This window comes from Candidatus Limnocylindrus sp. (assembly GCF_040397235.1).
Taxonomy (GTDB): domain Bacteria; phylum Chloroflexota; class Limnocylindria; order Limnocylindrales; family Limnocylindraceae; genus Limnocylindrus.
This window is the reverse complement of sequence record NZ_JBBAWH010000003.1, coordinates 1-115,343: the sequence shown is the minus strand read 5'-3', so window position 1 is coordinate 115,343 and position 115,343 is coordinate 1. Positions and strand designations below refer to the sequence as shown.

Genomic DNA, 115,343 nt, shown 5'->3' with positions numbered 1-115,343 from the left:
GGCGTACGGTGCCACGATGCACCTTGTCGAGGGGAACATGGGCACTGCTGGCGAGCTCAAGAGCAAGATCGTCGCAGAGCGTGGTCTCATCGATGCCCACCCGTTCGATGACCCGTTTGTGATTGCCGGACACGGCAGCATGGGCATTGAGATCCTTGAGCAGATTCCCGAGGCTGATGTCGTCATTGGGGGACTTGGTGGTGGCGGCATGCTTTGCGGCGCATCCATTGCGCTTCGCGCACTCAAGCCCGAGATTCGCCTCTACGGCGTTGAGCCCGACGGCTCGTCTGCGGTGAAACAAGCCGTGGATACAGGCGGGATCGTTCCAGTCACCCCCGACACGATCGCTGACGGACTCGGCGCACCATATGCAGGATCCTGGACTCTCCCAATCGCGTCGTCGCATCTCGACGCTCTGATTACCCTCCCCGACGAGGAGATCCTCGGTGGCCTGCGCTTTGCGATGGAGCGCCTCAAGCAGGTCATTGAGCCTGCCGGCGCCGCCGCACTCGCCGCACTTCTCTTTGGCCGCATCCCCGTCATCCCTGGTGATCGCGTGGTCGTCATCTTGAGCGGTGGCAACGTTGACCTCACGCGCATCCCTGAATTCCTCGAGCGCGCAGCGCCCGTTCCAGGCGCGTAACTCCGCTCCGCGGCTGCGCGACTGTGCCAAACAGTCGGCACGGTGATCAGGCAAGATGGCTGGCATGAACGATCCGCTCTTGCTAGTTGCCATTCTCTTTACGGGCACCGCCGCTCTTGCATCGATCTACGCAGCGCTCCGCGCTGGGCGCCCAACTCCGCCCGACCAGCGTGCCGCCATTCAGGCCGCACAACTCGCCGCCATGGTGCAGGGACTCGTAACGCAGTCCAATCGCGATCGAGAGAGCGTGCAGCAGGCGCTGGTTGCTGGCGCGAAGGGCACCACAGAGCAGTTGCAGCAAGTGGGCGAACGCCTCGGTATTATCGACCGTGCGCAGCAGCAGATTGAAGAGTTGAAGGGTCAGGTCGTCGATCTTGTCGGCATCCTTGGAAGCAATCAGGCGCGTGGCGCGTTTGGCGAGGTGCGCCTGGAGCAGATCGTGGAAGATGTGCTCCCCGCCGAGCTCTACGAATTCCAGGCAACCCTCTCGAATCGTGCCCGCGTCGACTGCCTCATTCGCTTCGGTGAGCGTGGCGGTGATCTCGCCGTCGATTCAAAGTTTCCACTCGAGTCGTATCGCAGCATGCTGGCCGCCAGCGAGGATGCCACGCGCATCGTTGCTGAGCGCCAGTTCAAGGTCGACGTAAAGAAGCACATCGACGACATCTCATCGAAGTACCTCATCAAGGGAGAGACCCGTGATCTCGCCCTCATGTTCATTCCGGCAGAGTCCATCTACGGTGAGCTGCTGCAGCACTTCGCCGATCTGGTGGAGTACGCGAGTAAGAGGCGGGTCTACCTCGCCAGCCCGAACACCATTCACGGCTGGCTCACCAACCTTCGTTCGGTCTACATCGACACCAAGATCGCCGCGCAGGCCTCGCTGATCCAGCGCGAGGTGCGGCTGATTCTCGACGACGTGGGCCGCCTTGGCGAGCGCGTAGAGAGCCTTGAGGGGCACTTCGGGCAGGCCAATAAAGACATTGAGCAGATCAAGATCTCCTCAAAGAAGGTGCTTGACCGAGGCGAGAGGATCGAGCGGGTAGAACTCACCGCGGGCGACGATCCGGCAGCCCCAGCCCTTAACGATTGAGTTATATCGGCGAATCGGCTACCGTTTTGGGAGGGCTGAAGTTCAGCTCAAACTTTAGGGAGGAAACATGGATTCGAAGAACCTGTACATCTTGGCTGCAGTAGCCAGCCTCGCACTTTCACTCGCGCACTACTTTGGTGTCGGATTTGTCCAGAACACCGAGACCTCAATCTACATCGGCCTGTGGGTTCCAGCGATCCTTTCGCTCGGCACCCTGCTCGCCAAGAAGAGCAAGTGAACGACCCGATCGTCTTCGTGCTTGGTTTCTTGGTAAGTCTCCCAGTTCTCTGGGCGGCGTATAAGGATCTCCGCAGCTAACGCTGACGATCAGATAGAAGCGCCTCGTTGTGGCTGATGCCGCGGCGGGGCGTTTTTATTTGCCGATGTTCTCCGGGCCGAAGGAGTTAGGCAGGAGCAGATCGAACGGGTAGCGATTGATGCGCAGGATCTCAAGTTGCTCGTCGAAGTTAACGGCGACGATCGGAATCGAAAGCGACGCCGCGAACTCGCGAATCCTCTGGCGGCAGATTCCACACGGCGCCGGCGCTTCCGCTGGTGACTGCACCGCAAACGCGAGAGCGACGGCACGCGCATCGGTGGCTAGGCGCATCGCATTCATCGTGTGCTGTTCGGCGTGCACGGTCAGGGTGTAGTCGACACGCTCCATGTTCGCGCCAACGTGAATCCCGCCGTTCTCGTCGGCTGCGGCAGCGCCAACCGTGTAACTGGAGTACGGCGCGTATGCGCGCGGACGAATGGCACGCGCCGCGGCAACGAGCTTCGCCTCAATTGGCGTGAGGTCGGCCTCGGTGATCCTCATCGTGGACTCCACCCCTCTACTTGGCCGATCAGTCGGCGAATGTGCAGCGCATGGAGCGGTGCAAACGGCAGCGACCAAATGCGCTTCAGCCACGCCTCGGAGCCGAGCGAGCAGGCGTCGGCCCCCGCCCAGCCGTACTCGCGCACATCGTTGAAGGTGCGCACGCCGCCGCCAGCGATAATCGGGAGTATGATCCCCGCCTCGCGCAGCTCGCTAACCACGCGCAGCCCGATTGGCTTGATCGCACGCCCGGAGAGGCCGCCGTAACGGTTCTTCAGCAGCGGTGTCCCGGTCGCTGGGTTGAGCCGCAGCCCCTTCACCGTGTTGATCGCAGAGATCGCAGCGACCCCCGTCGCCTCGGCAAGACGCGCATGCTCGAGGTAGTCAAAGTCGGGGGAGAGCTTCAGGATCACCGGGAAGCGCGAGGCCGGCACGGCTCGTCGCAACACCTCCTCGATGATTGCACTGAAGTCAAAGTTTACGTTGTGACAGGAGACATTGAACTCCACGGCGGCGAGCTCGCCTGGCTTCGCGCGGCGATTCACCGTCTCCACGAGCGACGAAAACTCGTCAGCACTAAAGCCACCGAGCGAGAGGATTCGGTTCTGCTCGCTCGTGCGCGGGAAGTACTCATCGAAGTAGCGCTCAACCCCAATGTTCGACCAGCCGAACGCGTTGAGCCAACCACCATCTGCCTCCTGGAGTGCTCCGCGATAGAGGCGGAAGAACTCGGGTAGGTCTGTTGCCCCCCACGACTCACGCAGGGTGAAGTGCCCTTCGCGCGGCTGCTCAGTCACAGTGCGCACGGTGACCGCGCCGAAGCGCCGCAGATCAACGAAGTTTACGAGCGGCGAGAGACCGGTGATCGCGAAGCGGCCCTTCGGTGCGCCGTAGCCGAGGAGGCTTGAACTGGTGACCAGACGATTCCGAAGCTGGATCCCGTTCAGGTCAATCATGCGCCAAGGATAGTGCGCAGTGCGAGTACCACCAACACGGAGAGCGTCATGCCTACAAGTAGGTTGCCCCGCCAGCGGCCCGCAGCGGCGCCAGCGAACACGGCTACCGCCTCAGGGCCAACGGTGAAGACACCGCCCTGCACGAACACCGATGCCGCAGCGATCGCGCCAAGCACCGCTGGGCCGATCAGCCGAAGGTACTCAAGGACGGCGGGTGGCAGGCGATCGATACCAGGGACCAGCATCGGTAGTGCGCGCGCCGCATACGTGCCGAGCCCACCAAGGATCGCGAGCGGGATTAGATCGGCGCTCAAGAGGTCGTTGTTCACGCGCGCCTCCGAAAGAGTGCGAGCCCCACTAGTGGCCCAACGAGGCCGCCAATCATGATCGCTGCGCTTGGATCAACCAGGAGCGCTGCGGCAACTGCGCTGCCACAACCAACAAGCAGTGCAACAAGCGCCGCGCGATCCTTCACGAGGCCGATGGCGAGCCCAGCCATCGCCGCGGGGAAGACCACATCGAGACCAATGGTTGCTGGGTCGGGCAGCGCTGCACCGGCGAGCCATCCGGCGATTGTTGCGAGGTTCCATGGAACGAAGATCGTGAGCCCCGCATACCAGGCACCTTTTATGTCGATTCGGCCGAGGCGTGCAATGTGTGCCGTGGTGAGGGCGAATGCCTCGTCGGTGAGCAGATAGGCGAGCCCCGCTCGGAGTTTCAGCGAGAGTTTCGCGGCGTACGGCGCAACAGATGCGGAGTAGAGGAGGTGTCGTGCATTGAGCAGCCACACCAGCAGCACGATCGACGGCCACGGCGTGTTGACGACCAGGAGGCCGACAGCGGCAAATTGTGACGCGCCAGCGAAGAGAATCGCGCTGAAGGCGATCGCCTCAATCAGTGAGAGCCCACCCTGGCGCGCGGTAAAGCCGAAGATGCCGCCAACAATGATGGCGATAGCCCAGATACCAAGCGAGTCAACGACGAGGCGCCGGCGCGCGGTGCTCAGTACGGTCGCAACTCCGCTCATTGCGCGGCGGGCTCCAAGATCACAACGGGGATCTCACGCGACGTCTTTCGAGCATACGCCGCGTACACACCGTACGTCGCATCATCGGTTGCGCGCAGGTATCGCAGCCGCTCTTCACCAACGGCAATGCGCGCGCGATACGGTCGTCGGAAACGCTTGTAGATGATCGTGACCCTCGGCTCGGCCTCGATGTTGCGATACCAGGCTGGGTGACCCTCGCGTCCATAGTTGCTGGCGATCACCACAATGCGATCACCGTCGGGGAGATAAGTCAGCACGACGCGACGTGGCGTGCCGCTGCGCCGACCGATCGTCTCCAAGATGATTCCCGGTCGCCCACCAAGGTTGGGCGACACCCAACCGTTGGTTGCAAGTGCAAGGCGCGCGTGTAACGGCGCAACGAGTCCAATCAGTCGACCGAACCAGCGCTGTGCCCCCTTCAGCCACGAAGGGCGCCGTGCCGCCCAATCGTCGCCTGGCACTTAGCGCTCAGCGAAGAGGTAGCGAACGGAGAGTGCGGCCACGACCGCACCGATGAGCGGCCCAACGATGTAGACGACGGCGGCCGACAGGTCGCCAAGCGCCAACGCAGGGCCGAACCAGCGCGCCGGGTTCATTGCTGCGCCGGTGAGCGGTCCGCCCACCATGATGTCGGCGATGATCACGCCGCCAATGAGGAGTGCACCGAGCTGTGGTGCGCGCTTATCAACGGCGGTCAGGAGGACGGCGTAGACCAACACGGCAGTGAGGACCGCCTCGATGGCGATCGCCGTGACCTGGGTCAGGCCAGCAGCAACAGCGGGTGATCCACCGCCTGCAACTGACCAGGCGGTGTCGCCTGGCTCGAAGCCGCCGAAGGCGAGCTTGAGGGCGAACCCAGCGGCAACGGCGCCGACCAGCTGGGCCGCGATGTAGCGGATCCCCTCAATGGTTCGGACTTTGCCAACCAGCCAGAGGGCCACGGTCACCACCGGGTTGAACTGCCCGCCACTGATCGGGGCGAAGGCGGTGCCAAGGGCGGCAAGAACGAGGCCGTGGGCGAGGGCGATCCCGATAAGGCCGACCGCCCCGCCGGTCTGGGCGTCCATGATCACCGCGCCCGCTCCGACCACGAAGAAGAGGAAGGTGCCGATCACCTCAGCGGCGAGGGCGGCGACGAGGGTTCGACTGGGCATTCGTAGGGACCTCCACGAGTCTTCGGGGGGCCAGCGGCACCCCATTGGGGCTGATTGTAGGGCAGCCCCCATGAGAGATGAGCCGGATGCCGTATGCTACGAAAGTCCCCCGGGCTTCGGTGGACATAAGCACGCACGCACGCGACCGAGATCAGTCAACCGTTCCCATCCAGGGCTCGCGAGACCAGCATCGGACCACGAGGCGAGCCAGCACTAGGAGTGAACGGAATGTACACAGACAAGAACTTGGTCTGCATGGATTGCAGCCAGGAATTCGTATTCACAGCGCGGGACCAGGAGTTCTACGCTGAGCGCGGCTTCACAGAGCCAAAGCGCTGCACACCATGCCGCAATGCCCGTAAGGCGCAGCGCGAGGGTGGTTCAGCGGGTGGCGGCTTCGGCGGCTACACCGGTGGCAGCTCTTACAGCGCCGGCGGCTACGGCGCCCCACGCGCACCTCGCGGACCACGCGAGTTGCACCCAGCAACCTGCTCGGATTGCGGCAAGGAGACCATGGTCCCCTTCCTGCCAACCAGCGGCAAGCCGGTTTACTGCGACAACTGCTTCTCGACCCGACGCCCAGCGCGCTGAGTCCAGTAGCTCTTTGAGCAACCCGGACGGCCGGGACCCTTCGGGGTCTCGGCCGTTCGATTTATCCCCGAGTTTCTAATTGAGCCAATCGATCAACGAGTAGTGCTGCATGCACCGTTGCGGCGCGGTGATCAAAGAGCGCAAGCAGGTTGGCGCTGCTGAGCGCAGCGGTGATGCTGGCATCTGCCAGACACACCTCATGTAGTTGTCGGTTGCCATCGCGCGCGCTCGTCGCCGCAGCTTGCACAATTGAATAGGCGGCATCGCGCTGCATCCCTGTATCGACCAGCGCGGTGAGTAGCCGCGATGCAGCGTGCAGCCCGAGCCCACCTGCAAGGTTCGCCAGCATGCGCTCGCGGCGAATCTCAGCACCATCAATCACGCCGTTGAGTGAGTCCGTCATGAAGGCGAGGAGCGATGTAGCGTCGGGGAGCAGGATGCGCTCGGCGGAGCTGTGGCTGATGTCACGCTCATGCCAGAGCGGCTGGTTCTCCATCGCTGCAGCGGCGTAACCACGTAGGAGGCGGGCGAGACCGGCGATCCGCTCGCTCTTGATTGGGTTGCGCTTCTGCGGCATCGCCGAGCTGCCAGCCTGACCGGCGCGGAACGGCTCACGCATCTCGTCAACTTCAGAACGTTGCAGGTGCCTGATCTCGGTGGCGATGCGCTCCAGAGTGCTACCGGCAATCGCTATCGCGCTAACGAAGGCGGCGTGTCGGTCGCGCTGCACAATCTGTGTGCTCGCTTGATCGGCGCGCAGGCCGAGTGCTGCCAGCGCAATCTGCTCGATCTCTGGGCTGATTTGGCTGTAGGTGCCGACAGGCCCGGAGATCTTTCCCGTTGCAGCTTCAGCGGCGGCAAGGGTGATGCGTTCGCGTGAGCGCGCAACCTCAAAGGCCCAGTTCGCCATCTTGGCGCCCATGGTGGTTGGCTCTGCGTGCATGCCGTGCGTTCGCCCAATCATGATGGTGTCACGCTCCTCGCGAGCACGGCGAATGATGGTCCCGAGCAGTGTGGCGAGGCCTGCATCAATGAGAACGGCGGCACCGCGCATCTGCAGTGCGAGTGCGGTGTCAACGACGTCGCTGCTGGTCAACCCATGATGAATCCAGCGACCCTCTGAACCAACGCTCTCCGCAAGCTGGCTCACAAAGGCGACGACATCGTGATCGGTGGTGCGCTCCAACTCGTTGATGCGAGCGACGTCCACCTTAGCCTTCGCACGAATCACCGCCACGGCGTCGGCGGGCACTTCGCCCGTTGTTGCTTGTGCGTCGAGCACGGCAAGTTCAACCTGCAGCGCCGCGTTCCAGCGCGCCTCATCGCTCCAGACGGCCGTCATCGACGGCGTAGCGTAACGGGGGATCATCGCTTGGCGTGGCGCAGTGGGCGCCAGGCACGCTCAATGGTTTGCGTGCGCTCGGGGCCAACAGAGAGGAGCACGATCGGCGCATCGGCAATCTCTTCGAGTGCCGTGACATAGCGACGGGCGGTCTCAGGTAGGTCGGCCATTGCGCGAACGTTGGTGATCTCCTCCTCCCAACCAGGGAACGTTTCGTAGATTGGCTTCGCGCGTGCAAGCTCAGCACTCGACGTTGGCCAGCGCTCAACGCGCTTGCCGTCGATCTCATACGCAACGCAGAGCAGAATCTCAGGAATGCCCGAGAGCACGTCAAGCTTGTTCAACATGATGCTCGAGACGCCATTCAACTCAACGGCGTAGCGGAGTGGAACGGCATCGTTCCAGCCGACACGGCGACGGCGACCGGTTGTCGTGCCAACCTCATGACCGGTGACGGCGATGCGCTCTCCGATCGCATCGGTGAGCTCGGTGACGAATGGGCCCGACCCAACACGCGTGGCGTACGCCTTCATGACGCCCATCACCTCATCAATCTGGAGCGGAGCGATGCCGCCGCCAGTGGTGGCGCCACCCGCGATTGGGTGTGATGAGGTGACGAATGGATACGAGCCGTGATCAAGGTCGAGCATCGCCCCCTGGGCGCCCTCAAAGAGGAGGTGCTCCTTACGGGCGTAGGCACGCTGCACCAGGTCATTCGTGTCAGCGATGTGTGGACGGAGTCGCTCGCCCCAGGTTGCAATGAGTGCGGCAATCGCAGCGGCATCAACCGCCTCGGCATAGTCGGTGGCACCAAGCGCGGCGAGGAGTGCGCGCTTCTCAGGGAGCACGCGTGAGAGGCGCGTCGCGGCCGAGGCTGGATCCAAGAGATCCTCAACACGAAGGCCGAGGCGGGCGGCGCGGTCCTCGTATGCGGGGCCGATGCCGCGCTGAGTGGTGCCCACCTTGTCTCCAGCGAGCGCGGTCTCGCGGGCTTTGTCGAGTGCCACGTGATACGGGAGGATCAGGTGTGCTGCGTGGCTGACTCGCACCTTCGAGATGTCGATGCCGCGGCTGATGAGCTCATCAAACTCTCGAATCAGCGTGGCAGGGTTCACGACCACCCCTGGTCCGATGATTGGGGTGATGTGCCCATAGAGGACGCCCGAGGGGACCAGGTGCAGCTTGAAGGTGTCGCCGCCGATGACGATCGTGTGGCCGGCGTTATCGCCACCCTGATAGCGAACGACCGTCGATACCTGCTCGGCGAGGAAGTCGGTGGTTTTCCCCTTCCCCTCGTCGCCCCACTGGAGTCCGACGATCACGCTCGCAGGCATAGCCCCCCGCTCTCGGTTGCTTGGATGCTGCCGGGCAACGCACGGCGGGGGGATCGTACCCCCTCACCGCCCCGAGAGGGAGCCCCGCGGCGCGGGTAAGGTGCGATGATCTACCGACGATGCCACACCCCCCAGCGATCCTTTGGTTCCGCCGAGACCTTCGCCTTGCCGACCACCCCGCCCTGGTTGCGGCAGTGGCGGCGGCCAAGGATCTTGGCGCACCCCTCTTGCCGATCTTCGTCTGGGAGCCGGGACTCATTACTGGCAAGCTGTCGAGCGCCAACCGCACCTGGTTCCTACGCGAGAGCGTCACGGAGCTTGCCACCAGCCTGCGCGCACTCGGCTCGGATCTCATTGAGTTGCAGGGGCCAGCCGCTACTGCACTCCCACGGCTGATTAGCGAGCTGCGCGCTGCAGGCGGCACTGGAGACATTGCTCTCTTCATGACGCGCGACCACACTCCGTTCGCGCGAGAGCGCGATCACGCTGTTGCGGATCTGCTCACACCACTCGGCGTGAAACTGCATGCGAAGCGCGGCCTCGTGGTGGTTGAGCCAGAGGAGCTGCTCACCGGTGGCGGCACACCGTATGGCGTCTATACGCCGTACTTCCGCCGATGGCTCGAGCAGGTTGACGCCAGCGCACCGCTGCCGACACCAAAAAAGCTTCCACCGCTTCCAACGCCAACTCCAGCCTCCACCGTTGATCAGGCGCTCCTTGATGCGCATGCGGTACCAACGGCGCAGATTGATCAACTCCCTGTGCCAGGTGAACGCGCTGCGCGCAAATACGCCGATACGTGGCGCAAATCAATTAACAAGTATGCAGACCGGCGCAACGCGTTGGCCGACGACGCTGGAACTAGCCGCCTCTCGGCGGCGCTGCATATTGGGCTCCTCTCCGCGCGTGAACTTGTTGTGCGACAGCTTCCACTACCGCCAGTGCAAGAGGGTGAACGGTCAGGTGAGCGAGTCTGGGTGAGCCAGATCGCCTGGCGTGACTTCTATACACAGGTGCTCTGGCACGCGCCGCATGCCGCGAGCAGCGCGTGGCGTCCAAGCTACGACGCAATCAAGTGGAGCAGCGATAAGCGCCTGCTCGAAGCGTGGAAGAGCGGCAAGACCGGCTACCCCGTTGTTGATGCAGGGATGCGCCAACTTGCAGCAACCGGCTTCATGCACAACCGCGCGCGCATGATCACCGCATCATTCCTAACAAAAGACCTGCTGATTGACTGGCGTGAGGGTGAAGCGCACTTCTTGCGACACCTCGTTGACGGCGATATTGCCGCCAATAATGGTGGCTGGCAGTGGTGCGCGGGTAGTGGCACTGATGCGCAGCCGTACTTCCGCATCTTCAATCCGGTGACACAGGCGGGAAATTTTGATCCCGATGGTGAATATGTGCGTCGCTGGGTGCCAGAGCTTGCCGCCCTGCAAACGCCCGCGATCCATGCGCCATGGGCGCATCCGACGGCGCTTGCCGAAGCGGGCATCAAGCTCGGCGACCAGTACCCAGGGCCGATTGTCGATCACGCCGAGGCGCGTCAACGAACGCTTGCGGCGTATAGCGCGGCACTCAAGCCAGAGAGCGGCCGTTAGTCATGGGCGGCGCACGACGTGAGGCACGGCAGCCACATCGGCCTCCGAGTGAGCGCCCCGAGAAGATCTGCGTGGTGTGCGGCCGACCGTTCCAGTGGCGTAAGCGCTGGGAGCGAGTCTGGGACGAGGTGAAGTACTGCAGCGACGCCTGTCGCCGCCGACGGTCATAGCGTGAACCACCTTGTCGTTTTAGGAGATCAGCTCACTGACCAGGTTGGCCCACTTCGCGCGCATCTTGATGGCAGCGCCAAGTTCGCCGATCCAATCCTCGTCTTAGAGATCACGGGCGTGCGGCACGAGGCACGACACGTGCAGGCCGTGGTGCTGCAGGTCGCGGCGCTACGAGGGTTTGCGGCAGAGCTTCAGGGGCGGGGGGCTCCAACCGAGGTCATCAAGGCTCCCACCCTGGGCGAGGCACTCGCCGCCGCCCAGGAGCGGTATCGGCCGTCCGGCGTCACCCTGATGGACCCTGCGCAGCCTCAGGACCTCGAGGCGATTCAGGCATGGTCCGCTGCGAGCAGTACGCCCGTGGAGGTCGTCGAAAATCAGCTCTGGCTCACCACCGTGGCCGAATGGGAGGCGTTCAAGTCGGGTCGAAAAGAGCTCCGCATGGAGTACTGGTATCGACGTGTGCGCAGTGCGCGTGGCTGGCTGATGGAGGAGAGCGCGGGGAAGAGCGAACCGATTGGCGGCACATGGAACCTCGACAAGGAGAATCGGAAGCGCCTCGCCCCTGGCACCGACGTGCCGACACCGCCGTATGCAGCAGTCACGCCACTCGTACAGTCGGTGATTGATGAAGTACTTAAGGAGTCCTCAACGCTCTTTGGCGAGTCAACCACACTGATCTGGCCAACAACCCGGCGTGAGGCACTCGCTGCACTCAACGCATTTTGTGACGATCGATTGGCCAACTTTGGCCCATACGAAGATGCTATGTCGAAAGAGCATGAGCATCTCTTTCACTCGCTCTTATCGCCAGCGATCAACCTCGGCCTGATCACCCCTGCCGAAGTCTGCGAGCGTGCACTACAAACGTATGCCGATCGGAAGAAAGAGATCCCCCTCTCGAGCATCGAAGGGTTCATCCGCCAGATCCTCGGTTGGCGCGAATTCATGCGCCACGCATATCGCGAGTATTGGCGAGAGTGGCAGACCGACAACGGCCTGAACGCCCATGAGGAGCTGCCTGAGCTCTACTGGTCGGGAGAGACGAAGATGGCCTGCATGTCGCGCATCGTCAAAACGCTGCAGCGAACGGGACACGTCCACCACATCGAGCGCCTCATGGTGCTCGGCAACTTTGCACTCCTCTTCGGCGTGCAACCGCAGCAGGTTGACTCTTGGTTCCTGGAGGCATTTGTCGATGCGCTGCCGTGGGTCGTTACGCCAAACGTCGTGGCCATGAGTCAGTTTGCGGATCTGGGTCGCATCACGAGCAAGCCGTACATCTGTGGCGGCGCATACATCTCGCGTATGGGCGACGACTGCAAATCGTGTTTCTACAACCCAACCGAATCGGTGGGCGAAACGGCCTGTCCGTTCACCACCATGTACTGGGAGTTCATTGATCGTCACTCGGCACGGTTCGCGAAGAATCCACGCATGGCAACACAGGTTCGCTCCTGGTCTGCGCGGCCAGCGGTTGTCCGCAAAGAGATCCTGGTACGCGCAGCCGACGTTCGTAGCCGTGCTAAGGCTGGTGATCTCTGATCCGAACCAGCACGATCCCGTGGCAGCGGATCGTCACCATCTACGTGCTGGTGCAGTTTGCCGAGATCTTCGGCGTCGCCATGATCTATGCCTACCTTCCGCTTGCTCTAGAGCGTGCGGGCGTACCACTCGCCTCCATTGCATCGGTCGCTGGCGCAACGACTGCTGGTATCTTCATCGTCGGGGCACCACAGGTGCCGATCTGGTTGGCCATCGCCGAGTTGCGATCGCGTCGCCTCGTCATCGTGCGCAGTGGACTGATTGCGCTGATCGCACTTATCGCCTTCGCCCTCGCGCAAGAGGCGTGGCAGTTGATCGCCGCAACGCTCGCCCTCGGCTTCTGGCTCGGCAACACCGGCGTCATGCTGGCGACGATTCGTGAGGTTTCGCCAGAGCACGCACGCACCAGGTCGATCGCTCTCTTTAGCGCCGCGGCACCGATGGGCTTCGCACTGGGGCCACTCCTCGCCGGCGCAATGATTGACGGCCTGGGCCTCTCGCTTGCGGCACCGATCATGGTCGCGGCGCTGCTCAACGCTGCACTCATCGTGGCCAACATCGTGGCAATCCCTGACGTACGACCGCACCACCCGCCGACGGGAGGCGTGCTCGAGGTGGCCCGCCGTGGCCTTAGCGAGGTCTTCGCCGACCGCAGCATTCGTGCGGGGTATCTGGTGCTTGGCCTGGCTATCGCCGGGGAGCGCATGCTCCGCCCCGTCTTCCCGCTGCGCATCGCCGAGGTGGTGATCGGCCCCTCGATTACGGGAATAGCCGAACCGCTCGCCGCCCCTGGCGTGGCGGGCGCCGTTGGCCTACTGACAGGACTCTCGGCGCTGGGGGGCGCCCTCGTTGCGCCGCTCCTCGCTACACGCCTGGTGCCGCGCATCGGCATCCCGCGAGTGATGGCGCTCAGCTTCGCCGCCGCGGCGGTTGCCGCTGGCACAATGATCGTTGTCTCAACGGCGTTCGGCCTTGCCCTCTCGAATACGCTCCTCGCTGCGGCATCGGCGCTCCTGCAGGCGATGGTCTTCACCTGGTTGGCGAACTCGGTCACCGAGCACCGCCGCACCGCCGCGCTCAGCCTCTCGCTCTTCCCCCTGTACGCCGGTGCCGTCGTTGGGCCACTGATCTCCTCAGCCGCCGCGCTCATCGGCACACCACGGCCGGGTGATGCGCTTGCACTCACCCCCATCTTTCTTGGGTCGGTGCTGCTTCTCGCGCTCGGGATCGTCGCCGTGCGCCGCCTCCCCGCGGGAGACCACAACGCACGCTAGTCTGCGTACATGAAGCAGGTAGAGAGCGTTCTTGGCCCCATCAGCTCCGCAGACATGGGTCTGACGTTGACTCACGAACACCTCTTGAACGATGTCCTCTCCTGGTGGCATCCGCCACTCGACGATTCGCCGCGATCGCGCGAACTGGTTGACGAGAAGGTTTCCATCAGCAACATCTGGGAGCTCAAGCACGACCCGTTCATCAATAAAGACAACTGCAGCATGCAAGACATTGAATTGGCCATCAAGGAGGTGCAGCGATTTGTGGATCAGGGCGGCAAGACGATCATCGAGACGAGCGCCGACGGCAACGGCCGTAGCCCTGAAGGGCTTGCCACGATCAGCAAACGAACCGGCCTCAACATCATCATGGGGACGGGCTACTACCTCGATGGATCGCAGCCAGAAGCGAACGACGCCAAGAGTGAACACGACATTGCCAACGAGCTGATTCGCGACATTACCGAAGGGGCACGCGGCACAGGGATCAAGTCGGGGATCATTGGTGAGATTGGCGTCGGCAGTGAGTTCACCGCGCGTGAGCGCAAGTCACTCGCCAGTGCCTGCATCGCCCAGCGCGAGACGCATATCCCAATGCAGGTGCACATGCCCGCCTGGTTCCGCTACGGCGATGAGGTGCTCGATTTCTGCGCAGCCCACGGCGTGCCAATGGAGAGCATCGTGCTCTGCCACTCCAATCCGAGTGGTGACGATCACGAATACCAGACGCGTCTGCTGAAGCGTGGTGCCTATCTGCAGTACGACATGATCGGCATGCAGGTTTTTTATGCTGATCAGCAGGCCTCATGCACCAGCGACGAAGATGATGCCCGCAACATTGCCCGCCTGGTGCGCGATGGATTCGGCGAGAAGGTGCTGATGTCGCAAGACATCTTCTTGAAGTCGCTGCTGCGCTCCTACGGCGGCCCAGGCTACGGGCACATGGTCGAATTCTTCCTGCCACGACTCGCCCGGCACGGCGTGCCACTGGAGCAGGGAGTCGCGATGATGACGGCGAACCCGCGTCAACTCTTCGAATCGGCGAGCTAGCCGTCGTGGTCAAGATCCGAACCGTCACCGGCGAAATTGAGAGCGCCGACATGGGGCTCACCCTCACACACGAGCACCTACTCGGCGACGTGACCTCTTGGTGGCACCCGCCATTCGACGATTCAGCGCGATCGCGCGAACTCGTCGACGAGAAGGTCTCCATCAGCAACATCTGGGAGCTCAAGCACGACCCGTTTATCAATAAGGACAACCTCCTTGTTCAAGACGTTGAGCTTGCCATCAAAGAGGTGCAGCGGTTTGCGGACCAGGGCGGCAAGACGATCATCGAGACGAGTGGCTATAACGACGGTCGTAATCCTGAGGGGCTCGCCACCATCAGCAAACGAACCGGACTCAACATCATCATGGGAACGGGCTACTACCTTGACGGATCACAGTCCGAAGCGAACGACGCCAAGAGCGAACGCGACATTGCCGACGATCTGATTCGTGACATTACGGAGGGTGCGCCTGGCACCAAGGTGAGGTCGGGAATCATTGGTGAGATTGGCGTGGGCAGTGAGTTCACTGCACGAGAGCGAAAGTCACTTGCCGGTTCGTGCATTGCACAGCGCGAGACACACCTACCGATGCAGATCCACATGCCCGCCTGGTTCCGCTACGGCGATGAGGTGCTCGATTTCTGCGCAGCCCACGGCGTGCCGATGGAGAGCATCGTGCTCTGCCACTCCAACCCAAGCGGCGATGATCACGAATATCAGACGCGCCTGCTCAAGCGTGGTGCCTATCTGCAGTACGACATGATCGGCATGCAGGTCTTTTACGCGGATCAGCAGGCCTCATGCACGAGCGACGAAGACGATGCGCGCAACATTGCACGCCTGGTGCGCGATGGATTCAGCGAGAAGGTGCTGATGTCGCAAGACATCGGCTTGAAGACGCTGCTGCGCTCGTACGGCGGTCCAGGCTACGGCCATCTGGTCGAGTTCTTCCTGCCGCGACTCGCCCGGCACGGCGTGCCGCTCGAGCAGGGAATCGCAATGATGACGGCAAACCCGCGCCAACTCTTCGAAGCGGCGAGCTAGCAACGATGGTGAAGATTCGAACCGTCACCGGTGAGATCGAGAGCGCAGAGATGGGGCTCACGCTTACCCACGAGCACCTCTTCAACATTGTGACGCCGTGGTGGCATCCGCCCTACGACGATTCAGCTCGCTCCAAGGAGCTCGTCGACGAGAAGGTCTCCATCACCAACGTGTGGGAGCTCCGACATGACCCGTTCTTGAACAAAGACAATTGCGCCCTTGACGACATTGAGTCGGCCATCGTTGAGGTGAAGCGCTTCGCCGCCCAGGGTGGCCGCACGATCCTTGAGGCCTGCGCCGATAAGGGGAACGGTCGCGACCCCGAGGGGCTGGCACGCATCAGCCGCGAGTCGGGGTTGAACGTGGTGATGGGGAGCGGCATCTTCCTCGACCCCGTTCATGGCCCAGAACACCTCGACGGCAGCGTGCGTGAGATCGCCGATCGCATCGTGCGTGACCTCACCGTCGGCGCACAGGGAACCAACATCCGCGCCGGCTTCATCGGCGAGATCTTCGTTGGCCAGCCGTTCACCAATCGCGAGCGCAACTCGCTCGCCGGTGCCTGTCTGGCGCAGCGCGAGACGGGTGTGCCGATCCAGATCCACATGCCGGGCTGGTATCGCCTCGGCGACGAGGTGCTCGACTTCGTTGCGGCACAGGGCGTACCGATGCAGAGCGTTGTGCTCTGCCACTCCAACCCGAGCGGCGACGATTACGAATACCAGACCCGCCTCCTGAAGCGCGGCATTTACCTGCAGTACGACATGATCGGCATGCAGGTCTTCTACGCCGACCAGCAGGGCGCCTGCACCAGCGACGAAGACGACGCCCGCAACATCGCGCGTCTCGTCAAGGCTGGCTTCAGTGATCACGTGCTGATGTCGCAGGACATCTTCATGAAGATCCTGCTGCGCGCCAAGGGCGGTCCAGGCTACGGACACATCGTGGAGTTCTTCTTGCCGCGGCTAGCACGTCACGGCGTGTCGCTCAAGCAGGGAATCGCGATGATGACGGATAATCCGCGTCGGCTATTTGAAGAGGCGCGTTAGCGCCAGAAGGGGGAGCTCATGGGAAAGCGCGTTCTGCTCGTTGGGGAGTCGTGGGTATCTGAGGCGACGCACTACAAGGGGTTCGACTCCTTCACCAGTGTCACCTTCCACTCCGGTGCCGATTGGTACAACGGCGCCCTCCGCTCCAAGGGCCACGAGGTTGAGCAGATGTACGCGCACGATGTGCCGGCAAAGTTCCCGCACACCGCAGCAGAGCTGAGCAAGTACGACGTGATCGTGCTCTCCGACATCGGCACCAACTCGTTTCTTCTTCCCATTGAAACGTGGCTGCATGGGAAGTCGACGCCGAATCGCTTGAAGCTCCTCGCCGAGTGGGTCGAAAGCGGCGGTGCGCTAATCATGGCTGGCGGCTATCTCAGCTTCCAAGGCTTTGAGGCGAAGGCGCGCTTCGCTGGCAGCGCTGTCGAGCGCGTGCTTCCAGTGACCTGCCTCACCCACGATGATCGCGTTGAGGCACCAGAGGGTGCGCAGCCCGTGATCGTTGATGCGAACCATCCAGTGCTCGCTGGTGTTCCTGCCGGCATGCCAGTACTGCTCGGCTACAACAAGGTGGTGCTGAAGCCTGGCGCAACACTCGTTGCATCCGTCGGTGGTGATCCACTCATCGCAACCGCACAGGTTGGCAAGGGCCGATCACTCGTCTGGACCTCGGACATCGGACCGCACTGGTGCCCAGAACCGTTCGTGCAGTGGAACGGCTTTGCGCCACTGATGTCGAACATGATCGATTGGGTCACCGGCAAGTGAGTTTTGCCGAACGAGTTGCGGCCTATCAGGCTGCAACGAAAGCGTTTGAAGATCAGGTCGCTGCACTCGATCACCTGAAGCTCGACGTCAAGCACCCGGAGGGTTGGTCGCCGCGGCAGGTGATCCACCACCTGGCCGACAGCGAGGCGCAGTCGTATGCGCGACTGCGGCGCCTGGTTGCCGAACCGCCTGGCTCCCTTATTCAGGGATACGACGAGGGTGCCTGGGCGGCGAGCCCAGCGCTCGGCTATGAGACCGGCCCCATTGAGACGTCACTCGCGGTCTTCTCGGCGGTGCGAGCTGGCACGTTCAACGTGCTCCAGCACCTCACGGAGGCAGACCTTGCCCGCTATGCGGAGCACAGCGAGCGTGGTCGGTTTACGCTCGACGACCTGCTGCGGATCTACTCCAAGCACCCGCTCGACCACGGCGAGCAGCTCGCCAAGGCCCTCCGCGGGGAGCTCTAGGCGGGGAACCGATCTCGCCCACCGAGCGTTAAGGTGGCGAAGGGTCCTTTGGGCCCGTAACCGTAGGAGGCAGCTGTGACCCGGGTATTCACCACCGTTCTTATGATTGGACTACTGATTGCGCCAAGCGTGCGCCCCGTGGCCGCGGCCGATGAGGTCACCCCGGTACCCGCCTCTTCAGGCGTGGAGTGCCCACCCGTCAACGTCGTTGACGGCGTCCATGTCATCCCTGAGGGGGCTCCCGCCGAGTGCGTCTATATCCAGACGGTCGACGCAGAAGACCCATGTGCACCTGACGCCACCGGTGCGGTGCCAGTGATGTGCCAGTCAGGCCTCCCTGTGGATCCTCCTGTTGGCGGTGACGCCTGCTGGATGACATCCGATGGCAGCACGAACTGCCCGCGAACCGGCGGTGAGATCGTCCCATCGTTTGGTCGCCAGTTCGCCATCCTCGCGGTATCACTCAGTGGCGTTCGCTACGAAGTGATCGCTGGCCAGATGTATTTCGGTGACGACGGCAGCTTCAGCGCAACGGTCGGATGCAACCAGATCGGTGGCAGCGTGACCGCCAACACCGACGGCACGTTCACCGTGACCGATCTCCTCTCCACGAAGATGTACTGCGAGGAGTTGAACGCGGCAGAGACAGCGTTCAGCGAAATCCTGCTCGGTGGCGCGCTGACCTTTAGCCAAACTGAGGCGGGTCTTGTTGCCCAAAACAGCGTTGGCACACTCGAGCTCGCTGAGGCGATGTATGACGTCATGCCGCTCAACGGCAACGGTGCAGAGTACGCAAACATTGGCGGAGTGGGCGGGACAAGTGACCTAAGCGCCCTGCTCATCGCGATCGCACTGCTCGGTGTTCCAGCACTCGTCGGCGCAGCCGGCCTGAGCGCGGGGCTCTTGCGCCAAGACTAATTGACTGACACACCCGCCGGCGTGCCGATTGGCGCGCTAGGCGGGGAGGTGTCGCTCCGCGTGGCCGATGTACTTGGCGTCTGGGCGAATCAGCTTGTCGACGCCAGCCTGCTCGATTGAATGCGCTGACCAACCGGCGATGCGCGCCAGCGCGAACGTTGCTGGGAAGAGATCAGGCACAAGGCCAACACCCTGCAGCACTGCGGCCGCGTAGAACTCAACGTTGGTCTTCATCGCACGGCCCGGCTTCATCTCCTCAAACACCTTGAGGATCTGCTCCTCGGCGCCGATTGCGAGCTCAAGCCACGCGGGTCGCGTTGGCATCGCCTCGGCAACCTTGCGCAGCGCAGCAGCACGCGGGTCGTACGCGCGGTAGACGCGGTGGCCGAATCCCATGATCAGTTCCTTGCGCGAGAGCTTGCCGCGCGCCCAGTCTTCAGCGCGATCAATGGAGCCGATCTCACCGAGCTGACCGATCACCTCGGCGGGTGCACCGCCGTGGAGTGGCCCCTTCATGGCGCCAACGGCGCCGCAGATTGCCGAGGCAATGTCTGATCGCGTGGCAATGATCACGCGCGCCGTGAAGGTGCTGGCGTTCAGACCGTGCTCCGCGCCCACCATCAAGTAGGCGTCAAGCGCGCGGGCGGTTGCCGGATCAGGCTCCTTGTCGTGAAGCTGCTGCAAGAAGGCCGCCGCGATACCAAGACCAGGCTGCGGATCTACGGGCTCAAGTCCCTGTCGCAGTCGCGCGAATGCGGCGAGTGCCGATGGGGCAAATGCGGCAATGTGCTTCGCCTCGTCGGCGGTTGGCGGCCAGCCGAGTCGCTCACCAGCGCCCCAGACCGAGATGGCGGTGCGCAGTGCATCCATTGGATGGGCGTGGGCTGGGAGCAGTCGCAGTGCGGCGAGAACGGCTGGAGGAACCTTCTCGGGAGCAAGCTGTGCGTTTGGGTGCCACTCGCCAGTGAGCAGGAGATCGAGGACGTTGGCGTAGTTCCCCTTAGTGACGACCTCTTCAATGGGGTAGCCGCGATAGAGGAGCCGGCCTGCGGCACCGTCGACGTAGCCGACCGCAGTCTCAGCGCCGACAACACCGGCGAGGCCAGGGCTGAATGGCTTCTCGGCGACCTTCTCGTCACTCATCGTCGCGGTCGCCGATCAACGAATTCGAGCGCCAGGCGCAAGATCACCGATCCGAGCAGCGCCACGAAGACCGATCCAGTGAATCCGCCTGGGTCGCCGTAGCCCGCACCCTTGGCGAGGGTGCCGCCCACGATGCCGCCGAGAATGCCAACCAGAATGTTGGGGAGGCAGCCCCTCGCGGCACGGCCGCCAACGAGTATTGAGGAGAGGCCGCCGGCCAGAAGGCCGACGAACATCCAGCCGATCGGATCAAGGTCAAAGAAGCTCATCGGCGCGATCGTACGCCCGCGGGCAGAAACGCGCCGCTCGCGTCGCGCGGGTAGACTCGCAACATGTCTGAAGGAGCCCTCTCCGCACGAATCAGCGATGCGCCAACCGACCCGATCTTCGGGATCGTTGAGCTTCACCGTGCCGACGCACGTCCACACAAGATCAACCTTGCCGCCGGTGTCTATATGGATGAACAGGGGGTCACTCCGATCCTGCCGAGCGTCCGTGCAGCAGAGGAGCGCATCCTCGCCTCCACCACCTCGAAGCTCTACATGCCGATCAGTGGTGATCCTGCCTATTTGGCGGCGGCCAAATCACTCCTCTTCCGCACCGTTGGCGGGGCATGGGGAGAGATAGAGCCCGCCGCAGCCGAACGCGTACAGATGATCCATACGCCTGGCGGCACGGGTGCAGTGCGCCTTGCTGTTGACCTCGTTTCGCGACTCCGACCCGGCGCGGAGATTTGGGTGGGCGAACCAACCTGGCCAAACCACACGCAGATCATTGAGTCGTCGCGCATCACGGCGCGCCGCCACGACTGGATCACCGACGATGCGCGATCACTTAACACCGGCGCGCTCTTTGATGCGATCGCCGCGGCAAAGGGTGGCGACGCGATGATCTTGCACGGCGCCTGCCACAACCCAACGGGAATTGATCCAACACCCGAGCAGTGGAACGAGATCGCACAACTGATTGCCCATCGCGGCATCCTGCCGATCCTCGACTTCGCGTATCAGGGATTCGGCGAAGGGCTCATTGAAGATGCCGCATCACTGCGCGCCTTCCTGGCGACGGGGTGCGAGGTGCTCGTCGCCAGCAGCTCCTCAAAGAACTTCGCCCTCTATAACGAGCGCGTCGGCAGCCTTGCGATTATTGGAGCCGATGGGGCAGCAGCCTCGTCCATCGCGTCACATGCGCGCATGGCGGTGCGCACGATGTGGTCAAACCCACCGGCGCACGGCGGCGCGATCGTGGCCACCATCCTTGGCGATGCAGCGCTCCGCGCACAGTGGGAGGGCGAGGTGAGCGCCATGCGTACTCGCATTCAGGGCAGCCGCACCGCCTTCGCCGCTGCGCTCACCGCCGCTGGCGCAGGCGACTTCTCGTACCTGCTCGACCATCACGGCATGTTCTCGCTCCTTGGCCTCACCGACGACCAGCTGAAGCGCCTCCGCGACGAGCACGCGGTCTACCTCGTCGCCCGTGGTCGTATCAACATGGCCGGACTCTCCGCGACGAAGATCCCTGTCGTGGCCAAGGCGGTTGCCGCCGTCATCGACTAGGTACTTGCAGCCGTACCCGAAGCTCGCCTCTCGGTGTCGACCGCAACCCTATTGCAACTCGTTCAGTCTGGGGCGTAGGATGCCCTCATGGTCAACCGCCAGCGCCGACTAACCTCGCTCAGCCTCTCTCTCGCCCTGCTCGTCACCCTGTTTGTAGGCGTGCCAGCGCAGCGCGTCGCGGCGGCGGTTGGAGATCCGATCTATCGCATCGCGGTGATCGCTGAGGGTGAGGTTGACGGGTCGTACACCGTTCCGAGCGGTAATCCAGACTCCTTCCCGCTCGATGACATCGCCTCTGAATTTGGTCTCCCTGTCGCACTTCTGCTGCAGGTCAACGCTGGCTCCGGTTGGGGCGACTGCAATAGCGACGGCGACATAACTGACACAGGGGACTACGACTGGCCAACCGTCACTGAGGCGCGCAACGGCAGCGCGACAAACTTCGCCCTTTGTGGTGATGAGGTAATCCAGTTCCCGGTGTTCATAGAGGGGGCCACGATCAGTGTGGTGGCAGGGGCTGGCTCCGGCGCCCCAGTGAATGCCTGGAGCGGCACGTCAATGACCTCGTCAATTACTGGGGCCTCCGGCACCTTTAATTGGGATCGCACCGACTACTTCGGCAACATTGCAGACCCAGACTCTGATGCCACCCCGTTTGAGGCCGATGAGATGGTGGGGACGAAGGTTGTTGTGTCGGCATCGGGCTATGGCGTCGCCGCGATGAATCTTGAGTTGATTGCTTGGAACGAGTCAGCTAACTACTACACCATCGTGTCGCTGAAATCGAATGGTCGACCGATGGAGGTGGTCAACGCGTTCGGCGGCCAGACGACAAACGTTGTTGCTGACGGCGCACCCTGCACCTTCTACACAACCACCTCCACCTCGCCCTCTCTCTGGCGTTCATTTGACTGCGGTGGCACCTGGTCACCAGTCGTCCTCTCCTCTGATGAGCGCGCAGAGACCACGGGCAACGACGGCGTTGAGGGTATGGACAAGAACTCCATCGTCTCCGGCATCACCACGTCGGGTTGGCCAGGCGAGGTTGCCGTCATCATGCAGGGCAAGCTCTGGTTCAGCCGAGACTTTGGCACTTCGTGGAATAGCTTCGACTTGAAGTCCTACACGGGGACGAGCGCCACCGGCACGACCTTAAGCGGCTCCTATACGCCGTACTGGGCGCACGCCTACGACGAAACGAACAACGTCCACTCCAGCTACCTCTTCTTGGTAAGTGGCATGATTGGCGGCCCAACTGGCCCACTGCAAGCCCTTGGCGTCTACGCAACGGTGATGCCTACCAGTGATGAGTACTCCATCGTCGATGACAACATCACTGGCGTCGACAACCCGTGTGATGGGAACGCCGCCGATTGTGTCCTCAACGAGATCAAGCCAGGCCAATTCTTTGAACTGACTGCGGCAATGAAATCTAATCTTGCTGGAGCGCCAGGTGGAACGGCAAGGGGAACCTGGACCGGCTGGCTCTTTGCCGCAAAGCCTGGCGTTAGCAATGTGTACGTCGCGACACAGCAGGGAGCCACAGGCGGCGTAGTCATCGCTGAACTCCCTCGGGCAGTGCCCTCAGGCACTCAGAAGTTGTACACCTCTAGTGACCTCCTGTCCGCGCTCGCCCTCAGCGCCAACTTCACCGCGTATGACAGTGATGCGGAAGCAGAAGCTCGGGCAGCGGCAACACTCTTTGAGGTGAAGAGCCCATACCAAGATGAAGATCTTGATGGCTGCGCCGACGTAGAAGGCTGCGCCTTGAGCCGCGACACCACCGTGAGCGGAGGACAGGCTGCACAAGATCTCATGGTGTTTGGTGGACCTTCCGGCTGGTTGGCAGAAGACATCAACAACGACAGCACCGAAGACAACAGCACGCTCACGACTGACTACGAGGGGCCGCGCTCTGTTGTGATTTGGGATCGCTCATTGAGTGGTTCAAATAGCACGGCAACGGTACGCATTGCTACCTGGGTGACCAATGATCGAGCCATTACCGCCCTCGGCACGTACGACGACACTGACCACTGGGAAACGGCTGCAACATGGCTCGACGCCGATGCAGATTCGGGCGATGACCACGTGATCCAGAACAACCTCTACTCGCGCGGCGGCAACTCCCTCGTTGACGATGGTTGCAACGAGGACAGCCTTGACGGTGTAGCGCCAGTTAAGGACGGCGCTATTGGCGCGGCGTCTGGTGGTGGCGACGCAGAGTGCGCGCCTAACCCAAATCGCCGCACGATGGCGACGTGTGGTGAGAACACCACCCCAGCCGTAGGCTCTCTTGCCCCGATGCTCGGCTTCCAGGACAGCGACGGCTACGGCGCAACCTCAGGGGAGTACTACGGCACTGTCGCGATGATCCGCAGTTGCATCATCGTCCATGGAATTAACGTGAAGGTAACGAGTGATATCGGCAGCGCGATTGGCGCCGGCTATGGCGATGTCATTGTGATGGACGCCCCAGGCGCCAACAACAACACTGGCTCCGCGTTCGACAGCGCCTTCAACTTCAAGACGGGCGTCTCCGGCAGCTCCGTCGTGATCTCGGGTGACGGTGCCCGTGGCCTCGTGAAGGCGGCTGTGTGGAGCCGCGCAGCGGCTGATGGCAACGTCAAGTTCTTGGGCTCCGCCACGGCGAACTACGTGCCGCTCTTCCCGCAGGCATCGCATAGCGCCTGGAACTTCATCGCCAACCGAGCGGACGCAGGAACGCAATCAAGTGCCGGTGGATTTGCGGTCACTGGGCTCGCAGCCCCAGTCGTTCGCGACACCGCCTTCAACCCATCTGACCCAAATGGCGTGGTCGCGACCTTCTCGTTCACGGGTGGTGGCCGCTCGGTTATCAGCTATGACGGTGGCCAGAGCTACTACACCTTCGCCGGCGGCGGCTCCAACACGATCGCCTGGTGGAAGGGTGGCAACGAAGGGTCGGGTGCCAGCGAGCAGGGGACCAACTGGATCCTTAGCGGATCGCTCACGGGCGGCGGCTTTGCGGTCGCCCACTTCACCGACGGTGAATGGCTCACAGCGCGAGACATTGCGAATGGGGTGCTTGGTGACGGCAACGGCGATCTCTCAGATGGTGTCTCTGGCTGCACGGTAGGGGTGGCTGACAACTGCACCACGGTCGACTTTGATGCGCCGGTAGAAAAGATGAGTGGTTCGGCGCTTGTTGCGGGTGCGATCCGCGAGGAGCGCGCCAACCCAGGTAACCCGGGCGAAAAAACTATGGGCTGCAGTATCGCCACCAACACCGGGATCCAAGGTGACCAGTTTGACGGGGCCTACTTTGGCCTCTCTGGTAGTGCCGACACCGTGTCAATCACAGGGATCCAAGGTGCAGACGCAGCCCTGGTGATCCTCGGCGCTGGACCATCAAGCCAGGCCAACTCCAACGACCAGTATGTTGCGGTGCTCGTGAAATTCAAGGCTGATGGCGACGACGAAAAGGTCGGCGATCAACCGTGCATCGACGACCTCTATTACATGAACGGCACAACCTTTACCCGCCACCCGGGTACGGCTCTCTCATCAGGCAACACGGCAGTTCAGCTTTCTGGTCGCATCGGCGGCGTGAGCTATTGCGCGAATGATGCCACTGGCGTCGACGCCAGCGGTATCGTTCTGGGGAACTCGCTCGGTGTTGGCATCGCTGATGCGGTCGAAGACCTGGCACTGCTCGCCGTCTCCGACGAGAGCTCCGCGGGTGGCTACGACGACGGGAAGCTGCTGAAGATCAAGGGCATCTACGCCTTCTTGGATGATAAAGATGACGTAACGCCTGCCGAGATCGTGGTGAGTAGCCCAGCGGTAACGACGAGTGGTTACAAGGGTGGCGACTATCGCGACCTCAAGATGGATTGCGACACCGGCCTGGTCTTTGCCATCAAGAAAGACGCGGGCACCGGCACCACAGCGTCAACCTCTGCAGCCCTCTACAGCCTCGACGGCGCCACCACCTTCGCCCCGATGGGATTTGCCTCGGCACTTGCGCTAAAGAGCGCAATCAGCTCCGCCGAGACGATTGCCGTAGAGGCTGACCCAACGACGGGCGCTGTCAATGTCGTCGTCGTCGCCAGCGGTGGCAGCGTGGTGTCCGTTGAAATGGATCTAGAAGAGATGATGCCGGCCGCGGCAACCCTTGCAGACCTCAGCGACGAACTTTCGGACGTGCTCACAGCCGTGGCTGATGATCCTTCGGCCGAGGGTGATGTCAGCACAGTGAATGACCCCACATCTGCCGATGGCTTCTACTTCGGCGGTGAGAAGCCGGGTGATATCGACTATCCAGCCTCCGAAGATGAAGCGCCAGACCTCGTCGTTGATGGCACCGACAGCAGCGAGTTTGCACCCGCGGGGTTCGGGATCGCGAGCGCCAGCGATAGCGAGGGTGCGACGCCAATCTTCGGCTCAGGCGGCGGCGCACTCGATGTCACGGCGAAGATGGCGGTCTTTACGTTCGGGACAAGCCTCACCGTGCCGTATAAGTTCGGTCACGCCTCTACTACTGGGATCACGGGGTGGCATCAGCTTCCAGCGTCAGCGACAGAATCGGGCGCCACCCAAACGTATGCCGTCACTTCAGCCTCCTCTGCCTATTGCGAGGTGAAGTCGAGCGGCGGCCGCGCCTATCTGCACATTAAGAAGCCGGGCACCTGCAAAGTGGGCATCACCGCCGTGGCGGCTGCTCCATACCTGCCTGGTGTCAACTACTACGTGTACACCCTGAGCAAGGGAACACTCGGTGCACCATCGATTGTGCCGACCTCGCCCGTATCGCTAGCCAAGGTGATCCAGACACTTGGCCTCTACGCCGACGATGCGAACACGGTCGGGTATCAAACGTCGACGAGCGTCATGCCAAAGATCACTTGGTCAGAGATCACCACTGGCGTGACCGCGTCGAAGAACGCCTGTGTCTTGGCTGCGAACAAGCTCACGCTTGCCCCGGTTGCGGCAGACGCAGGCAAGACATGCAAGATCAAGGGAACCGCGGCAACCAGCACGAACTGGGGAGCGTGGACAACTACCTACACGATCACCTTCCCCTGAGAGCCGCCTAGACTGGGTGGCGTGGATACGCCGAACACCTCAACCAGGCTGCTAGCCCCGCGCCTCGTTGGGCGCGTGTGGGGCGGCGATCGCCTTCGCGCACTCGCCCCCGACGCGGCGCCGAGTGGCCCAATTGGCGAAGCCTGGTTCGGTGATGCCGACGAACAGCCGGGCGGCGTGCTGGTGAAGTTGCTCGATGTGCAAGACCGACTCTCGGTGCAGGTGCACCCCGACGACGACCTGGCCAAAGTGATGCACGGTGCAGATGCGATCGGCAAGCACGAGGCGTGGGTTGTTCTCGAAGCTGCGCCTGGCGCCGAGTTGCTCCTCGGGCGCTCTCCATCAGCCACCGGCGCCGACATCACGAGCGCGCTCGCCTCTGGCGCCGACATCACCCCACTGCTGGCGCGGCACGCTGCGCGTCGCGGCGATGTGTTCGATGTGCCGACCGGCTGCCTCCATGCGCTGATGCCTGGCCTCTTCATCTGGGAGGTGCAGCAGCGCTCCGACCGAACCTATCGCGTCGCCGACTGGGGGCGCAACGATCCGTCGCGACCGCTCCACGCCACGGAGGCGATCCGCGCCACCGATGCGGGGCATCAGGCGATCCGTACCGCCGCCATTAATTGGGGCCGTCCGGGCGAGCAGTCGCTGGTCGCATCACCACACTTCTCTGCCCGCGCCGTTGTGGGTCCATGGACGGGGAGCATTGCGGTGGGGCCGCACGGCGCCACCGCCACAGCAGCCGGCGCAATAGTTGCGGGCGGATTGCGGCTGGGGCCCCTGTCCACCGCGCACCTCGCTGCGGGCGAGATCGCCCTGGAGGTTTCCGCAGGGGCGACCCTCCTCATCGCTGAAGGGCGCTAGCCAAAAGATTCGGATTCCTTAACCTTCACCCTCCTGAGCACGGCGCCGCACACAGCGCCGCACAGAAAAGGTTGCGCACAGGCGCGTGCTCGTTCATGATTACCGTCCTCGACTGCATCGGACGCAGCCGCACTGTCACATCTGCTTCGGTAGATGAGGCGTGATCACGTAGTCCGAAACAGAGGCGAGCCCGGCCGGAACGGTTGGGAATAGTAGATAGGAGGACCTCATGAAGGTCTTTAACAAGAAGGGCCTTAGCGCCCTTGCAGCAGTTGCGATTCTCGCAGCTGCATGCGGTGGCTCGACGGCGAGCACCGCGGGCAAGACGTTGACGGTCGGGATTAGCTTCCCACTCAACGGCTCAAGCCTTGCTGCAGCGGGCCCTGCCCGCGACGGCGCACTCCTTGCGATCAAGGAGGCTTCGATTGAGGGCTACACCCTTAAGGCGAAGGTTCTTGACCACGCCAAGGAAGGCGCACACAACCCAGACCAGGCCGCTGCAGACATGCTGACCTTCGTTGGTCAGGAAGATGTCGTCGCCGTGGTTGGTCCATTCAACTCGGCTTCGGCCCGAGCCCAGATTCCTGTCTCGTCAGAGGCCGGACTTCTTCAGTGCTCGCCGTCGAACACGAACCCAACGCTCACCAAGGGCGCTGACGGCGAGGCCCTTCGTGGCGGCCGTGCAGTGAACTATGTGCGTGTTGCAACAACGGACGACCTTCAGGGGCCAGCCGTTGCCGTGTACGCCAAGAAGAACGGCGCTGCGAAGATCTACATCCTTGACTCCACCGATGCCTACGGCAAGGGTGTAGCGGATGCCTTCGAGGCACAGTTCATCGCTGATGGCGGCACCGTTGTTGGCCGAACCGGCCTCCCAACGGGCACGACTGACTTCTCTGCTGTTGCGACAGCCGCGAAGGCAGCCGGCGCTGACTCGATCTTCTACGGTGGTGTGACGTCAGACGGCGCCCCACTCTTCCGTAACGCGCTTGCCCAGGCGGGCGTCGGCGCGCTGCCGTTCTACGGTGCCGACGGCATCTACGACGGCACGAGCGAGGGTTCGTACATTGCAATCGCCGGTGCAAACGCTGAGAACAGCTACGCATCACAGGCTGCAATCGAGAACATTCCTGGCAAGGCTGACTTCAACGTGAAGTTCAAGGCTGAGTTCGGCAAGGATGCCGAGGGCTACGCCTACGCTGGCTACGCCTGCGCACAGATCATCATCGAGGGGATCGCGGCTGCCGTTGCTGGTGGCGATGTGACCCGCGAGACGGTTCGTGCAGCTGTTGTCGATAAGGGCGCTGCTTTCGAGACGGTTCTCGGAGCGGTTAGCTTCGACGCCGTTGGCGATACGACCCAGCGCATCATCTCCCTCTACAAGGTTGATGGTGGCAAGTGGACGTTCGTTGAGGAGATCAATTACGGGAACTAATCCGGTCGCGTAGGGGAACCTGCGCGCCTGATTAAGGCACCGTGAAGGCCCCCGCCGCCCGCAAGGGTGGTGGGGGCTCTTCGTTTCCCTCCCAGGCGGCTCCCCTCTTGCCGAATCGCCCGATGGACGGCACTATCTACGGAATGAGTCTGCAGCCTGGCTGGGTTGCCAGTGAGGGGGATATATGGCCACCGCCAGCGTGACGAGCAGTACTGCAGGGCGTCTCCTCAGCAGCTTGCGCCTCCCGCTCAGCATCCTCGCCTTCCTAGGGCTGGCCCTGGGCGTGCTCGGGATCGACCAGTTCGTGAACGCCATGACGCTCGGTGCGATCTATGCCCTCGTCGCCCTCGGCTACACCATGGTCTACGGAATCATTGAGCTGATCAACTTTGCGCACGGCGATGTGTTCATGGTCGGCTCCTTCGTGGCCATGTTCATCAGCAGTAGCCTCTTGGGCAACGAGGGGGCCATCACGAACGTTCCGATGCTTGCTGCAAGCGTTTTGATCCTCTTTGCGCTCACCATCGCCATCATGGCGATCATCGGTGCCTTGATTGAGCGGCTGGCGTACCGACCACTTCGTCGCGCCCCAAAGCTTGCGCCGCTCATCACCGCCATCGGCGTGAGCTTCATCTTGCAGAACGTCATCCAGTTCTTCTTCGGGCCAACTATCGTGACGGTGCCGCAGCTCGTACCGGTTGAGTGGTCGATCCAGGTCTCAGGCTCTCGCGTCCCTCTCCTGAACCTCTTCGTAATTGCCGCCTCCGTCGCTCTGATGTTCGCCCTGCAGCTCTTCATCTCGCGCACCCGCACGGGCCGCGCCATGCGCACCACCTCCATGGATCGTGACGCCTCGTCGCTCATGGGCGTAGATATCAACCGCACGATCATGATCACCTTCCTCATCGGCTCCGGCCTGGCCGGCGCGGCGGGAGTGGTGCACGGTCTCTACTACGGCAACACCAGCTTCGCTCTCGGATTCCAGTCGGGCCTGAAGGCCTTCACCGCCGCTGTGCTCGGTGGTATCGGCAACACCGCGGGTGCTGCGCTCGGCGGCTTCCTGATCGCCTTTATTGAGGTTGGCGCCTCGGCCTTCGGCTACGGCCGCTGGGGCGGTGCCGTGGTCTTCTCACTCCTCGTGATCTTCTTGGTCTTCCGCCCAACAGGCTTGCTCGGCTCGCACACCGGTGACCGCGCATGAGCCGGATCGGTGACGCCGTGAACGCGCCATTCGCACCGGTGCGAGCGTATTTCCGCAAGCACCGCAGCTTCGGCATCTTTGTTGGCGTGGTGCTGCTGAGCATCGCCCTGCCACTCCTCACACGCGTGCCGCCGTTTGATGGCATCCAGTCGACGAACGCCTGGGTGAACGCCTTCACCACCGCGGCGATCTACGCCATGTTGGCGATGGGGCTCAACGTGGTGATCGGCTTCGCAGGGCTGCTCGACCTTGGGTATGCCGCCTTCTTCGCCCTCGGCGGGTACACCTACGCCCTCGCCGCCTCGCCGTTCTCTGGCATTCACCTTCCGTTCTGGCCGATGCTGCTCGCGGGCGGCATTGTCGGCGCGATCTTCGGCGTGCTGCTCGGCGCGCCAACGCTGCGCCTTCGTGGTGACTACCTTGCGATCGTGACTCTCGGCTTCGGAGAGATCGTGCCGATCACCCTTATGAATGCCGACAAGTTCACCGACGGTGTCAACGGGATCGGTGGCATCGACAAGCCGAGCATCCCAGGAATCTTGCAGTTCACCCTGATCAACCCATGGCCAATGTACGGCCTGGTGATTGTGCTCTTCACCCTGATTATGATCATGATCTACCGCCTTGAAGATTCGCGACTCGGTCGCACATGGGACGCCATTCGCGAAGATGAGCTCGCCGCAGAATCTTCTGGCGTCAATACCGTGATCGCAAAGCTCCAGGCCTTTGCTGTCGGTGCATCGATCGCCGGCATCGTCGGCGTGGTGAACGCCGCGAAGCTCACGATTGTCACGCCCGACCAGTTCCGCTTCGCGGTCTCTATTAGCGCGCTTGCCGCCGTGGTGCTTGGTGGCATGGGGAACACCATCGGCGTTGCTACCGGCGCATTCATCATCTACCTCTTCCAGAGCATCCTGCTGAAGCAGCTCAACACGCTCGTCGAGAATTTCAACATCCCGATCCTCAATCAGGTGGACTTCCTCGAGTTCCAGTACGTGCTCTACGGCATTGTGCTGGTGCTCATGATGCTCAAGCGACCACAGGGGATCTTCCCCGCACGTCGACGCATGCGTGAGTTTGCCCCCCTGAAGATTGGAAAGGGTGGCCTGAAGTGAGCGCAGCGAAGAGCGGACCAATGCTGCGGGCGCGCGGCGTCACCCGAAAGTTTGGCGGCCTCGTTGCTGTGAACAGCGTGAACTTTGAGATCCCGCGCGGCTCGATCAGCGCGATCATCGGGCCGAACGGGGCAGGGAAGACCACCTTCTTTAACGTCATCGCTGGCATCTACGCACCAACGGAAGGCACGATCGAGCTTGATGGGAAGCCGTTGATCTCGCCGCCAACCGGTGCAGGGCGAGAGCCGATCCTGCTGGTCCTGCCAACGATCCCGTTCATCGGTCTCGCGATCTACTTCCTCCTCGCCGTGGGCGGCGACACGGGCCTCGTCGAGGGGGTTGCCTCGGTAGCTGTCGCCCTCCTCGGCTTTGTGGGCGCTCTTCTCCTGAACATCATTCGTCCAGCCTGGTACAACCGCCTCATCAAGCGCATCGGCGTCACGCGACCAGCACGACCGAACGACATGGTGGTTGCCGGACTCGCGCGCACCTTCCAGAACATTCGCCTCTACAAGAGCCTGACGACGCTCGAGAACATCCTCGTCGGCATGCATGTGCACATGCACGGCACCCTCTTCGGGGCCCTCTTTAAGACCCGCCAGGTGCGCGAAGAGGAGGCGGCCGCTGAGCAGCGTGCGCGCGAACTGCTCGCCTTCGTTGACCTCGCTGGGATGGAGAACGAGTTGGCAGCCAACCTGCCGTACGGCAAGCAGCGCCTGCTCGAGATTGCCCGCGCGATCGCCAGCCGACCGAAGCTCCTCTTGCTCGACGAGCCGGCAGCGGGCATGAATCCGAGGGAGACCGAAGAGATGACCGCGCTCATCCGCCGTATTCGCGACGAGCTCGGCATCACCGTGCTGCTCATTGAGCACGACATGCGCGTCGTCATGGGGATCTCGGACTACATCACGGTGCTCGACCACGGCGAGAAGATTGCCGAGGGCCTACCAAAGGCGATCCGCACCAATCCAAAGGTGATCGAGGCCTACCTCGGCCGCGGCGCTGCAGCGGGACACTGAGAGGAGTACGACGATGGCACCACTGCTTGAACTAAAGGATGTGCACACGTACTACGGTGGGGTGCACGCCCTTCGAGGCGTCTCGCTGAACGTTGAAGAGGGCGAGATCGTCACGCTGATCGGCTCCAATGGCGCTGGCAAGACGACCACCCTGCGCACCATCTCTGGCCTTGAGCGAGCTCGTTCAGGGAGCATCAAGCTGAAGGGAAAGTCGATTGAGAAGGCGGAGCCGCACGAGATCGTAAAGCTCGGCGTTGGGCATAGCCCCGAAGGGCGGCGTGTGTTTGCTCGCATGTCGGTACGCGAGAACCTCGAGATGGGCGCATTCCTGCGCAAGTCTGGCCCCGACGTACAGAGGGACTTCAAGAAGGTCTTTGAACTCTTCCCACGGCTGAAGGAGCGCGAGAGCCAGGCCGCCGGCACCATGTCGGGTGGCGAGCAGCAGATGCTCGCGATCGGACGCGCCCTGATGGCGCAGCCAAAGATCCTGCTACTTGATGAGCCCTCCATGGGCCTGGCGCCAATCTTGGTGGAGCAGATCTTCGACATCATCACCGAGATCAATTCGCGCGGCACCGCGGTGCTCTTGGTGGAGCAGAACGCGATGATGGCGCTCGGCATCGCCAAGCGCGGCTACATCTTGCAGATCGGTGAGGTCACCCTTGAGGACAGCTGCGCGAAGTTGGCGAAGAACCCGAAGGTTCGCGAGGCCTACCTCGGCGTCTAGCCGGCGATCTTGCGCAACGCCCTAAAGAGGCGTCGCCCATCACTTCGATCAGCAATCTCTCTTGGTATCTGCCCCGCTGTTAATCCAAGCAGCCGCTGGTGCGCGGCAATCGCGTTTGCCAAGCCAGCAATGTGACGTGTTGGCTTTGCACCGTGCTCCCACCAGAGCCCGTCAATGGTCATGATCCCCGTCTCCTTCACGCGCCGTAGCTGAATGCGTCCAACGATGGCGTCGCCTGCATGGATCGGCATCACGTACGGCCCGTACACACGTCGCTTCTCAGGGGTGTAGATCTCCCAGCGGTAGTGGAAGTTGTAGAGCGTCTCGAGGCGCTTCCGGTCGTGAATGAGCGGGTCGAGAGGCGAGAGGAGGGCCACCGCGTTCGGATCGGCCACCGCTGGTCGTGTGCCAGCCGTTGCGCGCATCGCCGCCTCGAGGGCGAAGCGTTCACCGCCAGGAATGCGCCACGGCCCCGGGAGTCCGTCAATCTCAATGTTCAACAGGGCACCGCGCTCGGTGAGGCGACGCACCAGCTCCTTGCGCTTGAGCGGCCAGTCGGTCTGCACCCAGACGCCGTTCGCAGAGGCGAGTCCAAGGTCGCGGTGTCGCGCCAAGAAGGTGTGTTCGATCTGCTCCTCTTCGCTAACGCGGCGCTCGAGCACGTTGCGCGGGATCAGCCGTTCGGCAAGGTCGAACCAGCGGCGCGAACCGTCGCGACGGGCAAGGTGCAGCAGGCCCGCGAGCTGCAGCATCTCAAGCGCAGCGCGATAGGCGGGGGTCTGCCCCCATGACCAGGCGACAGATTTTGATGGGCCAAAGTCCGCCGCGCTGAGCGGCCCCTCAGCGGTGATGCGCGACATGATCGTGTCGGCCCATGGCTTGAGGCGCTTGTAGGTGCCGTCGCGCCAGTAGCGCTCGCGTCGCTTGTCGGCGGGTCGACGATAGAAGGGGAGCTCGCTGGTGGGCACAATTACCAGCACGCCGTTGTACTGCTCCACCAGGGCGCGGTGGGCGGGAACCTTGGCGTAGAGGAGCTCATCGACCCAGCGTGGCTCAAAGCGGTCGATACGGGCGTGGCAGACGATCTCATGGCTGCGCCCCGCTAGGTCAACGGGGTCGAACTGTAGTGAGCCGAGTCTCTCAACCAGTGCAAGCACTGACCCTTTGCTGGCGGGGAGCTGGCGCGGCGGAAGGAGCATATGACGCTCGGCGAGGAAGCGGCGTGCCGCCGCCCTCGAGACGCGCAGTGGCGCGTCGCCTGCACTCATCTCAGTGTGACGCGGCTCCGCGTGCCAGCGCTCGATTGCGTGCAGTCACCATGATCGCCACCCCGGCAACAACCACGCCACCACCGGCAATCAGCTGTGCCGAAATCGGCTCGCTCAAGATGAAGCTCCCTGCAAGTACCGCGACGACGGGGTTCACGTACGCATACGTTGAGACAAGACCGAACGGTGCCACGCGCAGCAACCAGGTGTAGATGTTGTAGGCGATCAGGCTGCCAACGACGATGAGGTAGGCGAGCGCAAAGATCACGTCACTCCCCAAGGCGCTGAACTGCACGTTGCTCCACTCACCCAGAAGCGTGGCCACGATCGCACCGCCAACGGAGCCGGCGAGCATCTGGATCGTCACGGCGACCCGCGAGTCTGCCGGGGTTGCGGCGCCGCGCTGGCTCCAGATCGAACCACCACCCCAGCTGAGCGGGCTAAAGAGGATGCAGGCGAGGCCGAGCGGATCAAGCCCGACGTCACCGGCGTCAGGCGAGATAAGGATCACCACGCCGATGATGCCAACAGCGATCCCCAGGATGGTGAGCGGGGCGATGCGGTCCTTATAGACAACACGCCCGATCACGGCGACCCAGATCGGCAGGAGGGCGATCAACAGCGCGGTAATGCCAGAGGGGATCGTCTGCTCGCCGAAGGAGGTCACGCCGAGCCCGCCAACGTTGAGGGCGATACCGACGATCGCCTGGTCACGGATCTGTGCGCGAGTGAGTGAGCGCAGCGCATCACGAGCAAAGAGAGCCACGAGCGCCAGCATGGCGAGACCGGCGAACGCGAATCGGATGGAGACCATCGCAAAGGGCGGAATTGCCACGCCCTGGTCAGGGTCGACGACGACGCGAATGGCGAGGTAGGTTGTGCCCCACACGATGTAGATGGTGAGCATCGCCAGGGCGATCGCCAGTGGTGCGGCAGCGGTGAGTCGAGGGGCCGCCTTTGAAGCCGTTTTTGCCATAGCGTTGATGCTAGACGAGACGGATCAGGACTGCCCCGCTGCGCTCGCGTATCCTTCCCCGATGCGTTCAAGTCGTCTCCCATGGATTCTCATCGTCGGCATCTCGGCGATCGGCTATGGGTCAGGCTCACTTTTTGCGAAGGCGATCTACCCAACGGGCTTTGACTGGCTCGACCTGCTCGTCTGGCGTCACCTGCTCGCCGTGCTGATCCTTGGGGTCGTGGTGCTCGCGTTGCCTGCGGGACGCGCGGCCTTGCGCAGCCTCACCCGCGAGCGTGCACTGCGCTCGTTTGCGATCGGCCTCTTCTTCACCGGCAACGCCGCCACTTACTTTGGGAGCCTCACCTACATTGATGCTTCGCTCGCAGGGCTCATGACCTACGCCTTCCCAGCCATCGTGGCCGTGCTCTCCATCTTCTTTGCACATGCACCGTCGGGCCCCCGACCCTGGATCGCCCTCGCCATCGCCACCACGGGGGTTGTTCTTGGTGTGGGAGGGATTCCCGAAGCGAAAGAGCCGGCGTTGATTGGCCTCGTGCTCGGCGTCGCCTCACCGATCATCTACAGCTGCTACATCATCCTCGCCGCACGCCTCGGCGGTGAGACGAAGAGCGGCACCGGTGCGACGCGCGGCGGAGGCACCTCGCCACTCGCCGCCATTCCAATCAGCCTCTTCGGCACTGCCGTGGGCATGTTCGTGCTGCGCGCCGCACTCGGCCGCGACCTCTTGCCACTGCCGATCCCCGACGCGGCCCTGCTGCCGATCATCGGGGTCGCCACCATTGCGGGCATCATTCCGATTGGCGCCTTCTACATTGGCGCGCAGCGCCTTGGCGCTGCACGTGCCGCACTCATCAGCACCGTTGAGCCGATCTTCACGATCGTGGCGGCCGGCTACCTCTTTAGCGAGAGCCTGACCGCGATTCAGCTGGTTGGTGGGGCGCTGATCCTCGGCGCCGTGCTGGTGGCGGAGTGGGGGGCGATTCGATCCGTGAGCCCGCGCCGAAGCCCAGCGCGAAAGCCAACGCGCTAGGCGATCACCTCGTGGCAGGCGCGGCAGCGCGCCTCGTACGTGTCATCACCAGCCATGCCGCCGATCACGATCAGTTCATCGTCGGCGCGTGCCGGCTTGCCATCGCGCAGCCGCTGGGTGCGCGTTGCCTCGTTTCCGCACACCACGCAGATCGCCGAGAGCTTTGTTACTTCGTCAGCTCGGGCCATTAGGTCGGGAATCGTGGCGAATGGCCGACCGGCGAAGTCTTGATCAAGGCCACTCACGATCACGGTTCGCGGTGCCCCAACGATCTCTTCAATAATGGCGGGAAGCTCTGGCCCGAAGAACTGGGCCTCCTCGATCGCCACCGCATCGGGGTTCAGGCGAGCCACCTCGTTGCGGATCGCCTCAGCATCTGGCGCCACCACGCTCGGGAAGCGGGTGCCCGTGCGGCTCACGACCTCTCCCGGGGCCAGGCGGGTGTCGCGGGCGGGGGTGATCAGGAGCACGCTCTGGCCAGCGATCTGCCGACGGGTGAGGAGGCGGACGACCTCGGCCGTCTTGCCGCTGCTCATGCAGCCAGCAATGACGTGGAGCCAGGGTCTACGCGGAATAGGCATGTGCGAGATAGTAGCCGATCCCGTAACAATCGTCTTTTGTGGACAACTCACCGCAGAATTAACAGAACGGTAACCAGTTGATTACGAAGCGTTGACGACGTGGGTAGAGGATTGGGACGCGCCGAGTAATCGGCGGGTGAGTGGCACCCAGCCACATTAAGTAACCAAGGAGTTGAACGTGAAGCTCAAGTCTCGCTTCAAGTTCGCCGTTACCGCAGCACTGACCCTCTCGGTCATGTTGAGCGGTGTCGCGAGCGCAACAGCACCAACAATTAGTCCGAACGAGGGCTACAACGGCGGCGACACGGAGGGCAAGATCGAAGGGTCTGGTGCCACCTTCCCTGCAAACCAGTACAAGGAGTGGTTTTCGTCGTTTACCGATGAGAATCCTCTCTGCAACACCACTAGCTCTGACCTCTGCACAAATTATGAGTTCTTCCACGCATCCGATGCAGATGGTCTAGTTCTTGGGTACTCACCAGTGGGCTCCGGAACGGGCGAGACAAACTTCTACGGTGCAAACCGAATGAAGTCGGTAAACATGTTCTCAGGCACCGATGGAGTCCTGACCTCAGCCACTCGTGGCTTGATCGAGGCAGTAGCAAACATCGGTACTGATTACACGGTGATCCCAGCTACGGCGGGACCGCTTGGGATGGTCTACAACCTGCCAGGTTTGAAGCAGAAGACCTCAGCAACCTCAACCACGACCACGGCGGCCACGCTGCGGCTCAATGGCGAAACGATTTGTGGCATTTATGCGGGAACAATCAAGAAGTGGAACAACGCCGCAATCAAGGCGCTGAATCCATTGATCACGAATCTGCCGAGCACTGACATCAAGGTCGTCAGTCGAAGCGATTCGTCAGGCACCACGTTCGTATTCACGTCGTACCTGATGAAGTCCGCTTCAGCTGCTCAGAACCAGTGCGGAATGCACAGTCAGTTTTTCACGGGTTCAGGTGCAACAGCAGTTTATGACGGCAACTTTGCTGACAGCCCTGCATCTTCGACTGACCTGGTTCCAACGAAGGTCCAGCCGGCCACGTACTTCTCAGCTATTCGTACGGCGAATGGTGCAGCCTCGATCGTTGGCAAGAGCGGCAATGGTGGCATCGCACCTTACGTGAAGACGACGCCGAATAGCTTCTCGTACGTTGAGGCCTCTTACGCAACGAAGTACGGGCTGACCGTCGCAGCACTCGAAACCAAGAGCAAATTCACCTCTGGGGTGAACAAGGGTAAGTTCAATTACCTGAAGCCGACATCGGCCGGCGCGATCGCTGCAATGTCAGCGGCGGTAGTGAGCGAAGATCCGATCAACCCATCTTCATCCTATAAGCAGCCAGTCTTCAGCGCAGGTACAAGCTCGTACCCAATCGTTGGGTACTCGTGGTGGCTGATCTACACAAACTGGGTCAGCGCCTACGACAGCAGCGTTGGCAAGGGGCAGGTTCAGGGCATGATCGCGTTCATGAACTGGGCGCTCACCACGGGGCAGTCGTCTACGTATCTCTATCCAGGTTATGTGGCGCTCCCAACAGCGGTACGCGCCGCTGCGGTCGCCCAGCTCAAAACGATCGAGTGGGACGGCGCGGCCGTCTGGCCATAGCGTTTCGTTAAACGCCTGCCACGGGCAGGCTGGGAGGGGCGAGTTTTACTCGCCCCTCCCACACGCTATTCTGGCCTTTTGCTAGGCACGTCAGAGATTGAGAGAGAGGGAAGGAGAGCCATGCAGCAGGTGAACTTACGCCGCCGCAGCGGAATTTCGCTTGACCCGCTCTTTCGCCGACTCACTGCCGGGGGCCTCGCCGTTTTGATCTTGGTGCTTGCCGCCTTAGTGGTCGCTTATTTCGGCTACAGCACGCCGCTCTGGTCTGTGGCAAGCCCGCTCAACTACTTTACGAGCGCAGGCACCGATGGTGCTCTGGCTGCCATCTTTGGCACTCTCGCCACGAGCCTGGTGGCAATCTTCTTCGCCGCACCGATCGGAATATTGGCTGCAATCTACCTCGTGGAATTTGCTCCCGCGCGCATAGCCGCGCCACTAACCTTTATCGTCGAGCTGATCGCAGCGATCCCATCGGTGGTCTTTGGGTTGTGGGCCGCAGGAGATTTGTCAAACCGCCTGCGCGACTCTGTCGAATGGTGGATCGCCTCCTCGCTCGGTCAGGTTATCCCGTTCCTCTCTGAAGACCCATCCTCGCCCGCTGCCGACAGCATCTTTCGCGCCGGATTCCTTCTCGCCATAATGATCCTTCCGATGGTGGTCGCTGTCAGCCGTGAATTCATTCGCTCTGTGCCCATCTCCTTACGGGAGGGCTACATCGGCATGGGCGCCACCCGATGGGAGGTCATTCGAGACGTCGTGCTACCTACAGCGCGCATCGGCCTGATCGGGGGCGTCCTGCTTGCGCTCGGCCGTGCGATCGGCGAGACGGTCGCCGTTGCGATGGTCATCGGCAACGCAGAGGGCATTCCCTCGACGCTCTTCGCGCCAGGCCAGACGGTGGCAAGCAAAATCGCCGCAAATGTTGGCGAAGCCTCGGGGCCTGTGGCCATCGGGGCGATTGCAGCGCTCGGCCTCTCACTCTTCATGATCACATCCATCTTGAGCTTTGTCGTGCGCGTTCTCATCCGCCGATTTGCGTTCGGAGGCGGCCGATCGTGACAGTCGCAAGGGTATCAACCGCAGACCTGCTAACCAAGTCTGGGCCTACCGATCGGCGTCGTCAGCGAGTCAGCCTCGTCATGCGCGCCGCTGTTGCACTCGCCGCCTTCCTCACCATCCTTCCGCTCGTAGCTCTGATCATCTTCGTGGTGCTGAAGGCTGCCTCATATGTGACGCCGTCGTTCTTTTTGAATAATCCGCTCGACCAGCAGCCGGGCGTGCTGAACGCCATCGTCGGTTCGTTGCAGTTGAGCGCCCTCGCAATCGTCATTACTGCACCGATTGGTGTCGCAGGTGGCCTCTACCTCTCCGAGTTTGCCTCATCCCGCGTGAGGTCAGTAGGTGAGACAGTCATCGATGTGATGCTCGGGGTTCCAAGCATCGTGGCGGGCACATTCGCGTACCTGATCTTGGTGCCCATTCTCAGCTTTTCGGGCTGGGCAGCGGTGGCGGCACTTGGGATCATCACAACGCCCATTGTCATGCGCTCTACGCAAGAGATTCTTCGGCTTGTCCCCCAGGCTATCCGTGAGGCATCTTTGGCGCTCGGCATCCCTGTTTGGAAAACCGCTGTGATGATCAGCCTGCGCACGGCGCTCCCCGGCATCCTGACTGGGATCATTCTCGCCTTCAGTCGTGCGCTGGGAGAGACTGCACCTCTCCTCATGACAGCGTACGGGACAAATTCGGAAAATTGGCTTGACTACTCAACGACGATGAACGCGATGCCAATCGTGATCTACCAATATTCAGCGGCTGCCGATGACCTATCAATCGGACAGGCATGGGCAACCGCACTGGTGTTAATGGTGATAGCGCTGGTCATTAACGTGCTCGTTCGTGGGCGCACAATTAATAGCCGCACAGCGTAGGTTTGGAGGATCAATGGCAGAGCAGCGCACAAATGCAGTTGGCAGCAAGACGTCAAACAGCTCAACCCACCCTAAGGCGCCTGGCCAAGAGGCCGCACGCGCAGCGCAAGATAGCGACGCTGGGGCCCTAGTCCTAAGCAACGTGTCGGCCCGCTATGGCGCGTTTAGGGCGGTGAAGGATGTGAGCCTAGCGGTGCGACCAAAGAGTGTCACCGCGTTAATTGGGCCGTCTGGCTGTGGCAAGTCGACGCTGATTCGCACGATCAATCGAATGCACGAAACTCTCGCTGGCGCGACCGTTGAGGGCACGATTACCTTGGATGGGGTTGATTTGTACAGTTCAGAGGTCGATCCCGTTCGCGCGCGAAGCGTGGTCGGCATGGTCTTTCAGAAGCCGAATCCGTTCCCCACGATGTCTATTCGCGACAACGTCTCCTCGGGCGTGCGCCTGGCCTCCCGCATGGCGAAAGGTGACATTGCCGATCTTGTTGAGGCCTCACTGCGCCGAGCAGCGCTCTGGGACGAGGTCAAAGACAAGCTCAATCAGCCCGGAACATCACTGTCGGGCGGCCAGCAACAGCGCCTCTGCATCGCGAGGACGATTGCAGTGAAGCCGAGGATCGTCCTCATGGATGAGCCATGCTCTGCACTCGATCCGGTTGCGACGTTGAAGATTGAAGAACTAATTCGGGAGCTCGCCACGGAATACACCATCGTGATAGTCACGCACAACATGCAGCAAGCGTCACGCGTTTCAACTGAGACGGCCTTCTTCTCGATGGACGAGGATCGCGCAGGGTACCTTGTCGAGTTTGGCCTGACATCCGAGATATTCACGAAGCCGAAGCAGCCGCTCACAGAAAGTTATATTCAAGGCCGCTTCGGATGATTCGCGTTCAGCCTTTTGCCGTAGCGTTAGCGATGACGCTAGTAGCAACGGGCTGCCGCCCACCAATTGGCGGGAGTGTCGAACCGTCGGCATCGTCTATCGCAGGCGAGCTGAAGCCGTCGGCAGAGATCAGGGTCATCATTCATCTTCCGGGAGCTCCCGATGTTCTGACGGCACCCTTGGCCTACGCAGCCGCCTCAGAAGCGATCGCGGCCGCTGGGGTCTCTATCGATCAAATTGCGCCATCAGCGGACGAGGAGCCCCTTAACGCCACCGGATCAGAGACCGAACTTCATCTCTACTTTGCAACGCCAGCCGCTGTGTCAGCAGCCGACGTCGCTGGACGCGATCAGCTCGTGATGATCGGCAATCTGCAGCAGCGCTCTTCTAAGGTCCTGGTCGCACCCTCGTCGGGGGCGACGACGGGTGCAGACCTTTCGGGCACCACTGTCCTGGTGCAAGGCATTATTGGCGATGAGATCCCGCTCCTAGCCCTGCTCGCACGCGAGGGGGCCGAAAATGTTACGGCGGAGTTCCCGGCTGATCCCTCACTCCCGCTCGACCTCACCCCGCTTTTTGACGGCAGCGTCTCAGCTGCGTTCCTGGCCAGCTACGACGGGTTAGCGCGCGCACAGGAGTTTATCTCTGCGGAGACTGGGGCACCGGTTGGCGCCGACGGAATCTCCGTGATTGACCTTGGTGACACGGCGGAAATCCAAGGCCTTGGGCTTTGGGCCGCGTCGGCCGCCCTTGAGATCCCGAACCTTGAGATCGCGGCCGCGCTCGTATTGATCGGCCTCACGAGCGGGCTCGCCTTTTGTCGAGATCTGCCAGTCGACTGCGCCGCAGTGTTTGAGCAGGGTGGGCAGACGGATAGATTTGGCGATGCGTTGATCTGGTCACTTGACCAGTTCAACGCCTCGATCTGGCCCGCACCCGCAGGAGTCCTAAGCACTGCGGCGGCCGGATCAGCTGGGGCCAACGTTACTGACAGGATTCTTACCCTGGCGCTTGAGTACCTGCCGAGCGAAATTGATCGAATCGGCGAAGGCTGGGTCTCGTCTGGAACTGCACTACCGCTGGAGTGAATTTGAGGCTTTCTCTCACTCCCTCAAGCGCTAAGCGTTGACTACGCCCGAGACCACTTAGGCTGATTTTACACTTAGCAATCCGTTGGGTCGCCGATACGTCAGCGGCCGTAGGATCCCCCTCCGCCTCCGGACCCGCCCAGAGGAGAAGTTATGCAGCAAGAGAGAACTGCCCAGCAGCCGCGTCGTGCCGTGTGGGCCGCAGCGATCGTGGGCGCGCTGATCGCAGGCGCAACGGTCGGCCGCACGAGCGCAGCATTCACGGCCACGGCACCCGTCACCGGCGGGGCCACATCTGGAGTCGTCTTGTTGAGTACGGGCGGTGTACAGCAGCTGACCTTCGGTGGCGCAACACTCACCAACATTGGTCCGGGAGCAACGTTTACCCAGACCATTACGGTGCTGAACGAATCAACCGTGACGACGCCATCGAGCCTTACAGAGATTGCGGTCTGGAGCGATATCACCGGCACGTCGACCGCCCCATCTGGGCTCGGCGCTTCGCTGCAGGTAACGATCACGCGCAGCATTGGCGGTGGGGGCGCGGAGACGCTCTATACGGGAGCCCTGAACGGGCTATCGGCCTATGGCTCGTTTGCAGCGCCGATCGGCGCAGCATGGAGTTCACAGAATGGTGGCGCGGTGACGGGGGCAACGGCGAAGAGTGCGGCGTACACCTTCACCTTCACGCTGCCAGCGAGTGCGACAACGGGGGCCGACTCTTCGGTCGCTGCGACCTTCACCTTTGAGGCACGCAACAAGACGCAATGAGCCGAGCCCGCTGGTGCGCCGCTGCGCTCACGCTTCTCCTTGCAACGCAGCTTGCCGGACTGCGAATGCTCGTTATTTCAGGAAACTCAATGTCGCCAAGCATTCGCGATGGTGACCTGGTCCTCACCGCGCGACTGTGGCGAGGCGGTGAGGTGGGCGATGTGGTGTTGGTGGAGCGACCGAGTGATGGTCAGTTGCTTCTACACCGCGTCATTCAGCGGGGTGCGGGGTGGCGTCGAACACAGGGTGACGCCAGCCTCAGCCCCGACGCCGAGCGCATCTCCGACGCGGCGGTGCTAGGTGGGCTCGCCGCCGTCATCCCCACCGGCCTCATCACCTCGTTCCCGCTCGACCTCGTTGCGGCACAGTTCAGCGCCGGGAGGCGCATCAACGTGGGCATCACCTCCGCGCTAGGGGCGCGCGTGGAGATGAGCGGCCCAATGTTGGTGGGTGCCGATGCGCACGGCCAGCTCCTCCCTGGAGGACGGGCAACGTGGACGCTGACGCTCACGCCGTGCCCAACGGGGGTGGCGGGCGAGTGTGCTGGCACCACCAATACGCTGCGCGTTGATCCGGACCGATTCGCGCCGATCGCGACGAGTGGCATGGCCCGATCACTGCGGCTTACCAGCACCTGTCGCCCAGTTGGCAGCACAACCTGGACCGCTTCCGCTGACCTCTTCACTGCAGCGTGGAGTGCGGCGAATCTTGCAACGGGGCGACTTGCGTCACTCTCTGCGGGCGCCGCCGCGAGCGAGTGCCAGATCCAAGTAACCCTCCTCGGGAGTATCACTGCCGCCAATGCGACCATCTCACTCCCGCTGCGCTGGGGGCCAGAGTGAGTCGGCACCGTTTGTGGCTGCGAGTTGCCGTGCCACTCGCGCTCATCGCCCTAGCAACCTCGGGCGCCGCCTGGTCGCCTCGGCTCGACCTATCGCTCACCTCTGGCGCGTGGGCCGCTCCTGGTGGCGTCAACAGCGGGCTCCTCCTCTGGTACGACACCGCAGAGGCGGGAACCATGGCGCTCTCGTCGCGCCTTCGCTACTGGTTCGACAAGTCGGGCCAAGCGCAACACGCGCCCGTAAGCGCAGGACCATATCAACCCTACCCAACGGCGACAGCGGGAGTGACCGGCCTGCAGTTCAGCGGTGCGGCGGTGCAGTTGCCAGCCAGCATCCCCTTAGAGCCGATGACGGTAATGCTGGTCTTTCGACAAAGCAACGATGGGCTCAGCCATCCGCTCATGGGGAGCAGGACTCGCTTCTCTGGTATCACCATGGAGTCCGGTCGGCTACGGATGTACAGCAATGGTCAATCGGTTGGCGCGACAACTGCTCGTACTGTCACCGGACTGACCATCACTACGGTGCGCACCACTGCAGGAGCGGCTGACGCCTTTCAGTACAACGGTGGGGCGGAGACGGCCTTCAACATCACAACGACAGAGAGCATGAACTGGATCGGCGGGATGTTCGTTGCGGGGACAGCGAAGTATTTCGTCGGCACCATCATGGAGGTGGTGATTTGGGGGCGGTCGCTTTCACCGAGTGAGCTGCAGGCGGCACATCGCGCGCTTGGTGCGAAGTGGGGGATCAGCGTCCCTTGAAGGGCCGTCAAAGGCTATGAGGGTAAGATCGCGGCCGAGGCCGTATCGAGGAGCCATATTGCCGTTGGGACCAGCGCCGCCTTCGCTGGCGCGTCGATGACTGCTGTTGTGCTGTTGAAGATGCGCGCAAGCGCTTCGGCCTTCCCAGCGCCAGGGGCCAGGGCAAGCACCGCACGGGCGCCCGTGATCGCGCCGAGCGAGAAGGAGAGGCGCGGCAGGTGTGGCTCAATGTGGGTGGGGGCTGGGACACCCGCGGCGACCGGCGCCCCGTCGAGGGCGAGGGGCGAACCAGGGAAGACGCTCAGGCAGTGGCCGTCGCCGCCAATGCCGATGAGCACCAGATCGAAGATGGGGAAGCCCGCCGACGTATGCGGCACCCCAGCGCCACGCAGCTCCTCGAGGTAGGCGCTCACGGCGGTTGGTGCGTCAGCGGCGCTTGTTGGCCAAGGGTGCACGGCGCTTGGCGAAAGCGGTGAGGGAGCGCCATCGGCGCTTGCACTCAGCATCTGGGTGTCGAGCGGGTAGATGTTCGAGAGCGGGTCGGCACGTGGCACAAAGCGGTCATCGCCGAACCAGATCTGCGTCTGCGTCCACGGCATGCGGGCGGCTCGTGCTGGCTCACGCAGTGCGCGATAGAGCGCCGCCGGAGTTGAGCCGCCAGTGGTACAGAGATGGAAGACTCCACGCGCGGCCACGGCAGTGGTTGCCGCTTCAATCACTCGGTCCGCAGCTGCCTCTGCAACGCCCTGAGCGTCGCGCAGGATACGAACCGTCGGGCCGCTCATCCGATTAGCAGGCTCATGGTGCGGAAAATTGCCGGAGAGAGTGGGTCCACTTCGCCGAACTCGAGCGACTCACTCAGTAGGGATGACTCGGTCCAACGTGGTGCCTGGAAGGTTCGCTCATGTACCACTGCTCCGTTGATCTTGGCGATTGCACGGGTGGAGGTTGAGTCGGCACGAACCTCAAGATCAAAGTGATCACCACGTCGATCCGCAGCAATGCGCACGGCGATCGTTGTGCCCGTACCGAGCACCGAATCAACAGGGTTCAACTCAACCGCGATTGGCTGTCGCGCTGGATCGCGGAGCTCGGCACGCCACCCAGCACCGTCACCTAAGTGCAGCGGCGTCTGGATTGAAGCGTTGAGCCGCGAGGCGAGCCACGCCACGTGATAGGCGGGGCGCACGACGTTGATCGAGGCGCTGGAGCCCTTTCCACCTGAGTAGTCGACGGAGATCTTGCTGATGGCGCTGAGGAATGGAGTCGCCGACTCTTCGTCAAACATCGTGGCGATGGAGTCACGCCAACGCCCTTGGCGAAGCAGTGCGAAGTCGGTGAGTGCGACACCAGCGCCCTCAGCTGCGGTGAAGAGCGTACGAATCGTTGAGAGGCCGTCGCCCGGCTGCGTTGCACCATCAATGATGACGCGGTCAACACCGCGAAGGAGTTGGCGCACATCGCTGGCTGCCGCGTTGACCGGGGCATCCCACCAGAGGAGCGTTGGAAGATCGTGCAGCGAGAGTGGCGGCACGATGCTGGCGAGATGATGTGCCGCAGGGCCGCCAACATCAATCCAGAGCAGCTCGGTGCAGGCCGATGTGCCGTCGCCGCGTGGCGTGACGGCACAGAAGACTTCGAGTCGGGCGGCAAAGGTGGCGGGGCCCTCTGGGTCACGCGGAACGATAAAGAGGGTGCGCGACGGGTTGCGCGGCAGCGTCGCCAGGATGGATGCCGCATGTGCGGCGCGCTCGGCACCGTTGGCAACAACGGCAAGGTTCATCACGCCGGTGCGCACCGCGATCGGTTCGGGCGTGGTTACGGCCGCAGGCGAGTCCGAAACGAGGAAGCGGCGCGCCTCGCTGCTCGCCCAGAGCTTGGCGAGGAGTTCGTCGGCTTCAGCGACGGTGGTGGCGCTTGAAGACCAGCGTAGTGACGAGGCGAGGATGGAGTTGAGGCCCATCGGTGTCTCGCCTCCGCCGGTTTAGAGGCGGCGCCAGCGGCGCCCCTCTCGTGTGAGGAGCTCGTCTGCCGCCTCAGGACCCCAGGTGCCTGACGTGTAGTTCGGCATCTCTGGCTCTGCACCGGCTACCCACGCATCAATGATTGGGTCAACGATGCGCCAAGCCGCCTCCGCCTCGTCGGCGCGCGTGAAGAGCGACGCATCGCCCAACAGTGCGTCGAGGATCAGCGTCTCGTAGGCGTCGGGGCTCTCGACGGTAAAGGCGGAGCCGTAGGCGAAGTCCATGTTCACTGGGCGAACGTCGATCCCCAGGCCAGGGACCTTCGCTGCGAAGCGGAGCTGAATCCCCTCGTCAGGCTGAATGCGAATGACGAGAAGGTTCGGCTCTGGCTCATCGCCGACCGTGGGGAAGAGGCGCTGTGGAACATCCTTGAACTGGATGGCGATCTCGGTGGCCCGCTTCGGGAGGCGCTTCCCGGCACGCAGGTAGAAGGGGACACCCGCCCAACGCCAGTCGTCGATCTCCAGGCGGGCGGCGACGAACGTCTCGGTCTCGCTGGCGGGGTCGACCGCTGGCTCACTGCGATAGCCAGGCGTTTCGGTGGCGCCAACCCAGCCTGGGCCGTACTGGCCGCGAACCACCGACTGATCAACCTTCTCAACAGGGATCGGCCGAATGGCGCGGAGCACCTTCACCTTCTCGTCGCGAAGCGCATCGGCCTCGAGGTTTGCCGGTGGCTCCATTGCCACAAGGGTGAGCAGCTGCAGGAGGTGGTTCTGCAAGATGTCGCGCAGCGCGCCCGTCTCTTCGTAGAAGGCGCCGCGCCCCTCAACGCCGATCGACTCTGCCACGGTGATCTGCACATGGTCGATATAGCGGCGGTGCCAGATCGGCTCAAAGATCAGGTTGCCGAAGCGGAAGATCAAGATGTTGCGCACAGTCTCCTTGCCGAGGTAGTGGTCGATGCGATAGACCTGCGACTCGCGGAACACCTTGCCAACCTCGCGGTTGAGCTTTACCGCCGTCTCGAGGTCACGGCCGAACGGCTTCTCAATAACGATGCGACGCCAGCCACTATCGGCCTTCTCGTGATCGAGCCCTGCAGCACCAAGCCCTCGCACGATCTCTGGGAACGATGAGGCCGGAGTGGCGAGGTAGTAGAGGCGATTCCCATCTGTGCCGGACTCCGTGTCGATGGCGGCAAGTTTCGTTGACAGCGATGCGTATGCATCTGGTTCATCGAATCCGCCCTGGTGATAGGTGATACGCGAAGCGAACGCCGCCCACCGCTCGTCATCTACAGGGGTGATGCGCGCATGCTTATCAAGAGAGGTGCGCAACGCCGTACGGATCTCTTGATCGCTGAACGGTCTTCGACCGAAACAGACGAGTGCGAATCGCTCTGGCAGCAGGTTGCCAACCCAGAGGTGAAAGAGTGCGGGCACGACCTTGCGGTGCGCGAGGTCACCCGTTGCACCGAAGAGGACCACCACATTCGGATCAGGAACGCGCTCAATGCGCAGTCCGGAGCGAAGCGGATTCTTCGCCCCCCTCTTCGCCGCAGGCTTTCGTGTCTTGCGGCCGAGCCGCAAATCACGAATCGTTGCGTGCCCCTCAGCGGGCGATTGTGGACTCACTCCGACTTCACCGAGTGGCCACCGAACTGATTGCGTAGTGCGGCGAGCACCTTTGCTGAGTACGAATCGTCTTGTCGCGAACGGAAGCGTGTCAGCAGTGAGAGGGTGATGAGTGGAGCTGGCACATCAAGGTCAATCGCCTCTTGTACCGTCCAGCGCCCCTCGCCGGAGTCGGCCACCCAACCCTTGATCCCCTTCAGGTCACTCCCCTCGGCGCGGAAGGCGCGTGCAGCAAGCTCAAGGAGCCAACTGCGTACGACCGAGCCCTGCATCCAGAGGTCGCTCACCTTGGCGAGGTCGAGCTTGTAGCGCGACTTCGCGAGGATCTCGAACCCTTCGGCATACGACTGCATCATTCCGTACTCGATGCCGTTGTGGACCATCTTCACGTAGTGGCCAGCGCCTGAGCCGCCGCAGTGCATGAAGCCATCCTTCGGCGCCAGCGTGATGAAGATTGGCTCAAGCGCCTTCACTGGCGCAGCGTCGCCGCCGACCATCATGCAGTAACCGTTCTCCAGGCCCCACACGCCGCCAGAGGTTCCAGCGTCGATGAAGTGAATGCCGTGACCGGCGAGCTTCTCGTGTCGGCGAATGGTGTCGTGGAAGTTCGAGTTGCCGCCATCAATGATGGTGTCGCCCTTGGTGAGGAGGGGGATCAGCTCGTCGATCATCGCCTCGGTGGCATCACCGCTCGGCACCATGACCCAGACGCGCTTCGGGGAGGTCAGGCTGTCGACCAGCTCCTTCACGGTGTAGGTCGGCTTGGCGCCCTCCTTGGCGACCTCATCGGTCTTCTCGCGGGAGCGGTTCCAAATCGCCACGTCGTGGCCGTTGCGGACCAGCCGCCTCACCATGTTGGCGCCCATCTTGCCGAGGCCGATAAATCCGATCTGCATGATCTCCCCCTTCACTATTGGTGTTCTTGCATACCGATGCTAGCGAACTGCGAGCACCCGTTCGATGAGCGCCGTAAGGCGCGTGAGCCCAGCGTCTGGATCGTCGCCCAGGTGCACCCGCAGCACGGGGAGCCCGTGGTCGGCGAGTGAGCGAACGTCGCCGAGCGCCTGAGCGTCAATCAGCTGGCCGAAGCTGTATGGCCGCCCTGGGATCGCGAGATCCCGTGGGTGGCCAGCGACGATCTGCAGGAACCAGCCGATCGGCGCCCCACCCTTATGGAGCTGCCCTGTGGAGTGCAGGAAGCGTGGCCCAATCCCAACGGTGGTGGCTCGCCCCGTTGCGTCGCGCAGGGCGAGGCGCAGCTTGGTGAGCGCTGCGGTGCGCTCTGGGGTGCTGGCGATATACGCCTGGATGCCGATGTAGCCGCGCGCGCCGAGTCGATCGAACTGACCGGCAATCAGCCGCTCTGCATCGTCGGCGAATGCGGCTGGGAGCGCATCGTCGACCCACAGCTGCAGGCCGTCGACCGAGCACTTCACAGGCAGTTCTGGAAGCGCACCGCTCGCCGCGAGTTCGGCAAGAACGTTGGCCGTATTCGTCTTCGACTCGGTGACGTTCGGCTCATCAAACGGATTGATGTTGAGAACAGCACCAGCGAATGCGGTCGCGACCTCCCAGCGCACGAACTCCCCACCAATGTCGATGCGATCGTTGAGCGTCCACTCCAGCACTGGATGCCCTGCGGCGGCGAGTGCGTCAAGACGTGCCTCAACAGCGGAGCCATCGGCGCAGCGTGGCGCCGTGCCGCCATCCAACTTGATGCGCACAAAGAGTCGGTCCTCGCCGTACACGCTCACGGCGCCGAGCGGCTCGCCATCAACGGGAACAACGCCAACACCATGCTTCCCCGTGCTCTCGGCAACGAGTTGCTCAGCCCATGCGCCGAAGCCATCAATCGGTTCGTCAACGATGAGCGTCGCCTTGTCGCGACCCTCGCGTGCCAGTGCGCCCATGATGCAACCGAGTGCAAGGGCATGGTTCCCCGCCGGTTCTGGATCGCGGCTCTGCGCAACGGCAGCACTCCCTGAAGCGAGGAGCGGATCAAGATCAATGCCGAGCAGCGCCGCGGGCACGAGGCCAACGAAGCTGAGCGCAGAGTATCGCCCACCGATATCAGCAGGATTCAAGAAGAGGCGACTTGTATTGATTACCTTCGTGACCCCATCAACGCACGGCGACGGATCACTAATCGCGGCGAAGTTTGCGGTTGGGTCCTGTGTCAGACCCTTCGCGGCCAGTTGCTGCAGGTTGAGCTCGTACGCGTACGCCGCGAAGGAGAGTGTCTCGGTGGTGGTGCCTGACTTGCTCGCAAGCAGGTAGTAGCTGCTCTCTGGGCTGAGACCGGCAACGGCACTACGTACCGCCTCAGGGTCGGTTGAGTCGCAGATGCGCGCTTTGCCCCAGTCGGTGATGTCGGCGAATGCGCGTGCAAGTACTTCTGGGGCGAGCGAGGAGCCGCCCATACCGGCAACAACGAAGTCTTTCACGCGCGTGGTTGCGCCGGCGACTGGTGCGTCGCCGAACGCTTCGAGCGACGGAATCTCGGTAGTGAAGTGCTCTGGTGCATCGAGCCAACCGAGACGATTCGCAATCTTCTCCTGCACCTCAACGTCGTTGCTCCAGAGCGTTGCATCGCGAGCGGCGAGTCGTACCGCCCACTCACCGGTGCGGGCGCGTTCAAAGGTGCTCTCAATGGCTGCCAGGTCTGAGGCTCGTCCGATGCGAGCGCGGAAGGGGAGTCGTGGCTCAGCGGTCACGACTGCTCCTCTTCGATGTCGGCAACCTTCGCTGTGCGGCGGAGGTATCGCTCCTCGCTGCTCGGCTCGGCCTGCAAGAAGGCGGCGAGCGTCTCAAGCGCCGTATCAAGAGAGATGATGTTCGCGCCGAAGGCGAGCACATTCATGTCGTCGTGCACCACCCCCTGTCGGGCCGAAGCTGGATCGTGCGCGATGGAGGCGCGAATGCCGTGGAACTTGTTCGCGGCGATCGTCACGCCGATCCCCGAGCCACAGATCAGCAGGCCGCGATCGGCCTGGCCGGCGATCATGCGCTCGGCCACGGCACGTGAGGAGTCGGGGTAATCGTCGGTTGGGTCACTCCCATCGCCACCAAGGTCGGCGACGCTCCAGTCAGGGGCGATCTCAGCAATCCGGGCAACGAGCGCCGCCTTTAGCGCAGCACCCGCATGGTCGGCGGCAACGGCAAGGCGGCGTGCCACCTCAGCGAACCTGATGCCCGTCGTGCAGGTGTGGCGTCGGAACGACGCCGTGCACGCTGCCCGCGAGCACGCCCTTGGCGATCTCGACGATGCGCTCAGGGGTAAAGCCGAACTCCTTGAAGAGGGTTGGCGCTGGGGCCGATGCGCCGAAGCGGTCCATCGCAATGATGGCGCCGTCGGTCCCCGACCAACGATCCCAGCCCAGGCTCACACCCGCCTCAATGGCGACGCGCGCACGGAATGCAGCGGGAAGCACCGACTCGCGGTACGCCGCGTCCTGCTCGCCGAAGAGTTCGGGGCATGGCATCGAGACGACGCGCGTCGGTGTGCCGGCAGCCTCCAGCTGCTCCGCCGCCGCAACGGCGAGGTGCAACTCCGAGCCCGTCGAAATCAAGATCATCTTGACGGCACCTGTTGCCTCGCGAAGCACATACGCGCCACGTCGTACGCCTGCAGCAGCTCCAGTAATGGAGCCGGCGAGTACGGGCAGCTTCTGTCGTGTGAAGGCGAGCACCGTTGGCGCGTGTCGTCGCTCAATGGCAACCCCCCACGCCGCTGCGGCCTCATTCGGATCACCAGGTCGGAAGAAGCGCACGTTCGGAATCGCGCGGAGTGCGGCGTAGTGCTCGACCGGCTGATGCGTTGGGCCATCTTCGCCGAGCCCGATGGAGTCGTGCGTGAAGACGAAGATGCTGCCGATATTTGCGAGTGCTGCGAGGCGCAGTGCACCACGCAGATAATCGCTAAACGTCAGGAACGTTGCCACGAATGGAATCAAGCCACCGTGATACGAGATGCCGTTCGCAATTGCTGCCATCGCATGCTCGCGCACGCCATAGCTAATGTTGCGGCCCGAATCGGTGGCGGTGAACTTGCCACCACCATGAATGTCGGTGAGGTTCGACTCCGAGAGGTCGGCGCTGCCCCCAATCAACTCTGGAAGCACAGCGCCGAGCGCCGTAATACTCGACTGGCTGACGTTGCGCGTTGGGGCATCGCCGCCGAGTTCGTACTTCGGTAGCGCGCTCTCCCAACCAGCGGGAAGAGTTCCCGCCATGCGGCGCTGCAGTTCAGCGGCCTCAGTAGGGAAGGTGGTGGCGTAAGCGAGCAGCTGCTTCGCATGTGCCGCGACGAGCGTGGCGCCGTGATCGCTGCGCTCCTTATAGAGGGCGGCGACATCGGCTGGTACGACAAACGTTGCGTCGGGGTCAACGCCGTAGGCGGCCTTGGTGAGCTTCACCTCATCAGGGCCGAGTGGCGCGCCGTGCGACTTCTGACTCCCCGCCTTATTTGGTGAACCGAAGCCGATGACGGTGCGCACCGCGATCAGGCTCGGTCGCTCGTCGGCGATCGCCCAATCAATGGCGCGATCGATCGCCTCGATGTCGTTGCCATCTTCGACGCGGGCGGTGTGCCAGCCGTAGGCATCAAAGCGCTTCAGCACATCCTCTGACCAGGCGGTGGATGTTGGCCCGTCGAGCTGGATCAGGTTGTCATCCCAGAGATAGATCAACTTGCTGAGCTTCAGGTGCCCTGCGAGCGACGCGGCCTCAGAGGCGATCCCCTCCTGCAGGTCGCCGTCGGAGACGATGGCGAAGACACGGTGGTCAATGACCGTGTGCCCTGGGCGGTTGAACTCCTCGGCGAGGCGGCGCTCTGCGATCGCCATACCAACGCCGTTGGCGAATCCCTGGCCGAGTGGGCCAGTGGTGGCCTCAACGCCGGCGGTCAGGCCGAACTCTGGGTGCCCTGGCGTGAGCGAGCCCCACTGGCGGAACGCCTTGAGGTCGTCAAGGGTCAGCCCGTAGCCGGCGAGATGGATGAGCGAGTAGAGGAGTGCGCTCGCATGTCCGTTGGAGAGGAGGAAGCGGTCGCGATTGAACCAGCTCGGCGTTGCTGGTGCATGGCGAAGGTGTCGTGACCAGATGGTGTGTGCCATTGGTGCGCAGCCCATCGGCGCGCCTGGGTGTCCACTGTTGGCCGCCTGCACCGTATCGATCGCGAGGGTGCGAATCGTGGTGACGGCCGACTGGTCGAGGCGCGGATCCATGGGTTTCTCCATCCATAACAGGCAGGTGAACCGTCGGCGCGGAGTTGCCACATGCGCCTCGGTGCTGCAGGGAGATTGTAGACTCACTGCTCGTGCGCCGTACCGCCATGGCGCCACCCTTCTGAAGGAGGAGATATGTCGGGATCAACCTCGCCTGCCGCCGTTAACGCAACGGGAATCGGCCGCGTCTTTCAGGCGAAGGGCGGCCCGGTCACCGCACTGGACGGCATCGACCTGCGCATTGAGCCTGGTGAGCTCTTCGGGGTGCTTGGCCCAAACGGCGCGGGGAAGAGCACGCTGATCAAAATCCTGAGCACCCTTCTCCTTCCGAGCACTGGATCCGCATCCATCTTCGGCCTTGATGTCGTCACCGAGACGGCACGCGTGCGCCGGATCATGAACCTGGTCGCCGGCGGTGACTTCTCTGGGTACGGGCTGCTGACGGTTCGTGAGCAGCTGGCGATGTTCGCCCAGTTCTACGGCCTGCCGTACCGCGAGGGGATGGCGAAGGTCGATGCGCAGCTCGCCTCGTTCGGCATTGATGACATTCGTGATCGCAAGATCAGCGCCCTCTCAACTGGGCAGCGCCAAAAGTTGAACTTTGCGCGATCGTTCCTTAACGACCCATGGATTCTCTTTCTTGATGAGCCGACGATCGGTCTCGACGTTTCGGCCGCGCGCGATGTGCGCGATCGCGTGCGCGCCTTCCAAGCGGAGCAGCCTGGCCGAACCGTACTCCTCACAACGCACTACATGGCGGAAGCGGATGAGATGTGCGATCGCATCGCCATTGTCGACCATGGGCGCATCTTGGCGCAGGGGACGCCAACGGAGTTGAAGCGCATGGTGCAGAAGGATGCACTCTTCATCGTTGGCATTGATGCGCTGCCTGCATCAATGTCATTGGATTCGCTGCGCGCACTCCCCGGCGTGATCTCGGTCGCGGCGCGAGACGCCGATGGCACCGACGCCTCTGGCGTCGGTTCGCCCATGCTGCGACTCGCGATCGGCCTGAAGGAAGATGCTGCGCTCGGCGGTGTGATCAGTGCACTCGCTGCAGGTGGTGCGCACCTACGAGAGATCTCGAAGAGCGAGCCGACACTTGAAGAGGTCTTTGTGCAGCTTGTCGGTCGCGGCATTAGCGAATCAGACGAGGTGAGTAATGGGTAACAGCGTCGTCGGCGCCGAGGCCACCGCACTCATCTCGCGCATTCACCAAGAGGCCACCTGGAGCTTGGGTCGCCGAACGCGCCACGCCTTCGCCTCAGTGCTGGCACGCGCCTATCCGCGGGTTATCGGTGCAGCACGCGAGCCATCGTGGCTCTTCTTTGATCTTGTCTTCCCGATTCTCGGCATGTGTTCCATTGTCTTCCTGCTCCGCTCGCGCGGTGTCGATGAGGCCTGGATCGGCTCCACGATCTTGGCGACAGCACTCCTCTCCTTCTGGATCTCCGTGGTCTGGATGATGGGGGCGCAGTTCCACTGGGAGCGCGACTCCGGGAACCTCCTTCTCTATATCACCGCCCCCGTCGGCCTCGGCGCCATTGCGCTCGGCATGGCGATCGGCGGTGCCCTTGGTGTGGTGATTCGAGCGGTGATCATCACGGCGGCGGGCGTGCTCCTCTTCGGAGCGAAGTACCAGGTTGCCGATCCGCTCCTGCTTGCGCTGGTGATTCTCGCGGGGGTGGCGGCGATGTATTCGCTCGGCGTCTGTCTCTCCTCGATCTTTTTGATCTCAGGGCGTGAGGCAGATCACCTCGGCAGCCTCCTGAACGAGCCGATGCAACTGCTGGGTGGCGTCTACGCGCCGGTGCGTTCGATGGGCACTGCAGGGGTGGTCGCACTCGGCATCTTGCCGCTCGCCCCTGCGATTGACGCCCTACGCCAGGTCGCGGTGCCCCAACTCGCTGCGACAGGAATCTTGCCTGTCGGCGTTGAGCTCCTGATTCTGCTGGTGATGACGATCGTCTTTGGTGTGATCGGGCGAGTGCTGCTCGCCCACATCGAGCGCGTTGGTCGTGCCGGTGGAAAGTTGTTGGCGCGTGCCGATTAGCGCAGGGTCGCCACCAGAGGTGCGACCGTTCGGCCCACTGCGCGGCGGCGCTGCAGATGCCGCTCGCTCCCTTGTTGCCTCAGCGCGACTTGCGTGGGCGATTGAGGGGAACTGGGCGGAGCCGATCTACCTCGTTGCGTTCCTCATCGTTCGGCCGCTCGCATTTCTCGGACTCTTTCTCGCCGTCCTGAGCATTGGTGGATCGCTGAACGTTGCGACGATTGGATTTGTGGTGATCGGTCAGGCCGTCTTCCAGATCGTTAGCGCAGCACTTGAGGGCCCAACACATGCGCTACTCGACGACCGCGAGCGCTACCGCACCATTCGCTACATCTTCGCAACGCCGTCGTCACTTCTTCCTGTTTCGATTGGTCGCTCGCTGGTGAAGGCGAGCATCGCCGGGTTTAGTGCCCTCATCGTGATCGGCGCAGGGATGCTGCTCGGTGTACCGATGCGCGCGGGCGGGCCAGACCTGCTGCTCGTTGCAGTGGTCCTGCCACTCGGGCTCCTCTCTGTTGTTGGGCTCGGCATCGTGCTCGGTGGCGTTTGCGTGCAGCTGCGCAATGATGCGTGGTCCTATCCGCAGGCTGTCTCATCAACCGTCTTCTTGCTCTGCGGTGCGATCTTCCCGCTCGAGGTGCTCCCAGGGCCCGTGCAGAACATTGCAGCGGCGCTGCCAATCACCTGGTGGATTGAGGGGTTGCGCCGCGCGCTCCTCGGCACGACATCACCAGGTATCCTCGGCACCATGCCCACCAACGAGCTCCTGCTCATCCTTGCCGTGGGTACTGCGGTGATCTGGCTTATCTCACCACGCCTCTTTGTGGCAGGGATCGATCGTGCCCGTGAGAAGGGGTATCTCGACCGGAATACCGCTTCGTGAGCCGCGCCCCACTGAGCGTTCGCGCCGTCGCCGAGCTCGGCGTGCTCGTTGCCATGGCGACCTGGGCCGTTAACTTCACCGTTGTTAAATCGGCGGTACTGGTTTGGCCTGTGCTCCCGTTCTCTGCCATTCGCATCACTGCGGCTGGCATCTTGGTGCTCGGTTGGGCAGTCATGCGCGGTGCAAACTTCCGCATGGCACGTCGCGACCTGCTTGCCGCTGCACTCTTTGGTGTGATCGGGCAGGGCCTGTATCAACTCCTCTGGGCCGGTGCGTTCGGCACCATTGATGCGGGTACCAGCGCGCTCCTCATCGCGGTGACGCCGTTTCTCACGGCGATCCTCGCCTCACTGCTGCGCATCGATCCACTGAAGCCTGCGGTTGCCGTGGGCGGCATCATTGCCTTCGCCGGCGTTGTGGCCGTTGCCCTTGGTGAAGGGGCAGGTGCATTCGGTGGCGAGACTACCGGTGTGTTGATGACACTCGCCGCCGCGGTCTGCTGGGCGGCGTATCTGATTGCAGGCGCACGCGTTATTCCGCGCGTTGGGGCAATTGCCTGGACCGCCTGGAGCATGATCTTCGGTGGCGGTGCGCTCTTCATCTCCGCGATTGCCGCTGGGCAATTCGACGGGCTTGCCGCGCCACCTCCAGCCGCCATCTTCGGCCTGGTCTTCTCCACGCTCGGATCGAGCAGCCTCGCCAACGTCTTGTACTTCACCGCAGTGCCGATCGTTGGTGTCTCCCGCGTCGCCAGCTTCCAGCTACTGGTGCCATTCCTCGCCGTCGTCGTCTCTGCCGCTGTGCTCAGTGAGGCCCCTGCGCCAATTCAGGCGTTCGGCGGCGCACTCATCCTCTTGGGCATCTGGGCAGGGCGCCAAACGACCTCCCCGTTCCGCCGTCGCCTGCGATAGACTCCGTCAGGCTCGTTCGGGAAACCCCGAGCGCCCCACCTTGAGTGATGGAGGGAGAGCGACCAATGACGACGAAGTTCGTATTCGTCACTGGTGGTGTCACCTCCTCTCTCGGTAAGGGAATCACCGCCGCCTCTGTCGGCCTCCTCCTCAAAGCGCGCGGTCTGCGCATCTCCGTGATCAAGCTTGACCCCTACCTCAACGTTGACCCGGGCACCATGTCGCCCTACCAGCACGGCGAGGTCTTCATTACCGACGACGGCGCAGAGACCGACCTCGACCTCGGGCACTACGAGCGCTTCATTGACGTCAATCTCTCGCAGGCCTCCAACGTCACCACGGGGCGCATCTACTCCACCGTGATCGCACGCGAGCGTCGCGGCGACTACCTCGGCGGCACGGTGCAGGTCATTCCACACATCACCAACGAGATCAAGGAGCGCGTGTTGCGCCTGAGCGGCGATGACGTTGATGTGGTGATCGTTGAGGTTGGCGGCACCGTTGGCGACATTGAGTCGCTGCCGTTCATTGAGGCGATTCGACAGCTGAAGAAGGATGTTGGCCGCGGCAACTCGCTCTACATTCACGTCACGCTCCTTCCAGAACTCGCCGCTACCGGTGAACTGAAGACGAAGCCGACCCAGCACTCCGTGAAGGAGTTGCGCGGTAGCGGCGTTCAGCCCGACGTCATCATCTTGCGCGCGGACCATCCGGTTCCAGACGACGTCCGCGAGAAGATCGCCCTCTTCACCGACGTCCCCGTTGAGGCGGTCGTGCCCGCAACCACCGCGCGCACCATCTATGAGGTGCCGCTGCAGTTCGAGAGGTTCGGCCTTGGCGACCTGGTCGTGCGCGAACTCGGTCTCCCAGCAACCACCCCAGACCTCTCGCGTTGGGAGAAGCTCGCCACTGAGATCGTCGCCGAGAAGCCTGCCGTTGAGATCGCCATCGTTGGCAAGTACACCGAACTTCCTGATGCATACCTCTCGGTAACCGAAGCGCTGCGCCACGCCGGTTGGGCACACGGCGTTGATGTGCGCGTGCGCTGGGTGAGCGCCGAGCGACTCGATGATGCCGAGCCTGCCGTCCTCTCCGCAGAACTCGCCGGCGTGCACGGCATCTTGGTGCCAGGTGGTTACGGCTACCGCGGCATTGAAGGGAAGATCCGCGCCGCGCATATGGCGCGCACGGAGCGCATCCCGTACCTGGGACTCTGCCTCGGCCTGCAGATTGCGGTGATCGACGTCGCGCGCGAGGCCCTCGGCTCCAGTGATGCGAACTCGACCGAATTCGACATGTTCACCAAGCACCCCGTGATCGACTTCACCCCTGACCAGCGTGGCGTTGAAGAGAAGGGGGGCACACAACGCCTCGGCCTCTACCCCGCCAAGCTCACCCCTGGGAGCCGCGCCGCAACCGTCTATGGCGCTGAGGTTGTGTACGAGCGTCACCGCCACCGCTTTGAGGTCGCCAATCGCTTCAAGCCGCAGCTCGAGGCGGCCGGCATGCGCTTCACAGGCGTGTCGCCCGATGGCCGCCTCGTTGAGATCATCGAGCTCGCCGACCACCCGTGGTTCGTGGCCAGCCAGTTCCACCCCGAATTCACCAGCCGACCGCTGCGCCCGAACCCACTCTTTGACGGGTTCGTTGGCGCCGCTGTGGCACTGCGCGACGGGCGCCTCGCCTCGTACACCCCACGAATGGTTGGGGTGCGCGATGATGAGGCGGCGAAGGCTGAGCGAAGTCGTGCCGTCGAGGCCGCCGCCACCAAGGCGGCAAAGCGCAGCAACGGATCAAACGCGTAATCGCCCAGCATCGGGCTAAGCCATTCAGTATTGAGGGGGCACCATGAAGTTCTTCTTGGACACCGCTGACATTGAAGAGATCAAGACCGGGATCAAGTGGGGCGTCGTTGACGGCGTCACCACGAACCCGTCGCTCTACGCGAAGGTTGGCGGCTCGTACGAGGAGATCCTGAAGGAGATCTGCGGCCTTACCAAGGGCCCGGTCTCGGCTGAGGTCATGAGCGATGACGCCGACGGCATGGTCAAAGAGGGTCTCGCCTTTGCGAAGATCGCTTCGAACATCGTCGTCAAGGTCGCCCTGACGACCGCCGGCCTTGAGGCAATTAGCCGCCTCGCCGCCGAGGGGATCAAGACGAACTGTACCCTGATCTTCACCGCGAACCAGGGGCTCATGGCGGCAAAGGCGGGCGCCTCGCTGATCAGCCCATTCGTTGGCCGACTCGACGACATCAATGAAGACGGGATGATCGTGATCCAAGAACTCGCCGAGATCTTCGCGAACTACGAGGGGCTCGACCACTGCGAGATCCTCGCCGCCTCGATCCGCCACCCACGACACGTCACAGAGTCGGCACTGGCGGGGGCGCACGTGGCGACGATGCCACTCAAGGTGCTTGAGCAGATGACGAAGCATCCACTCACCGATAAGGGGATCGCGATCTTCAAGTCGGACTGGGCGAAGGCCACCTCCGAGAAGTAGCTACGGGCCCGATCCTGCGGGCTCTTGACGAGCGGCAGCGGCTGCCATAGAGTTCACTCACCCCCCCGAACTGCACAGTGAACGCGGCGCAGTTCCGCCTACCAGGGATGCAGCCACCCACAGATAGAGGAAGGTATCCAACTGATATGAACGACGGACGAAACCGCGGCCCACGACGACCACCCCGCCGCGGCGGACCGAACCCAAACTCCATGCGCATGCCGCAGAGCGCGCTTCCGGCTGACGTTGAGGTGCTCTCCGAGGCCGACCTTGCCGCCGAAGGCCTCGTCACCTTTGCCGCTCTCGCCAACATGACGGCGACCGAACTGATTGCCGCGGCAAAGAGGCTCGGCGTCGTGGCCACGCAGCAAGAGGAGCTCACCGCGGTCATCCAGAAGATCCTCACGGCGCAGGCCGACGAGCAGGGTCAGATCTGGGCGGAGGGAATTCTCGAAATCGTCGACGACGGCTACGGCTTCATTCGACGCAATGGCCTCCTGCCAAGTGCCGACGATGTCTACGTTCCGTCGCCAATGGTGCGCCGACTCGGCTTGCGCCAGGGCGACACGATCGGCGGCGTCATTCGCGCACCGCGCGAGGGCGAGAAGTTCTGGGGAATGCTCCGTATTGAGATCGTCTCCGGCACCGACCCAGAGTCGGCGCGACAACGTCCACACTTCGGCGACCTCACACCGATTCACCCGATTGAGCTGATCAACCTTGAGACGGTCCCCTCGAACCTCTCGCAGCGCCTCATTAACCTCGTAAACCCGATTGGCAAGGGGCAGCGCGCCCTCATCGTCTCGCCACCGAAGGCCGGCAAGACGAGCCTACTGAAGCAGATCGCCCAAGGCGTCACGGCGAACTACCCAGAGATCTCCCTGATGGTCTGCCTCATCGGCGAGCGACCCGAAGAGGTCACCGACATGCGCCGCTCTGTAAAGGGCGAGGTTATCTCGTCGACCTTCGACGAGCCGACCGAGAACCACACGCATGTCGCCGAGATGGCGCTTGAGATTGCGAAGCGCCGCACCGAGGCCGGCGCTGACGTGGTCGTGCTGCTCGATTCCATCACCCGACTGGCGCGTGCCTACAACTTGGCGCTTCCACCATCCGGGCGAACGCTCTCGGGCGGTATCGACCCAATTGCCCTCTACCCACCGAAGCGCTTCTTCGGTGCAGCGCGAAAGCTCGAAGAGGGCGGCTCGCTCACCATCATCGGTACCTGCCTGGTCGACACCGGCTCGAAGATGGACGATGTGATCTACGAAGAGTTCAAGGGGACGGGTAATTCCGAACTTGTGCTCGACCGCAAGTTGGCCGAGAAGCGCATCTTCCCGGCGATTGACGTGCAGCGCTCCGGCACCCGCCGCGAGGAGCTCCTCCTTGACGAGGGGACACTCAAGATGGTCTGGACAATGCGCCGCATGCTCTCGGCCGTTGGCGCCAATGAGGGGATTGAACTCCTGCTCAACCGCATTGCCAAGACCGAGTCGAACGCGCAGTTCCTCGCCTCGCTCACCAAGGGCACTGAGGGGTCAAACCCCTCGTAGCCCACGCACGAGGCACCGCGTGTGCCAGGGTGCCCCGCTCGGCGGCATAGCCGAGGGGTAGACTAAGGCGGAGATCGGAGGCTGGAATGCCAGATGTGAAGCGCCAAAAAACGTCTGCCCGCGGATCCCAGCATCGCAATGTGCGAGCTGGAAGTCCCACCTTCCGCCTCGCCGCGGCCATCCGCCGTCGACTCCTCGCCTTCCGATCGTTCCTTGAGCGTAGCGGTGAGCGTGCCATCCGGCTGAGCCTCTTCCGCGCTGGAGAGTTCCTGAGGCACCCGCTCCCTCGACGAGTCCGTGTTCACCCCACCCTTGCAACCCGCACCACTGGACTTGTGGTCGCGACAATCGCCCACAAGGTCACCCCAGCGCTTGAGGAGCGCGGCATCCTTCGGTCGCTGCGTCACCGACGGCGCTCACTCGACTCAGGGTTGCGCAAGCTCGGTCGTGAGCCGGAACGAGCGATGCCCGCCGTGATCGCAGGGCTCTTAAGCGTCGCGATTATTGCAAGCCTGCTCCCAGGACCAACCGTCGACGCTCGCACCCAGGCGCTGGATGACGGCGGTATGGGTGTAGGCATGAGCGCAGCGTATGAGCCAACGTTTACGACGGAGTGGGGCGGTACCGAGAACCCAGACCAATTTGCCTCAGATGGCATCGCAGAGAACACCGCAGTGTCTGACGGCGTACTCATTGGAGAAACTGCAATAGAGAGCACCTTCTCGATGCGTGCGACCGAGGTGGTTGTGCAAGCCCCGGACTCAGTTGTTGCGACAACGGCAATCGACGGGCCGATCTTCCTTGACGATGGAACACTAGAGCTCCCCGCCGCGATTGACATCGTTGTGGCCGACGGCCGCGATCACGTGCTCATTCATGTGGTCGCACGCGGTGAGACGCTTGCCGCGATCGCGAAACGATACAAGATCTCCTCAATGGAGCTGATCTGGTCGAACGGCCTGCAGTCCGCCGACAATCCAGCGGTGGGTAAGCGCCTTCGCGTTCCTGATACACGCGGCATCGTCGTGACGGTGCGTGAACACGAAACGCTCAAGTCGATCGCATCAAAGTATCGAGTTACACCCACAACCATTCGTACCTACAACAAGCTAAAGGTGGTGGACCTTGTACTAGGGATGGTCCTGGTGCTCCCTGGTGGACGAGGCGCTGCGCTACCAACATTTACTCGAGGCGATGGGCTTATCGGCTATACGGGACCACTTCCGGCGGTCTACAGCGGCGTGAAATTCCGATACCCCGTACCGGGTGGTCGATATGTGCGTGGATTTACGCGCTCCCACCTCGGCATGGATATCTCTAATGCCTACGGTGCCTCAGTCGTCGCCGCAGGTGACGGCGTCGTGGTCTTCACTGGGTGGCGCAACAACTGCGGCGGCTACCAGGTGATCATTGCGCACGGATCAAATCTCTACACCGGCTACTACCACCTCTCCGGCATCGTCGCGAGCACCGGCCAAAAGGTGACGCGTGGAACTCGCATCGGACGCATCGGCCAAACTGGCTGCGCGACCGGCCCACACTTGCACTTCGTCGTCTCTCGAGGATTCCCGCTTGCGGGCTCCTCGACGCTCTACAACCCAGCGCGCTTCCTCCCGTAACGCAATGTTTCTTGACATTGTAGAGATCCACCTTGCCGCCGGGCGCGGCGGTGATGGCGCATCGACGATGCGTCGCGAGTCACATGTGCCACGCGGCGGCCCTGATGGCGGCGACGGTGGCCGCGGTGGCAGCATTTACGTTGCGGTTGATACGGGACAGACGACCCTGCGGGACTTTGAGGTCAAGCGGCGATACGTTGCAGGCGACGCGAGTCAGGGCGGGAACAAAACGTCGCACGGCAAGGCTGGGCGCGACTTGGTGATTGGCGTGCCACCAGGCACGGCAATCTTTGATGCAAAGAGTGGAGACCTGATCGCAGACCTGGTTTCGCGGGAGCAACATGTGTTGCTGGTGCGAGGCGGCCGTGGTGGCCTTGGCAATGCGCACTTCACCACGGCGACACATCAAGCCCCCCGCCACGCGCAAAAGGGGGAGCCGGGCGAGCTGCGCGAGGTGCGCTTTGAGTTGCGACTGATCGCTGATGTTGGCCTTGTTGGGCTGCCAAATGCAGGGAAGTCCACGCTACTCGCCGCCATCACCGCGGCGCAGCCAAAGATTGGTGACTACGCCTTCACCACCCTCGAGCCGAACTTAGGTGTGTTGGAGCTGGGCATTGATGATGGCCGTCGACCGACTGTTGCCGATCTTCCAGGGCTGATTGAGGGGGCATCTATCGGTGCGGGTCTCGGCTTCGCCTTCTTGCGACACGCCTCTCGCACGCGCGTGCTGGTACACGTGGTGGACGCGTCGGCTCCCGACCCTGTACGTGACGCCGCGATCATTCGCACGGAGCTCGAGGCGCATAACCCAGCCCTGCTCGAGAAGACGACCCTCGTTGCCCTCAACAAACTAGATCGCCCAGAGGCGAAGGCTCGCGAGGCGGAACTCACCGCTGCGTTCCGCGAGCTAGGTCTCCATGTGCTGCCGATCTCTGCCGCGGGCGGCGAGCGAGGGGAGGGGATCGCTGCGCTGCGCGACGCCTTGGCAGACCTTCTCCCTGACGCAGAGACGCTCTCGTATCCGGCTGAGCCTGCGGGCGTGGTGGTGCACCGCATCAATCCGATCGCCTCGATTGGCTTCGAGGTCAGCCGCGAGGGTGAGGGGTTCCGTGTTCGAGGTAAGGCAATTGAGCGACTCGTTCACCAGACCGACTTTGCTCGCGAAGAATCTGCAGAGCGATTCCAGCACGAGCTCGCCCGCCAAGGGATTGAGTCTGCGCTGCGAAAGGCGGGATGCCGCAGCGGCGACACCGTCACGATCGGCGAACTCTCACTTGAGTGGGATGACCCTGATGACGCGTCACTTCTCAGCGCGGCCGAAGAGGCAGAGGCACTTGAGCTTGATGGCGTTCTCTTGGCCGCAACTCCGAACAACGACGGGGAGAGCGAAGGGTGAGTGGGATCGGGGTCCTCGGTGGCACGTTCGATCCGATCCATGATGGCCACCTTGCCCTCGGTCAGGCCGCCTTCGAACTCCTGAAGCTTGACCACGTGCTCTTTGTTCCCGCCGCACGACCACCCCATAAGGTTGCCGATCGCGTCACCGATCCTGAGACTCGCTGCCGCATGGTCGCACTTGCGATTGCCGGAAACCCAGCCTTTGAGATGAGTCGCATGGAGATTGATCGCCCTGGACTCTCGTACACGATTGATACACTTCGAGCCATCGCAGCGGAGCGGCGCGAAGGTGGCGCTGCGCCCGAGCTCACGCTGATCCTCTCCGTTGAGTCACTCCTCGGGTTTAACGCGTGGGAAGACGCAACGGGCATCCTTGACCTGGCGCGGGTCGCAGCACTGCCGCGGCCCGGCACGCCAACTCCAGACCGCGCCTGGCTTACGCGCCACTTCCCGGGTAGGGAAGACCGCTTCCTCTATCTCGACGGCTTCCATCTCTCTCACGCTAGCCGAGAGTTGCGCGCGTTGGCAGCGCGCGGTCGCTCCCTGCGTTACCTCGTCCCTGGCGCAGTTGCCGACCTCATCCGACGTGAGGGGCTCTATCGCGGTCGACCAGAGCTAGTGCTCGAGCGCCCTGTCGAAGTGGAAGATGTACCCGTTGATCCAGCCTCGTAATTGCACAGCCGTTAGTGCGGTACGCTGAGGTCATGTCAACCAAACAGCAAACTGCCATTGAGCCGCATGACCTTGCGCGAAAGGTTGCCCTCCTTGCGGAAGAGAAGAAGGCGGCCGACATTCTTGTTCTAGACGTCAGCGGCCTCACCACCGTCACTGAGGCGTTCGTGATCTGCACTGGTGGCTCTGAGCCACAACTTGCGGCGATCACGGAGAGCATCGTCAGTGGCATGGCCGAAGACGGCATCACTCCGGCTCACCGCCATCGCGCGGCGGCCTCACACTGGATCGTCTTAGATTACGGAAGCGTGATCGTGCATATCTTCACGCCGCCAGAGCGCGACTTCTACAAGCTTGAACAGCTCTGGTCTGATGCGAAGGTGCTCGTCCGAATCCAGTAGCGCTACTTCGGGAGCAGGCTCTTCACAATCCGATTGATATCGCTCTGGCGTGGGCGCCAACCCAACTGACTGTGCGCCCGTGAGATGTCAGCCACGAGGCGGGGCGGATCACCGGCGCGGCGGGGGTGCTCTTGTACGTCGATGCGCGCGCCCGAAGCCTTCTCGAAGGCCTTGATCGCCTCGCGAATACTCGTGCCTGCGCCGCTCCCAATGTTGATGGCACTGAAGCCGCGCCCCTCTTCGGCGGCAAGCTTCTCAATCGCGGCAAGGTGCGCTGCGGCAACGTCGGCAACATGCACATAGTCACGGACGGCGGTGCGGTCGGGGGTGGCGTAGTCGTTCCCGTAGAGCTCGAATGGCTCCCCTGTGCGCGCGGCGTTCATGAGGCGTGGCAGCAGGTGTGTCTCTGGGTTGTGGCGCTCTGTCACCTGTTCCGTTGCCCCCGCAACATTGAAGTAGCGCAGCGCAATTGCAGTGAGCCCGTGCGCCGCAGAGTAGGCGCGAAGAACCTGCTCAAAGGCGGCCTTCGTTGCCCCGTACGGGTTAACCGGCGCAAGGGGGAGCTCTTCATGGAGCACGCTTGATGAAGAGGCGCCATAGACCGCCGCGCTTGAGGAGAAGATGAGCCGCTTCACGCCAACGGCGATCGCCGCGTCGAGCAGGGTGATGCTGCCGACGAGGTTTGCCTTGAAGTAGCGCTCTGGCTGGGCCACGCTCTCGGCAACGATGCTCAGCGCCCCGATGTGCAGGATCGTGTCGACCCGTGCATCACGGAGCAGGCTCTGCATGCGATCCCCGTCGGCATAGCTCCCAACGATCGAGGAGGCCTCATTTGGGATCGTGTCGGCGTGTCCCGCCGAGAGGTCATCCAGGATGACCACACGATGGCCGCTGGCGATCAGGGCATTGGCGCTCGCCGCGCCGATGTACCCGGCCCCACCCGTCACCAAGATCGTTTGTGACTCTAGCGTCATACCGAGAGTCTACGCGATGGAGTCACGCCCCTCGCTTGCAACGATGCGTTCGCTCCATGCAAGGAGGTCACTCCCGGCATTCGCCACGCGACGATGGGCGACGTCATCAACGAGTCGCGCAAGGAGTGCGGCGACCCACGGCCCTGGTGTGCGACCGAGGTGAGCCATCAGCTGATCGCCCCCGACGGCGAGGTCGCTCGCTGCGGCGGGAGCCTGCTGCTCATCACCCTGCACGCATGCGTTGAGGAGTGCGGTGGCTGCGCGACTGGCCCGACCGGCGGCGGCACGGCGGCGAATCTGTCGCGCGGCATCTCGTGGGTCACCAGTGGTAGCGGCCGCCACGATGCGCAGCGCTGCCCCATCAAGATGGCCCCGTTCCGCCTCGCTCTCTGCAGCAGCCACGGCACGATCGAGATCGCGAATCTGCTGAATGGCTGCAACCGTTGCACGCGGCCGGCGCCAGGATTCAAGGAGCGCTGCAACATCCTCATCATCGGCGATCGGCAGGAAGAGCTCGCTCATGCGCCCCAGGGGGTCTGGCGCATCGGAGAGCGCGTCGCCACCGACCGCCTCGACGCGCGTGCCAACCTCGGCGCTCCATTCGGCGGCAAGTGCTGGCGCGATGGCGGCGAGGATGCCGAGCTCTGCAGCGAGTTGCAGTGCACGTGCTGGTCGCTCGGCGGCGAGAACCCCGTCGATCTCCGCGCCGATGCGCTCACCAGAGAGGCGCGCAGCGAGTGGGGCATCGCGCTTGATCGCTGCGGCGGTTCCTGTCTCCAACGACAAGTTGAACCGTGCAACAAACCGGATCGCGCGAAGCATGCGCAACGTATCTTCAAGGAATCGTTCGGTCGGATCTCCAACGGCGCGCAGTACACCGTTGGCCAGATCGTCGATGCCACCGTGTGGGTCGACGATGGCTCCATCAGCAACTGGATCGGCGCGGCGACTTGCGCCAGGGGCGAGGCCGTAGGCGATCGCGTTGATGGTGAAGTCTCGGCGAGCCAGATCGCCCTCAATACGTGGGAGGAAGGTGACCTCGTCGGGGCGGCGAGCGTCACTGCTACCGCTATCAGCGCGGAAGGTGGTGATCTCGCGCACCACTCCGTCGATCGTTGGAACCCCAACGGTGCCAAATCGATTCTCATAGGTGGCGTGTGGAAAGAGAGCACGCAGCTGGTCTGGTGTGGCCTCGGTGGCAAGATCCCAATCTGCTGGCACTCTCCCAGCGATCACATCGCGAACGGCACCACCAACAACGTAGGCGCCAAACCCTGCCGCTCGCAGCGCGCGCAGTAGGTCAGCAACGTCGCGAGGGATGGCGGCGCGAACCGCCGCCGCGGGGGTCACGCGCCGCTGGCCGCCGCGCTATCAGAGATGAAGAGAAAGTCGCGCCATGCCGAGTAAGCGTCGTGCCGCAGGTATGGCAAGAAGACGGCGTATACGTCACAGCGCGGCTCGTACGGTTTGCGTCGAAGCGCAAGGCCTGCAGCCTCGGGGAGGCGGTCGCCCTTACGGTGGTTGCACGCCATGCAGGCGGTGACCAGGTTCTCCCACGTCCAGGTATCGCCGCCGCGGCTCTTCGGCACGATGTGATCAATCGTCAGAGATACGCCGGTGCGGCCGCAGTATTGGCAGGCATGGCCATCGCGCGCAAAGATCTCCTTGCGGCTCAACTTGGCGCGCGGGCGTGGGCGGCGCACGCGATGGCGCAGTCGCACCACAGAGGGTGCCGTCCAGCTACGCGATGCGCTGCGGATCGGTTCACCTTCGGCGAGGATCTCGGCCTTGCCACCCAGCACCAGTCGGAAGGCGCGCGGCAGTGAGGCGACGTTGAGCGGTTCGTAGTCCTGATTCAGAACGAGAACTTCACTGTTCATATGAGCGCGATCGTAGCAGGGGATCTGCGCCTTTCGCACCGCCGGTTAGCCCACGGCGGACGGGGAGATATGCGAGAATAGGGGCATGCCGGCACCGAAGCGCGCCAAGACGTCGACCTGGGCCACGAAGAGCGGTCTCGCCCAAATGCTGAAGGGCGGCGTGATCATGGACGTCGTTAACCCGGCGGAGGCGAAGATCGCCCAAGAGGCTGGGGCCGTTGCCGTTATGGCACTGGAGCGCGTCCCGTTTGACATTCGTCGCGACGGGGGAGTTGCCCGCATGAGTGACCCCGACATGATCAAGGGGATCCAGGCAGCTGTCTCCATCCCAGTGATGGCAAAGGCACGTATCGGCCATGAGATCGAGGCGCGCATCCTAGAGGCGCTCGATGTGGACTACATCGACGAGTCAGAGGTGCTCACCCCCGCCGACGATCGCTACCACCTCAACAAGCACGGCTTCAAGGTGCCGTTCCTCTGTGGCTGCAAGAATCTCGGTGAGGCGCTTCGTCGCATCAACGAGGGCGCCGCAATGATGCGCACCAAGGGCGAGGCGGGAACTGGCAACATCGTTGAGGCGGTGCGCCACATTCGTACCGTTACCGAAGAGATCGCCGCACTCAAGGGACAGAGCGAGAAGCGTTTGCGTGCCGCCGCCAAAGAGATGCGCGTCCCCTACGAGCTCGTCAAGCTCACCGTCAAGGCGGGTCGACTCCCTGTTGTGAACTTTGTTGCGGGCGGCATTGCCACGCCGGCCGATGCGGCGCTCTCCATGTGGCTCGGCGCCGACGGCGTCTTCGTTGGCTCCGGCATCTTCAAGGCGGAGAACCCGGCGAAGACTGCGGCCGCAATCGTTCAGGCAACCACGCACTGGAAGAACGCCGCCATCCTTGCCGAAGTTTCGGCGGGCCTTGGTGAAGCAATGAAGGGGATTGAGATGCGCACCATCCCCGAGAGTGAACGCCTCTCCAATCGCGGCTGGTAGCACCGTGGCGAAGCGCCGCACCCCGCCGATCATCGGCGTCCTCGCAGTGCAGGGTGACTTTGCTGAACATCTCCGCATGCTGGAGACACTTGGTGCTGAAGGGCGAGAGGTTCGACTTCCAACAGATCTCGATGATGTTGACGGTCTGATCCTCCCTGGTGGGGAGAGCACTGCGATGCGCAAGCTACTGGATCGCTGGGATCTAGTAAAGCCAATCAAAGCGTTGGCGAAGCATGGCGCGCCAATCCTGGGCACCTGTGCGGGAGCGATCCTACTCGCAACGAAGATCGCCGATGGTGATGAGCCGGTGCTCTCCCTTCTTGATGTTGAGGTGCGGCGCAATGCGTTTGGGCGCCAACTCGAGTCCTTCGAAACGAGCCTGGTCATGGAGGGCCTCGGCAACGCCGGTCGATCACGCACCATTCAGGCTGTCTTCATTCGTGCCCCTGAGATCGTGAAGGTTGGCCCGTCGGCGCGCGCCGTCGCGACGCTAGAGGATGGCCGGATCGTGGCGGCGCGCCAGGGGCGGATCCTTGGCATCGCCTTCCACCCCGAGATCACCGGAGAGACGGGCGTGCACCGCTGGCTTGTTACCGAGGCGTTAGCGGCCGCGCTCTAGGGGCCAAAAGAGACGCACGACGCGACGGCGCGCGAATCGCACGCTAAGATTTGCCGATGAGCCTTGCTCGCGACCCCCACGAGGAGCCAACCCCGCAGGGGATCCAAGATGAGGCGATCGTCGACAACCTCGACCTCCTTCTCGCCTGTCTCCCTTCGGAGATCGTCGCCGCAATTCGTGAGCTGGCCACTCACGAGAATCTCGCCGCCGGCCGAGATGGCTTACTTGAAATTGTTCTCGATCTTGGCCGCCAACCTGAGGCACGCATCACATCGGGCGACGTCACGCTACTTGAACGCGAGATCACCGACGAAGACTTGAACTGGGTCATCGCACGCATCGGCAACTTTGGTGGTGACAACCGCGCTGGAATCGAACGAACGTTGCACCGCATCTCGGCGATTCGCAATCGATCGGATCGAGTCGTTGGCCTCACCTGCCGTGTCGGTCGCTCGGTCTTCGGCACCATTGAGATCTTGCGCGACCATATCGAAGCGGGCCGATCAATTCTGATCATGGGGCGACCGGGTGTCGGTAAGACCACCATGCTCCGCGAGGCGGCACGCGTCCTCGCCTCGGAATTCAGCAAGCGCGTGGTGGTGGTCGACACCTCGAACGAGATCGCTGGCGACGGTGACATTCCGCATCCAGCGATCGGCAAGGCGCGACGAATGCAGGTGAGCGCTCCAGAGCGACAGCATCTCGTCATGATTGAGGCGGTCGAGAACCACATGCCCGAGGTGATCGTCATCGACGAAATCGGCACCGAGGCTGAGGCGATCGCCGCACGAACAATCGCCGAGCGCGGCGTGCAGCTGATTGGCACCGCCCACGGCAACAGCCTCGACAACCTGATGTTGAACCCAACGCTCACTGACCTGATCGGCGGCATTCAGAGCGTCACCCTCGGTGACGACGAGGCACGCCGACGCCGAACGCAGAAGAGCGTGCTAGAGCGCAAGGCACCACCAACCTTCGATGTGATCGTGGAGATCATTGATCGCGACCACATTCTTGTGCACGAAGATGTCGCCGGCACCGTTGATGCGCTGCTGCGTGGCGACGCGGTAGCCCCAGAGGAGCGCTGGCGCGACGAGGGTGGCGTTCGTCGATCACATGCGCGCATTCGACCTGGTCAGACGGCGCAGGGTGAGTCACGCCGATTCGGCGGGCTAACCCCAGGTGATGATCGCCGCGGCCGACGCAGTGATCGGAGTGATCGTAGCGATGAGGGGCGGGGCGGCTGGCGGCGAAACCGCGAACAGGCGCGACACGTTGAGACCACTCCGGGCGGTACGGCGACTCCAGTGATCCGTGCATTTGAGGGTGATCCCGTTGGCGGTGGCAGCTGGCGACCCGAGCGCGGCTGGAGCCATGAGTCAATGGCTTCCACCATCGCTGAGATGGATCGCGAGCTGATCGGCCGAACGGTCGGCGGCGCGCTGGTCCCAGCGGAGTGGGATGAGGCACCGAGCGCTGATGACGACGACGGGCGTGAAGTGAGTCAGCTCCCTGAGCTTCGCGTCTTGGCGCACGGCATCTCGCGCAAGAAGCTTGAGGCGGCGATTCGCGAACTCGGGCTCCCAGCAACTACTGCGCGAACCGCCGATGAGGCCGACGCGGTGGTAACGATCCGCAATGAGTTCAAGCAGCGCGGCACGCCGATTGTGGATGCCGAGCGACGCGGCGTTCCGGTGCATGTGCTCAAGAGCAACGCCTCCGAGCAGATGGAGCGCGCGCTCCTTGATATCTACCAGTTGCCACACGACCCGCGCGAGATCGCCATGCGTGAGGCCAAGATGGGGATCGAAGAGGTGGCGCGCACCAAACATCCCGTTGAGCTTGCGCCACAGAACGCCTACATCCGTCGACTGCAACACCAGCTCGCTGGCGACGCCGGCGTCACCAGTAGTTCGCGCGGCCGCGATCCACATCGACGTGTTCGCCTTGAGCCGCAGGGACGCTCTTCGAGCACCCCGCGGCGACGTCGCTAAGCAGCAATGTTCATCACCTTTGAGGGGCCAGACGGATCGGGGAAGTCCACCCAAATCGCCCTCCTAGCCGAGCGGCTCCGCGCCGCGGGTCGTGAAGTGCTGACCGTGCGCGAGCCGGGCGGCACACCGGCCGGAGAGCGGATCCGCGCACTCCTCCTGGGCGATGGAGGGAGCGTTGAGATCAACCCGCGTGCCGACGCCCTCCTCTTCAACGCCTCCCGTTCGCAGCTCGTTCTTGAGGTGATTCGCCCTGCGCTGGCGCGCGGCGCCTCCGTCATCGCCGATCGCTTCGCCGACTCCACCCTGGCCTACCAGGGCTACGGGAGCGGCCTCCCGCTTGACGAGCTGCGAGCGGCGATCAGCTTTGCCACTGCAGGGTTGACCCCAGACCTCACCGTGCTCTTGGACCTTCCCGCCGAGGAGGGGCTCGCCCGCAAGTCGGGTGATGGGCGCACGCGCTTCGAAGAGGGGTTCGACGCCGCCTTCCATGCGCGTGTCGCCGACGGCTTCCGCGCACTGGCCGCCGCGGAGCCTGCGCGTTGGCGCTCCTTTGATGCACGCCGCCCGAAGGGCGAGCTCGCCGATGAGATCGCCTCCGCCGTTGGCCTCGCTACACTTCGTCGATGAGTGGCCCCTTCATCTCCAAGATCGACACCCTGCGACCCGCATTCGGGTTCGACGACATCTCGCTCGCCCCTGGCACCGACACCATTGATCCCGCCGACGTCGACCTAACGCAAGATTTTTGCGGCATCCCACTCACCGAGCCGATTATTGCGTCGGCGATGGATGCGGTTGTATCGCCAACGACGGCGGGGCTACTTCGCGGGCTCGGTTCGCTCGCCTTTATCAATCTTGAAGGACTCTGGTTTCGCTACGAAGACCCCGCCGCCCAGTACGCCACCATCATTGCGGCGACCGCCGATAAGGTGCAGGCCACCTTTGCTGAACTCTACGCCGCGCCGATTCGCCCCGTGTTGATCGCCCGCCGCATCGCAGAGATGCGCGCCGCTGGTGCACCCGTTGCGATCGCGGCAACACCACAAGCGGTCGGCAAGTATGCCGACGCACTGATTGGCGCCGATGTCGACCTGCTCCTGATTCAAAGCCAGGTCTCCTCTGCGCGACACATCGCCTCGGGCTACGCGCCACTTGAGCTTTCGGAGTTTGTGAAACGTGCCGGAATGCCCGTAGCGATCGGCAACACCACCAATGCCGAAGCTGCCTATGCCCTGATGGAGCAGGGGGCGGCCGCCATATTTGTTGGCGTGGGGCCAGGGAACGCCTGCACCACTCGTGAGGTACTCGGCATCGGCGTGCCGCAGGTGACCGCCGTGAGCGATGTTGCCGCCGCACGCGACGCCTTCTTCGCTGCGACTGGTCGCTATGTGCCCGTGGTCGCAGATGGCGGCATTCGTAAGGGCGGCGAGATTGCCAAGGCGCTCGCCGTTGGCGCCGACGCGGTGATGATCGGCTCGCCACTCGCTCGTGGCAGCGAGGCTCCGGGCGGTGGATTCAACTGGGGGATGGCGGCACCCTCACCAACACTGCCGCGCGGCACGCGTATCAACGTCGGCACGGTCGGGAGCATGAAGCAGATCCTGCACGGGCCATCGCATGTCACTGACGGCAGCGAGAACCTCGCGGGCGCGGTGCGTCAGTCGGCAGCGGCACTTGGCGTGCAGAACGTGCGCGGCTTCCGCGACGTTGAGGTGATCTACGCCCCGGCCGCAGCGACCGAAGGGAAGAGCTGGCAGCGTGGGCGCTAACGGCGCCGTGACCCCAACGCAGGGGGGCATCCTCGTCCTCGACTTTGGTAGCCAGTTCGCGCAGCTGATTGCGCGTCGCGTGCGCGAGCTGAGCGTGCACTCGGAGCTGATCGCCTTCGATACCCCACTGAGCGAGATCGTGGCGCGCAAGCCCGCCGGCATCATCTTGAGCGGCAGCCCGAGCTCCGTGTACGACGCCGATGGCCCAAAGCCAGATCCCGCCCTCTGGGATAGCGGCCTGCCGATCTTGGGCATCTGCTACGGCGTGCAGCTGATGGCGCAGCAGCTCGGCGGTGAGGTTGGTCCTTCAGCACATCGCGAATATGGCCCCGCCGACATTCGCATCGGCGACCAGTCGAATCTGCTGCTGGCTGGCGTTGCGGGCGATGGTGGGAGCGCCCGCGTCTGGATGAGCCACGGCGACTCCATTACGAAGGCACCGGCAGGCTTCGCGCCGATCGCCGAGACCGACTCCACCCCGTTTGCAGCCCTTGCCGACGTCACGCGAAATCTCTGGGGGATTCAATTCCATCCCGAGGTGGTGCACACCCCTGGCGGCAAGCGCCTGCTGCGCAACTTCGTCTACGACATTGCCGAGGCGCCGGCAAACTGGACCCCTGGGCGCGTTGCTGAGGACGCCATCGCTGCGATTGCCGCACAGGTGGGCCCCACCGATCGCGTCCTCTGTGCCCTCTCGGGCGGGGTCGACTCCGCCGTAGCCGCAGCACTAATCCATCGCGCGATCGGTGATCGCCTCGTCTGCGTCTACGTTGATCACGGTCTGATGCGCAAGCGCGAGTCGGACCTTCTCCGCGAGGTGTTCGCCAACACGCTCGGCATGACCATTCATATGGTTGATGCAGAGGAGCGCTTCCTAAGCGCAATGAGCGGTGTGCAGGATCCAGAAGAGAAGCGCAAGATCATCGGCCGCGAATTCATTCGCGTCTTTGAGGAGGAGTCCACGAAGCTCGGCGACTTCAAGTTCTTGGCACAGGGGACCCTCTACCCAGATGTGATTGAGTCAACGTCGAAAGAGACGAAGGCCGCGCAGAAGATCAAGACGCACCACAATGTGGGCGGCCTTCCAGATGACTTGAAGTTCAAACTGGTCGAGCCGTTGCGGTCCCTCTTCAAGGATGAGGTGCGCGCGGTTGGCCTTGAGCTCGGCCTCCCTGAGTCTGTTGTTCTGCGACAGCCGTTCCCAGGTCCTGGACTTGCGATTCGCATCCTTGGCGACGTGACGAAGGAGCGACTCGACACACTGCGTGAGGCGGATTGGATCGTGGTCGACGAGATCAAGAAGGCGGGGCTCTATCGCAGCATCTGGCAGTCATTCGCCGTGCTCACGCCTATGCGCTCAGTTGGCGTGATGGGCGATGGGCGCACCTACGGCAATGTGCTCGCGCTACGCGCGGTGACCAGTGAAGACGGAATGACCGCCGATTGGGCACGGCTGCCATACGACCTGATTGAGCGCATCTCGGCGCGTATCGTGAATGAAGTGCCGGGCGTGACGCGTGTCGTGTATGACGTCACCTCAAAGCCACCCGCCACGATTGAGTGGGAGTGACTACCAGCCCTGAGCGCCTCCCTTCACCGGGGGCGAGCTACCTGAAGGTGAAACCGATCCTTCTCGAAGGGCGACCCGAGGCCACAGTGCACACCGGAATGAGCACCCCGACAACCATGCCTGACGGCTGGTGGATTGGCATGATGTGGGCCGAGGATGATGCTGGTGTCGTGAGCTGCCGCGAGGTTGCGCCGATCGCCGGCCCCCCACCAACACCGCCACTCCAGCGCCTCGGCGAGTTGATGACGAACGGCCTCGGCGATCTCCTTGCCGTTGAGGATGGACGCTCCTGCCTAAAGTTACGCCTCCTGGGTGACCTGGCCGATATAAACGAGCCGTGGCGCCGCCCCCTCGTGCTCCAAGTGGCGGCCAAGTGGGATCCGATGCGAATCGCTACGATGACAGAGGCGAAGGTTGCCGAGGCGGCACTCGATGCCTTCACCCGTGCGATCGAGGTCGCGCACCGACCCTGACGCACCGCAATTGGAGGGGGATCAATCATGAGTGATCCGTTTAAGGATTTCCTTGAAGAGCTGGAGCGACGCCGCGGTAACGGCGCCCCTCAGGCCACTGAGGCCTCTGAATCCGAGCCTGACTCCGACGCCCCGACATCGCGCACCCGTGCCCGTCGCCCCGGCGGCTCTGCCCCGAGCGGACAGCGACCAACATTTAAGTTGGGACTGCGCACCCTCTTCCTCCCGATCCTCCTTGTGCTCGTCTTGGTTGGCGGGCCGGTCATTGGGCTCCTCACCGATGCGCGCTGGTTCGAATCGCTCGGCGCAGGCGCCCTCTACTGGCAGCGACTGCAGCTGCAGGGCGGACTCTTCGTTGGCGGAACTCTTGCTGCACTCGCGCTCCTCATGGTGAGCCTCCTTGTGGCGGGGCTCATCGCCCGACGCCTTGGCGGCGCTGCGAGCGGTGATTCAGCAAGCTCTGCGGCGCCGCGCGAACGAACCTCACTCATGGATGACCGCGGCAACCTGCAGCCCGACGGGATTGTTGATGCGCTCCGGGGACTCCTTGGCGCGGATGGCGATGGCTCCGTACGAAGTGCTGGCGCCACGATCGGTAACGGCGCCCTGCGCATCGGTGCTGTTGTTGTTGCGCTCCTCATTGGCGCACAAGTTGCCGCCAACTGGGAGCAAATTGCCCTCTGGCAGAACGCCGTCCCATACGCCGCCGACGGCTCAGCCGTTGATCCAATCTTCGGCCGCGATATCTCGTTCTATCTCTTCAGCCTCCCTGTCTTGCGCCTCGCGCAGGGTCTTGGAATCTTGCTGCTCAGTGGCGCAACGGTGATCGCCGCGCTTCGCTACCTGCCGGCGATCGGCGCTCGCGGCCTCGGCGGTGTTGGCACCCTGCCGCGCCTCCATCTCGCCCTCCTGGTCGGTGGAATCTTGCTGGTCACCGCCTACGGCTATCAGCTCGACAAGCTTGAATTGGTGTTCTCGCAGAACGGCGTTGCCACGGGCGTCTCGTACACCGACGCCACAGCACGAATCCCTGGCCTCGACGCACTGACGGTGATCGCAGCACTCGCCGCCGCCTTCTTGGTCGGCGCCGCCGTGACGCGTTCAACGTGGCCACTCGTGCTGACGGTGACGGTCTGGTTCGGCGCCTCGGCGGTGCTCACTGGGCTCTACCCAGAATTTGTCCAGCGCTTCCAGGTCACGCCAAATGAGTACGCGCTCGAGGAGCCGTACATCGCCAACAATATTCGTATGACGAGGTTGGCCTTCGGCCTCGATGGCTGGACCGAACGTCAATACGATGGCTCTGCCGACCTCACCACAGCAGCTATTGCCGAAAACGCGGAGTCATTTACCGACGCCCGCCTCTGGGACTACCGTCCACTGCAGGCAACGCTCGATCAACTGCAGACCGTGCGCCAGTACTACAACTTCTCGGATGTCGATGTCGACCGCTACATGATTGACGGGAAGCAGCGACTAGTGATGCTCTCGGCGCGAGAGCTGAACCCACAGCGTGCCCTGCAGTCGGCCACCTGGGTGAATCGTCGCATCGCCTTTACCCACGGCATCGGTGTGGCGATGGTCCCCGTCGCCGGTGTGGCGAGCGGCGGACTCCCGCAGCTGATCATTCGCGACATCCCACCAGTCTCCAGTGGTGGCGCCCCTGTGGTCAGCGAGCCACGCATCTACTTCGGCGAACTTGATGATGACTGGGTGATTGTTGGCGCCAAGACCGAAGAGTTCGACTACCCGGTCGGCGAAGATCTGACCGGTTCGGGCGCCTCGGGAGACGCGACCACGAAGTGGAGCGGCACCTCAGGGATCTCGCTGAACACCTTCTTCGATCGTCTCCTCTTCGCCGCGCGACTCGGCGACCTGAACCTGTTGATCAGCGACCAGATTACGGCCGAGAGCCAGTTGCTCTGGCGCCGAACCGTGAGCGAGCGCATCTCGGCCCTTGCACCATTCGTCACCTGGGACTCCGACCCGTACCTCGTGATTCGCGAAGATGGCGGGCTCAGCTACGTCGTGGACGGCTACACCACGAGCGACCACTTCCCGAACGCCAATGCGGCGGAGGGGAGCAACATCAACTACGTCCGCAACAGCATGAAGGCGACGGTCGACCTCTATACGGGCGAGACCGCGCTCTACCTGGCTGATGCCAAGGATCCGATCGCCCTCGCCTGGTCGAAGGTCTTCCCAGGCCTGTTTCGCCCACTCGACACGATGCCGGCCGATCTGCGTGCGCACCTTCGGGTAGGCGCGGGTGGATTCGACATCGCCACACGCATCTACGCGACGTACCACGTGACCGACCCCCAGACCTTCTACCGTCAGGACGACGTCTGGACCGTCCCAGAGTCGGCAGCCGGCTCGCAGTCACTCCCAGGGGAGTCGTACTTCGTTCGTGTGCGGCTGCCAGGTGAGACTGGAACCGAGTTCACCCTGATTCAGCCCCTCGTACCAACGAGCCGGCCGAACATGATCGCCTGGGTTGCGGCGCGCAACGATGGCGACGCCTACGGCCAGGTCGTGGCGTACCGCTTCCCGAAGGACACCTCGGTCTTTGGCCCAAGCCAGGTTGGTGCTCGCATCGATGCGGACCCAATCATCTCGGCGCAGACAACGCTCTGGGATCAATCGGGCTCGACCGTTACGCGCGGAAATCTCATCGTGACGCCGATCGGCGGAACTGTCGTCTACCTACAGCCGGTGTATCTGCAGTCCACGTCGAGCTCGTTCCCAGAGTTCCAGAAGATCGTGGCCGCAACGTCGACCAAGGTCGTATGGGGGGACACGCTCACCGAAGCGCTGAATCTCCTCGTCGGTGGTGGCGTGATCGATCCGGGCGGCGGAACGAATCCGACCGACATTGCGGGACTCGTCTCAAAGGCCTCAACGCTCTTTGCTCAGGCACAGACGGCGCTGAAGTCAGGAGACTTTGCAACGTACGGCGCGCGCATCAGCGAGTTGCAGGCGGTACTTAAAGAGCTCTCGGCACTGACGGAGAGCAGCGCGCCGTAGGGGCGAACGCATGAGCACGGCGTCGCGTCCGGGGTTGCTACAACTCGCCGGGCGTGAAGCCCCAGCGCTCTACGTCATCGGCCTGCTCGCTACCGTCGTTGGCGCGAGTGCCCTCGTCGCGGGGATCGCAGGCGCAGGGACCGCTCTCGTAATCCTCGCCCTTCTCTTGATTGGGGTTGGCGGAATTGCGCTCTCGGGGGCCTCGGCGCTGCAGCGCCGCGTCGATACTCCCGCTGCAGGTTGGCGCGGCCCAGGTCCGCTGGCGATCTTCTGGACGACGATCCCGTGGGCGCTGCTCGCGCAGCTTCTTGTCGCTGCACTACTCACCGCCCTTGGTGCTGCAACCGCCCTCAGCACGCCGCTCGGAACACTCGCCCTGGCGGCCGCATCGAACCTCGCAACGGTTCTGATCATCGGTCTGGTGGTGGTTGGCAGCGGTGCTGTGCGCTGGCGGGATCTCATCCTTGCCACACCCGCCGCATCACCGAAGACGCTGCCAGCGCCTGATCGTCGCGGCGGACTCGCCGGAGATCTCTTCTGGGGTGTTGCCCTTGCCCTTCCGATCCTGAGTGCCGCTGGCCTCTTTGCAACGCTGGTCATGAACGGCACGGGCCTCAGCGCCCCAGTCGTGCTGCCGCCAACGATGAACGCCGTGGATCTCGCCGCTAACGTCCTGACCGCTGGACTGATCGCACCGATCGGTGAGGAGCTGCTCTACCGCGGGGTGATCGCACAGGCCTGGGCGCGCCAATCATCCGCACGCCGAGCGATCCTCTTCTCTGCGATCGTCTTCGCCTTCGCGCACACACTCACTGTTGGTGGCACCTCAGTAGGCGATGCCGCGAGCGTTGCCGCCGTCGCATTTGCGGTGCGGCTTCCACTTGGGATTGCGCTTGGGTGGCTTTGGATTCGCCGACGATCGCTGGTCGCGACGATCGCACTGCACGCCTCGTACAACCTTGCCCTCGTCGCCGTCGTCGCCCTTTCGTAGCGCGGCCAAACTCATACGCGCCTGGTACGCGGCGCGCGAGAGGATGCGCTTGCCTTCGGTAGGGCGGCGGGAAAACGGCGGGCTCGCCGCTCTGCCGGAGGTGCCAATGTTGGCCGCCAGGTCTACGCCGCGGAGGTTCAATGAGTCTCGCCATAGCAGCGGCCGTACCCAGCGATATGAGCCCAGAGCAGCGCGATCGTGACCAGCGCTTCATCAGCGCACTCGACGCGTTGCTCGCGCAGAGCTGCTCAACGCACACCGCGCACGACCTGGTCGAACTCAGTGGAGGACCAGGCGGGCTCTTGCAGGGAAACCCAATCGAGAGGCTGTTGCGCGCTGGCGTGCCGAACGAGGCCGCTGAACTGGTGGTTCGCACCGTGAACGCCGCGCACGATCTCACCGCCTGGTGGCCCGCAGAGCGAACCCGCGTTCAGGCGCCGGCCGATCTCGCCGCGATCGCTCAGCCGATCTTCGGCAGGTCGGCACAGGAGCAGCTTCACATCGCCATTGTCGATGGTCGCAACGGGCTGCTCGACCTGCGCCACGTCTATACGGGCACAGCAACGGGCACGAGTGTGCGCATCGGTGAACTTCTGCGTCCGGTCCTTGAGGCGCACGGTGTCGGCTTCGCCGCAGTCCACAACCATCCGAGCGGTGATCCTGAGCCTTCAGACGAAGACCTCCGACTGACGAGCGAACTCCTCGCCGCCGCCCGGCTGCTCGACATTGAGTTCCTGGACCACCTCGTCATTGGGCATGGCCGCTGGGTGAGCATTCGCTCGAAGCAGCCCGCGATCTGGGGTGGCGAGGCGCCATAGGGGGGAGGGCGGGGGTGCGCGGGGTGGGTGCTACCATCGCGCCATGCTTGACCGAATCTACAGCCTCTTCTCGCGCGACATCGGCATTGACCTCGGCACGGCGAATACGCTCGTCCACGTCGCAGGTAAGGGTGTCGTCATTAGCGAGCCTTCGGTCGTTGCGGTTGAGACCAAATCGCGCAAGGTCCTCGCCATCGGCGCTGAGGCGAAGCGCATGCTCGGGCGTACCCCCGCGAATATCGTGGCGATTCGCCCACTCCGTGATGGCGTGATCTCCGACGCCGCGGTCACGGAGCAGATGATTAGCTACTACGTGCGCAAGGTGCACCAAGGCGGGTGGCTCTCTGCACGACCGCGCATGATCATCGGTATCCCTTCAGGAGTCACCGAAGTAGAGAAGCGTGCCGTGCGCGACGCTGCTATTCGAGCGGGTGCACGCTGGGTCCGCCTTGTTGAGGAGCCGATGGCCGCAGCGATCGGAGCCGGCCTTGCGGTAGGTGAGCCGAACGGGAGCATGATCGTGGACATTGGCGGCGGCACCACTGAGGTTGCCGTCACCAGCCTCGGAGGCATCGTGACGGCGCGCAGCATTCGCATTGCGGGCGACGAGATGGATGAGAACATCGTTGCCTACGCCCGACGTCAGTACAACCTGCTCCTGGGTGAGCGCACCGCCGAAGATATCAAGATGGCGGTCGGTTCGGCGCACTCTGGCGAGTGGGACTCGCAGCGCATCACCTTCCGTGGACGCGATCTACTCACCGGTCTGCCTCGCGCGGTAGAGGTGGCGGCGCCGCAGGTGCGTGAGGCAATTGAGCCATCGATCGTTGAGATCATCAACACCGTGCGCGACACCATTGAAGAGACACCGCCAGAGCTCGTCGCCGACATCATGGACCAGGGAATTGTTCTTGCTGGTGGTGGTGCACTCCTGCTCGGTATGGATGTGCGCCTTTCGGCCGAAACAAAGATGCCCGTTCGCATCGCCGATGATCCGCTGACCTGCGTCGTGCGCGGCACGGGCATCATTCTTGACGAAATTGAGGCGCTCGAGAAGATGCTCGTCCCCGAGACCTACCAGCGCCCCCTGCGCTAAGGACCCATGCTCCCCCGCGATCGTGGAGAGCGCAATCCGCAGGCTGGCCTTGTCGCCGTTGGCGTCGTGCTGCTCTTCAACGGGCTCCTCTTCCTACTCTCTAGCAGCGCTCCGGTACTCGCCGTGCAAGGTGCGGCGGGGCAGGTGGTGCGCACGCTCAGCGAGCCCGTTGCCGCGGCGGGGCGAGGGGCTGCATCAGTTCGCGATCTCTTCGTAGACATTCGTAGCCTGCAAGCCCGGCTCACCGCGCTGCTTGAGGAGCGTGATCAGCTTGCCTCTGAGGCGGCTCGGATCGCGAGCCTTGAACGTGAAGTAGCGGAACTTCAGGCGACGCTCGACTTGCGTGCGACGACCTCGTTTGCGACGGTTGCGGCCCAGGTCGTTGCGCGTGATTTTGCGATCGACCGGCGCTACATAATTCTTGATGTTGGGAGCACCGATGGCGTAAAGGTTGGTGACGTCGTCATCGGGGCGGGCGCCTCACTCGCGGGGCGCGTGGTGCAGGTCTCCGATCAGAGCTGCCAGGTCCGTCTCCTCACCGACCCAGAGTTTTCCGTTACCTCCGAGGTCGCCTCAACCGGTGCGATCGGGCAGGTTCGCGGGCGTGCCGCCAACCCGCTCGCCTTTGATGACGTCGACGCACAACGCCAGGTGCTTGTTGGGGCGGAGATCACCACCTCTGGGATTGAGCTAAGCCCAACGCTGCGCTCTGCCTTCCCACGAGGGCTCTCTGTGGGCCGAGTGGTCGCCGTGAACAGCATCGCCTCGGCCGTGCTCCAGAGTGCGGATGTGCAGCCGACCCTCGATCTAGATTCCGTGAGGACGCTGCTCGTAATCCTTAATTACCGCGGCGGGCTCCCTGACCCGAGCGTGACGCCGTAGCAGAACGCTTCGCCATCTTTTTCTTATAGGCGGCGATCACCTTTTTTGCTGGACCGTCCGCCACAATCCGGCCACCCTCAAGTTCAATGGCCCGCGTGCAGAACGTGGCGGCAGAGTCGAGGTCGTGCGTCACGAACACAATTGCTCGTGCCCGCTTCATGAGCTCTATGATCCTGCCACGCGACTTTTCAATGAAGGCGGCATCGCCGGTTGAGAGGACCTCATCAAGGAGCAGCACATCGGGCTCAACCGAGGTCGCGACGCTGAACCCAAGGCGTGCACGCATCCCTGTGCTGTATGTGCGCACCTCAGCCTCGGCGAATTCACCGAGTCCAGCGAATTCAAGAATCGCTGGCACGCGCCGCACCATCTCCTTGTGGGGGATGCCGAGAAACTCACCAACAAGGAGCGTGTTTTCGCGTGCATTTAGCTCTGGGTCAAAGCCAGCCCCGAGCTGTAGCAGCGTGGCGATCTTGCCTCGAACCTCGACCTTGCCGACCGAAGGCTCCAGGATGCCGGCCAGTACCTGCAGCATGGTGCTCTTCCCTGCGCCATTGGGCCCAATCACTGCGACGGATTCACCCGCCTCAACACGAAAGTCAACGTCGCGCAGCGCCCAGAACTTGCCGCTCTGGGAGTGTCGGCCGTCGCGCAGCACCGTATCGCGCAGCTTGCGCTTCTTGCTCAGACGCAGGTCGTACTGAACCCCAAGGCCAGTGAGCAGGATCGGTGGCGGCGCAGCCTGCACGCGGGAGATCTTTCGTTGCGCCACTTAGAGCACCTTCACAAAGAGTGGCGAAACTCGTCGGAAGAGGTAGATGGTGAGCAGGGTTACCGGAATTGAGGCGAGGGCCAGGATGCCGAGCGCCCCCCACTCTGGTGAGCGGCCGTAGTAGAGGGCGTCGCGATAGCCAGAGAAGATCCAGGTAAATGGGTTGATGTCGACGAAGAAGCCAAACCACGGGTGTCGGTCACCGATAGCGCGGAGTGTTTCGATCGGGAAGAGCGCAGGAGAGAGATAGAACCAGATGCGTAGCCCATGGGGGATGAAGTTCGAGATGTCACGGAAGAAGACGCCGACCGCACTGAGCGCAATCACGGCAGGGATGGTCCAGAGGAACTGCACCACCGCGACGGGAAGAACAGCGAGCGCCCAGGGGGTGAGTCGATCGGGGTAGAGCAGATAGAGCGCTCCGAGCGGTACGAGGGCAAAGATGAAGTTCGCGACGCTTGCGAGTACGGATGAGGCTGGAAGAACGAGGTGAGGGAAGGCGATCTGGCGCATCACCTGCTCGCGGCCGCGAACCGAGGTCGTGGCGGAGGCGAGCGCAGCGGTAAACCACTTCCAGGGGAGGATGGCGGCGCCGAGGAAGAGGAGGATCGCCGGCTGAGCCTGTTGGAAGATGACGCTGACCAGGAGAAAGTAGACAAAGAGCTGGAGGGCGGGGTCGAGGAACCACCAGACGTTGCCGAGAAGGGAGTTGGTCCCCTTGTTTCGGATCTCGGAGATCGTCAGATACCAGACGAGCCGGCGGCGCTCCACAAGGGAGGTAAGGCTCTCGAAGATGGTGCCAATGCTGCCTCGGCGCGGCCTGCCGACGGTCAGTTCCGTGCTGTGGGTCGTCATGAGAGGGCGAGAATAGCACCCGTCCCCCCTATACTGCCCCTATCCAGACCCCGACTGAAGGAGGATCACTGAGCATGAACCCGATCACACGCCTACGCGCCCGTGCCGCCGCCCGATATCAGGCCGCCGACAAAACGGCGCTGACCAACCTCTCATTCGTTGTTGCGATCGCCCTTGCTGGAGCCCTCCTCGTCGGCGTTGCCGGCTACTCCGTCTATGACACCACCTGGGCACCCGCGGTTGAAGTGAATAACGCTGGGATCAACAAGGCTGAGGCAAAGGCTCGAGCCGAGGTCACCGCCTTCCGCATCGCTCTCGAGGGTTCACGCATTCGCGCCCGCGTTGCCGCTGGCACCATGAGCAATAGCGCCGGCGACACCGCCCTCCAGGCGCTGAATGAGCAGGCAGAGGCAATCAGTAACCAGGTTACGACCGACATGGTCGACACACTACTGATTCGTGACCTCGCCGTGGCGAATGGTGTCATCGCCGACCCAGCCGTGTTCGCCACTGAATGGGCGAAGGAGACAACGCTCCCAGAGCTACGACTCTTCCGCCGCATCAGCATCGATTCCGCCGATGATGCGCAGACGAAGAAGCCAACCGCCGCCACACGAGCGGCAGCGAAGGCGAAGGCTGAGGCGATCCTCGCCGAGATCAAGGCGGGTGGTGATTTCGCCGTAATCGCGAAGCGCGATTCAACCGACTCATTTGCTGAGCTCGGCGGGCTCGTTGGTTGGACCACGGAGGCCGAAGATCCGACAGAGGATCTCGGATATGCGGCCGCCTGGGCGCTTATGCCGACAGCGGATGGCTCTACCCAGCCGATGACCGCCGTTATTGCACGTTCAGAAGATCAGTTCGTCATCTTCCGCCTTGAGAAGTCCCAGGCTTCGAAACTTGATCCAGACTTTGAGAAGCAGATCAGTGACGCAGGGATTGATCGCGGCCTCTACGAGCGTATGACCGAGGAGCGCGCGTTACAGACCGCCCTCAGCGACAAGATCACGGCACAGCTACTTGCTGGCCCAGTCGAGCAGCGCGAGGTCAGCTACGTCGCAGCTACCGTTCCAGCGACAGATGCTGCGCAAATTCAGGTCAGCCACATCCTCTACAGCCCAAACGATGATCCGAACACTGCAGGCGATCTCGAACCTACGGATCCGGCCTGGGCCGCCGTCGAGAAAGAGGCGATCGATCTTGTCGCCCGACTGAAGAGCGGCGCAAGCTTCGAGACTGAGGCGAAGGAGAGTGATGACAAGACCTCTGGAGCCGACGGCGGACTCTTGGTATGGGCACCGAAGGGGACCTACGTGTCAGAGTTTGAGGCGGCAATTTGGGCCGACGGGGTGAAGCACAACGACATCCTCGGCCCAATTAAGACCGAGTTTGGCTATCACGTGATTGAGTTCGATGCGCGCCGGCCATCGCTCAAGGATCGCCTCGACGAACTCGCCACGGCGCTTGCCCTTGACGGTGTGGACTTCAAGGATGCCGCCACCACCGCCACGCTTGCGATTGAAGAGCTCACCTTCGCAAGCCCAGGCTACGTGCCGAAGTACACGGTCAACCCAGAGCTTGGCAGCGTGGTGTGGGGGCTGACGGCTGGCGGCACGAGCGCCGTTGTCGAGAGTTCCAACACCTATCTCATCGTGCATGTTGATGGCGTGGAGATGCGTGCCTTGACGGCTGATCAGATCACCGGCATTAAGGGGAGCGGCTTCTCGATTTGGCTCGACCTCTACCGCTCCGCGGCGCGCGTGGCGATTGACGGAGCCGTGGTGCAGGAGGCTGGGGCTTCGCCAACTCCGTGACCGCGAAGGGGTTCAGCGGATCGATTGACGCCCTTTTCGCAGCTGCGCAACGTGCCGATGCGAGCCTAGATCCAACGAACGGCGTCACCATCGTTGCGCTAAGTCTGTGCGGTGCCGTTGCAATTGATACGGCGCGCCCACTCATCGTGCTTCTCGACAGCGCAACGACGAGTGACCAGTTGCCGGGCCGCGGTGGTTCAGGTTTTGCACTCCTTTCGCGCCTCTACAGCGCCGAACGAGTGGTGAGACTGCTGCCAAGTGGCGGCGCCAGCACCCTTGGCTCCTGCACATCTGGTGGCGCGGGCGAGGAGCAAGCCATCTATATCGCTGGGCTCGAGCCGCTCGATGCCTTCGCCACACCGTGGACGATGCCGTGGCTCAGCGCCCGCCTCCGTGCACCCGACGGCTGCCCGTGGGATCGTGAGCAGACCCATGCATCACTGGCGAAGCACCTCATTGAAGAGGCCTGGGAGCTGCACGACGCGATCGCGGCGCTCGAGTCGGCGAGCGAGGCGGAGCGACCACGGGCTACCGCCGATCTAGCCGAGGAGCTTGGCGACGTGCTGCTGCAAGTGGTGCTGCACTCGCAGATCGCGCAGGAGCGCGGCGACTTTGATCTTGCCGATGTGCAGGACGGGCTCGTGCGCAAGATCGTGCGCCGACACCCACACGTCTTCGGTGACGCGAGCGCAGCAACGACGCGCGACGTGCAGCGGAACTGGGAGGCGATCAAGGCGAGCGAACGTGCCGCAGCTGGCGAAGGTGACAAGGCGAAGGGTGCGCTTGATGGGGTGAGTCGCGGACTCCCGGCCCTCTCGGCGAGCCGCGAGCTGCAGGACCGCGCCAGTGCCGTTGGCTACGACTGGCCAACCCTCGACGGCGTACGGGCGAAGATCAGCGAAGAGTTGGCCGAGCTCGATGAGGCGCTCGCCGAGGCTGGTCACCCCGACCAGATCACCAGCACGCAGGCTTTGAGCGCCGCCACGTTGGCGCACGCGCAAGAGGAGCTGGGCGACGTGCTCGCCGTGATCGTGAATCTGGGTCGCCGCAGCGGCATTGATGCCGAGGCGGCGCTCCGTGGGGCCAACGACAAGTTCCGACGCCGCTTCGGCGAGGTCGAGCGTCGCGCCGCCTCACGCGGGATCGTGCTAAAAGATGCAGACTTCACCACATTAGATGCGCTCTGGGATGAGGCAAAAGCCGCCGAGCGCGAAGTGAAAGGGTAGGGGGCACGATGAGCAAGCTGCGAGCCGACGGACGCGCCGTAGATCAACTCCGCGATCTGAAGATTGAACTCGGTGTCCAGAAGTGGGCCGAGGGCTCCGCCATCATCTCGATCGGCAACACCGTGGTGATCTGCTCAGCCTCTATTGAAGAGCGCGTGCCGCCACACCTTCGCGGCAAGGGGACCGGCTGGGTCACCGCTGAGTACAGCATGCTGCCGCGCGCCACCAACACCCGCTCCGATCGTGAGGCGGTCCGCGGCAAGCTTGGCGGCCGCACCCATGAGATTCAGCGCCTGATTGGCCGCGCCCTTCGGCAGTCGGTCAACCTGACCAAACTCGGTGAGCGCTCGATTCTCATCGACTGCGACGTGCTCGTTGCCGACGGCGGCACGCGCTGCGCCAGCATCACCGGCGGCTGGATCGCCCTCGCCCTCGCCATGCGCGCCAAGAAGCTTGAGGCGCACCTGGTGCGCAACGTTGCCGCCGTCTCGGTCGGCATCGTCGACGGCCAGGCCGTTCTCGACCTGCCGTACGAAGAGGACAGCCGTGCCGATGTCGACCTGAACGTGGTCGCCACCGACGCTGGCCACTATGTCGAACTGCAGGGGACGGCTGAACAGGATCCGTTCCACCGCACCGCCCTCGACGAGATGTTGAAGCTTGCCGACGCCGGGATCGCCGACCTCATCAAGTTCCAGCGCGACACCCTCGCCGGCGCGTGATCGCGCCGCGACGACGGCTCCTCGTCGCCACTGGCTCTGCCCATAAGCTGATCGAGCTACAGCGCCTCTTCGGCGATCTGCCGATTAACCTGGTGACGCTGCGCGACCTTGGCATCACCGACGAGGCACCAGAAGACGGCGCGACATTCGAAGCGAACGCGCTGCAGAAGGCTCGCTGGTATGCAGAGGCTTCGAGCGAGTGGACGCTTGCCGACGACTCTGGCCTTGAGGTGGCGGCGCTGAACGGTGCACCTGGCGTCTACACGCGTCGCTACGCAGGGCCAGATGCCACCGACGTGCAGAACTACGAGAAGCTCCTTGTTGAAACCGCGCGGGTCGTTGATCGATCGGCGCGCTTCGTCTGCACCATGGCGCTGATTGATCCCGTCAACGGCTCAGCGCGCACCTTCCGTGGTGAGTGCCCTGGCGCTCTCACCACAGCGCCGCGAGGGGAGTTCGGCTTCGGATACGACCCGATCTTTGAGGTTGATGGTCGGACGATGGCGGAACGCGCACCTGCAGAAAAGGATGCGCTCAGCCACCGCGGCCGTGCCGCCGCCCTTGTTGCAGCAGCGCTTAGGAGTGAGCTCGAACAAACGCGCTAAGTGCCGCGCGCGGCCCCTTCGCCTCGGGGATCGGTAGCAGCGGATACACGTGCACAAGTCCTTCCTCGAGATAGGCGGTGCAGGAGACGCCGGCGGCTTTTGCATCTGCCACCAGCTGGAGCGCTTGCGGGTAGAGCACATCGCGCGAGCCACTAAAGAGCAGCAGCTCGCGAATCCCGCGGAGTGAACCGAACTGCGGACTCACTTCGGCGCGGCGAGGGTCGTCGCTGCCGGCCCAGAAGCGACCCGCAACTTCAAGAAACGGTGCGCTGAGAATGGGATCGGCGCGGTCGTATGTTGGCGTCTTGGGATCGGACATGGTCACGTCAAGCCAGGGCGAGATGAGTGCGACACGCGGTGAGCCACCGCCTGTGGCGACGCGTTGCGCAAGCGCCAGTGCAAGCCCACCGCCAGCAGAATCACCCATCAGCACGGGTGCGCTGCCGCCGCTACCTCGCGCCAACGTCAGGAGAGCATCAAACGATGTTGACCATGTTGCCTCAGGCGCCAGTGGATAGATCGGCAGTACAACCGTAGCGCCACTGGTGCGGGCAATCTCTGCGCACAAGTTCCAGTGAATGATCGAAGCATCACCCACATACGCTCCACCATGCAGATACAACATCTGCAGATCAGTCCCACCGCTCTTTGGGGTGAGGGTCCAAACGGGGAAGCCAAGCGTCTGATCAACCTCGGCGCTCACCGTTTTCAAGATCCCCTTCGGCGGAAGCGCAGGCTTCTGGCTGTGCATTCGCGCGAACATCGCACGGGCATGCGCATCGTCTCGAGGCGGCTTCAGCGCCGCAATCGCTCCCAAGATCCAGCCGAATAGGTTGTGTTGCAGTGAAGGCATGCGCGGATTCTACGGGGAACGCCCGCCGCATTCACCGCCGTTGCGCGCTACGGGGCGGCGGGAGCGCTCTCTGATGCGCTTGGAATCGGCGTGGGTGTGACTGTCTCTGTGGGCGTTGGGCTCGGTGAGGCGCTCTCTGGTGGAGCGGTTGGATCTGGAGTCGGGGTGTAGCGCGGCAGCGGCAGCCCAGCGTCGCACGAGGCGAGCGTTGGGAACGGATGGGTCAGCGATGGTGATGGCGTCGCGGTTGGCGTTGGGGAGGCCCCACTCGCGAGCGGCGCGGGGCTAAAGGTTGCTTCGGCGCCGAGCTTCGGCTCGCTCGCAGTCGCCGGGAAACTCCACGGCCGTGTTCCAGGGGTTGGGAAGAGGCGCTCTCCGAGCATCAGCATGCGTGCAGCGTCAAAGAAGACGACTGAGCCGAAGGGGCTGTATTCGCCCTTATGTCGATAGCGCAGGATCGTGTCCCCTGGCTGGATCACGGCACGCACGATCTTGCTCGTGTCAAACGATCCGGCCGCCTCAGCCAGCTGCGGAATAAGTGCCGGGTTGAGGTCGGTGCGCACCCCATCGCCAATCACTTCAAGGAGCGCGAGCGCGTTGCCCACAAAGTTTCCGCTGCGCGCCAACTCATCGCGGGCGGCGAGCAGGATCTCAATCTGTCGTGGACCACGGGTCATGTCGTCCGTGCCCGGCGCCTTGCGAATGCGCGCGTAGGCGAGGGCGCACTCACCACTCATATGCCAGTTGCCGGCGGGTAGTCGTGCCCCGTCCATGTCGGTCCGATACGAGACGTCAAGAATGGTGCGTCGGATCGTAAGGTCAACGCCGCCGAGCTGGTCAATGATCTTGACGAAGGTTGGAATCACGACGACGGCGGTGGCGTCAATCTTGACGTTGAACGCGGTGCCGAGTGCTGTGCTGAGCGCAACGGCCGGCCCCTCTGGGAACTTCTTCGGATAGCGCAGCGCATACGACCAGAGCGAGTTGATCTTCGGTCCGAATACATCGCCATTCCCAAGGGGTACGTTCACGAGGTCTCGGGGAATTGAGACGGTGCTGACGTAGCCGCCAATGCGATCCCAGCTGACGATGATCATTGAGTCGGTGTTGAATGAACTGCGGTTCCCCATGGTGTCGGCGCCGATGAGTAGCATTGTGAATCGATCGGCGAGTGGTGGCGGTGTTGGTGTCGCACTCTCTGCGGCTGAGCCGTCGGGGGTTGGCGTGCCGAAGCCGGAGAAGACATCGGTTGCAGCAACCTTGGCGCGATAGACAATCGCCGCCGCACCCGCCTGCGGTGCGATGGAGATGAGCAGGGCGAGCGCGAGCAGGATCGCTGAGCGGCGAGTGCGCCTCGTACCGCGGGCAGCATCGACAGTCACCAGGATGCGCCATGGGATTGAGAGGAGGAGCAGGGCGAAGAGCAGCGTGAGGCGACCCGGGGTTGCAACTGCCGCTGCGGTGCGCACCACGCCGAAGAGGAGGAGTGCGCCCAACGCTACGACGAGGAAGACGAGGAGGGGGAGGGCGGAGAGGAGTGCTGCGCGGCGACGTCCGCCGAGCCACTGGCCGAGCCCGGGGACGATCGCTGACGCGGCGGCGGCTCGGAGGGAGCCCGATTTGGACGTGGATTCAGCAGGCATAGGGTGATGATGCCACCCGATTGGGCGCAGCGTTTAGGATGAGAAGGTCGGGGTGTGGCGCAGCTTGGTAGCGCGCCTGCTTTGGGAGCAGGAGGTCGGAGGTTCGAATCCTCTCGCCCCGACCAATGTGAGGCAGGTGATGCGGATGAGACGAATCTTGCTGGCGCTCTCGGTTGCGATGGTGGTCGCAATTTGGGGAGGTACCGCACTCAGCCCGGCGGCCGCCGAAGGTCCAGCCGGCATACTTCTGAGCCGCCTTACACTTGCGGCCGACAGAGGCGACTCGAGGGCCATCACTGCACTAAGGGACTTGAAAGACTTCGCGATCCGTAACGGCATTGATCTTGCACGGATCCCCTCAAGAGCGGTCGCCGATACCCGTCATGCGCCGAGGGGAACGCTGAGCGCCCGAGGTCTCGCGCCGTTTTGGATCGACGTCTATCAGGAGGTGCCGTTTAATGGCGTTCACTCGATTGACGACTATGTGCCCGAGCGTCGCGCGGTAGCGGCAAGCCTGAGCGAGGGCATCTCTTACGCTGGTCTGCTCTCCATGAACGGCTTCGTGCCGATGGAGCGGCTGTGCCAGCTGCGCAGAGAAACAAACGCTTCTATTGATGACGCGGCAGAAGACGTTTGGATCGGCGAGGCTTGGGTCAGTCGGTTTGGGTTCGGCCCTGGAAAGCCCGACTTTTGGAATCGGCCCTGCGCCGCTGTTATTGCAGACATCAGAGCCCTACTTGCGCAGGCGCACGTTGGCGACATGCTAGAGGGCAACATCGAACATGCCAGATTCACGGTTGGTACTGCACACCTATCCGCCCAATCCGCGGGCATCGCATTGCTCCATCGGCAACCTGATGTCTTGCTTTTTGATCCTGAAGTTGACCTGCTGGCTCCGTGGTCTGCCAGCGCGGCCCACGTCCGGCTCGTAACTCCGGTGAATGCGTTCATGACGCTCATCAACGCGCGTGTCGCCGCGGGTGAGCTTGAAAACCCCTTCATCCCAATGGACCTGAGCAATAAAGCGATCAAGCCATGAAGATGCGTCCACTCAGGTCTGCCCTTCTCGTAGCGGCACTTGTGATCGGAAGTTCCCCCGAGCCAGCTTCCGCAACAAGTGTTGTTTGTGCCGTCAACAGCGGGGGAGTTAATGGATCAGACTCACTTGGAGGGACATTTCCAGGATCAGACAATCCTGACAGCGAAACGGGGTCGTATTCTGTTGACGATCTGTGGCATGACACCACTGAGTATGAGTGGTGCCAGCCAAACTTTGACTGGTTCAAAGAGCGTTACCTTGAGTGGAGTGCGAGCACCGTTAGCAACATGCTAATACCGTACCGCACCACGAGGACCCTCCAAGTAGAACAAGATGTGATTCCAGCTGACTCGTACAATTGGGGCGGGGCGCGCGACTCAAACCTCCCCTGGACTGACTTCTGGGTGGCGGATGTGTTCCAACAAATCAATGACGGATATGAAGACGTCGCGTTTGGGATCTACGATCCCGGCACTATCGTCGCGGGCATCAATTACTACGCCTATCTACAGTGGGAACAAGAGGCTGATGGCGGACTGCTTGATACGAGCCCCTTGCTGAACTACGTAGAGACGAAGATTACCTGGGGCGACAAACTTTATGGTCTCCAGAATTACGATGTCATAGGCCGTTGGAGGAAAAAAGTTGCCAACAACAAGTAGCAGCCGACCTGTGTCACTTGTCTTCGGGGGAGCGATTACCCTGGCAGTTCTGCTTGCACCGGCCGTCGCGGCTACCCTCGCACCGCCAGATGTAGAGCCACCGCCAGGGGCTGAGCTATTCGCAGCACAGGTGCGTGATCGATTTAACGAGAACGTTGAGCTTGAATTACCGCCATACCGTGTCGCGTTTACTTCTTGGGAAGTAAAGGGTGAGTCCTATTTGGTTCGCGTCGCGGTCTATGACGTTCTTTTTGGATTCACTCCGCGGTCTGGTTACGCTTCAGTCGGTTGTTGGACGCCTGAGTCGTCCATGGCTGGTGGATGGGCGGACGACCCGCTTTCAATAGCAGAGATGGAATGGATGTGGGCTAGCGCACCAGCGTTTTGCCCTTAGCGACCCAGGCACGACTGGTTGAGACCAAGCATCAAAGTTCGGTGAGTGTTGTTACCCAAGACTCGTTGCACACAGCATGTTCGGGCAACAGAAGGTGTGGACGGCTCGTTCGTAAAAAATAGTCGGTGGCGAGGTTGGTGGGATACATTTTCTATCGCCTCGTTTAGACTGACGCCATGACGAGCCAACCCCTCTCTGAGCGCCTCAGCGCCGGATACCGTCGCTTCCGCGCCGGTCGCTACAACGATGAGCGCGTGCGCTATGATGACCTTGGGCGCGAGGGCCAGAAGCCGCGCACAATGATCGTCGCCTGTTCCGACTCTCGCTCTGCCCCAGAGACGATCTTCGATGCTGGCCCAGGTGAGCTCTTTGTAGTGCGCAACGTCGCCGCGCTCGTCCCGGTGTACGCCCCGGATGCCAAGAGCCACGGCGCCAGTGCCGCCCTCGAGTTCGCCGTGCTCGGCCTCGAAGTCGACTCCATCGTGGTGATGGGGCATGGGCGTTGCGGTGGGGTAGCGGCGGCGCTCGATCCCGCTTCGCGACTGACCGATTCAGACTTCATCGGCGCATGGGTCGCCGACCTCAAAACGCTCGACGAGCGAACCCCAGCCTCGACTACAGGCGGCCCGCAAGAGCGCCAGCGGCTCATCGAGCATCTCAGCGTGCAGCAGTCGCTCGAGCATCTCCGCACCTTCCCCTGGATTGCTGAGCGCGAGCGTGCGGGCAGTCTCACCCTGCACGGCGCCTGGTTCGATATCTCGCTCGGGGAGCTCCACGCACTCGCCGGGAGCGAGTGGCTCCCACAGCCGTACGACCCGGTGGCCTGACTCCTCGGGAACCGCCAGCCCCGCTCGCTCGTTACGATACTGATGGGGACTCTCCCCACACAAAGTGAAGTAGAGGTGAATCGTGCGAACACTCCTGAAGCTCTTCCTCCCGCTCGCCCTCCTGTTGGCGGCCGTCGCCCCCGCAGCTGCGTCGGACGAGTCCCCAGCCCCCGAAGCGATGCCATTTGCGGTCAGTAGCTATAGCGGCGCGCTGCCAATCGCCACCCCCGAGGATGCGCATGCTGCGGTGCTCGCCGCCGGTGGGCCATTCGACGAATTCACCTACAACGACGGCGCGTTGATCGGCGCCACCAAGTACTACGACGTGAAGGGCGAGCCAGGGAGCGACGCCATCTGGATCGCTGTCTACACGTACGGTTGGAACGACTGCGAGTCGGGCTGCATCAACGGACACAGCTTCGTCTACCAAGTTGATCCACTCACTGGCGCAGTAACTTTCGATAGCCATCAGGGCGATGCACTTCCCGCCGATGCACCGGCAGCACTGATCGAGTTAGCTGGACGCAGTGGCGGCGTTGTCCCTGAGCCGTACTGGCGCACGCTGACCGGTGAGCCGAGCGCCTGCCCAGAGGGAATCACCGAACCGAATGCGCCAATCTCGAGCGAAACGGCGCTGCCGTGCCTGCTCCCAGATGGCTCCCTCTTCCCGGATGTGAAGGCTTCGGAAATGGGGAGCGAAAACGATTGGGCCACGATGTACAACATCTGGATGGAAGAGTTCCGCGCCTCACTTGAGCCGTGCGCCGAGGGAGTTGACGTGACGGATCCAACCATCGCGCCATGCCTGTTGCCGGACGGCACCGTCGTTGGGGCAATGCCACTCTTCGCCATCAATATGGCGGGAGCTGGTGAGCAAGACAATAGTTGGACAACCACACTGCCAGCAATCATCTTGGCGGCACTGCTCGCCTGGATTGGCGCTGCTGCACTCGTCGGTCGATCAAAGCGCCGCGCAGCGTAACTCGCGCGCAATACGAAGTACCGGGCGACCCCGGCCGAGCCGCTCAGGCGGTCAGGTCGGGGTCGTTCCCCATTCGTAGTTCTGCTTCAAGATTCGTAGGTACACAAACGTCTCCGTTTCGAGCACACCGGCGATGGAGCGCAGTCGATCGGTGAGGAATGTCAGCAGCGCATCATTGTCTTCACAGACCACTTCAATCAGTAGGTCATACGCACCAGCCACCACCACGCAGTAGCTCACCTCGGGGAGTGCCTCAAGCTCGTTGGCGGTGGTAAGCAGCGCGGCTGGAGTGCAGCGCACGCCAATCATGGCCATCAGTGGGTAGCCAACCTTGAGCGGGTCGGCCACGGCAATCACCTTGAGTGCTCCGCGATCGACGAGCCCCTTGTAGCGGGCGCGGATGGTGGATTCAGGGACACCGAATGCGGCGGCGATCTCTGTGAAGGGCTTGCGCCCGTCGGCCTGCAGCACCTCCATTAGGCGACGATCGAGGTCGTCGAGCGCTCCGTGGTTGTTCCCTCGTGCCATCTCACCCCCTGCAGTGCGTTGACGCCGCCACGGCGCCTGCGGGGCAGATGGCCCAGCGGTGCGAAGGCTACCATCAGCAGGTGATAAGCGGCCCACTGCTCCTCGCTCGCGCCCTCCTCGCAAACGTACGATTTGCCGTGCTCCAGATCGGCGTGATCGCCCTCGCCTCCACGGTCGGCATCGCCCTCCGCCAACTCCCCGATTACGCGCTCCAGAACGCTGGCGATTACGCCAACGAGATGGCAAAGCTGCGCGCTGGGTACGAGCCGACCCTCGGGCCCCTGGTAGGAATCTTTGAGCGCCTCGGCCTCTTTCGGGTCTTCACCTCGCCGTGGTTCACGGCCCTGCTGGTGCTCTTGACCGTCTCGATTATCGTTTGCACCTGGGATCGCCTCCCAAAGATCGCGGCGGCCACCGCGCCATCACGCACTGAGCAGCCCGACACATTCTTCGGCGCATCGCTGCCAGGGCGCGGCGTGATCGATCTCTCCGCCGCGCTGCCAGCGAGCGCCGAACTCGGTGACCGTGCCAACGCCGTAGCCGCGGAGGCGAAGCGTGACGGCTGGGAGGTGAGCGTTGCCGCCGATCCCGAGCGCAGCGGCGGGCTCCTTCTCCATGCCGACCGCTTCCGTCGCTCAGGCCGTTTCACCCTGGTCATGCACACCGGACTAGTAGTGATGCTGCTCGGCGCGGCGGCTTCGGGGATCTTCGGGTACACGCAAGGCATCCTGCTCACCGATGGCGAGGCACTCCCCGTGGGGAAGATCGGCACCGCGGATGGCCTCGTGATCGTGAACCACGCCTTTAGTGCGCCGCGCACCAGCACGGGCGCATTCACCGATTTCTCGACCGACCTCGGCGTCTATGTGGGCGGAGAAGAGGTGGCGCGCCAGATGGTGCGCGTGAATGAGCCGCTCGCCTTTAACGGCTGGAGCTTTCACCAGAACTTCTTTGGACCCGCCGCGCGACTGGAGATTCGCGACGACACGGGTGCTCTGCTCTGGTCTGGCGATGCGCCGTTTGCAGCGCAGGTCGATGGTGCGCCGTATGCGACGCTGCCGATTCCAGGGAGCAGCGCCGGCATTGAGATGCAGTTGCGCCGTGACACGAGCGGCGTTGATGCGATCTTCATGGTGGCGAGTGCCCCTGACCTGAGCGGTGCACCATCCGAAGACGGCACCCTCCCACTGCAGACAATCTTCGCTTCGGTACTCGCGGAGGGCGACGTTGCAACGGCACCTGGTGCCGGCTTTAGCGTCTATCTGCGTGAGGTCACCTCGTATACGGGAATCATCGCGCGACGCGATCCGGCCGCACTCCTCATCTGGATCTCCGCAGCGCTGATCATGGGCGGCCTGATGCTGACGCTCCGCCGCCCGCGCGCACGCCTCTGGTTGCAGATCCGCCCAGGCCTCACTGCAGTGCCGATCGTGCTCCTTACGGAACGGGGCGCCGACCCAGCCCAATATGGCGCCATCATTCGGCGCATCACACATCGGCTGTCGGGAGAGGGGACGTAATGGCATCACTGCGGGAGCTCGTGCAGACGCTGCTCCCCAACGCCGTGTCGCTGGCGAAGGTGCGCGACGAATCGATGGCACGCAACGTCACCTGGGTGCGCGTGATGCGCATGCGACTGCCAGCCTTTGACGGCATGGAGTCGGGCGATCTAGCGCTGATTCCACTCGCACTGCTCACGGCGGCCGCCCCCGATACGCAGGCGCGCGCCGACCTTGTGGAGTATCTGGCGGAGCATGGCAGCACTGGCATCCTGCTCCTTGGTGATGAGCAGCCGTGCGCCGCCGAGGCGAAGGCGCGGGCTGAGCTCGCCCAGGCCGCCGAGCAGAACGGACTCCCCTGTCTCGCAGTACACGGCATGGAGTCGTCGCAGCTCGAACGCAGCCTGATCGGTGCGGTCGTCAATCGTCGTGCCGAACTGGAGCGACAGGCGGTCGGGCTCGAACGGCAAATCGCAGCACTCGCACTCGACGGCCAAGGGCTCGAAGCGCTCATCGGCGCACTGGCCGCATTCATCGGTCGCGCGGTGGCACTTGAGGCGCGCGGCGGTGTCTCGCTCGCCGTTGTTGCACCAGCGGGCTTGCCGTCGAGCGCCGCTGCAGCGAAGGCGGTCTCGCACTACCTCTCGAAGAGTCGACCAACCGGGCAGCGTATTCCGCTCCCCGCCGTGCCAGGTGCGCCAGAGGGGGAGCGAGAACTTGAGGAGTCGCCGCTCGGCGATGAGGGTTCGGAGCGGCCAGGCTCGATCATCCTGCTCGGTGATGAGCCGGTCGGCGAGCGTGACCGCATCGCCTGCGAGCACGTTGCGCCACTCCTTGCGCTCGAGATCGTGCGCGTTGCCGCCGAACTTCCCGCCAACGCCGGTCGCGGTGAGGCGCGCACCCTTCCAGCCGAGGGGCCGCCATGGGTCGCCATCGCGGCTCGTCAGCCGCGACCACACGAGACCGACGTTCCAGCGCTGCGCCGCGAGCTGCGCCTTCTCGCGAGCCCGCGTCGCTTCATGTTGCGCGGGAGCAACGAGAGCCTCGAGGTGCGCATCGTCGCCGTTGCCGACGCGAGTGACCCCGGCGCGGCCGACGCTGCAGGCAAGGTTGCCAAGCGACTGAAGCGACCGGTCGCGGTTTCGCGGCCATTTAGCGAAGCATCGGCACGACCTGGGGCCGAAGCCGAGGCGCGCGCCGCTCTGGAGTCACTTGAGCGCCGCATCGGCGGCCGCGCAGGGAGTGGTGGCGAGCAGGTGGTGCGCGCCGAGCTCCTTCCTGCGCATCAGTTACTCGGCTCGGTCATGACGATCCCCGAAGGTCGACGACTCGCACTTGCACTGCTTGGGCCACTCCTCGTCGGCACTGCAGCGGCCCGACGACAGCGCATTGAAACGGTGCGCGCCATCCTCGACGCTCCAGGCTCATCTGAAGCGAGCAGCTCGCTGGGTGTACATCGCAACACAACCGCATATCGCCTCAAGCGTATTGAAGAGGTAACGGGGTGGGACCTTCGCGAGCCCGATCTGCGCCTCGCCCTCTCGCTCGCGCTGCGCATCTTGGATGCCGAGGGTGGCTTTGACGGGAGTCTCAGCGAGTAGATCTGGTCCTTTAAAGGTTCACAGGATCAGATCTCGCCTAGGCGGTAGAATCTCTGTATGGAACGCAGAGCGGCATCTCGTATGACGCTCCGCCGCGCCATCGCGCTCGCAGGGGCCGCCCTCCTCTGCTTCTCAGGCGTGATGGGAGTGGCGGGCGCTAATCCGACCCCTGCGGCTGCCGCCACCTTCGTGCAGAAGCCATGCACCGACTGGAAGAGCCAGATCTCACCCCCTGACACCATCCGAGTGCTGCGCACGAACTCCGGCGTGGTCGAAGAGATCCCCTTCAAGCTCTACGTCTACCGCACCCACGTGGCCGAGTTCTACACCGAGTACAAGGCGAGCCCTTACAGCGATGCCCTGCTCGGTGTTGGCGCGATTGCCATTAAGCAGAACGCATGGTCGTGGACCATGAAGCGCCCAAGCGGCGAGCGAAACTGGTGGGCACTCTCAACGACCAATGCCACCCAGCAGGCCTGGGTACTCGGAGACATTGCCGATGACGGCAAGATCAATGGAACCTTTGGCCGTTCCGGAAAGACAAACTCAGAAAAAGCTGCAGAGAACTTCAAAATTCGCGTCGCCATGCGCATTCGTTTTGGCGCCGACCTCTTAGACGATGGCATCGGTGGCCTCGTGCGCAACGACGCGACTGGGCACTACACCGCACCGATCGCCGTCTATAACGAGAGTGGCGGAGTCACTCCCGTCACCAGCCTCCCCGCCGACACCCCGCGATCGTGCTTTGACGTAACCGACGAGCCGTCCATCAATCAGATCTATCGCACCGGCGGCATCTACGACCCAGGTTGGACTTCGGGTAGTCGTAGCAACGCGCGCTATAACGCCGCGGTTGACGCTACCTGGGGGATCACCGTTCAGCGCCTGAAGGACGACGGCAAGTGGTTCTTCGCGAATCCAGGCTTCTACGGCAGCTGGAATGGTGGGGGCGGCTCCGTGACTGGCTGTCTTGCGCCGCCGAAGCCTGGGCAAGGAGGCATCCCGCTTCGACATGCCACTCAGCCGGGGCATTGGCGCGGCGTCTCCATCTTCGTCATGAACGCGGATACCTGCGCGAAGGAGCACGACCTCTCGGTCGAAGAGTTGATCCGATACGTCTGGTACACCGTTGATGCGACGGCCACGGGTGAAACCTCGTACAGCGTTCCCGGTTCGCGTGCCTATAAGTACAGCATCAACTGGGTGGAGCCGAACCGCGTCATCTCGCCAGGCATCGATGTCACTGGCGATGGAAAGGGTGACTTCACCGCCATCGGCGCTGATGGTTCGATTAAGTTCATCTCCGCAGACAAGTACGTGGGGAAGAACGGGCGCCTCCGTAATCGGGTGCCGGGGGCCGTTCCGGCGTTGGCTGGCACCACCCTCATCGACCGCGAAATTGCCCGAACTGAGCGTGATGGGGGCCTCTCGGTGCTCAGCCTCTGGCGCGCAGCCAACGGCGCCACGAGCCTCATCAAGACCCCAATCTCCAGCGGCGTCCTTGGCACCTCGGTCACCATCCTTGACGCCTACACAGGCTTTGATGCGACGGCAAACCTCACCCTCGATGCTGCCGACACCTCGGCCGACATCATTCAAGAGTTCTTCATTACCGAGCGCACTCCCGACGCGACCGACGCCACCTCGGCTCGCCTGCGCCTCTTTGAGGTCAATGCCGACGGTGTGGTGATGCAGCTGCTTGAAACCACAACCAGCGCCGACGCGGTAACGGTGCTTCGCGACGTCACTGGCGATGGCGTACCAGACGCCACCCTACTCTGGCGTGCAACTGATGGAGCGCTCATGGCATCACAGGCGGCAGGCTCAGTGAGTTTCACGCCGAGCACACAGTGGTCGCTCGGCGCCCTGAGTACGCCGGGGGCACTGCTCTGGCCGATCGCCAGCGGCTGGAGCGTTACCGCAGTTGATGCGTTGGGCGATACAGGTTCCGAGCTGTATTTGAGCTATCGCGATCTCAAGGGGATCGGGCACATCGTGCGCCTGGCCATGCTCGAGGTTCTCGATGTTGCTGCCCCTCCTGTCGTCAGCCCTGATCTTCTCTTCACCCCTGAGACGGCACCTGCGCAATCTACGGTTGTCCGAAAAGGTGAGAGCGCGCTCGCTAAGGTTGCAGCGCGCCTTGGGTACAAGGTCAACACCCCCGCTTACACGAAGTTCTTTGCGCTGAATGCAGGGCCGGTACGGCTTGAGACAATTCGTAAGGGCGATACGTACTTGAAGATCGCAACGCGCGTTGGGCGCAATGAGGGCTGTCTCCGCTCCATGAACCCGAAGAGCTCCACGATTGCCTATCCGGCTAAGGTGCTCATTGTCGGAAAGACCGTGAACGTGCCTGTCGACACAACCTGTGTGTACACCGCGAAGAGCGTGATGTATCGCAATGCACCAGTGCGCATCCTCGCGGGTGAGGTTGTCTGGTTGCGCGCTGCTGATACGTGGGATGTCGTTGCAACCCGTGCCGCCGCCATCGGTGTGACGGTGGATGCCGCCGGCCTCGCCGCCCTGAATCCAACCATTGACCTCACCACCGCCACCGCAGGTACCGAGGTGCGGATCCGCGCCCCATGGGCCGCCGTGGTGCGCAGCAACGTTCCGGCCACCATCTTCGCTGTAGGAGCTCGCACCTACGCCTGGGAGAGCCCGCTCGAGGTCTGGAAGGCCACCGCCTCTGGGAGCGTGCCGAAGCTGATGGTTCGCGACTGGACGGGCGACGGCATCCTCGACCTCTTCTTCACCAGCGTCTCCTCTACGGGCACCGTCACCCTGCAGCGCCTCGGCTACTCAGCCGGCCGGCTGGTGCAGAAAGAGAAGGTCGTCCGGACCTCAGTGGGCAAGGGCTGGACCCTGCAGTAGGCGAAAACGCGCCAATCTTGTGCAAGATCACAATCTAGCCACCCCCTAAACCGCACCCAAGCCCTCCAGAAAGGCCCTATTCTCCCCTTGGCGGCTTCCCCCCTGGCTTGCAGGGGGTGAAATCTGTGCCGTACGCACAAGATTCGGGCACTGCCCGGCGGAGGGGGATCATGTCGAAGGGGTATGGAGCACGCACCGAGGCCGAAACCAAGGCCGCACTCGCCACCGTGGCCAAGGCCGAGAAGGCCGGCATTCGCACCGTGCAGCTGCAGTTCGTTGACCTGCACGGCATTACGAAGAGCGTGCAGATCCCAATCCACATGATGCCGAACGCGATTAAGCACGGCACCTGGTTTGACGGCTCTTCGGTCGAGGGCTTCACGCGCATCGCCGAGAGCGATCAGATGCTGCGCCCAGACATGGACACGTGGCGCATTCTGCCGTGGGCTCCCGCTGAGAGCGGCGCTGGCACGGCGCGCGTGATCTGCGATGTGCTCCTTCCTGACGGTTCACCATTTGCGGGTGATCCACGTGGCGCACTGCGCCGCCAGGTCGAGCGCGCAGCGAAGCTCGGCTACAAGGTGAACATGGGGCCAGAGCTGGAGTTCTTCCTCTTTGAGTACGGCGCCGATGGTCACCCGGTAACGAAGCCGCACGACAAGGCCGGCTACTTCGACTTCACCGGTGACCAGGGAATTGAAGTTCGCCAAGATATGGTCGACGCCCTTGAGGCGCTCGGCATCAAGATTGAAACCGCGCACCACGAGGTGGCACCGGGTCAGCACGAGATTGACTTCGAGTATTCGGACTCACTCTCGACCGCCGACAACGCCACAACCTTTAAGTACGCGCTGAAGGAGATCGCCAAGCAGCACGGGCTCTACGCGAGCTTCATGCCGAAGCCGATCTACGGCATCAACGGTTCAGGCATGCACACGCACATCAGCCTTGCTAGTTTGAAGACTGGCAAGAACGTCTTCTACGACGCGAAGGATAAGTACAGCCTTTCGCCAATCGCGAAGTCGTACATGGCCGGAATTCTGAAGCACGCGCGCTCAATGATCGCGGTGTTGGCACCAACGGTGAACTCGTACAAACGACTGGTTCCCGGATACGAGGCGCCAACCTACCTGGTGTGGGGTCGACGCAATCGTTCGGCACTGATTCGCGTGCCGATGATTTCGGCGGGCCGCTCGGTTGAAGCAACGCGCATGGAGCTGCGCTGCCCAGACCCATCGGCGAACCCATACCTCGCCTTTGCGGTGATGATCGCCGCGGGCCTTGACGGCATCGAGAAGAAGATGGTGCTGCCAGACCCGGTTGAGGAGTCGCTCTACGAGATGGACGCCGTGCGGGTTGCGCAGAAGGGAATCCAGGAGCTGCCAGGCAGCCTGATTGAGGCGATCGGGGAGCTCAAGGCGAACCCGGTCATCTGCGGCGCACTCGGTGAGCACATCCTCTCGCACTTCCTCGACGCCAAGCAGGCCGAGTGGGACGAGTACCGCACGCACGTTTCGAACTGGGAGGTTGAGCGCTACCTCGAGCTCTACTAAGGCAGATCGGGGCGAACCCCGACGATCAAGCGTTCGTTACTTGGCGGCGTGTACTGCGGCATCAAGGCGCGTGAAGTGCACGCCGCCGAGTGCTTTCCCGGCGGCGATGATCGCCTCGAGCACCTCGGCACGGCTCCCACGCCCAATGCACTCGGGGTGGAACGTATAGGTCAGCACCCCCCTGCGCAGGCTCTTGTCGGCGAGTGCTCGCTCATGCGCGAGGCGCAGCTCGGCGAGCGCCACCTCGGCGAAGGCGCTCGGGGGTGAGGCGGGCCCGCCGCCGCGACCCGGTTCGAACCAGGGCCAATCGTCGAGCCAGTGGCTGATCGGCGCCTCGAGCAGCGTGCCATCGGTACCGAGGGTGGAACGTTCGATGGCGTGCTTGTCGCCATGGCGCACGGGGGTGATGCGCGTCTCCTCCCAGGCGAGTGACGAGTCGTAGGTGAAGCCCGCCTCTTCAACAAAGCGCAGCGTCTGCTCGGAGAGCGACCAGTAGGGGGCGCGGAAGCCAACGATCGGTGCGGTGTAGCCGGCTGCATGGGCTGCGGTGGCGAGGGCAGCCTTCTGGCGAGTGATCAGGTCGCGCTCTTCGTTGGCGGGGAGGGCGGCGTGATCTTCATGGGCCCAGCCGTGGCAGCCAACCTCATGGCCGCCGGCAACGATGGCGGCGAGACTCTCGGGCCATGTGTGTGCGGTATGCACCGGCACGAAGAAGGTGGCGGGCACCGATTCGCGCGCGAGAATGCTGAGGATTCGCGGCAGGCCAACTCGCGGGCCGAACTCGCCTGTGGAGCGATCGAAGGGGAGATGCCCCTTCTCTACGTCCGAGCTGATGGCGTCGTGATCGAAGGTCAGCGCGACCTGCAGGATCACCTCGTTCGCAGCTTGGTTCATGGGCGAAGGGTAGCGCCTATCCGCTATCCTTCCCCTCCCGCGATGCGGGATCGGTCGGGGCGTAGCGCAGCTTGGTAGCGCGCGTCGTTCGGGACGACGAGGTCGGAGGTTCAAATCCTCTCGCCCCGACCAGTTTCAATCTTCGGATATAATTCCATTATGTCTACAGCAAAACCATCTCCAGACAAGAGCCCGTCGCTCGCGCGTCGGGCCTCTGCTGCGCTCGCACCGTATGCGTCTGTCACTGTCGCCGCAGTGGTGCTCCGCCTCTTCCTCGGCGGCACCATGCTCTATGCCGGCATCGATAAGACCCTGCTTGATCCACGTTTTCTGCGAGCCGAGGGCGTTGGCTCCATTGGTGAGACGCTGCGCTTCTTCGTGGCATCGGGTGGGCCGCTCGCCGGGCTCGTGGAGGCCGTAGCGTTACCGCAACCGGTGCTGATCGGCGCGTTCATGGCCGGGGCCCAACTGCTCGTAGGTGCATCACTGCTGACTGGCTCGTGGGTGCGCTATGGCGCACTGCTCGGCGCGGGCATCTCACTCTCGCTTGCCCTGACATCGACCTGGGGCGTGAGCCCCTACTACTACGGCAACGACCTGCCGTACTTCGTTGGGTTGCTCGCGCTCGCGGCACTCGGCGACGGCGGGGCGTTGCGCCTCGGTGCGCCGGCACAGCGGGCATATGATCCAGCGCGACGCGCAGCCCTCGTGAGCGGCACGGGCGTAGCCGCCGGAATCGTTGCCCTCTTGCTGTTGGATCGATCGCGCGCCGTTTCAGCGATCACTGGGGGTGGAACTCCCACCCCATCGTCAACGCCTGGGGCGAGCCCAACATCTTCCGCATCACCAACCTCCTCAGCGAGCCCAACAGCCGCTCCATCATCGGGGGCGACACCGAAGCCCACGGCAACACCGTCAGCTTCAGCACCTACTGCGGGAACGGTGATCAGCGGTGCACCAAGCCTTGCCGCAGGGCAGGCGCTGAACTTTTCTGCGGGGGGCACCGACGCGGTGCTGGTGAAAGACGGGAGCACTTACCGTGCCTTTGAGCGCGCCTGTACCCATCAGGGAACGAACGTTGATTGGCAGGCAGGGAGTGGCGACTTCTTGTGCCCCAACCATGGCGCACGCTTCGCAGCCACCGGACAGGTAACCATGGGCCCAGCAAACACTCCGCTGCGCGCGATCGAGGTCAGCGTTGCCGCTGACGGCACCGTCACCTATCGCCGCTAGATACCGCTCCTCGGCGATCTAAGCCAAGATACGCACATGCGCCCTTAGCTCAGCGGATAGAGCATCTGGCTTCGGACCAGAGGGTCGGGGGTTCGAGTCCCTCAGGGCGCACCACATATCCTCTCGCAATCTGCTCCGCACGCAGATGTGAATTCTCAAAGATGCGAGTCATTTCGCTTGACCGATCCGCTGATGCGCGCCACGATCAGAACATGAAGATTCTCCTCATCGAAGACGACGCTCGACTTGGGCCGCTGATTGCGCGACTCCTTACCGCCGAGCGCCATACCGTGCAGCTCTCTGCGACCGGCGCTGACGGCATCTCGTTCTGGGAGTCGGCATCGTGGGATCTCATCATTCTTGATCGCATGCTCCCGGATCTTGAGGGCTCATCGATTCTGCGCGACCGCCGTCACGCCGGCGACACCACGCCGGTCCTGATGCTCACCGCCCTCGGTACCGTTGACGACCGCGTCGAGGGGCTCGACTCGGGCGCCGACGACTACCTGACCAAGCCATTCGCCGCCACGGAACTGTTGGCGCGCGTGCGTGCCCTCGGCCGTCGCGGTGAGATGTCGGCGAGCGGCGAAGCCGAGCGCGAGGTGGTGCCAGGCCTACTGCTTGATGAGGGCCGTCACGCCTTCACCGCGGGCGAGAAGGTTATTGATCTCTCGGCGCGCGAGTACGCCCTCATCGCCTACCTGATTCGTAATCGTGGGATCGCCCTGACCCGGCAGCAGCTGCTCGACGAGGTGTGGGGAGCCGAGCCCGATGTCTACTCCAACGTGGTGGATCTCTATGTGCACTATCTGCGCAAGAAGTTTGAAGAGGCAGGCTTTAACGACTTGCTAAAGACCGTGCGCGGCGTTGGCTATCGGTTGGCCGACGCACCAAAAGAGAAGTAGCCGTGCCGCTTCGCGACGAATTCAGCGGCGAGGGAATTGAGGCGCTCTTGGCGCGCACCCGTCGCCAGATGTCGATCTTCATCCTTGGCGCAACGGCGCTGATCGTGGCGGTAGTCGGCGTTGGTGGGGCCGTGGCCGGCAACAGCGCGCTCGACGCTGGGCTCGACAACGCCCTGGTGGCGCGGGCGCAGAGCATTGTCAGCGAAATCCAAAAGGAGCTCCCACCACTCCCAGAGCCCTCTCCTGGACCCGGAGAGTCACCCGATCCGAACGCGAGCCCCAGCGCTCCAGAAGAGCCGGAAGATTCGGAGAAGCCAGAGGAGTCGGAGAAGCCGGAAGATTCGGAGAAGCCAGAGGAGTCGGAGAAGCCAGATGACGAAGACGACAACGACGACAGTGGTCGTGCGCCATCCGCAATCAACGTGGTGTTCATCGTTATTTCTGGCGCCCATCGTGCCGATGCACCACCTTCGATTCCGCCCGGAATCAGCGACGAAGAGTTTGGCGCTGGCGGCCCGTGGGCGGTGCTCGACATAAACGGTGCAATCCTCGCGCGTTCGGCGGGAGGCGGAGTTGAATTCCCCGTCATCACCCTGATTGACCCGACGGCAACGCGACCCTCCGCGCAAACTGTGTTGATTGGCCGCACTGAGTTCCGCGTCGTCACCACCCCGATCCGGCACCCGCAGGACCCGAACGGCAAGGTGCTCGGCTATGTGCAGGTGGCAGGTCGTCTCGATGTTCGTGATGCCCAGCGGGAGAACCTGTTCGGCTCGCTGGTGCTTGTTGCGCTTCTATCACTCGGTGGCGCGCTGGTGATGGCGCTGTTGATCGCTCGTCGTGCCCTAGCCCCCATCGCCGCCGCCGCCGCGCGAGAGCGCGCCATGGTGGCGAGTGCCTCCCATGAGCTACGCACGCCTGCCTCGGTAATTCTTTCGAGCGCTGAGATCTTGGAGCGCGAGGGGCTCGTAAAGCCCGCGGGCCTCGAGTTGCTGCGCGGCATTGCGGCGGAGTCGGAGCGACTCGGCCGCCTGAGCGCCGATCTCCTCACCCTCTCAAGCCGACAGACGAACGCGGAGGGTGGCGAGCGCATGGTGACCGTTGATCTGCATCCGATCAATCTTGATGATGTCGGACGTGAAGTGCTCGAACGCGCCGGACCGCTGGCGAATCGCGTCGGACTTGGACTGCGTGCGAACATCGGACGAAAGCGCCTCACCATCGCGGGCGACACCGATCGACTGATTCAGCTGGTGCTCGGCCTGGTCGAAAACGCCATCCGCCACTCTCCGGCCTCAGGTTCGATCACCATTGGCACCAGCTTCACTGAAGGGTTCGCCACCATCTGGGTCGATGACGAAGGCCCAGGGGTGCCACTCTCCGAGCGCGAGCGCATCTTTGAGCCGTTCTATCGCGGCGCCGGACAGCCGCGCAGCCACGGCGGCGCGGGGCTCGGCCTCGCCATCGCGCGCTGCATTGCTACCGCCCATAACGGCACCATTGCCGCGGAGACCGCCGTTGGTGGTGGTGCGCGCATGATCGTGCGCATCCCGCTCGCCGCCAAGAGGTAGCCCCCGATGGGTGCTGGCACTCCAGTGATCGCACTGCTCACTGAGCACGGTGTGCCGTTCACGCTGCACGAATATGAGCTCGAGCCGCTCAGTGGCATCGACCAACATCGCGGCGAGCGCATCGCCTACGGCGACGCAGCGGCAGCCGCCCTCGGCATCTCACCTGATCGTCTCTATAAGACGCTCGTCCTTGCTATCGAGGGGGCGAAGGATGCGCGACTCCTCTTTGCTCTCGCGGTGGTGCCGAGCAGCGGCGAGCTCTCCGAGAAGGGGGTTGCGGTGGCGTTAGGTGCGAAGCGAGCGGCGCTCGCGGATGCCGAGAGCGTGCGACGTGTCACGGGCTATGTGCCGGGCGGCGTGAGCCCGCTTGGCTCCAAGCGACCGCTGCCGCTGCTCCTCGATTCTGGGGCGAGTGCCCACGCTACGATCGTCGTCTCAGCGGGGCAGCGCGGTCACTCGATTGAACTGTCGCCCGCCGATCTCCTGCGAGTTGGAGGGGGCGTTATGGCACCGATCGGCGTCACGCGATGATTCGCAGCGCGCGACATCCGCACCTCACGCCTTCTTCTGAGCCTGAGGTGCATCCGCAGGTTCCTGATTACCTGCAGGCGACCGCGATCACTCTTGGTATTGATGGCGTTTCGGTCACCCTGCTGCCTGATGCCGGCCTTCGCGTTGGCAGCATCGTCATTGGCGATCGCGAACTTCTGGTCCGTGAAAATGGTCACCCCGCAACGTGGGGGATCTTTCCGATGGCGCCGTGGGCCGGGCGCATGGCAAACGCCACGTTCACCGACCTCGTGGGCGTCACGCACCAGTTCCCACCAACCTGGGGCGATCACGCCTTTCACGGCCGCCTCTACCAGAACAGCGCAAACGAGCAGAGCGTTGCAGGTGACGGCACCTCGGCGGTGATGTACGCGCCGCTTGATCGCGCCGCTGGCTGGCCACTCAACGCACGAGCCGCAGTTGCTGCGGCGCTGACAGGAAACGCCGCAGCTGGTGCCCTCACGATCACGCTGACCATTACGGCAGAAGCGGCACAGCTCGTCACTGCGGGGTGGCACCCCTGCTTCCGTCGCTTCTTGTTAGACGCCACAGAACGCCGCGAGACGGGTGTCGAGGGGGTGCTGGCCTTTGCACCGACGGGCGTGTTGGCGCGCGATGCAGCGATGCCCGGCTTGCATCTTGTTGATGCGGTGCAACCGGCCGTTGATGGCGGCGTTGCCGCCCCAGGATCCGGTGCAGTCTGGGATGACCCCTTCGTGGGTGTCACCGCGCCGCCACAGATCGCCTGGGGTGACGCGCTCACGCTCACCCTCAACGCAGGGCCAGCCGTGACGCACTGGATGGTCTACGACCCCGACGATGCCCTCTGTGTCGAACCGCAGGTGGGCCCCCCAGATGCACTCCACCGAGGTGGCGCGATCCAGCTCAAGGCGGGGGAGAGCCTGGTGGTGCCGCTCACCTTGGCGTGGACCACGAAGATTTGAACCTCCTCACGCGGCGGAGCGCAGGTTTTGATGGACACCGACGGGGTGCTCACCGCCACCGAGGAGTTCCGGTCCCGCACGATCTAGCTTCATTTATTAGCGACTTCTCACGAGTTCCTGTGTGCTCACACAGGACGCCCGCACCGCCAGGCACCGATCATGGCTATAGCGACCGAGGCGATAGCCGCGGCGATTGAAAGGAGCAATCTGATGGCAGAGAAGAAGAGTTCATTCGAGGGCCAGGAACTCGCACCGATGAAGCCATGGCGCCCCGAGTACGCACCGCAGGCGGTCTCCAGTGGTCGCCACCCAGTTTCAACGATTGTCGCCTTCGTACTGGCCGCCGGATTCGGCCTCTCGATCGGCAGCGCGTTCGCAAGCGAGGCAGGCATTTTGCCGCCACTCGGTGGCGCTGAGGCCGCAGTTGTGGTTGACGAGTCGCCCGTTCCGTCAGTGGACCCAACGCCTGTCGTTGATGTCACGCCGGCACCAACCGAGGTGCCCGTCGTTGATCCAGCCCCTGGCACTGACCCGATTGTCTCTCCGCCACCAGTAGGCGGCTTGGACGACGAAGATGAAGACGACGACGAAGATGACGATGAGGACGAAGATGAAGACGACGACGAAGATGACGATGAGGACGAAGAAGAAGACGAAGACGAGGACGGCGACGACGACTAAGCTCTAGCTGCCCAATAACAACGAGTCGCCGCAGCTCACTTGCGGGTAAGCTGCGGCAGCTCTGCGTCTAGGAGCGACGCCGTGTACCCTGCAGCAATGCCATCAGCACCACTCGGATTCGCCACTCGACATCCGCGACTCGGCGCGGCGCTTGGGGCCCTGGCGATCTCACAATCCTCAACGCTGGCCAAGCTCTCTGGCGGCTCACCTGCGGTCGTCACCCTCTTTCGCGGGGTGATATCACTGCCGTTTCTCTGGTTCATCGCACGCCGCGAAGGGCACACGGCCAAACGTCGTGATCGTCTGCTCGCCGTCGGCGCTGGCGCACTCTTCGCCCTCGACCTGCAGTGCTTCCACATCTCTATTCCGTTGCTTGGCGTGGGCCTGGCGACCGTGGTGCCGAACGCGCAGGTCTTCATCGTTGGCCTATATGCCGCACTGATGGGGGAGCGCACGCCAGGCCGTGCCGTCGCGGCGATTCCCTTCGCCTTCCTCGGACTGCTTCTGCTGGCCCAGGTGGTGGATCCGTTTGCCGGAGCACTCAACGTGTCGGCCGGCAGCGATCCAGCACTCGGCGTGCTCTGGGGGCTCGGCGCGGCGAGCTTCTACGGCCTCTACCTGGTGATCACGCGCCGCATCTCCTCGGGCTCGAGCGCCGTAGGGCCATTCGGCATGCTGCGTGACGCAGCGATCGGCATGATCCTCGTTTCGGGGATCATCGCCGCGGCTGGTGGAACGCTCCTCCCACCCGACCTCTGGCCAGGGATCGGCTACCTCGTGCTCCTCGCCCTCATGTCGCAGGTGCTCGGCTACCCGCTGATCAATGCCTCGATTCCGCATCTTCCGAGTGTCGTCGGCTCGGTGCTCCTCTTTGTGCAGCCGCTGATGACCGTGGTTGCGGGGGCGCTGATCTTCGGCGAGATCCCAGCACCCGGGCAACTGCTCGGCGCGCTGATCCTCTTTGCGGGGGTGCTGGTCGCGGCGCGCCGCTAGGCGGGCTTACGCAGCGTTAAGAGTCGCGCCGGATTCTCGACGGTGATCGTCTTGATCGTTGCCGCGTTCACGCCCGCAGCAGCCAGCCGCGGCAGGAAAGTTTTCTGCAGATAGGTGTAGCCGTTGCCGCCGTACGAGGCGAGCTGCGAGTCGTGGCAAACATCTTGGCTCAGCAGAATCTGCTTCTCAAATCCTTCGTTCAAGAGCGTGCCGATCAACTCCACGACCTTCGGCTCACCAGCGCGCTCAAGCGGCGTAAAGCTCATCCCTAAGAAGTCAGCCTCAACATGTGCGCCGCGTCGTACGATCTCGCGCCAATGTTCAATGCGCGGATGCGAGTCGCAGTGGCCAATGACAATGCGTGCCGGGTCGAGTCCTTCATCTTCAAGAATTGCTAGTTGCGCCAGGCCAACGTCGCTCTGCACCGCGTGGGTGGTGACCGACGCGCCGGTGCGTAGGGCGGCGCGGGCGGCGGCGCGGAAGATGCGCTCCTCTTGCGCGGTGACCCACGGCTTGTCCGTGCCGATCTCGCCGATGATCCCTGGTCGCACTGGGCCGTCAACAAACTCTTGCACGATCTCGTCGGCGAGATCGTCGATGGAGCGGCGATCGATGCGCGCCTCGGCGGGGTAGTAGGCCTGGCGGTACCAGCCGGCACCGGCCACGATGTGCAGCCCGGTCGCCTGTGAGAGGCGGGCCAGCCGCGCCAGGTCTCGGCCGATGCCAATCGGGGTCACATCGACCAGGGTGCCGCCGCCGAGGGCCTTATAGGCGGCCAGCTCCTCGTTGATCCGTGGCTCGTCGCCGATCAGCTCCCAGTAGTCCCAGCGGCTCTCGATCCACCAGAGGCTGCACTTGGTGTGCTCGTGGGGGAGGGTGAATCCGAGGTCGCCAGGCGCTACGGGGCCGAGGACGGTTTGGACCTGGCCGGGGGCGGCGCGGTTGCTCATAGGGGCATCCTACGGCCTGCGCAGCCCGCGCAACCCCTTGGCAGCAGGCTGGCCAGAGTGGGATCATCGCCCCCAAGGCGCTGAGGTGGCCCGCTGGGCCTGCCCCGCCGGATTATGTGAGGTATTGACGAGATGAAGATCAAGTCGACACTCCTGGCGCTCCTTGCAGGTGCCGCCATCGTGGTCGGAGCCTGTGGTGGCTCAGCTGCGAGCCCAAGCGCAAGTACCGCAACAGGCACTGTCTGTGAGCAGGCGATCGCCGCTGGCGAGCCAGCCACCACGCTGCTCGGGAAGATCTGCGCCGCTGGCGTGATCAAGATCGCAACCGACCCAGCCTATCCACCATATTCCGCGCTGAATGCAGCCGGCGAGTATGTTGGCTTCGACTCAGACTCCGCTCGTGAGACGGCCAAGCGCCTCGGCGTCACCGTTGAGTGGGTAACGCCTGACTGGGCCGCAGTCACCGCGGGTAGCTGGGGCGGTCGATGGGATATCTCCATCGGCTCCATGACCCAGACCGAGGCTCGTGCCGAGGTGGTCGACTTCCTTGAGCCGTACTTCTATGAGGCTGGCTACCTGTTGGTTGCCACCGACTCGACGTACACCACGGTCGCCGACCTTGCAGGTAAGACAATCTGCGCTGGTGAGAGCACCACACACGCCACGTGGATTGAGACCGGATTCGCCGGCAGCACCGTGGTCGATGTGTTCAATGCGCCGCCAGCGGGTGCCATTCTCAAGACCTATACAACCGACTACAACTGCATCGAGGCGTACCTTGCGGGCCGCACCGATGACTGGGACGCCATGGCACAGAGCCGTGAGTTCATGGAGAACGCAATCGCAAATTCTGACGGCAAGCTGAAGTTCCTCTCAGAGGAGCCAAACTTCGCTGGGCGAATCTCGTTTGCGCTCGACAAGTCGGGTCCAGATACGGCATCGGCACTCGTTGCGATCAACGAGATCATTGCCGCGATGCACGCGGACGGTACGTTGTCGGGCTTCTCGATGACGCACCTGAATCGCGACATTACGAAGCCGTAACGTTTCGGTAGCAAACATTTGGGAAGGGGAGCTGCGGGTCAAACCGCAGCTCCCCTTCCCATGCCAGAGGGGGTGCCGTGCACGCTGATGCCGAGCGACTAGCCAAAGCGGTTGCCAAGGACGAGGCACTTCGTGCCGCGCGCTGGCAGCTACGGTTTCGCCTCGGCTGGGCTGCGCTCTTGTCGATGCTCGCGGCGTTCGTCTTCCTCTCCCTCAACGTAGAGATTGACTTCATTGCACGCGCAACTCCATTCATCGTTGAGGGGATCTGGATCACCCTCGCCGTCTCCTCCGCATCGATCGTTCTGGCGACGCTCCTAGCCGCCATTGGCGCGCTCGGTCGCCTCTCCAGCAACGCCGTCGTCAACGCGCTCGCCTCGTTCTACGTCAGCTTCTTCCGCGGCACGCCGCTCATCTTGCAGCTGCTCGTTTGGTACCTGGCCCTGCCGCAGGTCGGCATCATTCTTGACCCAATCTTCTGTGCCATTGGCGCCCTCGGCATGAACTACGGCGCCTATATGACCGAGATCTTCCGCGCCGGCATCCAGGCGGTACCGCTCGGGCAGCGCGAGGCCGCCGCAGCGCTCGGTATGTCGGGCAGCACAGCCTTCCGCCGGATCATCGCCCCTCAGGCGTTCCGCATCATCGTGCCAGCCATCGGCAACGACTTTGTCGCCATGTTGAAGGACTCCGCCCTCGCCTCGACCGTCGCGCTGCACGAGATCGTCTGGCGCGCTCGCAACATCGGCCAGAAGGAGTTCAAGACGCTGCAGACCTTCATCATCGCCGCGATGATCTACTGGACGCTGACCATCGTCTTTACGGCGGTGCAGAATCGCATTGAGTCCCGCCTCGCTGCGGGAGATCGAAACAAGGCGGTGAAGGGGTGAGCGACATGAAGCAGCTCTCAACGACCCCGGCGGTGCATGCGCTCCACCCAGCCGAGAAGCCAGGCGCGTTGGTGAAGCCTGGCGCCGAGCCGGTGCTCAAAGCCACGAACATCACCAAGTGGTTTGGCGAGAACTACGTGCTGCGCGGTGCCTCGATCACGGTGTGGCCGGGCGAGACCGTCTGCATCCTCGGGCGTTCGGGCTCAGGGAAGAGCACCTTCCTGCGCAGCTTGAACTTCCTCGAGGATCCAACCGACGGCACCGTTGAGATTGATGGCGTCATTGTGGGTGCCGACCCCTTCCATAAAGAGGGGAGTGAGCGGCAAGATCGTATCCGCGAGGTGCGCATGCGCGCCGGAATGGTCTTCCAGGAGTTCAACCTCTTCCCGCATCTCAGTGTGATTGAGAACTGCGTAGAGGCGCCGATTCACGTGAAGGGGATTCCGCGCAAAGAGGCAGAGGCGATCGCCGAGAAGTACCTCGCCAAGGTCGGCCTGCTCGAGAAGCGCGACGAGTATCCATCGCGACTCTCTGGCGGCCAGCGCCAGCGCGTTGCGATTGCGCGCGCGCTCACCATGCAGCCGAAGGTGCTTCTGTTCGACGAGCCAACCTCGGCGCTCGACCCAACGCTGGTGGGCGAGGTGCTCAAGGTCATGGCGGACCTGGCGCACGAAGGGCGCACCATGATCGTGGTCACCCACGAGATGGACTTTGCGCATGAGGCGGCCGACCGCGTCTACTACATGGATCAAGGCGAGTTCGCCGAGGTTGGACCACCAGAGCAGGTGATTGACGCACCAAAGGACCCACGCACCAAGGAGTTCCTCTCGCGCTTCCGCACCCTCGGCGCAAAGAAGTAGCCATGGCGGGCGTCGCAGCCGACCTGCTCGTTGTTGGCGGCGGTGTCTGGGGCACCTGGACCGCGCTACACGCACGACGACTCGGCGCTTCCGTGCAACTAATTGAAGAGCGCGAGCCCGGCGGCCCTAAGACCACCTCTGGCGATTACAGCCGCATCATTCGCCACTCGCATGGCGAGGATGCGCTGCTGATGAGTTGGACGCAGCGCACACTTCCTGCGTGGAAAGAGCTGGGCGAGCAGGCCGGCGAGCAGATCTTTGTGGAGAGTGGTGTCGCCTGGTTCGTGTCGGGCGATGGCGTTTGGGAGGCGAACTCTGAAGCGCGCATGCGCGAGGCGGGTGTGCCGTGCGAGCGCATCACCCCAGAGGAGGCGCTGCACCGTTGGCCAGCGCTCGGCACCGATGGCCTGACCTCAGTGCTCTACGAGCCGACCGCCGGCTTCCTGCGCGCGGGGAACGGCGTGCGCGCAGCGGCGCGCATGTTCGAACGTGAGGGTGGGGTGATCGTGCGCGGCCGCGCAACGCCAGCAGCAAATGGCAGCGCTCTTGACGCCAGCGGCGCACCGATCGCCGCAGGGGCAACGGTATGGGCGGCGGGGCCGTGGCTCCCCGAACTCTTCCCGCAGCTCGTGGGCGCCGATGCCGAGGCCTCGATTATTCCGGTGCGCCGCGACGCGATCTACTTCGATGCGCCGCACATGGGTGTTGGCGAGATGCCAACCTGGATTG

107 protein-coding genes and 3 tRNA genes (1 of these 110 running past the window's edge) are annotated in these 115,343 nt (G+C 63.1%); 80 read left to right on the top strand and 30 right to left on the bottom strand.

What is annotated here, in order from left to right; all coding sequences use genetic code 11:
- From AC3LB0_RS03780 to AC3LB0_RS03770, 3 genes are all read left to right on the top strand, one after another.
- A protein-coding gene (locus tag AC3LB0_RS03780) for a threonine ammonia-lyase (protein WP_488649832.1) crosses the window boundary here: on the top strand, positions 1-643 show its 3' portion. 455 nt of this gene lie to the left of the window's left edge; the window shows 643 of its 1,098 coding nt (coding positions 456-1,098); the start codon falls outside the window, past its left edge; it ends in the stop codon at positions 641-643.
- 55 nt (positions 644-698) lie between these two features.
- Positions 699-1,736, top strand: coding sequence for a DNA recombination protein RmuC (locus AC3LB0_RS03775; RefSeq protein ID WP_488649831.1), 1,038 nt, complete (start codon positions 699-701; stop codon positions 1,734-1,736).
- A gap of 67 nt (positions 1,737-1,803) precedes the next feature.
- Positions 1,804-1,974: a hypothetical protein gene (locus AC3LB0_RS03770; RefSeq protein ID WP_488649830.1), complete on the top strand. Its 171-nt coding sequence runs from the start codon at positions 1,804-1,806 to the stop codon at positions 1,972-1,974.
- Between the two features lie 135 nt (positions 1,975-2,109).
- On the opposite strand, the gene AC3LB0_RS03765 is transcribed toward AC3LB0_RS03770, so the two are convergent.
- The 6 genes from AC3LB0_RS03765 to AC3LB0_RS03740 are packed head-to-tail and all read right to left on the bottom strand — an operon-like array spanning position 2,110 to position 5,714.
- Positions 2,110-2,556 (bottom strand): cytidine deaminase, encoded by a 447-nt coding sequence (locus AC3LB0_RS03765; RefSeq protein WP_488649829.1) that lies wholly within the window; start codon positions 2,554-2,556, stop codon positions 2,110-2,112.
- On the bottom strand, positions 2,553-3,512 hold the full coding sequence (locus tag AC3LB0_RS03760) for a beta/alpha barrel domain-containing protein (protein WP_488649828.1): 960 nt from the start codon (positions 3,510-3,512) through the stop codon (positions 2,553-2,555). The genes AC3LB0_RS03765 and AC3LB0_RS03760 overlap by 4 nt, the downstream gene beginning before the upstream one ends.
- On the bottom strand, positions 3,509-3,841 hold the full coding sequence (locus AC3LB0_RS03755; protein WP_488649827.1) for an AzlD domain-containing protein: 333 nt from the start codon (positions 3,839-3,841) through the stop codon (positions 3,509-3,511). The genes AC3LB0_RS03760 and AC3LB0_RS03755 overlap by 4 nt, the downstream gene beginning before the upstream one ends.
- Positions 3,838-4,539: an AzlC family ABC transporter permease gene (locus AC3LB0_RS03750; RefSeq protein ID WP_488649826.1), complete on the bottom strand. Its 702-nt coding sequence runs from the start codon at positions 4,537-4,539 to the stop codon at positions 3,838-3,840. Before AC3LB0_RS03750 ends, AC3LB0_RS03755 begins: the two co-directional genes overlap by 4 nt.
- Entirely contained in the window at positions 4,536-5,021 is a 486-nt protein-coding gene (locus tag AC3LB0_RS03745) for a nitroreductase/quinone reductase family protein (protein ID WP_488649825.1), read from the bottom strand. Before AC3LB0_RS03745 ends, AC3LB0_RS03750 begins: the two co-directional genes overlap by 4 nt.
- A complete protein-coding gene (locus AC3LB0_RS03740) occupies positions 5,022-5,714 on the bottom strand; it encodes an MIP/aquaporin family protein (protein ID WP_488649824.1) in 693 nt (230 codons plus the stop codon).
- Between the two features lie 228 nt (positions 5,715-5,942).
- Here AC3LB0_RS03740 and AC3LB0_RS03735 point away from each other — a divergent pair, with 228 nt between their 5' ends.
- Entirely contained in the window at positions 5,943-6,305 is a 363-nt protein-coding gene (locus AC3LB0_RS03735; RefSeq protein WP_445844399.1) for a zinc-ribbon domain containing protein, read from the top strand.
- A 61-nt stretch (positions 6,306-6,366) separates the two neighbouring features.
- Here AC3LB0_RS03735 and purB read toward each other — a convergent pair whose 3' ends face one another.
- Together purB and AC3LB0_RS03725 are read right to left on the bottom strand one after the other, a co-directional pair.
- Complete coding sequence (gene purB / locus AC3LB0_RS03730) at positions 6,367-7,647, bottom strand: adenylosuccinate lyase (RefSeq protein WP_488649823.1); 1,281 nt, start codon at positions 7,645-7,647, stop codon at positions 6,367-6,369.
- Between the two features lie 23 nt (positions 7,648-7,670).
- Positions 7,671-8,981, bottom strand: a complete 1,311-nt coding sequence (locus tag AC3LB0_RS03725) for an adenylosuccinate synthase (protein ID WP_488649822.1) — start codon at positions 8,979-8,981, stop codon at positions 7,671-7,673.
- Between the two features lie 119 nt (positions 8,982-9,100).
- Between AC3LB0_RS03725 and AC3LB0_RS03720 the strand changes: the two genes are divergently transcribed.
- The 10 genes from AC3LB0_RS03720 (at position 9,101) to AC3LB0_RS03675 (ending at position 18,867) form a co-directional block, all read left to right on the top strand.
- Positions 9,101-10,582, top strand: coding sequence for a cryptochrome/photolyase family protein (locus AC3LB0_RS03720; protein ID WP_488649821.1), 1,482 nt, complete (start codon positions 9,101-9,103; stop codon positions 10,580-10,582).
- Positions 10,583-10,584: 2 nt separating this feature from the next.
- Positions 10,585-10,752 (top strand): DUF2256 domain-containing protein, encoded by a 168-nt coding sequence (locus AC3LB0_RS03715; RefSeq protein WP_488649820.1) that lies wholly within the window; start codon positions 10,585-10,587, stop codon positions 10,750-10,752.
- 1 nt (position 10,753) lies between these two features.
- Positions 10,754-12,295: a cryptochrome/photolyase family protein gene (locus AC3LB0_RS03710; protein ID WP_488649819.1), complete on the top strand. Its 1,542-nt coding sequence runs from the start codon at positions 10,754-10,756 to the stop codon at positions 12,293-12,295.
- Positions 12,296-12,339: 44 nt separating this feature from the next.
- Entirely contained in the window at positions 12,340-13,569 is a 1,230-nt protein-coding gene (locus AC3LB0_RS03705; RefSeq protein ID WP_488649818.1) for an MFS transporter, read from the top strand.
- Positions 13,570-13,578: 9 nt separating this feature from the next.
- A complete protein-coding gene (locus tag AC3LB0_RS03700; RefSeq protein WP_488649817.1) occupies positions 13,579-14,619 on the top strand; it encodes a phosphotriesterase family protein in 1,041 nt (346 codons plus the stop codon).
- A gap of 5 nt (positions 14,620-14,624) precedes the next feature.
- Positions 14,625-15,665, top strand: a complete 1,041-nt coding sequence (locus tag AC3LB0_RS03695; RefSeq protein WP_488649816.1) for a phosphotriesterase family protein — start codon at positions 14,625-14,627, stop codon at positions 15,663-15,665.
- Between the two features lie 5 nt (positions 15,666-15,670).
- On the top strand, positions 15,671-16,714 hold the full coding sequence (locus AC3LB0_RS03690) for a phosphotriesterase family protein (RefSeq protein ID WP_488649815.1): 1,044 nt from the start codon (positions 15,671-15,673) through the stop codon (positions 16,712-16,714).
- Positions 16,715-16,732: 18 nt separating this feature from the next.
- A complete protein-coding gene (locus AC3LB0_RS03685) occupies positions 16,733-17,482 on the top strand; it encodes a glutamine amidotransferase (RefSeq protein ID WP_488649814.1) in 750 nt (249 codons plus the stop codon).
- A complete protein-coding gene (locus tag AC3LB0_RS03680) occupies positions 17,479-17,949 on the top strand; it encodes a DinB family protein (protein WP_488649813.1) in 471 nt (156 codons plus the stop codon). Before AC3LB0_RS03685 ends, AC3LB0_RS03680 begins: the two co-directional genes overlap by 4 nt.
- Before the next feature lie 75 nt (positions 17,950-18,024).
- Positions 18,025-18,867 carry an META domain-containing protein gene (locus tag AC3LB0_RS03675; RefSeq protein ID WP_488649812.1) on the top strand — a complete coding sequence of 281 codons (843 nt, stop codon included), beginning with the start codon at positions 18,025-18,027 and terminating at the stop codon, positions 18,865-18,867.
- Positions 18,868-18,903: 36 nt separating this feature from the next.
- Here the strand turns inward: AC3LB0_RS03675 and AC3LB0_RS03670 are convergent, their stop codons facing one another.
- On the bottom strand, positions 18,904-20,010 hold the full coding sequence (locus AC3LB0_RS03670) for a citrate/2-methylcitrate synthase (protein WP_488649811.1): 1,107 nt from the start codon (positions 20,008-20,010) through the stop codon (positions 18,904-18,906).
- On the bottom strand, positions 20,007-20,279 hold the full coding sequence (locus AC3LB0_RS03665) for a GlsB/YeaQ/YmgE family stress response membrane protein (RefSeq protein ID WP_488649810.1): 273 nt from the start codon (positions 20,277-20,279) through the stop codon (positions 20,007-20,009). The genes AC3LB0_RS03670 and AC3LB0_RS03665 overlap by 4 nt, the downstream gene beginning before the upstream one ends.
- Positions 20,280-20,342: 63 nt before the next feature.
- Between AC3LB0_RS03665 and AC3LB0_RS03660 the strand changes: the two genes are divergently transcribed.
- The 8 genes from AC3LB0_RS03660 to AC3LB0_RS03625 all read left to right on the top strand — a co-directional run bounded on the left by AC3LB0_RS03660 (position 20,343) and on the right by AC3LB0_RS03625 (position 32,997).
- Complete coding sequence (locus tag AC3LB0_RS03660) at positions 20,343-21,566, top strand: amino acid aminotransferase (protein ID WP_488649809.1); 1,224 nt, start codon at positions 20,343-20,345, stop codon at positions 21,564-21,566.
- An 87-nt stretch (positions 21,567-21,653) separates the two neighbouring features.
- Complete coding sequence (locus AC3LB0_RS03655) at positions 21,654-26,633, top strand: hypothetical protein (protein WP_488649808.1); 4,980 nt, start codon at positions 21,654-21,656, stop codon at positions 26,631-26,633.
- A 21-nt stretch (positions 26,634-26,654) separates the two neighbouring features.
- Positions 26,655-27,500 (top strand): type I phosphomannose isomerase catalytic subunit, encoded by an 846-nt coding sequence (locus tag AC3LB0_RS03650; RefSeq protein ID WP_488649807.1) that lies wholly within the window; start codon positions 26,655-26,657, stop codon positions 27,498-27,500.
- Positions 27,501-27,729: 229 nt separating this feature from the next.
- Entirely contained in the window at positions 27,730-28,935 is a 1,206-nt protein-coding gene (locus tag AC3LB0_RS03645) for a branched-chain amino acid ABC transporter substrate-binding protein (protein WP_488649806.1), read from the top strand.
- Between the two features lie 184 nt (positions 28,936-29,119).
- On the top strand, positions 29,120-30,136 hold the full coding sequence (locus AC3LB0_RS03640) for a branched-chain amino acid ABC transporter permease (protein WP_488649805.1): 1,017 nt from the start codon (positions 29,120-29,122) through the stop codon (positions 30,134-30,136).
- Complete coding sequence (locus AC3LB0_RS03635; RefSeq protein ID WP_488649804.1) at positions 30,133-31,251, top strand: branched-chain amino acid ABC transporter permease; 1,119 nt, start codon at positions 30,133-30,135, stop codon at positions 31,249-31,251. The genes AC3LB0_RS03640 and AC3LB0_RS03635 overlap by 4 nt, the downstream gene beginning before the upstream one ends.
- A 20-nt stretch (positions 31,252-31,271) precedes the next feature.
- Positions 31,272-32,270, top strand: a complete 999-nt coding sequence (locus AC3LB0_RS03630) for an ABC transporter ATP-binding protein (RefSeq protein WP_488649888.1) — start codon at positions 31,272-31,274, stop codon at positions 32,268-32,270.
- A 13-nt stretch (positions 32,271-32,283) separates the two neighbouring features.
- On the top strand, positions 32,284-32,997 hold the full coding sequence (locus AC3LB0_RS03625; protein WP_488649803.1) for an ABC transporter ATP-binding protein: 714 nt from the start codon (positions 32,284-32,286) through the stop codon (positions 32,995-32,997).
- Here AC3LB0_RS03625 and AC3LB0_RS03620 read toward each other — a convergent pair.
- Positions 32,994-34,265, bottom strand: coding sequence for a DNA glycosylase AlkZ-like family protein (locus tag AC3LB0_RS03620; protein WP_488649802.1), 1,272 nt, complete (start codon positions 34,263-34,265; stop codon positions 32,994-32,996). The genes AC3LB0_RS03625 and AC3LB0_RS03620 overlap by 4 nt on opposite strands.
- Before the next feature lies 1 nt (position 34,266).
- Positions 34,267-35,241 (bottom strand): EamA family transporter, encoded by a 975-nt coding sequence (locus AC3LB0_RS03615; protein ID WP_488649801.1) that lies wholly within the window; start codon positions 35,239-35,241, stop codon positions 34,267-34,269.
- 61 nt (positions 35,242-35,302) lie between these two features.
- Here AC3LB0_RS03615 and AC3LB0_RS03610 point away from each other — a divergent pair, with 61 nt between their 5' ends.
- Positions 35,303-36,274 (top strand): DMT family transporter, encoded by a 972-nt coding sequence (locus AC3LB0_RS03610; protein ID WP_488649800.1) that lies wholly within the window; start codon positions 35,303-35,305, stop codon positions 36,272-36,274.
- On the opposite strand, the gene AC3LB0_RS03605 is transcribed toward AC3LB0_RS03610, so the two are convergent.
- Positions 36,271-36,855 (bottom strand): thymidine kinase, encoded by a 585-nt coding sequence (locus AC3LB0_RS03605; RefSeq protein WP_488648100.1) that lies wholly within the window; start codon positions 36,853-36,855, stop codon positions 36,271-36,273. The two genes, AC3LB0_RS03610 and AC3LB0_RS03605, sit on opposite strands and share 4 nt — an antisense overlap.
- A 178-nt stretch (positions 36,856-37,033) precedes the next feature.
- Here AC3LB0_RS03605 and AC3LB0_RS03600 point away from each other — a divergent pair, with 178 nt between their 5' ends.
- From AC3LB0_RS03600 to AC3LB0_RS03565, 8 genes are all read left to right on the top strand, one after another.
- Positions 37,034-38,467 (top strand): substrate-binding domain-containing protein, encoded by a 1,434-nt coding sequence (locus AC3LB0_RS03600; protein ID WP_488649799.1) that lies wholly within the window; start codon positions 37,034-37,036, stop codon positions 38,465-38,467.
- A 120-nt stretch (positions 38,468-38,587) separates the two neighbouring features.
- Complete coding sequence (gene pstC / locus AC3LB0_RS03595; protein ID WP_488649798.1) at positions 38,588-39,526, top strand: phosphate ABC transporter permease subunit PstC; 939 nt, start codon at positions 38,588-38,590, stop codon at positions 39,524-39,526.
- Entirely contained in the window at positions 39,523-40,398 is an 876-nt protein-coding gene (gene pstA / locus AC3LB0_RS03590) for a phosphate ABC transporter permease PstA (RefSeq protein WP_488649797.1), read from the top strand. The genes pstC and pstA overlap by 4 nt, the downstream gene beginning before the upstream one ends.
- Positions 40,399-40,411: 13 nt before the next feature.
- Positions 40,412-41,287, top strand: coding sequence for a phosphate ABC transporter ATP-binding protein PstB (gene pstB, locus AC3LB0_RS03585; protein WP_488649796.1), 876 nt, complete (start codon positions 40,412-40,414; stop codon positions 41,285-41,287).
- A 32-nt stretch (positions 41,288-41,319) separates the two neighbouring features.
- Positions 41,320-42,375 (top strand): hypothetical protein, encoded by a 1,056-nt coding sequence (locus AC3LB0_RS03580; protein WP_488649795.1) that lies wholly within the window; start codon positions 41,320-41,322, stop codon positions 42,373-42,375.
- A 153-nt stretch (positions 42,376-42,528) separates the two neighbouring features.
- On the top strand, positions 42,529-43,146 hold the full coding sequence (locus AC3LB0_RS03575; protein ID WP_488649794.1) for a hypothetical protein: 618 nt from the start codon (positions 42,529-42,531) through the stop codon (positions 43,144-43,146).
- Positions 43,143-43,988, top strand: coding sequence for a S24/S26 family peptidase (locus AC3LB0_RS03570; protein ID WP_488648093.1), 846 nt, complete (start codon positions 43,143-43,145; stop codon positions 43,986-43,988). The genes AC3LB0_RS03575 and AC3LB0_RS03570 overlap by 4 nt, the downstream gene beginning before the upstream one ends.
- Complete coding sequence (locus AC3LB0_RS03565) at positions 43,985-44,752, top strand: hypothetical protein (RefSeq protein WP_488649793.1); 768 nt, start codon at positions 43,985-43,987, stop codon at positions 44,750-44,752. Before AC3LB0_RS03570 ends, AC3LB0_RS03565 begins: the two co-directional genes overlap by 4 nt.
- A gap of 14 nt (positions 44,753-44,766) precedes the next feature.
- Here AC3LB0_RS03565 and pgl read toward each other — a convergent pair whose 3' ends face one another.
- The 7 genes from pgl to tkt are packed head-to-tail and all read right to left on the bottom strand — an operon-like array spanning position 44,767 to position 53,578.
- Entirely contained in the window at positions 44,767-45,537 is a 771-nt protein-coding gene (pgl, locus tag AC3LB0_RS03560) for a 6-phosphogluconolactonase (protein ID WP_488648091.1), read from the bottom strand.
- Positions 45,534-46,715 carry a glucose-6-phosphate dehydrogenase assembly protein OpcA gene (locus AC3LB0_RS03555; protein WP_488649792.1) on the bottom strand — a complete coding sequence of 394 codons (1,182 nt, stop codon included), beginning with the start codon at positions 46,713-46,715 and terminating at the stop codon, positions 45,534-45,536. The genes pgl and AC3LB0_RS03555 overlap by 4 nt, the downstream gene beginning before the upstream one ends.
- Positions 46,716-46,736: 21 nt before the next feature.
- Positions 46,737-48,353, bottom strand: coding sequence for a glucose-6-phosphate dehydrogenase (zwf, locus tag AC3LB0_RS03550; RefSeq protein WP_488649791.1), 1,617 nt, complete (start codon positions 48,351-48,353; stop codon positions 46,737-46,739).
- Complete coding sequence (gnd, locus tag AC3LB0_RS03545) at positions 48,350-49,249, bottom strand: phosphogluconate dehydrogenase (NAD(+)-dependent, decarboxylating) (protein ID WP_488649790.1); 900 nt, start codon at positions 49,247-49,249, stop codon at positions 48,350-48,352. Before gnd ends, zwf begins: the two co-directional genes overlap by 4 nt.
- Before the next feature lie 39 nt (positions 49,250-49,288).
- Positions 49,289-51,067: a glucose-6-phosphate isomerase gene (locus AC3LB0_RS03540; RefSeq protein ID WP_488649789.1), complete on the bottom strand. Its 1,779-nt coding sequence runs from the start codon at positions 51,065-51,067 to the stop codon at positions 49,289-49,291.
- The gene (locus tag AC3LB0_RS03535; RefSeq protein WP_488649788.1) at positions 51,064-51,528 is read right to left on the bottom strand and encodes an RpiB/LacA/LacB family sugar-phosphate isomerase; all 465 of its coding nucleotides are present in this window, start codon (positions 51,526-51,528) and stop codon (positions 51,064-51,066) included. Before AC3LB0_RS03535 ends, AC3LB0_RS03540 begins: the two co-directional genes overlap by 4 nt.
- A gap of 1 nt (position 51,529) precedes the next feature.
- A complete protein-coding gene (tkt, locus tag AC3LB0_RS03530; RefSeq protein ID WP_488649787.1) occupies positions 51,530-53,578 on the bottom strand; it encodes a transketolase in 2,049 nt (682 codons plus the stop codon).
- A 135-nt stretch (positions 53,579-53,713) separates the two neighbouring features.
- Between tkt and AC3LB0_RS03525 the strand changes: the two genes are divergently transcribed.
- The 11 genes from AC3LB0_RS03525 (at position 53,714) to rsfS (ending at position 65,573) form a co-directional block, all read left to right on the top strand.
- Positions 53,714-54,748 (top strand): ABC transporter ATP-binding protein, encoded by a 1,035-nt coding sequence (locus tag AC3LB0_RS03525; RefSeq protein WP_488649786.1) that lies wholly within the window; start codon positions 53,714-53,716, stop codon positions 54,746-54,748.
- Positions 54,741-55,631: an ABC transporter permease gene (locus AC3LB0_RS03520; RefSeq protein ID WP_488649785.1), complete on the top strand. Its 891-nt coding sequence runs from the start codon at positions 54,741-54,743 to the stop codon at positions 55,629-55,631. Before AC3LB0_RS03525 ends, AC3LB0_RS03520 begins: the two co-directional genes overlap by 8 nt.
- Complete coding sequence (locus AC3LB0_RS03515; RefSeq protein ID WP_488649784.1) at positions 55,621-56,514, top strand: ABC transporter permease; 894 nt, start codon at positions 55,621-55,623, stop codon at positions 56,512-56,514. The genes AC3LB0_RS03520 and AC3LB0_RS03515 overlap by 11 nt, the downstream gene beginning before the upstream one ends.
- Complete coding sequence (locus AC3LB0_RS03510) at positions 56,511-57,425, top strand: DMT family transporter (RefSeq protein WP_488649783.1); 915 nt, start codon at positions 56,511-56,513, stop codon at positions 57,423-57,425. The genes AC3LB0_RS03515 and AC3LB0_RS03510 overlap by 4 nt, the downstream gene beginning before the upstream one ends.
- A gap of 65 nt (positions 57,426-57,490) precedes the next feature.
- Positions 57,491-59,230, top strand: a complete 1,740-nt coding sequence (gene pyrG / locus AC3LB0_RS03505) for a CTP synthase (protein WP_488649782.1) — start codon at positions 57,491-57,493, stop codon at positions 59,228-59,230.
- Between the two features lie 43 nt (positions 59,231-59,273).
- Positions 59,274-59,930 carry a fructose-6-phosphate aldolase gene (gene fsa / locus AC3LB0_RS03500; protein WP_488649781.1) on the top strand — a complete coding sequence of 219 codons (657 nt, stop codon included), beginning with the start codon at positions 59,274-59,276 and terminating at the stop codon, positions 59,928-59,930.
- Between the two features lie 146 nt (positions 59,931-60,076).
- A complete protein-coding gene (gene rho / locus AC3LB0_RS03495) occupies positions 60,077-61,483 on the top strand; it encodes a transcription termination factor Rho (protein ID WP_488649780.1) in 1,407 nt (468 codons plus the stop codon).
- Positions 61,484-61,623: 140 nt separating this feature from the next.
- Complete coding sequence (locus AC3LB0_RS03490; protein WP_488649779.1) at positions 61,624-63,102, top strand: peptidoglycan DD-metalloendopeptidase family protein; 1,479 nt, start codon at positions 61,624-61,626, stop codon at positions 63,100-63,102.
- A gap of 4 nt (positions 63,103-63,106) precedes the next feature.
- Positions 63,107-64,498, top strand: coding sequence for a GTPase ObgE (gene obgE, locus AC3LB0_RS03485; protein ID WP_488649778.1), 1,392 nt, complete (start codon positions 63,107-63,109; stop codon positions 64,496-64,498).
- Positions 64,495-65,172: a nicotinate-nucleotide adenylyltransferase gene (nadD, locus tag AC3LB0_RS03480; RefSeq protein ID WP_488649777.1), complete on the top strand. Its 678-nt coding sequence runs from the start codon at positions 64,495-64,497 to the stop codon at positions 65,170-65,172. Before obgE ends, nadD begins: the two co-directional genes overlap by 4 nt.
- A 32-nt stretch (positions 65,173-65,204) precedes the next feature.
- Positions 65,205-65,573, top strand: coding sequence for a ribosome silencing factor (rsfS, locus tag AC3LB0_RS03475; protein WP_488649776.1), 369 nt, complete (start codon positions 65,205-65,207; stop codon positions 65,571-65,573).
- Between the two features lie 2 nt (positions 65,574-65,575).
- Here rsfS and galE read toward each other — a convergent pair whose 3' ends face one another.
- From galE to AC3LB0_RS03460, 3 genes are read right to left on the bottom strand one after another with little or no spacing between them, the layout of a single operon-like run.
- A complete protein-coding gene (galE, locus tag AC3LB0_RS03470; RefSeq protein ID WP_488649775.1) occupies positions 65,576-66,547 on the bottom strand; it encodes a UDP-glucose 4-epimerase GalE in 972 nt (323 codons plus the stop codon).
- Positions 66,548-66,556: 9 nt separating this feature from the next.
- Positions 66,557-67,897 (bottom strand): CCA tRNA nucleotidyltransferase, encoded by a 1,341-nt coding sequence (locus tag AC3LB0_RS03465; protein WP_488649774.1) that lies wholly within the window; start codon positions 67,895-67,897, stop codon positions 66,557-66,559.
- A complete protein-coding gene (locus AC3LB0_RS03460) occupies positions 67,894-68,427 on the bottom strand; it encodes an HNH endonuclease (protein ID WP_488649773.1) in 534 nt (177 codons plus the stop codon). Before AC3LB0_RS03460 ends, AC3LB0_RS03465 begins: the two co-directional genes overlap by 4 nt.
- An 85-nt stretch (positions 68,428-68,512) precedes the next feature.
- Between AC3LB0_RS03460 and pdxS the strand changes: the two genes are divergently transcribed.
- From pdxS to mreC, 12 genes are all read left to right on the top strand, one after another.
- Positions 68,513-69,412: a pyridoxal 5'-phosphate synthase lyase subunit PdxS gene (gene pdxS / locus AC3LB0_RS03455; RefSeq protein WP_488649772.1), complete on the top strand. Its 900-nt coding sequence runs from the start codon at positions 68,513-68,515 to the stop codon at positions 69,410-69,412.
- Positions 69,384-70,031 carry a pyridoxal 5'-phosphate synthase glutaminase subunit PdxT gene (gene pdxT / locus AC3LB0_RS03450; protein ID WP_488649771.1) on the top strand — a complete coding sequence of 216 codons (648 nt, stop codon included), beginning with the start codon at positions 69,384-69,386 and terminating at the stop codon, positions 70,029-70,031. The genes pdxS and pdxT overlap by 29 nt, the downstream gene beginning before the upstream one ends.
- 56 nt (positions 70,032-70,087) lie before the next feature.
- Positions 70,088-72,025, top strand: a complete 1,938-nt coding sequence (locus tag AC3LB0_RS03445; RefSeq protein ID WP_488649770.1) for a R3H domain-containing nucleic acid-binding protein — start codon at positions 70,088-70,090, stop codon at positions 72,023-72,025.
- A 6-nt stretch (positions 72,026-72,031) separates the two neighbouring features.
- On the top strand, positions 72,032-72,652 hold the full coding sequence (gene tmk, locus AC3LB0_RS03440; RefSeq protein ID WP_488649769.1) for a dTMP kinase: 621 nt from the start codon (positions 72,032-72,034) through the stop codon (positions 72,650-72,652).
- A complete protein-coding gene (locus AC3LB0_RS03435) occupies positions 72,649-73,794 on the top strand; it encodes a GuaB3 family IMP dehydrogenase-related protein (RefSeq protein ID WP_488649768.1) in 1,146 nt (381 codons plus the stop codon). Before tmk ends, AC3LB0_RS03435 begins: the two co-directional genes overlap by 4 nt.
- Before the next feature lie 7 nt (positions 73,795-73,801).
- Positions 73,802-75,364: a glutamine-hydrolyzing GMP synthase gene (gene guaA / locus AC3LB0_RS03430; RefSeq protein WP_488649767.1), complete on the top strand. Its 1,563-nt coding sequence runs from the start codon at positions 73,802-73,804 to the stop codon at positions 75,362-75,364.
- Positions 75,361-75,837 (top strand): hypothetical protein, encoded by a 477-nt coding sequence (locus tag AC3LB0_RS03425; protein WP_488649766.1) that lies wholly within the window; start codon positions 75,361-75,363, stop codon positions 75,835-75,837. Before guaA ends, AC3LB0_RS03425 begins: the two co-directional genes overlap by 4 nt.
- A 27-nt stretch (positions 75,838-75,864) precedes the next feature.
- Positions 75,865-78,864, top strand: coding sequence for a UPF0182 family membrane protein (locus AC3LB0_RS03420; RefSeq protein ID WP_488649765.1), 3,000 nt, complete (start codon positions 75,865-75,867; stop codon positions 78,862-78,864).
- Between the two features lie 10 nt (positions 78,865-78,874).
- Complete coding sequence (locus AC3LB0_RS03415) at positions 78,875-79,855, top strand: CPBP family intramembrane glutamic endopeptidase (RefSeq protein WP_488649764.1); 981 nt, start codon at positions 78,875-78,877, stop codon at positions 79,853-79,855.
- 140 nt (positions 79,856-79,995) lie between these two features.
- Positions 79,996-80,673, top strand: a complete 678-nt coding sequence (locus AC3LB0_RS03410) for a JAB domain-containing protein (protein WP_488649763.1) — start codon at positions 79,996-79,998, stop codon at positions 80,671-80,673.
- 43 nt (positions 80,674-80,716) lie between these two features.
- Positions 80,717-81,769, top strand: a complete 1,053-nt coding sequence (locus AC3LB0_RS03405) for a rod shape-determining protein (protein WP_488649762.1) — start codon at positions 80,717-80,719, stop codon at positions 81,767-81,769.
- Positions 81,770-81,775: 6 nt separating this feature from the next.
- Positions 81,776-82,651: a rod shape-determining protein MreC gene (gene mreC, locus AC3LB0_RS03400; RefSeq protein ID WP_488649761.1), complete on the top strand. Its 876-nt coding sequence runs from the start codon at positions 81,776-81,778 to the stop codon at positions 82,649-82,651.
- On the opposite strand, the gene AC3LB0_RS03395 is transcribed toward mreC, so the two are convergent.
- Both AC3LB0_RS03395 and AC3LB0_RS03390 read right to left on the bottom strand, forming a co-directional pair.
- Positions 82,608-83,423, bottom strand: a complete 816-nt coding sequence (locus AC3LB0_RS03395) for an ABC transporter ATP-binding protein (RefSeq protein ID WP_488649760.1) — start codon at positions 83,421-83,423, stop codon at positions 82,608-82,610. The two genes, mreC and AC3LB0_RS03395, sit on opposite strands and share 44 nt — an antisense overlap.
- On the bottom strand, positions 83,424-84,278 hold the full coding sequence (locus AC3LB0_RS03390; RefSeq protein ID WP_488649759.1) for an ABC transporter permease: 855 nt from the start codon (positions 84,276-84,278) through the stop codon (positions 83,424-83,426).
- A 74-nt stretch (positions 84,279-84,352) separates the two neighbouring features.
- On the opposite strand from AC3LB0_RS03390, the gene AC3LB0_RS03385 reads away from it, so the two are divergent.
- Genes AC3LB0_RS03385 through rdgB form a run of 4 tightly spaced genes read left to right on the top strand, consistent with a single transcriptional unit; the run spans position 84,353 to position 88,645 of the window.
- Complete coding sequence (locus tag AC3LB0_RS03385; protein ID WP_488649758.1) at positions 84,353-86,092, top strand: peptidylprolyl isomerase; 1,740 nt, start codon at positions 84,353-84,355, stop codon at positions 86,090-86,092.
- Positions 86,089-87,318 (top strand): nucleoside triphosphate pyrophosphohydrolase, encoded by a 1,230-nt coding sequence (gene mazG, locus AC3LB0_RS03380; protein WP_488649757.1) that lies wholly within the window; start codon positions 86,089-86,091, stop codon positions 87,316-87,318. The genes AC3LB0_RS03385 and mazG overlap by 4 nt, the downstream gene beginning before the upstream one ends.
- An 8-nt stretch (positions 87,319-87,326) precedes the next feature.
- Positions 87,327-88,040, top strand: coding sequence for a ribonuclease PH (gene rph / locus AC3LB0_RS03375; protein WP_488649756.1), 714 nt, complete (start codon positions 87,327-87,329; stop codon positions 88,038-88,040).
- Positions 88,037-88,645 carry an RdgB/HAM1 family non-canonical purine NTP pyrophosphatase gene (rdgB, locus tag AC3LB0_RS03370; RefSeq protein ID WP_488649755.1) on the top strand — a complete coding sequence of 203 codons (609 nt, stop codon included), beginning with the start codon at positions 88,037-88,039 and terminating at the stop codon, positions 88,643-88,645. The genes rph and rdgB overlap by 4 nt, the downstream gene beginning before the upstream one ends.
- Here rdgB and AC3LB0_RS03365 read toward each other — a convergent pair.
- Both AC3LB0_RS03365 and AC3LB0_RS03360 read right to left on the bottom strand, forming a co-directional pair.
- Positions 88,617-89,498 (bottom strand): alpha/beta hydrolase fold domain-containing protein, encoded by an 882-nt coding sequence (locus tag AC3LB0_RS03365; protein WP_488649754.1) that lies wholly within the window; start codon positions 89,496-89,498, stop codon positions 88,617-88,619. The genes rdgB and AC3LB0_RS03365 overlap by 29 nt on opposite strands.
- 47 nt (positions 89,499-89,545) lie before the next feature.
- Positions 89,546-91,141, bottom strand: coding sequence for an LCP family protein (locus AC3LB0_RS03360; RefSeq protein ID WP_488649753.1), 1,596 nt, complete (start codon positions 91,139-91,141; stop codon positions 89,546-89,548).
- 48 nt (positions 91,142-91,189) lie between these two features.
- On the opposite strand from AC3LB0_RS03360, the gene AC3LB0_RS03355 reads away from it, so the two are divergent.
- The 5 genes from AC3LB0_RS03355 (at position 91,190) to AC3LB0_RS03335 (ending at position 95,045) form a co-directional block, all read left to right on the top strand.
- Positions 91,190-91,266, top strand: a tRNA-Pro gene (locus AC3LB0_RS03355).
- A 185-nt stretch (positions 91,267-91,451) separates the two neighbouring features.
- Positions 91,452-92,180 carry a hypothetical protein gene (locus tag AC3LB0_RS03350; protein WP_488649752.1) on the top strand — a complete coding sequence of 243 codons (729 nt, stop codon included), beginning with the start codon at positions 91,452-91,454 and terminating at the stop codon, positions 92,178-92,180.
- On the top strand, positions 92,177-92,842 hold the full coding sequence (locus AC3LB0_RS03345) for a hypothetical protein (protein ID WP_488649751.1): 666 nt from the start codon (positions 92,177-92,179) through the stop codon (positions 92,840-92,842). The genes AC3LB0_RS03350 and AC3LB0_RS03345 overlap by 4 nt, the downstream gene beginning before the upstream one ends.
- Before the next feature lie 570 nt (positions 92,843-93,412).
- Positions 93,413-94,063, top strand: coding sequence for a carbonic anhydrase (locus tag AC3LB0_RS03340; protein ID WP_488649750.1), 651 nt, complete (start codon positions 93,413-93,415; stop codon positions 94,061-94,063).
- 82 nt (positions 94,064-94,145) lie between these two features.
- Positions 94,146-95,045: a hypothetical protein gene (locus tag AC3LB0_RS03335; protein WP_488649749.1), complete on the top strand. Its 900-nt coding sequence runs from the start codon at positions 94,146-94,148 to the stop codon at positions 95,043-95,045.
- Between the two features lie 51 nt (positions 95,046-95,096).
- Here AC3LB0_RS03335 and AC3LB0_RS03330 read toward each other — a convergent pair whose 3' ends face one another.
- Positions 95,097-95,573: an Lrp/AsnC family transcriptional regulator gene (locus AC3LB0_RS03330; protein WP_488649748.1), complete on the bottom strand. Its 477-nt coding sequence runs from the start codon at positions 95,571-95,573 to the stop codon at positions 95,097-95,099.
- Positions 95,574-95,653: 80 nt separating this feature from the next.
- On the opposite strand from AC3LB0_RS03330, the gene AC3LB0_RS03325 reads away from it, so the two are divergent.
- The 4 genes from AC3LB0_RS03325 (at position 95,654) to glnA (ending at position 103,100) form a co-directional block, all read left to right on the top strand.
- Positions 95,654-97,093 carry a cytochrome c biogenesis ResB family protein gene (locus AC3LB0_RS03325; RefSeq protein ID WP_488649747.1) on the top strand — a complete coding sequence of 480 codons (1,440 nt, stop codon included), beginning with the start codon at positions 95,654-95,656 and terminating at the stop codon, positions 97,091-97,093.
- The gene (locus AC3LB0_RS03320; protein WP_488649746.1) at positions 97,093-98,673 is read left to right on the top strand and encodes a helix-turn-helix domain-containing protein; all 1,581 of its coding nucleotides are present in this window, start codon (positions 97,093-97,095) and stop codon (positions 98,671-98,673) included. The genes AC3LB0_RS03325 and AC3LB0_RS03320 overlap by 1 nt, the downstream gene beginning before the upstream one ends.
- Positions 98,674-98,730: 57 nt before the next feature.
- Complete coding sequence (locus AC3LB0_RS03315) at positions 98,731-101,547, top strand: hypothetical protein (RefSeq protein WP_488649745.1); 2,817 nt, start codon at positions 98,731-98,733, stop codon at positions 101,545-101,547.
- A gap of 170 nt (positions 101,548-101,717) precedes the next feature.
- Positions 101,718-103,100 (top strand): type I glutamate--ammonia ligase, encoded by a 1,383-nt coding sequence (gene glnA, locus AC3LB0_RS03310; protein WP_488649744.1) that lies wholly within the window; start codon positions 101,718-101,720, stop codon positions 103,098-103,100.
- A 36-nt stretch (positions 103,101-103,136) separates the two neighbouring features.
- Here glnA and AC3LB0_RS03305 read toward each other — a convergent pair whose 3' ends face one another.
- Entirely contained in the window at positions 103,137-103,994 is an 858-nt protein-coding gene (locus tag AC3LB0_RS03305; RefSeq protein WP_488649743.1) for a polysaccharide deacetylase family protein, read from the bottom strand.
- 55 nt (positions 103,995-104,049) lie between these two features.
- On the opposite strand from AC3LB0_RS03305, the gene AC3LB0_RS03300 reads away from it, so the two are divergent.
- The 9 genes from AC3LB0_RS03300 to AC3LB0_RS03260 all read left to right on the top strand — a co-directional run bounded on the left by AC3LB0_RS03300 (position 104,050) and on the right by AC3LB0_RS03260 (position 110,870).
- Positions 104,050-104,126 (top strand) — tRNA-Pro (locus AC3LB0_RS03300).
- Between the two features lie 27 nt (positions 104,127-104,153).
- On the top strand, positions 104,154-105,227 hold the full coding sequence (locus AC3LB0_RS03295) for a Rieske 2Fe-2S domain-containing protein (protein ID WP_488649742.1): 1,074 nt from the start codon (positions 104,154-104,156) through the stop codon (positions 105,225-105,227).
- A 38-nt stretch (positions 105,228-105,265) separates the two neighbouring features.
- Positions 105,266-105,341: transfer RNA gene (locus tag AC3LB0_RS03290), tRNA-Arg, on the top strand.
- Positions 105,342-105,439: 98 nt separating this feature from the next.
- On the top strand, positions 105,440-106,132 hold the full coding sequence (locus tag AC3LB0_RS03285) for a response regulator transcription factor (protein WP_488649741.1): 693 nt from the start codon (positions 105,440-105,442) through the stop codon (positions 106,130-106,132).
- Between the two features lie 2 nt (positions 106,133-106,134).
- Positions 106,135-107,703: a sensor histidine kinase gene (locus AC3LB0_RS03280; RefSeq protein ID WP_488649740.1), complete on the top strand. Its 1,569-nt coding sequence runs from the start codon at positions 106,135-106,137 to the stop codon at positions 107,701-107,703.
- Positions 107,704-107,709: 6 nt separating this feature from the next.
- Entirely contained in the window at positions 107,710-108,234 is a 525-nt protein-coding gene (locus AC3LB0_RS03275) for an aminoacyl-tRNA deacylase (protein WP_488649739.1), read from the top strand.
- Positions 108,231-109,196, top strand: a complete 966-nt coding sequence (locus tag AC3LB0_RS03270; RefSeq protein WP_488649738.1) for an aldose epimerase family protein — start codon at positions 108,231-108,233, stop codon at positions 109,194-109,196. The genes AC3LB0_RS03275 and AC3LB0_RS03270 overlap by 4 nt, the downstream gene beginning before the upstream one ends.
- Positions 109,197-109,406: 210 nt before the next feature.
- Complete coding sequence (locus AC3LB0_RS03265) at positions 109,407-109,877, top strand: hypothetical protein (protein ID WP_488649737.1); 471 nt, start codon at positions 109,407-109,409, stop codon at positions 109,875-109,877.
- 96 nt (positions 109,878-109,973) lie between these two features.
- The gene (locus AC3LB0_RS03260; RefSeq protein ID WP_488649736.1) at positions 109,974-110,870 is read left to right on the top strand and encodes a DMT family transporter; all 897 of its coding nucleotides are present in this window, start codon (positions 109,974-109,976) and stop codon (positions 110,868-110,870) included.
- Here the strand turns inward: AC3LB0_RS03260 and AC3LB0_RS03255 are convergent.
- Entirely contained in the window at positions 110,867-111,820 is a 954-nt protein-coding gene (locus tag AC3LB0_RS03255) for a phosphotriesterase family protein (RefSeq protein WP_488649735.1), read from the bottom strand. The two genes, AC3LB0_RS03260 and AC3LB0_RS03255, sit on opposite strands and share 4 nt — an antisense overlap.
- A 132-nt stretch (positions 111,821-111,952) precedes the next feature.
- Here AC3LB0_RS03255 and AC3LB0_RS03250 point away from each other — a divergent pair, with 132 nt between their 5' ends.
- From AC3LB0_RS03250 to AC3LB0_RS03235, 4 genes are all read left to right on the top strand, one after another.
- Positions 111,953-112,864 (top strand): transporter substrate-binding domain-containing protein, encoded by a 912-nt coding sequence (locus tag AC3LB0_RS03250; RefSeq protein WP_488649734.1) that lies wholly within the window; start codon positions 111,953-111,955, stop codon positions 112,862-112,864.
- A gap of 77 nt (positions 112,865-112,941) precedes the next feature.
- Positions 112,942-113,754 carry an amino acid ABC transporter permease gene (locus tag AC3LB0_RS03245; protein ID WP_488649733.1) on the top strand — a complete coding sequence of 271 codons (813 nt, stop codon included), beginning with the start codon at positions 112,942-112,944 and terminating at the stop codon, positions 113,752-113,754.
- Positions 113,755-113,759: 5 nt separating this feature from the next.
- Positions 113,760-114,614 (top strand): amino acid ABC transporter ATP-binding protein, encoded by an 855-nt coding sequence (locus AC3LB0_RS03240; protein ID WP_488649887.1) that lies wholly within the window; start codon positions 113,760-113,762, stop codon positions 114,612-114,614.
- Positions 114,615-114,616: 2 nt separating this feature from the next.
- Positions 114,617-115,343: NAD(P)/FAD-dependent oxidoreductase (locus AC3LB0_RS03235; protein ID WP_488649732.1), on the top strand; the 727-nt coding region annotated here is incomplete at its 3' end.

Bases quoted from the DNA above. Each gene is read 5' to 3' on its own strand.
- AC3LB0_RS03775 (WP_488649831.1), top strand. From the start codon at position 699: ATGGCTGGCATGAACGATCCGCTCTTGCTAGTTGCCATTCTCTTTACG.
- AC3LB0_RS03770 (WP_488649830.1), top strand. From the start codon at position 1,804: ATGGATTCGAAGAACCTGTACATCTTGGCTGCAGTAGCCAGCCTCGCA.
- AC3LB0_RS03765 (WP_488649829.1), bottom strand. From the start codon at position 2,556: ATGAGGATCACCGAGGCCGACCTCACGCCAATTGAGGCGAAGCTCGTT.
- AC3LB0_RS03760 (WP_488649828.1), bottom strand. From the start codon at position 3,512: ATGATTGACCTGAACGGGATCCAGCTTCGGAATCGTCTGGTCACCAGT.
- AC3LB0_RS03750 (WP_488649826.1), bottom strand. From the start codon at position 4,539: ATGAGCGGAGTTGCGACCGTACTGAGCACCGCGCGCCGGCGCCTCGTC.
- AC3LB0_RS03740 (WP_488649824.1), bottom strand. From the start codon at position 5,714: ATGCCCAGTCGAACCCTCGTCGCCGCCCTCGCCGCTGAGGTGATCGGC.
- AC3LB0_RS03735 (WP_445844399.1), top strand. From the start codon at position 5,943: ATGTACACAGACAAGAACTTGGTCTGCATGGATTGCAGCCAGGAATTC.
- purB (WP_488649823.1), bottom strand. From the start codon at position 7,647: ATGACGGCCGTCTGGAGCGATGAGGCGCGCTGGAACGCGGCGCTGCAG.
- AC3LB0_RS03725 (WP_488649822.1), bottom strand. From the start codon at position 8,981: ATGCCTGCGAGCGTGATCGTCGGACTCCAGTGGGGCGACGAGGGGAAG.
- AC3LB0_RS03720 (WP_488649821.1), top strand. From the start codon at position 9,101: ATGCCACACCCCCCAGCGATCCTTTGGTTCCGCCGAGACCTTCGCCTT.
- AC3LB0_RS03715 (WP_488649820.1), top strand. From the start codon at position 10,585: ATGGGCGGCGCACGACGTGAGGCACGGCAGCCACATCGGCCTCCGAGT.
- AC3LB0_RS03700 (WP_488649817.1), top strand. From the start codon at position 13,579: ATGAAGCAGGTAGAGAGCGTTCTTGGCCCCATCAGCTCCGCAGACATG.
- AC3LB0_RS03690 (WP_488649815.1), top strand. From the start codon at position 15,671: ATGGTGAAGATTCGAACCGTCACCGGTGAGATCGAGAGCGCAGAGATG.
- AC3LB0_RS03685 (WP_488649814.1), top strand. From the start codon at position 16,733: ATGGGAAAGCGCGTTCTGCTCGTTGGGGAGTCGTGGGTATCTGAGGCG.
- AC3LB0_RS03670 (WP_488649811.1), bottom strand. From the start codon at position 20,010: ATGAGTGACGAGAAGGTCGCCGAGAAGCCATTCAGCCCTGGCCTCGCC.
- AC3LB0_RS03665 (WP_488649810.1), bottom strand. From the start codon at position 20,279: ATGAGCTTCTTTGACCTTGATCCGATCGGCTGGATGTTCGTCGGCCTT.
- AC3LB0_RS03660 (WP_488649809.1), top strand. From the start codon at position 20,343: ATGTCTGAAGGAGCCCTCTCCGCACGAATCAGCGATGCGCCAACCGAC.
- AC3LB0_RS03655 (WP_488649808.1), top strand. From the start codon at position 21,654: ATGGTCAACCGCCAGCGCCGACTAACCTCGCTCAGCCTCTCTCTCGCC.
- AC3LB0_RS03645 (WP_488649806.1), top strand. From the start codon at position 27,730: ATGAAGGTCTTTAACAAGAAGGGCCTTAGCGCCCTTGCAGCAGTTGCG.
- AC3LB0_RS03640 (WP_488649805.1), top strand. From the start codon at position 29,120: ATGGCCACCGCCAGCGTGACGAGCAGTACTGCAGGGCGTCTCCTCAGC.
- AC3LB0_RS03635 (WP_488649804.1), top strand. From the start codon at position 30,133: ATGAGCCGGATCGGTGACGCCGTGAACGCGCCATTCGCACCGGTGCGA.
- AC3LB0_RS03630 (WP_488649888.1), top strand. From the start codon at position 31,272: ATGCTGCGGGCGCGCGGCGTCACCCGAAAGTTTGGCGGCCTCGTTGCT.
- AC3LB0_RS03625 (WP_488649803.1), top strand. From the start codon at position 32,284: ATGGCACCACTGCTTGAACTAAAGGATGTGCACACGTACTACGGTGGG.
- AC3LB0_RS03620 (WP_488649802.1), bottom strand. From the start codon at position 34,265: ATGAGTGCAGGCGACGCGCCACTGCGCGTCTCGAGGGCGGCGGCACGC.
- AC3LB0_RS03615 (WP_488649801.1), bottom strand. From the start codon at position 35,241: ATGGCAAAAACGGCTTCAAAGGCGGCCCCTCGACTCACCGCTGCCGCA.
- AC3LB0_RS03610 (WP_488649800.1), top strand. From the start codon at position 35,303: ATGCGTTCAAGTCGTCTCCCATGGATTCTCATCGTCGGCATCTCGGCG.
- AC3LB0_RS03605 (WP_488648100.1), bottom strand. From the start codon at position 36,855: ATGCCTATTCCGCGTAGACCCTGGCTCCACGTCATTGCTGGCTGCATG.
- pstC (WP_488649798.1), top strand. From the start codon at position 38,588: ATGCAGCAGGTGAACTTACGCCGCCGCAGCGGAATTTCGCTTGACCCG.
- pstB (WP_488649796.1), top strand. From the start codon at position 40,412: ATGGCAGAGCAGCGCACAAATGCAGTTGGCAGCAAGACGTCAAACAGC.
- AC3LB0_RS03580 (WP_488649795.1), top strand. From the start codon at position 41,320: ATGACGCTAGTAGCAACGGGCTGCCGCCCACCAATTGGCGGGAGTGTC.
- AC3LB0_RS03575 (WP_488649794.1), top strand. From the start codon at position 42,529: ATGCAGCAAGAGAGAACTGCCCAGCAGCCGCGTCGTGCCGTGTGGGCC.
- AC3LB0_RS03570 (WP_488648093.1), top strand. From the start codon at position 43,143: ATGAGCCGAGCCCGCTGGTGCGCCGCTGCGCTCACGCTTCTCCTTGCA.
- pgl (WP_488648091.1), bottom strand. From the start codon at position 45,537: ATGAGCGGCCCGACGGTTCGTATCCTGCGCGACGCTCAGGGCGTTGCA.
- AC3LB0_RS03555 (WP_488649792.1), bottom strand. From the start codon at position 46,715: ATGGGCCTCAACTCCATCCTCGCCTCGTCACTACGCTGGTCTTCAAGC.
- gnd (WP_488649790.1), bottom strand. From the start codon at position 49,249: ATGCAGATCGGATTTATCGGCCTCGGCAAGATGGGCGCCAACATGGTG.
- tkt (WP_488649787.1), bottom strand. From the start codon at position 53,578: ATGGATCCGCGCCTCGACCAGTCGGCCGTCACCACGATTCGCACCCTC.
- AC3LB0_RS03525 (WP_488649786.1), top strand. From the start codon at position 53,714: ATGTCGGGATCAACCTCGCCTGCCGCCGTTAACGCAACGGGAATCGGC.
- AC3LB0_RS03520 (WP_488649785.1), top strand. From the start codon at position 54,741: ATGGGTAACAGCGTCGTCGGCGCCGAGGCCACCGCACTCATCTCGCGC.
- pyrG (WP_488649782.1), top strand. From the start codon at position 57,491: ATGACGACGAAGTTCGTATTCGTCACTGGTGGTGTCACCTCCTCTCTC.
- fsa (WP_488649781.1), top strand. From the start codon at position 59,274: ATGAAGTTCTTCTTGGACACCGCTGACATTGAAGAGATCAAGACCGGG.
- rho (WP_488649780.1), top strand. From the start codon at position 60,077: ATGAACGACGGACGAAACCGCGGCCCACGACGACCACCCCGCCGCGGC.
- obgE (WP_488649778.1), top strand. From the start codon at position 63,107: ATGTTTCTTGACATTGTAGAGATCCACCTTGCCGCCGGGCGCGGCGGT.
- rsfS (WP_488649776.1), top strand. From the start codon at position 65,205: ATGTCAACCAAACAGCAAACTGCCATTGAGCCGCATGACCTTGCGCGA.
- galE (WP_488649775.1), bottom strand. From the start codon at position 66,547: ATGACGCTAGAGTCACAAACGATCTTGGTGACGGGTGGGGCCGGGTAC.
- AC3LB0_RS03460 (WP_488649773.1), bottom strand. From the start codon at position 68,427: ATGAACAGTGAAGTTCTCGTTCTGAATCAGGACTACGAACCGCTCAAC.
- pdxS (WP_488649772.1), top strand. From the start codon at position 68,513: ATGCCGGCACCGAAGCGCGCCAAGACGTCGACCTGGGCCACGAAGAGC.
- AC3LB0_RS03445 (WP_488649770.1), top strand. From the start codon at position 70,088: ATGAGCCTTGCTCGCGACCCCCACGAGGAGCCAACCCCGCAGGGGATC.
- tmk (WP_488649769.1), top strand. From the start codon at position 72,032: ATGTTCATCACCTTTGAGGGGCCAGACGGATCGGGGAAGTCCACCCAA.
- AC3LB0_RS03435 (WP_488649768.1), top strand. From the start codon at position 72,649: ATGAGTGGCCCCTTCATCTCCAAGATCGACACCCTGCGACCCGCATTC.
- AC3LB0_RS03420 (WP_488649765.1), top strand. From the start codon at position 75,865: ATGAGTGATCCGTTTAAGGATTTCCTTGAAGAGCTGGAGCGACGCCGC.
- AC3LB0_RS03415 (WP_488649764.1), top strand. From the start codon at position 78,875: ATGAGCACGGCGTCGCGTCCGGGGTTGCTACAACTCGCCGGGCGTGAA.
- AC3LB0_RS03410 (WP_488649763.1), top strand. From the start codon at position 79,996: ATGAGTCTCGCCATAGCAGCGGCCGTACCCAGCGATATGAGCCCAGAG.
- AC3LB0_RS03405 (WP_488649762.1), top strand. From the start codon at position 80,717: ATGCTTGACCGAATCTACAGCCTCTTCTCGCGCGACATCGGCATTGAC.
- mreC (WP_488649761.1), top strand. From the start codon at position 81,776: ATGCTCCCCCGCGATCGTGGAGAGCGCAATCCGCAGGCTGGCCTTGTC.
- AC3LB0_RS03390 (WP_488649759.1), bottom strand. From the start codon at position 84,278: ATGACGACCCACAGCACGGAACTGACCGTCGGCAGGCCGCGCCGAGGC.
- AC3LB0_RS03385 (WP_488649758.1), top strand. From the start codon at position 84,353: ATGAACCCGATCACACGCCTACGCGCCCGTGCCGCCGCCCGATATCAG.
- rph (WP_488649756.1), top strand. From the start codon at position 87,327: ATGAGCAAGCTGCGAGCCGACGGACGCGCCGTAGATCAACTCCGCGAT.
- AC3LB0_RS03365 (WP_488649754.1), bottom strand. From the start codon at position 89,498: ATGCCTTCACTGCAACACAACCTATTCGGCTGGATCTTGGGAGCGATT.
- AC3LB0_RS03360 (WP_488649753.1), bottom strand. From the start codon at position 91,141: ATGCCTGCTGAATCCACGTCCAAATCGGGCTCCCTCCGAGCCGCCGCC.
- AC3LB0_RS03345 (WP_488649751.1), top strand. From the start codon at position 92,177: ATGAAGATGCGTCCACTCAGGTCTGCCCTTCTCGTAGCGGCACTTGTG.
- AC3LB0_RS03340 (WP_488649750.1), top strand. From the start codon at position 93,413: ATGACGAGCCAACCCCTCTCTGAGCGCCTCAGCGCCGGATACCGTCGC.
- AC3LB0_RS03330 (WP_488649748.1), bottom strand. From the start codon at position 95,573: ATGGCACGAGGGAACAACCACGGAGCGCTCGACGACCTCGATCGTCGC.
- AC3LB0_RS03320 (WP_488649746.1), top strand. From the start codon at position 97,093: ATGGCATCACTGCGGGAGCTCGTGCAGACGCTGCTCCCCAACGCCGTG.
- AC3LB0_RS03315 (WP_488649745.1), top strand. From the start codon at position 98,731: ATGGAACGCAGAGCGGCATCTCGTATGACGCTCCGCCGCGCCATCGCG.
- glnA (WP_488649744.1), top strand. From the start codon at position 101,718: ATGTCGAAGGGGTATGGAGCACGCACCGAGGCCGAAACCAAGGCCGCA.
- AC3LB0_RS03305 (WP_488649743.1), bottom strand. From the start codon at position 103,994: ATGAACCAAGCTGCGAACGAGGTGATCCTGCAGGTCGCGCTGACCTTC.
- AC3LB0_RS03295 (WP_488649742.1), top strand. From the start codon at position 104,154: ATGTCTACAGCAAAACCATCTCCAGACAAGAGCCCGTCGCTCGCGCGT.
- AC3LB0_RS03285 (WP_488649741.1), top strand. From the start codon at position 105,440: ATGAAGATTCTCCTCATCGAAGACGACGCTCGACTTGGGCCGCTGATT.
- AC3LB0_RS03275 (WP_488649739.1), top strand. From the start codon at position 107,710: ATGGGTGCTGGCACTCCAGTGATCGCACTGCTCACTGAGCACGGTGTG.
- AC3LB0_RS03270 (WP_488649738.1), top strand. From the start codon at position 108,231: ATGATTCGCAGCGCGCGACATCCGCACCTCACGCCTTCTTCTGAGCCT.
- AC3LB0_RS03265 (WP_488649737.1), top strand. From the start codon at position 109,407: ATGGCAGAGAAGAAGAGTTCATTCGAGGGCCAGGAACTCGCACCGATG.
- AC3LB0_RS03260 (WP_488649736.1), top strand. From the start codon at position 109,974: ATGCCATCAGCACCACTCGGATTCGCCACTCGACATCCGCGACTCGGC.
- AC3LB0_RS03255 (WP_488649735.1), bottom strand. From the start codon at position 111,820: ATGAGCAACCGCGCCGCCCCCGGCCAGGTCCAAACCGTCCTCGGCCCC.
- AC3LB0_RS03250 (WP_488649734.1), top strand. From the start codon at position 111,953: ATGAAGATCAAGTCGACACTCCTGGCGCTCCTTGCAGGTGCCGCCATC.
- AC3LB0_RS03240 (WP_488649887.1), top strand. From the start codon at position 113,760: ATGAAGCAGCTCTCAACGACCCCGGCGGTGCATGCGCTCCACCCAGCC.